92 protein-coding genes, 1 other RNA gene and 4 pseudogenes (1 of these 97 running past the window's edge) are annotated in these 114373 nt (G+C 72.8%); 46 read left to right on the top strand and 51 right to left on the bottom strand.

The features are described 5' to 3' along the window. Window positions 1-223: the end of a steroid 3-ketoacyl-CoA thiolase gene (locus tag ACI2L3_RS00790; protein ID WP_404750133.1), read on the top strand. The gene continues 947 nt to the left of window position 1, outside the view; the window shows 223 of its 1170 coding nt (coding positions 948-1170); its start codon lies off the left edge, out of view; its stop codon occupies window positions 221-223. 73 nt (window positions 224-296) lie between these two features. On the opposite strand, the gene ACI2L3_RS00785 is transcribed toward ACI2L3_RS00790, so the two are convergent. The 7 genes from ACI2L3_RS00785 to ACI2L3_RS00755 all read right to left on the bottom strand — a co-directional run bounded on the left by ACI2L3_RS00785 (window position 297) and on the right by ACI2L3_RS00755 (window position 8276). Next, window positions 297-752, bottom strand: coding sequence for a transglycosylase SLT domain-containing protein (locus ACI2L3_RS00785; protein WP_404750132.1), 456 nt, complete (start codon window positions 750-752; stop codon window positions 297-299). Between the two features lie 346 nt (window positions 753-1098). Continuing rightward, window positions 1099-1959, bottom strand: a complete 861-nt coding sequence (locus tag ACI2L3_RS00780) for an ECF transporter S component (RefSeq protein WP_404750131.1) — start codon at window positions 1957-1959, stop codon at window positions 1099-1101. Then, window positions 1956-3692, bottom strand: a complete 1737-nt coding sequence (locus tag ACI2L3_RS00775; RefSeq protein ID WP_404750130.1) for an ABC transporter ATP-binding protein — start codon at window positions 3690-3692, stop codon at window positions 1956-1958. Before ACI2L3_RS00775 ends, ACI2L3_RS00780 begins: the two co-directional genes overlap by 4 nt. Then, window positions 3689-4981, bottom strand: coding sequence for an energy-coupling factor transporter transmembrane component T (locus ACI2L3_RS00770; RefSeq protein WP_404750129.1), 1293 nt, complete (start codon window positions 4979-4981; stop codon window positions 3689-3691). Before ACI2L3_RS00770 ends, ACI2L3_RS00775 begins: the two co-directional genes overlap by 4 nt. 45 nt (window positions 4982-5026) lie before the next feature. Continuing rightward, window positions 5027-5692, bottom strand: coding sequence for an SCO2322 family protein (locus ACI2L3_RS00765; protein ID WP_404750128.1), 666 nt, complete (start codon window positions 5690-5692; stop codon window positions 5027-5029). After that, a complete protein-coding gene (locus ACI2L3_RS00760) occupies window positions 5689-6906 on the bottom strand; it encodes a prenyltransferase/squalene oxidase repeat-containing protein (protein ID WP_404750127.1) in 1218 nt (405 codons plus the stop codon). Before ACI2L3_RS00760 ends, ACI2L3_RS00765 begins: the two co-directional genes overlap by 4 nt. 308 nt (window positions 6907-7214) lie before the next feature. Further along, entirely contained in the window at window positions 7215-8276 is a 1062-nt protein-coding gene (locus tag ACI2L3_RS00755; RefSeq protein WP_404750126.1) for an MBL fold metallo-hydrolase, read from the bottom strand. A 175-nt stretch (window positions 8277-8451) separates the two neighbouring features. Between ACI2L3_RS00755 and ACI2L3_RS00750 the strand changes: the two genes are divergently transcribed. The 6 genes from ACI2L3_RS00750 to ACI2L3_RS00725 all read left to right on the top strand — a co-directional run bounded on the left by ACI2L3_RS00750 (window position 8452) and on the right by ACI2L3_RS00725 (window position 16950). Continuing rightward, a complete protein-coding gene (locus tag ACI2L3_RS00750; RefSeq protein WP_404750125.1) occupies window positions 8452-9918 on the top strand; it encodes an aldehyde dehydrogenase in 1467 nt (488 codons plus the stop codon). Beyond that, entirely contained in the window at window positions 9918-10151 is a 234-nt protein-coding gene (locus ACI2L3_RS00745) for a ferredoxin (RefSeq protein WP_404750124.1), read from the top strand. The genes ACI2L3_RS00750 and ACI2L3_RS00745 overlap by 1 nt, the downstream gene beginning before the upstream one ends. A gap of 220 nt (window positions 10152-10371) precedes the next feature. After that, window positions 10372-13011, top strand: coding sequence for a class III lanthionine synthetase LanKC (gene lanKC / locus ACI2L3_RS00740; protein ID WP_404750123.1), 2640 nt, complete (start codon window positions 10372-10374; stop codon window positions 13009-13011). Between the two features lie 77 nt (window positions 13012-13088). Next, window positions 13089-13214, top strand: a complete 126-nt coding sequence (locus tag ACI2L3_RS00735) for a SapB/AmfS family lanthipeptide (RefSeq protein ID WP_404750122.1) — start codon at window positions 13089-13091, stop codon at window positions 13212-13214. A gap of 125 nt (window positions 13215-13339) precedes the next feature. Then, on the top strand, window positions 13340-15067 hold the full coding sequence (locus ACI2L3_RS00730; RefSeq protein ID WP_404750121.1) for an ABC transporter ATP-binding protein: 1728 nt from the start codon (window positions 13340-13342) through the stop codon (window positions 15065-15067). Continuing rightward, window positions 15064-16950 carry an ATP-binding cassette domain-containing protein gene (locus ACI2L3_RS00725; protein WP_404750120.1) on the top strand — a complete coding sequence of 629 codons (1887 nt, stop codon included), beginning with the start codon at window positions 15064-15066 and terminating at the stop codon, window positions 16948-16950. The genes ACI2L3_RS00730 and ACI2L3_RS00725 overlap by 4 nt, the downstream gene beginning before the upstream one ends. On the opposite strand, the pseudogene ACI2L3_RS00720 reads toward ACI2L3_RS00725, so the two are convergent. After that, window positions 16876-17220 (bottom strand): annotated as a pseudogene (locus tag ACI2L3_RS00720) (LuxR C-terminal-related transcriptional regulator); the annotation flags it as partial. The gene ACI2L3_RS00725 and the pseudogene ACI2L3_RS00720 overlap by 75 nt on opposite strands. Before the next feature lie 349 nt (window positions 17221-17569). Further along, a complete protein-coding gene (locus ACI2L3_RS00715) occupies window positions 17570-18190 on the bottom strand; it encodes a TetR family transcriptional regulator (protein ID WP_404750119.1) in 621 nt (206 codons plus the stop codon). A gap of 214 nt (window positions 18191-18404) precedes the next feature. Here ACI2L3_RS00715 and ACI2L3_RS00710 point away from each other — a divergent pair, with 214 nt between their 5' ends. The 3 genes from ACI2L3_RS00710 to ACI2L3_RS00700 are packed head-to-tail and all read left to right on the top strand — an operon-like array spanning window position 18405 to window position 21615. Further along, window positions 18405-19781 (top strand): glycosyltransferase family 4 protein, encoded by a 1377-nt coding sequence (locus ACI2L3_RS00710; RefSeq protein ID WP_404750118.1) that lies wholly within the window; start codon window positions 18405-18407, stop codon window positions 19779-19781. Further along, window positions 19781-20545, top strand: a complete 765-nt coding sequence (locus ACI2L3_RS00705; RefSeq protein ID WP_404750117.1) for a class I SAM-dependent methyltransferase — start codon at window positions 19781-19783, stop codon at window positions 20543-20545. Before ACI2L3_RS00710 ends, ACI2L3_RS00705 begins: the two co-directional genes overlap by 1 nt. Beyond that, window positions 20542-21615 carry a prenyltransferase/squalene oxidase repeat-containing protein gene (locus ACI2L3_RS00700; protein ID WP_404750116.1) on the top strand — a complete coding sequence of 358 codons (1074 nt, stop codon included), beginning with the start codon at window positions 20542-20544 and terminating at the stop codon, window positions 21613-21615. Before ACI2L3_RS00705 ends, ACI2L3_RS00700 begins: the two co-directional genes overlap by 4 nt. Before the next feature lie 81 nt (window positions 21616-21696). Here ACI2L3_RS00700 and ACI2L3_RS00695 read toward each other — a convergent pair whose 3' ends face one another. After that, window positions 21697-21990: a hypothetical protein gene (locus ACI2L3_RS00695; protein WP_404750115.1), complete on the bottom strand. Its 294-nt coding sequence runs from the start codon at window positions 21988-21990 to the stop codon at window positions 21697-21699. Window positions 21991-22123: 133 nt separating this feature from the next. Between ACI2L3_RS00695 and ACI2L3_RS00690 the strand changes: the two genes are divergently transcribed. After that, window positions 22124-22717, top strand: a complete 594-nt coding sequence (locus ACI2L3_RS00690) for a hypothetical protein (RefSeq protein WP_404750114.1) — start codon at window positions 22124-22126, stop codon at window positions 22715-22717. 8 nt (window positions 22718-22725) lie between these two features. Here ACI2L3_RS00690 and ACI2L3_RS00685 read toward each other — a convergent pair whose 3' ends face one another. From ACI2L3_RS00685 to ACI2L3_RS00660, 6 genes are all read right to left on the bottom strand, one after another. Beyond that, the gene (locus ACI2L3_RS00685) at window positions 22726-23736 is read right to left on the bottom strand and encodes an LLM class F420-dependent oxidoreductase (protein ID WP_404750113.1); all 1011 of its coding nucleotides are present in this window, start codon (window positions 23734-23736) and stop codon (window positions 22726-22728) included. 93 nt (window positions 23737-23829) lie between these two features. After that, window positions 23830-24696, bottom strand: coding sequence for a hypothetical protein (locus tag ACI2L3_RS00680; protein ID WP_404750112.1), 867 nt, complete (start codon window positions 24694-24696; stop codon window positions 23830-23832). Window positions 24697-25018: 322 nt separating this feature from the next. Further along, window positions 25019-25291: a hypothetical protein gene (locus ACI2L3_RS00675; RefSeq protein WP_404750111.1), complete on the bottom strand. Its 273-nt coding sequence runs from the start codon at window positions 25289-25291 to the stop codon at window positions 25019-25021. Window positions 25292-26314: 1023 nt separating this feature from the next. Further along, complete coding sequence (locus tag ACI2L3_RS00670; RefSeq protein WP_404750110.1) at window positions 26315-27337, bottom strand: N-acetylmuramoyl-L-alanine amidase; 1023 nt, start codon at window positions 27335-27337, stop codon at window positions 26315-26317. A gap of 79 nt (window positions 27338-27416) precedes the next feature. Then, the gene (locus ACI2L3_RS00665; protein WP_404750109.1) at window positions 27417-28067 is read right to left on the bottom strand and encodes a class I SAM-dependent methyltransferase; all 651 of its coding nucleotides are present in this window, start codon (window positions 28065-28067) and stop codon (window positions 27417-27419) included. Between the two features lie 111 nt (window positions 28068-28178). Then, window positions 28179-29918 carry an MFS transporter gene (locus tag ACI2L3_RS00660; protein ID WP_404750108.1) on the bottom strand — a complete coding sequence of 580 codons (1740 nt, stop codon included), beginning with the start codon at window positions 29916-29918 and terminating at the stop codon, window positions 28179-28181. A gap of 253 nt (window positions 29919-30171) precedes the next feature. On the opposite strand from ACI2L3_RS00660, the gene ACI2L3_RS00655 reads away from it, so the two are divergent. The 3 genes from ACI2L3_RS00655 (at window position 30172) to ACI2L3_RS00645 (ending at window position 35530) form a co-directional block, all read left to right on the top strand. Continuing rightward, window positions 30172-32733 (top strand): acyl-CoA dehydrogenase family protein, encoded by a 2562-nt coding sequence (locus tag ACI2L3_RS00655; RefSeq protein WP_404750107.1) that lies wholly within the window; start codon window positions 30172-30174, stop codon window positions 32731-32733. Between the two features lie 22 nt (window positions 32734-32755). Beyond that, entirely contained in the window at window positions 32756-33943 is a 1188-nt protein-coding gene (locus ACI2L3_RS00650) for a lipid-transfer protein (protein WP_404750678.1), read from the top strand. A 129-nt stretch (window positions 33944-34072) separates the two neighbouring features. Beyond that, window positions 34073-35530, top strand: a complete 1458-nt coding sequence (locus tag ACI2L3_RS00645; RefSeq protein ID WP_404750106.1) for an MFS transporter — start codon at window positions 34073-34075, stop codon at window positions 35528-35530. A gap of 34 nt (window positions 35531-35564) precedes the next feature. On the opposite strand, the gene ACI2L3_RS00640 is transcribed toward ACI2L3_RS00645, so the two are convergent. Together ACI2L3_RS00640 and ACI2L3_RS00635 are read right to left on the bottom strand one after the other, a co-directional pair. Continuing rightward, complete coding sequence (locus ACI2L3_RS00640; RefSeq protein ID WP_404750105.1) at window positions 35565-36206, bottom strand: response regulator; 642 nt, start codon at window positions 36204-36206, stop codon at window positions 35565-35567. A gap of 788 nt (window positions 36207-36994) precedes the next feature. Next, window positions 36995-38137: pseudogene (locus tag ACI2L3_RS00635) on the bottom strand (sensor histidine kinase); the annotation flags it as partial. A gap of 1052 nt (window positions 38138-39189) precedes the next feature. Between ACI2L3_RS00635 and ACI2L3_RS00630 the strand changes: the two are divergent. From ACI2L3_RS00630 to ACI2L3_RS00620, 3 genes are all read left to right on the top strand, one after another. Next, complete coding sequence (locus ACI2L3_RS00630; RefSeq protein ID WP_404750104.1) at window positions 39190-40044, top strand: MaoC/PaaZ C-terminal domain-containing protein; 855 nt, start codon at window positions 39190-39192, stop codon at window positions 40042-40044. Window positions 40045-40098: 54 nt separating this feature from the next. Continuing rightward, window positions 40099-41175, top strand: coding sequence for a Zn-dependent alcohol dehydrogenase (locus ACI2L3_RS00625; RefSeq protein ID WP_404750103.1), 1077 nt, complete (start codon window positions 40099-40101; stop codon window positions 41173-41175). A 72-nt stretch (window positions 41176-41247) separates the two neighbouring features. Next, window positions 41248-42189 (top strand): 3-oxoacyl-ACP reductase, encoded by a 942-nt coding sequence (locus ACI2L3_RS00620; RefSeq protein ID WP_404750102.1) that lies wholly within the window; start codon window positions 41248-41250, stop codon window positions 42187-42189. 109 nt (window positions 42190-42298) lie between these two features. Here ACI2L3_RS00620 and ACI2L3_RS00615 read toward each other — a convergent pair whose 3' ends face one another. Together ACI2L3_RS00615 and ACI2L3_RS00610 are read right to left on the bottom strand one after the other, a co-directional pair. Then, window positions 42299-42472 carry a hypothetical protein gene (locus tag ACI2L3_RS00615; RefSeq protein ID WP_404750101.1) on the bottom strand — a complete coding sequence of 58 codons (174 nt, stop codon included), beginning with the start codon at window positions 42470-42472 and terminating at the stop codon, window positions 42299-42301. A 44-nt stretch (window positions 42473-42516) separates the two neighbouring features. Next, the gene (locus tag ACI2L3_RS00610; protein ID WP_404750100.1) at window positions 42517-43695 is read right to left on the bottom strand and encodes a hypothetical protein; all 1179 of its coding nucleotides are present in this window, start codon (window positions 43693-43695) and stop codon (window positions 42517-42519) included. A gap of 222 nt (window positions 43696-43917) precedes the next feature. Between ACI2L3_RS00610 and ACI2L3_RS00605 the strand changes: the two genes are divergently transcribed. The 4 genes from ACI2L3_RS00605 to ACI2L3_RS00590 all read left to right on the top strand — a co-directional run bounded on the left by ACI2L3_RS00605 (window position 43918) and on the right by ACI2L3_RS00590 (window position 48371). Continuing rightward, on the top strand, window positions 43918-44970 hold the full coding sequence (locus ACI2L3_RS00605; protein ID WP_404750099.1) for an ABC transporter substrate-binding protein: 1053 nt from the start codon (window positions 43918-43920) through the stop codon (window positions 44968-44970). 196 nt (window positions 44971-45166) lie between these two features. Further along, window positions 45167-46018, top strand: a complete 852-nt coding sequence (locus ACI2L3_RS00600; protein WP_404750098.1) for a Nif3-like dinuclear metal center hexameric protein — start codon at window positions 45167-45169, stop codon at window positions 46016-46018. After that, a complete protein-coding gene (locus tag ACI2L3_RS00595) occupies window positions 46015-46758 on the top strand; it encodes a zinc ribbon domain-containing protein (protein ID WP_404750677.1) in 744 nt (247 codons plus the stop codon). Before ACI2L3_RS00600 ends, ACI2L3_RS00595 begins: the two co-directional genes overlap by 4 nt. 11 nt (window positions 46759-46769) lie before the next feature. Next, window positions 46770-48371 (top strand): bifunctional RNase H/acid phosphatase, encoded by a 1602-nt coding sequence (locus ACI2L3_RS00590; protein WP_404750097.1) that lies wholly within the window; start codon window positions 46770-46772, stop codon window positions 48369-48371. Here the strand turns inward: ACI2L3_RS00590 and eda are convergent. Together eda and yaaA are read right to left on the bottom strand one after the other, a co-directional pair. Continuing rightward, entirely contained in the window at window positions 48368-48985 is a 618-nt protein-coding gene (eda, locus tag ACI2L3_RS00585; RefSeq protein ID WP_404750096.1) for a bifunctional 4-hydroxy-2-oxoglutarate aldolase/2-dehydro-3-deoxy-phosphogluconate aldolase, read from the bottom strand. The genes ACI2L3_RS00590 and eda overlap by 4 nt on opposite strands. Before the next feature lie 73 nt (window positions 48986-49058). Further along, a complete protein-coding gene (gene yaaA, locus ACI2L3_RS00580; protein WP_404750095.1) occupies window positions 49059-49865 on the bottom strand; it encodes a peroxide stress protein YaaA in 807 nt (268 codons plus the stop codon). Between the two features lie 132 nt (window positions 49866-49997). Here yaaA and ACI2L3_RS00575 point away from each other — a divergent pair, with 132 nt between their 5' ends. Beyond that, the gene (locus ACI2L3_RS00575; RefSeq protein WP_404750094.1) at window positions 49998-51446 is read left to right on the top strand and encodes an RNB domain-containing ribonuclease; all 1449 of its coding nucleotides are present in this window, start codon (window positions 49998-50000) and stop codon (window positions 51444-51446) included. Here ACI2L3_RS00575 and ACI2L3_RS00570 read toward each other — a convergent pair. Then, window positions 51428-52048 carry a hypothetical protein gene (locus ACI2L3_RS00570; protein WP_404750093.1) on the bottom strand — a complete coding sequence of 207 codons (621 nt, stop codon included), beginning with the start codon at window positions 52046-52048 and terminating at the stop codon, window positions 51428-51430. The genes ACI2L3_RS00575 and ACI2L3_RS00570 overlap by 19 nt on opposite strands. A gap of 2 nt (window positions 52049-52050) precedes the next feature. Next, window positions 52051-52938, bottom strand: a complete 888-nt coding sequence (locus ACI2L3_RS00565; RefSeq protein ID WP_404750092.1) for a MerR family transcriptional regulator — start codon at window positions 52936-52938, stop codon at window positions 52051-52053. 99 nt (window positions 52939-53037) lie between these two features. Here ACI2L3_RS00565 and ACI2L3_RS00560 point away from each other — a divergent pair, with 99 nt between their 5' ends. From ACI2L3_RS00560 to ACI2L3_RS00545, 4 genes and pseudogenes are all read left to right on the top strand, one after another. Further along, a complete protein-coding gene (locus ACI2L3_RS00560; RefSeq protein ID WP_404750091.1) occupies window positions 53038-54048 on the top strand; it encodes a helix-turn-helix domain-containing protein in 1011 nt (336 codons plus the stop codon). Then, window positions 53960-54742, top strand: a pseudogene (locus tag ACI2L3_RS00555) (DMT family transporter); the annotation flags it as partial. The gene ACI2L3_RS00560 and the pseudogene ACI2L3_RS00555, both read left to right, overlap by 89 nt. Before the next feature lie 127 nt (window positions 54743-54869). Then, window positions 54870-55273, top strand: an RNA gene (gene rnpB / locus ACI2L3_RS00550) — RNase P RNA component class A. 115 nt (window positions 55274-55388) lie between these two features. Further along, the gene (locus ACI2L3_RS00545) at window positions 55389-56816 is read left to right on the top strand and encodes a DEAD/DEAH box helicase (protein WP_404750090.1); all 1428 of its coding nucleotides are present in this window, start codon (window positions 55389-55391) and stop codon (window positions 56814-56816) included. Window positions 56817-56829: 13 nt separating this feature from the next. Here the strand turns inward: ACI2L3_RS00545 and ACI2L3_RS00540 are convergent, their stop codons facing one another. Beyond that, window positions 56830-57048, bottom strand: a complete 219-nt coding sequence (locus ACI2L3_RS00540; protein ID WP_404750089.1) for a response regulator transcription factor — start codon at window positions 57046-57048, stop codon at window positions 56830-56832. A 257-nt stretch (window positions 57049-57305) separates the two neighbouring features. On the opposite strand from ACI2L3_RS00540, the gene ACI2L3_RS00535 reads away from it, so the two are divergent. The 3 genes from ACI2L3_RS00535 to ACI2L3_RS00525 are packed head-to-tail and all read left to right on the top strand — an operon-like array spanning window position 57306 to window position 69156. Then, window positions 57306-58598, top strand: a complete 1293-nt coding sequence (locus tag ACI2L3_RS00535; protein ID WP_404750088.1) for an MFS transporter — start codon at window positions 57306-57308, stop codon at window positions 58596-58598. Continuing rightward, window positions 58595-61927, top strand: a complete 3333-nt coding sequence (locus ACI2L3_RS00530) for a type I polyketide synthase (protein WP_404750087.1) — start codon at window positions 58595-58597, stop codon at window positions 61925-61927. Before ACI2L3_RS00535 ends, ACI2L3_RS00530 begins: the two co-directional genes overlap by 4 nt. Continuing rightward, window positions 61924-69156 carry a MupA/Atu3671 family FMN-dependent luciferase-like monooxygenase gene (locus ACI2L3_RS00525; RefSeq protein ID WP_404750086.1) on the top strand — a complete coding sequence of 2411 codons (7233 nt, stop codon included), beginning with the start codon at window positions 61924-61926 and terminating at the stop codon, window positions 69154-69156. Before ACI2L3_RS00530 ends, ACI2L3_RS00525 begins: the two co-directional genes overlap by 4 nt. On the opposite strand, the gene ACI2L3_RS00520 is transcribed toward ACI2L3_RS00525, so the two are convergent. The 5 genes from ACI2L3_RS00520 to ACI2L3_RS00500 form a co-directional block, all read right to left on the bottom strand. Next, a complete protein-coding gene (locus ACI2L3_RS00520; RefSeq protein WP_404750085.1) occupies window positions 69121-69999 on the bottom strand; it encodes an endonuclease/exonuclease/phosphatase family protein in 879 nt (292 codons plus the stop codon). The genes ACI2L3_RS00525 and ACI2L3_RS00520 overlap by 36 nt on opposite strands. A 4-nt stretch (window positions 70000-70003) precedes the next feature. After that, a complete protein-coding gene (locus tag ACI2L3_RS00515; RefSeq protein WP_404750084.1) occupies window positions 70004-70759 on the bottom strand; it encodes a hypothetical protein in 756 nt (251 codons plus the stop codon). 112 nt (window positions 70760-70871) lie between these two features. After that, entirely contained in the window at window positions 70872-71639 is a 768-nt protein-coding gene (locus ACI2L3_RS00510; protein WP_404750083.1) for an SAM-dependent methyltransferase, read from the bottom strand. Between the two features lie 19 nt (window positions 71640-71658). After that, entirely contained in the window at window positions 71659-72057 is a 399-nt protein-coding gene (locus ACI2L3_RS00505) for a MazG-like family protein (protein ID WP_404750082.1), read from the bottom strand. Between the two features lie 61 nt (window positions 72058-72118). Beyond that, a complete protein-coding gene (locus ACI2L3_RS00500) occupies window positions 72119-72655 on the bottom strand; it encodes a DoxX family protein (protein WP_404750081.1) in 537 nt (178 codons plus the stop codon). A gap of 168 nt (window positions 72656-72823) precedes the next feature. Between ACI2L3_RS00500 and ACI2L3_RS00495 the strand changes: the two genes are divergently transcribed. Next, a complete protein-coding gene (locus ACI2L3_RS00495; RefSeq protein WP_404750080.1) occupies window positions 72824-73150 on the top strand; it encodes a nuclear transport factor 2 family protein in 327 nt (108 codons plus the stop codon). A 39-nt stretch (window positions 73151-73189) separates the two neighbouring features. Here ACI2L3_RS00495 and ACI2L3_RS00490 read toward each other — a convergent pair whose 3' ends face one another. After that, entirely contained in the window at window positions 73190-73660 is a 471-nt protein-coding gene (locus ACI2L3_RS00490) for a lamin tail domain-containing protein (RefSeq protein ID WP_404750079.1), read from the bottom strand. Window positions 73661-73790: 130 nt separating this feature from the next. Next, complete coding sequence (locus ACI2L3_RS00485) at window positions 73791-74576, bottom strand: SDR family oxidoreductase (protein ID WP_404750078.1); 786 nt, start codon at window positions 74574-74576, stop codon at window positions 73791-73793. A gap of 133 nt (window positions 74577-74709) precedes the next feature. Here ACI2L3_RS00485 and ACI2L3_RS00480 point away from each other — a divergent pair, with 133 nt between their 5' ends. Continuing rightward, window positions 74710-76344, top strand: coding sequence for an alkaline phosphatase D family protein (locus tag ACI2L3_RS00480; protein WP_404750077.1), 1635 nt, complete (start codon window positions 74710-74712; stop codon window positions 76342-76344). Window positions 76345-77330: 986 nt separating this feature from the next. On the opposite strand, the pseudogene ACI2L3_RS00475 reads toward ACI2L3_RS00480, so the two are convergent. Continuing rightward, a pseudogene (locus ACI2L3_RS00475) lies at window positions 77331-78074 on the bottom strand (glycosyltransferase); the annotation flags it as partial. A gap of 515 nt (window positions 78075-78589) precedes the next feature. On the opposite strand from ACI2L3_RS00475, the gene ACI2L3_RS00470 reads away from it, so the two are divergent. From ACI2L3_RS00470 to ACI2L3_RS00460, 3 genes are read left to right on the top strand one after another with little or no spacing between them, the layout of a single operon-like run. Beyond that, the gene (locus tag ACI2L3_RS00470; RefSeq protein WP_404750076.1) at window positions 78590-79879 is read left to right on the top strand and encodes a multidrug effflux MFS transporter; all 1290 of its coding nucleotides are present in this window, start codon (window positions 78590-78592) and stop codon (window positions 79877-79879) included. Further along, window positions 79834-81009 (top strand): serine hydrolase domain-containing protein, encoded by a 1176-nt coding sequence (locus ACI2L3_RS00465; protein ID WP_404750075.1) that lies wholly within the window; start codon window positions 79834-79836, stop codon window positions 81007-81009. Before ACI2L3_RS00470 ends, ACI2L3_RS00465 begins: the two co-directional genes overlap by 46 nt. Window positions 81010-81033: 24 nt before the next feature. Beyond that, window positions 81034-82068: a small ribosomal subunit Rsm22 family protein gene (locus ACI2L3_RS00460; protein WP_404750074.1), complete on the top strand. Its 1035-nt coding sequence runs from the start codon at window positions 81034-81036 to the stop codon at window positions 82066-82068. Window position 82069: 1 nt separating this feature from the next. Here the strand turns inward: ACI2L3_RS00460 and ACI2L3_RS00455 are convergent, their stop codons facing one another. Next, the gene (locus ACI2L3_RS00455) at window positions 82070-82558 is read right to left on the bottom strand and encodes a hypothetical protein (RefSeq protein WP_404750676.1); all 489 of its coding nucleotides are present in this window, start codon (window positions 82556-82558) and stop codon (window positions 82070-82072) included. A gap of 161 nt (window positions 82559-82719) precedes the next feature. Between ACI2L3_RS00455 and ACI2L3_RS00450 the strand changes: the two genes are divergently transcribed. Further along, on the top strand, window positions 82720-84729 hold the full coding sequence (locus tag ACI2L3_RS00450; RefSeq protein WP_404750073.1) for a glycoside hydrolase: 2010 nt from the start codon (window positions 82720-82722) through the stop codon (window positions 84727-84729). Here ACI2L3_RS00450 and ddaH read toward each other — a convergent pair. Continuing rightward, the gene (gene ddaH, locus ACI2L3_RS00445; RefSeq protein WP_404750072.1) at window positions 84726-85586 is read right to left on the bottom strand and encodes a dimethylargininase; all 861 of its coding nucleotides are present in this window, start codon (window positions 85584-85586) and stop codon (window positions 84726-84728) included. The two genes, ACI2L3_RS00450 and ddaH, sit on opposite strands and share 4 nt — an antisense overlap. Before the next feature lie 183 nt (window positions 85587-85769). On the opposite strand from ddaH, the gene ACI2L3_RS00440 reads away from it, so the two are divergent. Next, window positions 85770-86417 (top strand): TetR/AcrR family transcriptional regulator, encoded by a 648-nt coding sequence (locus ACI2L3_RS00440; RefSeq protein WP_404750071.1) that lies wholly within the window; start codon window positions 85770-85772, stop codon window positions 86415-86417. On the opposite strand, the gene ACI2L3_RS00435 is transcribed toward ACI2L3_RS00440, so the two are convergent. Then, window positions 86389-87234, bottom strand: coding sequence for a glycerophosphodiester phosphodiesterase (locus ACI2L3_RS00435; RefSeq protein WP_404750070.1), 846 nt, complete (start codon window positions 87232-87234; stop codon window positions 86389-86391). The genes ACI2L3_RS00440 and ACI2L3_RS00435 overlap by 29 nt on opposite strands. 166 nt (window positions 87235-87400) lie before the next feature. On the opposite strand from ACI2L3_RS00435, the gene ACI2L3_RS00430 reads away from it, so the two are divergent. Next, a complete protein-coding gene (locus ACI2L3_RS00430; protein WP_404750069.1) occupies window positions 87401-88138 on the top strand; it encodes a bifunctional DNA primase/polymerase in 738 nt (245 codons plus the stop codon). Window positions 88139-88142: 4 nt separating this feature from the next. Here the strand turns inward: ACI2L3_RS00430 and ACI2L3_RS00425 are convergent, their stop codons facing one another. The 6 genes from ACI2L3_RS00425 to ACI2L3_RS00400 form a co-directional block, all read right to left on the bottom strand. Beyond that, window positions 88143-89129: a hypothetical protein gene (locus ACI2L3_RS00425; protein ID WP_404750068.1), complete on the bottom strand. Its 987-nt coding sequence runs from the start codon at window positions 89127-89129 to the stop codon at window positions 88143-88145. An 85-nt stretch (window positions 89130-89214) separates the two neighbouring features. Further along, on the bottom strand, window positions 89215-89553 hold the full coding sequence (locus ACI2L3_RS00420; protein WP_404750067.1) for a hypothetical protein: 339 nt from the start codon (window positions 89551-89553) through the stop codon (window positions 89215-89217). A gap of 10 nt (window positions 89554-89563) precedes the next feature. After that, window positions 89564-90385 carry an FTR1 family protein gene (locus ACI2L3_RS00415; RefSeq protein ID WP_404750066.1) on the bottom strand — a complete coding sequence of 274 codons (822 nt, stop codon included), beginning with the start codon at window positions 90383-90385 and terminating at the stop codon, window positions 89564-89566. Window positions 90386-90443: 58 nt separating this feature from the next. After that, on the bottom strand, window positions 90444-91295 hold the full coding sequence (locus ACI2L3_RS00410; protein ID WP_404750065.1) for a heme ABC transporter ATP-binding protein: 852 nt from the start codon (window positions 91293-91295) through the stop codon (window positions 90444-90446). Beyond that, a complete protein-coding gene (locus tag ACI2L3_RS00405) occupies window positions 91292-92386 on the bottom strand; it encodes a FecCD family ABC transporter permease (protein ID WP_404750064.1) in 1095 nt (364 codons plus the stop codon). The genes ACI2L3_RS00410 and ACI2L3_RS00405 overlap by 4 nt, the downstream gene beginning before the upstream one ends. Next, window positions 92383-93399, bottom strand: coding sequence for a hemin ABC transporter substrate-binding protein (locus ACI2L3_RS00400; protein ID WP_404750063.1), 1017 nt, complete (start codon window positions 93397-93399; stop codon window positions 92383-92385). The genes ACI2L3_RS00405 and ACI2L3_RS00400 overlap by 4 nt, the downstream gene beginning before the upstream one ends. A 91-nt stretch (window positions 93400-93490) precedes the next feature. Here ACI2L3_RS00400 and ACI2L3_RS00395 point away from each other — a divergent pair, with 91 nt between their 5' ends. From ACI2L3_RS00395 to ACI2L3_RS00385, 3 genes are read left to right on the top strand one after another with little or no spacing between them, the layout of a single operon-like run. Continuing rightward, window positions 93491-94921 carry an HtaA domain-containing protein gene (locus ACI2L3_RS00395; protein WP_404750062.1) on the top strand — a complete coding sequence of 477 codons (1431 nt, stop codon included), beginning with the start codon at window positions 93491-93493 and terminating at the stop codon, window positions 94919-94921. A 51-nt stretch (window positions 94922-94972) separates the two neighbouring features. Next, entirely contained in the window at window positions 94973-96496 is a 1524-nt protein-coding gene (locus tag ACI2L3_RS00390; protein ID WP_404750061.1) for an HtaA domain-containing protein, read from the top strand. Window positions 96497-96514: 18 nt separating this feature from the next. Beyond that, window positions 96515-97171 carry a PhzF family phenazine biosynthesis protein gene (locus tag ACI2L3_RS00385; RefSeq protein WP_404750675.1) on the top strand — a complete coding sequence of 219 codons (657 nt, stop codon included), beginning with the start codon at window positions 96515-96517 and terminating at the stop codon, window positions 97169-97171. Window positions 97172-97239: 68 nt separating this feature from the next. Here ACI2L3_RS00385 and ACI2L3_RS00380 read toward each other — a convergent pair whose 3' ends face one another. Together ACI2L3_RS00380 and map are read right to left on the bottom strand one after the other, a co-directional pair. Continuing rightward, window positions 97240-97917: a heme oxygenase (biliverdin-producing) gene (locus ACI2L3_RS00380; protein ID WP_404750060.1), complete on the bottom strand. Its 678-nt coding sequence runs from the start codon at window positions 97915-97917 to the stop codon at window positions 97240-97242. Between the two features lie 165 nt (window positions 97918-98082). After that, a complete protein-coding gene (map, locus tag ACI2L3_RS00375) occupies window positions 98083-98940 on the bottom strand; it encodes a type I methionyl aminopeptidase (protein ID WP_404750059.1) in 858 nt (285 codons plus the stop codon). Between the two features lie 78 nt (window positions 98941-99018). On the opposite strand from map, the gene ACI2L3_RS00370 reads away from it, so the two are divergent. Then, entirely contained in the window at window positions 99019-99252 is a 234-nt protein-coding gene (locus ACI2L3_RS00370) for a hypothetical protein (protein ID WP_404750058.1), read from the top strand. 65 nt (window positions 99253-99317) lie between these two features. On the opposite strand, the gene ACI2L3_RS00365 is transcribed toward ACI2L3_RS00370, so the two are convergent. Then, window positions 99318-100604 carry an MFS transporter gene (locus ACI2L3_RS00365; RefSeq protein WP_404750057.1) on the bottom strand — a complete coding sequence of 429 codons (1287 nt, stop codon included), beginning with the start codon at window positions 100602-100604 and terminating at the stop codon, window positions 99318-99320. A gap of 76 nt (window positions 100605-100680) precedes the next feature. Further along, the gene (locus tag ACI2L3_RS00360) at window positions 100681-101283 is read right to left on the bottom strand and encodes a hypothetical protein (RefSeq protein ID WP_404750056.1); all 603 of its coding nucleotides are present in this window, start codon (window positions 101281-101283) and stop codon (window positions 100681-100683) included. A 79-nt stretch (window positions 101284-101362) separates the two neighbouring features. Here ACI2L3_RS00360 and ACI2L3_RS00355 point away from each other — a divergent pair, with 79 nt between their 5' ends. From ACI2L3_RS00355 to ACI2L3_RS00345, 3 genes are all read left to right on the top strand, one after another. Then, the gene (locus ACI2L3_RS00355; protein WP_404750055.1) at window positions 101363-102460 is read left to right on the top strand and encodes an exo-alpha-sialidase; all 1098 of its coding nucleotides are present in this window, start codon (window positions 101363-101365) and stop codon (window positions 102458-102460) included. 9 nt (window positions 102461-102469) lie between these two features. Then, on the top strand, window positions 102470-103186 hold the full coding sequence (npdG, locus tag ACI2L3_RS00350; RefSeq protein WP_404750054.1) for an NADPH-dependent F420 reductase: 717 nt from the start codon (window positions 102470-102472) through the stop codon (window positions 103184-103186). Window positions 103187-103284: 98 nt separating this feature from the next. After that, window positions 103285-103494 carry a hypothetical protein gene (locus ACI2L3_RS00345; protein ID WP_404750053.1) on the top strand — a complete coding sequence of 70 codons (210 nt, stop codon included), beginning with the start codon at window positions 103285-103287 and terminating at the stop codon, window positions 103492-103494. Between the two features lies 1 nt (window position 103495). Here ACI2L3_RS00345 and ACI2L3_RS00340 read toward each other — a convergent pair whose 3' ends face one another. Then, complete coding sequence (locus ACI2L3_RS00340; RefSeq protein ID WP_404750052.1) at window positions 103496-104293, bottom strand: site-2 protease family protein; 798 nt, start codon at window positions 104291-104293, stop codon at window positions 103496-103498. Window positions 104294-104360: 67 nt separating this feature from the next. Between ACI2L3_RS00340 and ACI2L3_RS00335 the strand changes: the two genes are divergently transcribed. After that, window positions 104361-104846, top strand: a complete 486-nt coding sequence (locus ACI2L3_RS00335) for a DUF6578 domain-containing protein (protein ID WP_404750051.1) — start codon at window positions 104361-104363, stop codon at window positions 104844-104846. 13 nt (window positions 104847-104859) lie between these two features. On the opposite strand, the gene ACI2L3_RS00330 is transcribed toward ACI2L3_RS00335, so the two are convergent. After that, window positions 104860-106497: a M1 family metallopeptidase gene (locus ACI2L3_RS00330; RefSeq protein ID WP_404750050.1), complete on the bottom strand. Its 1638-nt coding sequence runs from the start codon at window positions 106495-106497 to the stop codon at window positions 104860-104862. A 106-nt stretch (window positions 106498-106603) separates the two neighbouring features. Continuing rightward, window positions 106604-108535 carry a trypsin-like serine peptidase gene (locus tag ACI2L3_RS00325; RefSeq protein ID WP_404750049.1) on the bottom strand — a complete coding sequence of 644 codons (1932 nt, stop codon included), beginning with the start codon at window positions 108533-108535 and terminating at the stop codon, window positions 106604-106606. A 192-nt stretch (window positions 108536-108727) separates the two neighbouring features. On the opposite strand from ACI2L3_RS00325, the gene ACI2L3_RS00320 reads away from it, so the two are divergent. Beyond that, window positions 108728-112075, top strand: a complete 3348-nt coding sequence (locus ACI2L3_RS00320; protein WP_404750048.1) for an AfsR/SARP family transcriptional regulator — start codon at window positions 108728-108730, stop codon at window positions 112073-112075. Window positions 112076-112105: 30 nt separating this feature from the next. Here ACI2L3_RS00320 and ACI2L3_RS00315 read toward each other — a convergent pair whose 3' ends face one another. After that, entirely contained in the window at window positions 112106-112936 is an 831-nt protein-coding gene (locus tag ACI2L3_RS00315; RefSeq protein WP_404750047.1) for an ABC transporter permease, read from the bottom strand. After that, entirely contained in the window at window positions 112933-113961 is a 1029-nt protein-coding gene (locus tag ACI2L3_RS00310) for an ATP-binding cassette domain-containing protein (protein ID WP_404750046.1), read from the bottom strand. Before ACI2L3_RS00310 ends, ACI2L3_RS00315 begins: the two co-directional genes overlap by 4 nt. Window positions 113962-114373 lie beyond the last annotated feature (412 nt).

The raw sequence follows: 114373 nt of genomic DNA, 5'->3' as shown, positions 1-114373 counted from the left end.
CGCCTCCGTGGTGCTGAGCTGGGCGCAGGTCTTCGGGCAGGACCTGGAGAAGGTCAACGTGAACGGCGGCGCGATCGCCCTCGGCCACCCGGTGGGGGCGACGGGGGCGCGGCTCATCACGACGGCCCTGCACGAACTGGAGCGCAGGGACAAGGAGTTCGCGCTGATCACGATGTGCGCGGGTGGTGCGGTGGCGACGGGGACGATCATTCAGCGGCTCTAGCGCCCGGGACGCGAAGGAGGCGGCGACCCCCGTCCCGGGGTCGCCGCCTCCTTCAGTGGCGGGTCGCGGCGGCTTAATACCAGCCGTTCGCCTGCCAGTGGCTCCACGCGCCCGTCGGGCTGCCGTAGCGCTCGTTCATGTACTTGAGGCCCCACTCGATCTGGGTCTCGGGGTTGGTCTTCCAGTCGGCGCCCGCGGAGGCCATCTTCGAGCCGGGCAGGGCCTGGACGAGGCCGTAGGCGCCGGACGAGGAGTTGGTCGCGCTCGGGTTCCAGCCGCTCTCGTGCGAGACGATCTTGTCGAACGCGGCGAACTGCGCCGGGTCCGGGATCATCTTCTTGGCGATCGCCTTGGCGGACGCGGGGGCGGCGGCGGGAGCGGCGGCCGGGGCGGCGGCCTTCGCGGTGGTCGGGGTGGCTGCCTGGGCCGGGGCCGCGGCGAAGACCATGCCGGAAGCGGCGGCGGCGACGAGGCCGCCGGTGAGGGCCTTCTTCGGGGAAGCGATGCGGCGGATGAGCGAGGCGGGCACAGAGGACCTTCCGGTGGGGTACGGGGCGGTCGCGGGGCACGCCGTGGCCACACGGAAGTGTGGGGGACATGCGGCGGCGCCGAGGCCGTGAGCGGCTGTCGGCGCCTTGCGACTCATCCAGAGAAACAGGCCCGGCGCGCCGCCGCAATGACCCCATTTACTAGTGGAAGCCGCACCCCGTGCCAAATGTCCCTCTGTGACCTGGCTCTCAATCTGCAGGTCAGAGGCGGTATTGATGCATGTACGTCAAGAGTCGCGGGCTACGGGCCTCTTTCGTAGTGGACCAAGGTCCTGTGGGCCGCCTCACGCGTACGAGTCCCCGATGTGACGGCACGCAGCGGCTCGCTCACGCCTTGGGGGCCTCGAATGTGACCGGCGCCTCGAACGCCGCCCGGCGCGTGGCCCGCCGCAGCGCCTTCAGGACGGCCGGGCCGAGTGCGAGGCTCAGCAGCACGGTGACCACGGCCCGCGGCAGGTCCCAGCCGAGCGAGGTCGCCAGACAGTACGCGACGAAACGGCCGAGGTTGTCCGCCAGCGGGTCACCCGGCACGAAGGAGACGCCGGTGGCCAGGCCGCCGAGGTAGGGCCAGCCCTGGAGGTTCATCACCGTCCCGTACAGGACGGAGGAGACCGCCCCGTAGGCCGCGAGCAGCCACAGCTCACGGCGTCCGCGCAGGGTGGCGGGCCCCGGCAGCAGCCCGGCGCCCATGCAGACCCAGCCCATCGACAGCATCTGGAACGGCATCCACGGCCCGACGCCGCCCGTCAGGAGCGCCGAGGCGAACATCGACACCGCCCCCAGCACGAACCCGAAGCCAGGACCGAGCACCCGTCCGCTCAGCACCATCAGGAAGAACATCGGCTCGATGCCCGCCGTCCCCGCGCCCAGCGGCCGCAGCGCGGCACCCGCCGCGGCCAGCACGCCCAGCATCGCGATGGCCTTCGCGTCGAGCCCGACGTCCGCGATGGTCGCCACCACCACGGCGAGCAGCAGCGGAAGCAGCGCCGCGAACAGCCACGGCGCGTCCTGCGCGTGATCACTGAGCCCCGAACCGCCGCCCGCCAGCAGCGGCCACCCGAACGCGACCACGCCCACCGCGCTCACCAGCGCGAGCGCGGCAACCGAGCGCGGACCCAGCCGGATGGGCCGGGCCCGCCCGCCCCGGCCCCGCGACACGGCCGGACCACCCTTCCGTGCGGCCGTCACGACACGTCCTGCCCGTCCGCGCCCAGCGCCTCCCGTACCTGTGCCACCGTCAGCCACTCCTGGGGTGCCAGGATCTTCGTGACCTGCGGGGCGAAGGACGGTGACGACACCACGATCCGCTCGGTCGGGCCGTCCGCGACGACTTCGCCGTCCGCCAGGATCACCACGCGGTGGGCGATCTCGGCCGCCAGCTCCACGTCGTGCGTGGCCAGTACGAGCGCGTGGCCCTCGGCGGCGAGCCCGCGCAGGATCCCGGCCAGCCGCGCCTTGGCCGCGTAGTCGAGGCCGCGCGTCGGCTCGTCCAGGAGCAGCAGGGGCGGGCGTGTGGTCAGGACGATCGCCAGGGCGAGCGTCAGGCGCTGGCCCTCGGAGAGGTCCCGGGGGTGCGTGTCGTCCGCGATACCGGGCAGCAGCTCGTTCACCAGGGCACGGCACGTCCCCGGCGCCGCACCCGCGTCGTGGTCCGCGGCCGCGCACTCGGCGGCCACGGTGTCCGCGTACAGCAGGTCGCGCGGCTCCTGCGGGACCAGGCCCACGTGCCGGATCAGCCGGCGCGGCGCCGTGCGGTGGGGGACCGCGCCACCCACGCGGACCGTGCCCGAGGTGGGTTCCAGCAGGCCGACGAGGGCGGACAGGAGCGTGGACTTGCCGGCGCCGTTGCGGCCCATCAGGGCGACGGTCTCGCCGGGTGTGACGGTGAGGTCGACGCGGCGCAGCGCCTCGACGCGGCCGCGGCGGACGGCGAGGCGTTCGACGGCGGCAGCCGGCGTGGCGTCGGGCTCGCGCTCGCGTTCCTTCGCCGTACGTCCCCTCGTTGTACGTTCCCTTGCCTCACGTTCCTTGCGCAGCTGGGGCCACCGGCCCGGCGCCCGTCCCGCGAACGGTTCGGCCGGGGCCTCCTCCCGGTGCGGGCCCGCGGCCGCGAGCCGTTCCCGCAGCGCCCCCGCCCTGCGCCGCGCGTCCCGCACCGTCAGCGGCAGCGGTGACCAGCCCGCGAGCCGGCCGAGCGCGACCACCGGGGGGAAGACGGGGGAGCGGGCCATCAGCGCGGCCGGGTCGCCGAGCACGGGAGGCTCGCCCGGCGCGCCGAGCAGCAGCACCTGGTCCGCGTACTGCACGACCCGCTCCAGGCGGTGCTCGGCCATCAGGACCGTGGTGCCCAGGTCGTGGACGAGCCGCTGGAGCACGGCGAGGACCTCTTCGGCGGCGGCCGGGTCCAGTGCGGACGTCGGCTCGTCGAGGACGAGGACCCGGGGGTGCGGGGTGAGCACCGAACCGATGGCGACGCGCTGCTGCTGGCCGCCGGACAGGGTCGCGATGGGACGGTCGCGGAGGCCGGCGAGGCCGAGCAGGTCCAGGGTCTCCTCGACGCGGCGGCGCATCACCTCGGGGGCGAGGCCCAGCGACTCCATGCCGTACGCCAGCTCGTCCTCGACGGTGTCCGTCACGAAGTGCGAGAGGGGGTCCTGGCCGACCGTGCCGACGACGTCGGCGAGTTCGCGCGGCTTGTGCGTACGGGTGTCGCGGCCCGCCACGGTCACGCGGCCGCGCAGGGTGCCGCCCGTGAAGTGCGGCACGAGCCCGCTCACCGTGCCGAGCAGCGTCGACTTGCCGACCCCGGACGGCCCGACGAGCAGCACGAGCTCGCCCTCGGGCACGGTGAGGTCGACCCCGCGGACGGTCGGCGCGGGCGCCCCCTCGTAGGTCACCGAGACGTCCTCGAAGCGGATCATGAGGGCTCCTCGGGAGGTGCGGGGGGTGTGGGGGAGGCGGGTGCGTCGGAGGAGGGGGCCGTCCGCCATGCGGAGGCCGAGGCTTCCCGGGCGGGACCGGGCGCGGGCCGCGGGACCGCCTCGGGAGCAGCGGCCATGTCCTGCCGCACGGGCGACGCCCCGTCCGCCCCCGGCACCGGAGCCACGACCGCGGGAAGCAGCCCGATCAGTACCGCAAGGGCGGGCCACAGCGGCAGGGACGGGGCGACCAGCGGGACGACGCCGGGGTGCAGGGCGGCCGGGTCGTGCGAGGCGGACCAGATGACCAGCGCGGCCACCGCGAGGCCGGACGCGGAGACCAGCCAGGCGCGCGGGCCCCACGGGTCCGGGCGGTAGCGCGTGCGTACCGAGCGGCGGCCGCCGAGCCGCAGGCCCGCCAGCGCCGCGAGCAGGCCGGCGAGCAGGACCGGCAGGCCGAAGGCGGTGCCCTGGGCGGTCAGCAGGCCGTACGTGCCCACGCAGACGCCCATCAGACCTCCGAGCGTCAGCGCGGCCGTCGCCCTGCGCACTCCGGCGGGGACGGGCGCGGTGCGGCCGAAGCCGCGCGCGTCCATCGCGGCGGCGAGCGCGACCGACCGTTCCAACGCGCCCTCCAGGACGGGGAGGCCGACTTGCAGCAGTCCGCGTATGCCTTTGTCGGGGCGGCCGCGCAGCCGGCGCGCCGCGCGCAGCCGCTGCACGTCCACGATCAGGTTCGGCGCGAACGTCATCGCCACGACGACGGCGACCCCGACCTCGTACAGCGCACCCGGCAGCGACTTGAGCAGCCGCGCCGGGCTCGCCAGCGCGTTCGCGGCGCCGACGCAGATCAGCAGGCCGGCGAGTCGGATTCCGTCGTAGAGGGCGAAGAGCAGGCCCTCCGCGGTGACCCTGCCGCCGATGCGTACGCCCTTCGCCCAGTCGGGCAGCGGCACCTCGGGCAGCGTGACGACGGTGTGCGTGCCGGGGATCGGCGAGCCGAGCACGATCGCGAAGACGAGGCGGATCGCGATGACCACGAGCCCCAGCTTCACGAACGCGCCGTACGACTTGGCCCACGGGGCCGACGTCCGCCGCGCCGCCACCACATAGCCCGCGACGCCGATCAGCATCCCGAGCAGCAGCGGATTGGTCGTGCGGGACGCCGCGGTGCCGAGTCCGACGGCCCACACCCACCAGGCGCCGGGGTGCAGTGCGTTGCTCCGGTGCGCCTCGGGGGCGAGGCGGCGCCGGAGGCGTCCGGGCGCCGCACTGCTGCCGTGGTGGGTCATCGTGCTGTCCGTGTCCGTGTCGGGTGTCTCCGTGGCCGGGCCGCGTCAGCCGCGGCGGCGCCGGGCCTGCCAGATGCCGGCACCGCCGAGCAGCGCGACGGCGGCGATCCCGGCGACGACGCCGAGGGACGGCCCGCCGTCACCGCCGGCGTCGTCGCCGTCCGGGTTCGGCTGCGCCTGTGTGGTCAGGGTTCCCTTCACCTGGTCCCCGCAGCCCGACTTCGGGTAGCCCTCGATGGCGCAGAGCAGCGCCTTTGTGTCGTAGCGCAGCGGTTTGGCGACCGAGGCGAGGGCGTCCGCGGTGGTGGCGTCGGGGGCCACCTGCGCGCATGCCCGTCGGGGCGCGGGCGGCGTCTCGCCCTTGGGGGCGTCCTTCGGCAGGCCGAAGTCGATGACCAGGGCGACGCGCTTGCGGCCGTCCTCGGGCGGCGTGCTCGCGCAGATGGTGTCGAAGCCGGCGGCGCCGCGCGGCTTCGCGGCGTCCTTGGAGTCCTCGGAGACCGCGAAGCGGAAGCCCTGCACGTCGCCGTCCTCGGGGCGCGCGGTGCCGGGCCCCTGGCTGGCGTACGTCCACCGGCCGCCGTCCCGGTCCCAGAACGACCAGTAGCGGTAGCCGGCGGCCTGGGCGGCGGGCGCGGCGACGAGGACGCTCAGCAGGGCGGCGAGGAACACCCCGACCGCCGGGCCGTGCCCGACCCGGCTCCGCGTCACGGCTGCTGCTTCTTGCGGTTGCCGCTGTACAGGAAGCCGATGCCGATGCCGGCGACCATGCCGACGCCGATGATCCACCAGATGCTGACGCCGCCGTCGTCATCCTTCTTCTCGTCCGCGTCGGAGGCGGCCGGGGACTCCGAGGACTGCGGGGCGGGGCCCTGGGCGTTCAGCTGCTTGACGAGGTCGGTGCCGCCGAAGTCGCGCGGGTCGAGGCCCGTGGCGTGCGCGGCGAAGACCAGCTTGGCGTAGGCGGCGGGCCCGGACTGCTTCGCCCAGGCCGCGGAGTTCTTCGTCAGCCACTCGGCGGACTTCCCGGCCTGTTCCTTCTGCCCGGCGGCGGCGAGGGCGAGGACGGTGTCGGCGGTGCCGCCCACGTCCGGCACGTCGGAGGCGCCGGGCAGGTGGTCGTCGGTCTTGCCGAGGGTGTAGAGGAGGTAGCCGGTGCCGTTGCTCGCGGCCTGCGCGGCGGTGTCAGGCTTCGCGCACTTGGGGGCGGAACCGGCGGACTTCTTGGGGGGCGACACGACCAGGCCCTTGCCGAGGCTGCCGAGCACGCCGGCCGCGGTGGCGGCGGCGTTCGGCGCGAGCTTGCCGGACTTGGCGTCGGGGAGCCCGAAGGCGCCCTTCTCCTTGTCGCAGTCCATGGCGAGCTTCGGCAGCGCGTCGTAGGCGGACCTGCCGTCCTGGGACTTCACGTCCGCGGGGTTCCGGCCCGCCGCGGCGAGCGCGCCGACGACGATGCCGGTGGAGTTGGCGTCGCTGGGCATCCCCGGGTTGTAGCCCCAGCCGCCGTCGGTGTTCTGCACGGACTTCAGCCACTCGACGCTCTTCTTGACCGTCGCGTCCTGGCCGCCGAGCGCGGCGAGCGCCTGGACGGCGGCGGCGGTGGAGTTGCTGTCGACGGAGGTCTTGGAGTCGCACGGCTCGGTCGCGTCCGCGCGGTACGCGGCGAAGCCGCCGCTCGCGCACTGCTGCCCGGTCAGCCAGTCGACGGCCTTCGGGGCGGGCTCGACGCCCTCGGTGTGCTGGGCGAGCAGGGCGTACGACTGGCGGAAGACGCCGTCGAACTTGGGGTCGCTCTTGCCGTAGAGGCCGGAGGGGAGCGCGGTCGAGGGCGACGGCTTCGCGTCGTCCGCGAAGGCGGCCGGTGCCCCCACCGAGCCGAACACGGCGACGGCGGCCAGGACCGCGGCGCTGCGGCGAACGTTCATGATGCGGCGGGTTGCCTCTCCCTGCGGGGAGCGGGGCAGCGCGGCGCGTGCGAGCACGGCTACCGGGCGGCTCCGGCTCCGTATACCTCGACGGTGCCGCTCATCGGGGTCCGATGAAGCGAGCCGGTCACGTTCCGCACCGGGCATTCCGGCTTGCCACGCTCGATGGCACACGGATTGGGGCCTCCCCTGCTCGAGCGAAGCCGAGAGCTCGGGGAAGGGTCAGCGCCGGATTCGCACCGGCTTCCCCCTGCGCGGACGTGAGGACGACGCGCCCACTCTACCGGCCGGCCGGCGGGCGCCCCGGGTCACACCGCCACGAACGTGACCGGATCGCTCCCCTGCACGGCCTCCGCGCGGCCCAGCTTCACCAGGCGCCGCACATGCGCCTCGGCCTCCGAGACCGCGATGTTGCGCGAGCCGTAGGGGATCTCGTCCCAGGGCCGGTTCCACTCCATGCGCGCGGCGATCTGCCAGGGGGTGAGGGGCTCGGCGAGCAGGGCGAGGAGTCCGGTGAGGCGGTCCTCGTGGTGGGCCAGGAGTTCACTGACGCGGGCGGGGGCGTCGGTGAAGGCGCGCTGGTGGGCGGGGAGGATCTCGGCCGGGGCGAGGCGGCCGACGCGTTCGAGGGAGTCCAGGTAGTCGCCGAGGGGATCCGTGGCCGTCTCGGCGTCGGGGTCCTCGTACAGGCCGATGTGCGGGGTGATGCCGGGGAGCAGGTGGTCGCCGGAGAAGAGGCGGCCGTTGCCGGGCAGGCCCGTGGGGTGGTCCTCCTCCAGGTGGAGGCAGACGTGGCCCGGTGTGTGGCCAGGCGTCCAGATGGCGCGGAGCCTGCGGCCCGGCAGGGGGAGGAATTCGCCGGGGGTGATGCCGCGGTCGGGGAGGGCGGGGGCGAGGCCGGGGAGCTTGCGGGGGCGGCCCTCGTCCCGGGCGCGGACGAGCGGGGCGACGTGGTCTGCGGGGGCGCCCGCGGCGGTGAGCTTGTCGGCCAGGTACGCGTACCAGCGGTCCGGCGGGCTCGAGCTGGTGCGGCGGACCACCGCCGCGTCGGCCTCGTGCATGGCGATCCACGCCCCGGAGGCCTCCCGGACGTGCTGGGAGAGGCCGTGGTGGTCGGGGTGGTGGTGGGTGATGACGACGCCGTGCACGTCGCCGACGGCGACACCGCACGTGGCGAGCCCGGCGGTGAGGGTGTCCCAGGACGTGGGGTCGTCCCAGCCGGTGTCGATGAGGACGGGGCCCGCGTCGGTGTCCAGGAGGTGGACGAGAGTGAAGCCGAGCGGGTTGTCGGGGATCGGGACCTTGATGCTCCGGACGCCGCCGCCGTGCTCGATCACCGGCGGGTCCGTCACCTGCGGGGTCGGGGTCATGGGGCCTCGTCTCTCGTCGCCGGGTGCCGCCACTATAACTAGAACTAGTTTCAATGGTCGCCCAAGTCGACCGACTGGGCGCCGAGTTGCCGGTCCCTCCCGTGGACTCCTCCAAGTAGAACTGGTATCAGTTCTGAAACAGTGTCAGGAACCGCCCCGCAGGAGGCAGTCAGCCATGACCGAGCTCGTGGAACACGGACAGCTGTTCATCGGCGGGGAGTTGGTCGACCCGCTCGGCAAGGGCGTCATCGACGTCGTCTCCCCGCACACCGGCGAGGTCTTCGCCCGCGTGCCGCACGCGGCGCCCGCCGACGTCGACCGTGCGGTCGCCGCCGCACGCCGGGCCTTCGAGCACGGACCCTGGCCACGGATGAGCCTCGACGAGCGCATCGAGGTCATCAGCAAGATCAAGGACGGCTTCGCGGTACGCCACGAGGAGATCGCCCGCACCATCAGCAGCGAGAACGGCACCCCCTACACGTCCAGCGTGATGGTGCAGGCCCTCGCCGCGATGATGGTGTGGGACGCGGCGATCACCGTCGCCCGCGACTTCACGTACGAGGAGGCGCGCGACGGGGTCCTCGGCAGGATCCTCGTCCGCCGCGAGCCGATGGGCGTCGTCGCGGCCGTCGTACCGTGGAACGTCCCGCAGTTCACCGCCGCCGCCAAGCTGGCGCCCGCGCTGCTCGCCGGCTGCCCGGTGATCCTCAAGACCTCCCCGGAGGCGCCCCTCGACGCGTACATACTCGCCGAGCTGGCCGCCGAGGCGGGCCTGCCCGAGGGCGTCCTGTCGATCATCTCCGCGGACCGCGAGGTCAGCGAGTACCTCGTCGGGCACCCCGACGTCGACAAGGTCTCCTTCACCGGGTCCGTTGCCGCGGGCAAGCGCGTCATGGAGGTCGCCGCCCGCAACCTGACGCGCGTGACGCTGGAGCTGGGCGGCAAGTCGGCCGCCGTCGTCCTGCCGGACGCCGACGCGGCGAGCGCCGTCGCGGGCATCACCCCGTTCGCCTGGATGATCAACGGCCAGGCGTGCGTGGCCCAGACCCGCATCCTCGTGCCGCGCACCCGCTACGACGAGTTCGCCGAGGCCTTCGCCGCCGCCGCGTCCGCCCTCAAGGTCGGCGACCCCCTCGACCCCGCCACCGAACTCGGCCCGCTCGTCGCCCAGCGGCAGCAGCAGCGCTCCCTCGACTACATCCGCATCGGCCAGGAGGAGGGCGCCAAGATCCTCGCGGGCGGCGGCCGGCCGCCCGGCCTCGACCAGGGCTGGTACGTCGAGCCGACGCTGTTCGGCGGTGTCGACAACTCCATGCGCATCGCCCGCGAGGAGATCTTCGGGCCCGTCATCTGTCTCCTTCCGTACGGCGAGGAGAGCGAGGCGGTGCAGATCGCCAACGACTCCGACTACGGGCTCAGCGGCAGCGTCTGGACCGCCGACGTCGAGCGCGGCATCGACATCGCGCGGCAGGTGCGCACCGGCACGTACTCCGTGAACACCTTCAGCCTCGACATGCTCGGCCCCTTCGGCGGCTACAAGAACTCCGGCCTCGGCAGGGAGTTCGGGCCCGAGGGATACGGCGAGTACTTCGAGCACAAGATGATCCATCTCCCCGCCGGATATGAGGGGAGTGGCGCCTGATGGGGGACCGCTGGCGCGTCGAGGTCGACCGGTCCGTCTGCATCGGCTCCGGGATGTGCGTGCTCACCGCGCCCGGCGCCTTCGAGCTGGACACCGCCCGCCAGTCGCACCCCACCGCGCCCGAGACCGACGCCAACGAAAAGGTCCTGGAGGCCGCGGAGAGCTGCCCGGTCGAGGCGATCACCATCGCGCTGGCGGACGGCGGTGAGGTCGTGTTCCCACCGGAGGAGTAGCCCTTCCGGACACGCAACCGGCTTGCGCCCGCGCCCTGTTCATCCTGATCACGGCGCGGGCGTCGCCATTTGTCCGGTCGACGGATACTCTGTTCACTCGAACATGAGCGAACGTGACTTTACGCATGCGTTCCGCACGGCCATCCGATGACAGTCGTGACTGTTCCGCCTCTTTGCGTCCTGGAAATGTCTCTGCCACACCCGGCGGAGAGGGGACACCATGGACAAGCGGTACGAGGTCTACTGTCTGGCCGACAGGCACTTCTACGAGACCCCGGACCGGTTGTCGTCCAAGGGCACTTCGAGCGCCCCGGAGTTGCCGGCGGCCGGCCGCCCGGTCCCGGCGGGCTGGCGCTCGGGACGCATCGGCGACTGGCTCTCCCTCGTCCCCGTGGACGACGGCGGGACCGCGCTCCCCGCGCCCCAGCAGGGCTGGAAGATCCACGTCTCCTCCACCCTGGAGAACGCGGACCGCGTCACGACGGCCGTGTGGGACTACTGCGTGCCCCGCGGCATCCCCTTCAAGTTCGTACCGGCCAAACACCTGCTGCACCTGCGCAACAGCAAGTACGCCGGACGCGACCACAGCGGCAAGGCCGTCACCGTCTACCCGGCCGACGAAGAGCAACTGCAGCGAATATGTACCGAGCTGGGCGGCCTCCTCGACGGCACCGAAGGCCCGTACATCCTCACCGACCTGCGCTGGCGGCAGGGCCCGCTGTACGTCAGGTACGGCGCGTTCACCCGCCGCATGTGCGACAACGGCAAGGGCACCCTGGTGCCCGCCATCGAGAACGGCGAGGGACAGCTCGTACCCGACCCGCGCGACCCCGCCTTCAAGGTCCCCGAGTGGGTGACCCTGCCGCCCTTCCTCGAACCCGAGCTCGCGGCCCGCAACAAGGCGACCGTCGCCGACCTGCCGTACCGCATCGAGAAGGCCCTGCACTTCTCCAACGGCGGCGGCGTCTACGCCGGGACCGACATCCGCGACGGCCGCAAGGTCGTCCTCAAGGAGGGCCGCCCGCACGCCGGCCTCGCCTCCGACGGCGCCGACGCCGTGACCCGGCTCGAACGCGAGAAGGACGCACTGGAGAAACTCTCCGGACTCGGCGTGGCCCCCGAGGTGCGCGACTGGTTCCTCCTCGACGGCCACCGCTTCCTCGTCATGGACTTCCTCGAAGGGTCCACCCTCAACTCGTTCTTCGCCCACCGGCACCCGCTCTGCACCAGCAAGCCCGACGCCACCGCCATCGCCGACTACACGGCCTGGGCGCTGCGCATGCACCGCGCCGTCGAAGAGGCCGTCACCGCCGTGCACGAGCGGGGCGTCGTCTTCAACGACCTGCACCTCTTCAACATCATGGTCGCGCCCGACGAACAGTCCGTCTCCCTCCTCGACTTCGAGGCGGCGACGGCCGTGGGCGACGGGGGCCGCCAAGTCGTCGCCCACCCGGGCTTCCTCGCGCCGCCGGACCGGCGCGGCACCGCAGTCGACCGCTACGCCCTCGCCTGTCTGCGGCTCGCCCTCTTCCTGCCGATCACCTCGCTGCTCTCCATCGACCGCGGCAAGGCGGCCCACTTCGCCCAGGTGATCGCGGCCGAATTCCCCGACGTACCGGCCGAGTTCCTGGCCGAAGCCGTCGCGGAGATCGAGCACGGCGGCCGCGGCACGACCGGCACCGCCGCCCGCACGGCGGCCACGGCCACCCCTCTGGTCGATCCCGGTGACTGGCCGCACAGCCGCGACTCGATGGTCAAGGCCATCCTCGCCTCGGCCACCCCCGAGCGCGACGACCGGCTCTTCCCCGGCGACATCGCGCAGTTCACCGAAGGCGGCGGACTCGGCCTCGCGCACGGCGCGGCAGGCGTGCTGCTCGCCCTCGCCGAGAGCGGCGCCGAACGCTACGAAGAAGGCGAACGCTGGCTCCTGAAGCACACCGAGCCCGCCCCGGCCGGTACGCCCCTCGGCCTGCACGACGGTCTCGCCGGCGTCGCCCACGTACTCGACCGGCTCGGCCACCGCACCCGCGCCCTCGACCTCGTCGAGTCGATCCTCCGGGAGAACTGGCAGCGGCTCCCCTCCGACCTGTACGGCGGCCTCGCCGGACTCGGCCTCGCCCTCGACGCCCTCGCGCACAGCACCGGCGAGAGCGCCCTCGCCCGCCACGCGGAGCGGGCGGCCGAACTGCTCGGCGAACGCCTCACCGCCGAGGCCGCCGACACCACCGCGAAGCCCGGACGGCGGCGCGCCGGACTGCTGCGCGGCGCCACCGGCCCCGCCCTCCTCTTCCTGCGGCTCCACGAGCGCAACGGCGACCCCGCGCTCCTCGACCTGGCGGCCCGGGCCCTGCGCGCGGACCTCGCCCAGTGCGTGACCCAGGAACGGGACGGCAGCCTCGCCGTGAACGAGGGCTGGCGCACCATGCCCTACCTCGGCGACGGCAGCGTCGGCATCGGCATGGTCATCGACGACTACCTCGCGCACCGGGACGACGCCGCGTTCGAGGCGGCCCGGCCGGGCATCCTCGCCGCCGCCCGCTCCCGCTTCTGCGTGCAGCCCGGCCTGGTCCAAGGACGGGCCGGACTCCTGCTGCACGTCAACCGCACCACCACACCCGGCATCACCCCCGAGGACGTGGCCGCGCAGATCGAGGAACTCGGCTGGTTCGCCATGTCGTACGCCGGCCAGCTCGTGTTCCCCGGACACCAGATGCTGCGCCTGTCCATGGACCTCAACACCGGGACGGCGGGCTGCCTCCTCGCACTCGCCGGCGCGCTCGGCGACGGCAGCGCGCACGTCCCCTTCCTGCCGCCCCTGCGGCGGCCCCAGAGCCGGTCCCGCGAGTCAGCGGGGTCGTGACACAACCAGCACAGCACAACCAGCACAGCACAACCAGCACGGAAAAGAGCACATCCCCTTAAAGGAGAGGCAAGACCATGGCACTTCTCGACCTGCAGAGCATGGAGTCCGACGAGATGACCGGTGGCGGCGGCGGTGGCGGCGGAAGCCTCGCGAGCCTGCTCCTCTGCTGGAGCGACGCCAGCATCATTCTCTGCCTCTGATGCCTGACCGCACCTGAGCGGCATGGCATCCAAGGCCCGGGCGGTTCCCCGCGAGGGGCCCGCCCGGGTCCACCACTGCCACCGCCGCTGACCACCGGAGACGAGGCGACGGAGACCCGGACCGCATGGCGACGACGACCACCCGTCCCCGACAACCCGCCGCCGACACCCGCCTGCTGGGCGCGGCGACCCGGTACAGCGCCGCCCGCTGCGCGATCCTGGCGCTCTGCGCCGTCGCGGGGTCGGGCGCGACACTGCTCCTGCCGCTCGCGATCGGCCGCGCCCTGGACGCCGTCCTCACCGGCCACCTGGCCGGCCGCGCCGACCCCGACACCACCCGCTGGATCCTCGCCTGCGCGGCGCTGATCGGCGTGAGCGCCCTCCTCGACGCCGTCGACGGCGTCCTCACCGGCACCACCAACGCCCGCACCACGGCCTGGCTGCGCGGCCGCGTCACCCGCCACGTCCTCGCCGTCGGACCGCGCACCACCGCCCGCTTCGCCCCCGGCGACCTGGTGGCCCGCCTCATCGACAACGCGGCACACGCGGGCATCGCGCCCGCCACCTTCGCCGCGCTCCTCGCCGCCCTGGTCACCCCCGTCGGCGCCGTGATCGCGCTCGCCCTCATCGACGGCTGGCTCGCCGTCGTGTTCGTCGTCGGCGCGCCCGTCCTCTTCCTGCTCCTGCGGGCGTTCGTGCGCGTCTCCTCCGACTGCGTGGCCCGCTACCAGCGGGTCCAGGGCGACATCGCGGGCCGCCTCAGCGAGGCGATCGGCGGTGCGCGCACCATCGCGGCGGCGCACACCGAGGACAAGGAGGAAGACCGCGTCCTGCGGACCCTCCCCGAACTCTCCCGCCAGGGCCACCGGATGTGGCGGGTCCAGGGCCGCTCCCAGGCGCAGGCCGTCGCCGTCGCGCCGCTCCTGCAGATCGCGGTCGCCGCGGTGGCGGGCCACCTCGTGCTCGACGGGCGCATCAGCGTCGGCGACCTGCTGGCCGCGACCCGGTACGCGGTCCTCGCCACCGGCATCGGCATGCTCGTCGGACAGCTGAGCGGCCTGGTACGGGCCAGGGCCGCGGCACGCCGTCTCGCGGAGGTCCTCGACGAACCCCCGACCGCGTACGGAAAGGCCCAACTCCCGCCCGGCGACGGCTTGCTGGAACTGCGCGGGGTCCGGGCGACCCGCGGCGGACGCGCCGTGCTCGACGGCGTCGACCTGACCGTGCCCGCGGGCGCCACGGTCGCCGTGGTCGGCCGGTCCGGCGCCGGCAAGTCACTGCTCGCCTCCCTCGCGGGCCGGCTCGCCGACCCCGACGAAGGCGTCGTACGCCTCGACGGCGTCCCCCTGGACACGCTCGGCCGCGAGGAACTGCGCCGCGAGGTCGGCTACGCCTTCGAGCGGCCCGCGCTGCTCGGCGACACCCTGGAGGAGACGATCGGCTTCGGAGCCCCGCGCCCAGGACCCGAGCGCATCCGCGACGCCGCCCGCGCGGCCCGCGCCGACACGTTCATCACCCGCCTCCCGGCCGGCTACGCCACGCCCTGCGCCGAGGCGCCGCTCTCCGGCGGCGAGGCCCAACGCCTGGGCCTGGCACGGGCGTTCGCGCGCGGTGGCCGCCTCCTCATCCTCGACGACGCCATGTCCAGCCTGGACACCGTGACGGAACACCACATCGCCGAGGCCCTGCTCCGCCACACCCCGCACCGCAGCCGCCTCATCATCGCCCACCGGGCGGCGACGGCGGACCGCGCCGACGCGGTGGCCTGGCTGCACGAGGGCCGCATCAGGGCGGTGGGCACCCACGCCGAACTGTGGGAACGCCCGGAGTACCGGGAGGTGTTCGGCGCGTGAACCCGTCGTCGCCCTACCGTCGAGGCGTCCGGTTCCTGCGGCGCAGGTGGCCGGTGGTGCTGCGGCTCGCGATCTGGTCCGTCCTGGAGACCGGCCAGACGTTCCTCACCGGGTACGCCCTCGCGCACGCCCTGGACGACGGGTTCCTCGACGGACGCGAGGCGGTCGGCCTCGGCTGGCTGGGCGCTGCGGCGCTCGGGGTACTGGTCGCCGCGTACGGCACGGGGCAGGTGTACCGCGCGGTCGCCGACCTGGTCGAGCCGCTGCGGGACTCGCTCGTGCGGCAGGTCGTCGGGCGCGGCCTGCGCGACGCGGACGGCGCCGCCGTGTCCCGGCTCACCCAGCAGGTGGAGATCGCCAGGGACACCTTCGCGGGCCTCGTGATGGTCTCCCGCTCCTTCGTCTTCACGGCGGCCGGCGCGCTGGCCGGCCTCTTCTCGCTCGACCCGCTCCTTCTCCTCGTGGTCGCGCCGCCGCTCCTCGCGGGCATCGGCCTCTTCGTGGCGTCGCTGCGTCCGCTGGCCCGGCGGCAGGAGGACTTCCTGATCGCCGACGAACGCCTCGCCGGTCAACTGGGCGTGGTCGCCCCGGGGTTGCGGGACGTCGCGGCGGCCGGCGCGGAGCAGGGCGTCGCCGAGGATCTGGACCGGGGCGTCGCCCAGGAGTACGCGGCGGCCGGCGCGCTCGCCCGCTGGGGCGTCCTGCGCACGGCGGCCCTCGCGACCGGCGGCCAGCTCCCGCTCGTCCTGCTCCTCGCCACGGGCCCCTGGCTCCTCGACAACGGAGTGACCCCCGGCGCCCTGGTGGGCGCCCTCGCCTACGTCACCCAGGCCCTCCTGCCCGCCCTCCACAACCTGATCAACGGCCTCGGCACGAGCGGGTCGCGCCTGGCGATCGTCCTGCGCCGCCTGACGTGGGACCGACCGCCGGAAGCCGACGCGCCTCCCTCGGTGGAGGGCGAGGCGGAGGCCGGTGCGGAAGCCGAGGTCCGCGGGGGCGAGACCCCCGCCCTCCGCCTCTCCTCCCTCACCTTCGCCTACGGCCCGCACGCCGAGCCCGTCCTGCGGGACCTGGATCTCACCGTCGCCCGCGGGGAGCATCTCGCCGTCGTCGGACCCAGCGGGATCGGCAAGTCAACTTTGGCCGGAATTGCTGCCGGGCTCCTCGAACCGGACGCCGGAAACGTGTGGGTCGACGGAATGCCCGTGTGCGGGGAGGGAGCTGTGGGGCGGCGCGTCCTCATTCCGCAGGAGGCGTACGTCTTCACCGGGACGCTCCGCGACAACCTGCGCTACCTACGGGCGGACCCCGTCCCGGAGCGGGAGATGACCACCGCCGCCGAGGCCGTCGGCCTGGCCCCGCTGATCGAGCGGCTCGGCGGACTCGACGCCACCCTCGTGCCCGCGGAACTGTCGGCCGGGGAGCGGCAGTTGATCGCGCTGACCCGCGCGCACCTCGCGTACGCCCCGCTGGCGATCCTCGACGAGGCGACCTGTCACCTCGACCCGGTCGCGGAGGCGCGAGCCGAGCGGGCGTTCGCGGCCCGCCCAGGCGGCACCCTGGTGGTGATCGCCCACCGGATCAGCTCGGCCCGCCGTGCCGACCGCGTCCTGGTGATGGACGGGGCGCATGCCCTGTGCGGGCGGCACGACGAGCTGATGGAGCGGTCCTCTCTCTACCGGGACCTCAACGGGGCGGGGGGCTGGGGAGAGCCGCGGGCCGGCTCACACCCATCCCTCGCCCTGCGAGATCCTTATGGCGTCGATCCTGTTCCGCGCCCCGGTCTTGCGGGTGATCGCGGCCATGTAGTTGCGCACCGTTCCGTTGGACAGATGGAGACTGTTCGCGATCTCGGAGACCGACGCACCCCCGGCGGCGAGTGAGAGAACGCTCAACTCCCTTCGGGTCAGCGGCATTTGCGCGGCCTTGAGGAAGCCGAACCCCAGCGACTCGTCGACGAACCGCTGACCTGCCGCCACCTGTCTTATCCCGGCGAGCAGCCGTTCCGGCGGGCTCGCCTTGTTCACGTAACCGAGCGCGTCCGCCTCCGCCGCCCTCCGCAGCTGCCCCGGCCGGTTGGCCGTGGCGAGCACCAGGACCCGGCAGCCCCTCCCGAGTGCCGAGGGCCCGGTCAGCTCGCCGAGCGGGTCCATCGCGTAGGTGGCCTCGTCGTCGAGATCCACCACGCAAAGGTCCGGTCTTACGCTGCGATGACGGCCGCGCGCGTGTGACCACGGCGCGTGGAACACCTCCAGATCCGGCTCTCGGGCGAGTTGTTCCGCCAGAGCCATTCGCAACAGACAGGCGTCGTGCACGAGAAGAACCCGGATCACACTTGCCCCTCCAGCCCCCCGCTTCCGGTTGCTCCGTTCAAGCACGCTGACCATTCATAGCGGTGAGTACCCCGGTCGTGACGCTGAGAACTGGCCAAGGGTGAGCCAAGGGGCGCATTTGCCATACGACTGTGCGCCCCCCGTGCGGCAGACGGCGGGGCGGGCTTCTTTACGTCCGGGGCTCAGCCGTCAGGTCGATGAGTCCGCACACCGTTTCGATGTCGATCTTCACCTGGGCGATCGAGGCCCGGCCCGAGAGCCAGGTGATCAGCGCCGAGTGCCAGGTGTGCTCGATCACCCGCACCGCGGAGAGCTGCCGCGCGGTCGGCGTCTCGGTCAGCCCCATCGCGTCCAGGATGATCGCCGTGGTCAGCCGGGAGACCGTGTCGACCTCGGGGCTCACCGAGCGGTCCGCGAAGGTCAGCGCCCGCACCATCGCGTCCGCCAGGTGCGGCTCGCGCTGCAGCGCGCGGAACGCCCGCATCAGCGTCTCGGCGACCCGCTCCGCGGGCGTCTCGCCGGCCGGCGGGCGCTTCCTGATCGTCGTGTGCATGTGCTGCAGCTGGTCCTGCATGGTGGCGACCAGGAGGTGGACCTTGGAGGGGAAGTAGCGGTAAAGGGTGCCGAGGGCGACACCGGCGGCCTCGGCCACCTCCCGCATCTGCACGGCGTCGAAGCCGCCCCGGCTGGCCAGTTGGGCGCTGGCGTGCAGGATGCGGCGGCGGCGCGCCTCCTGGCGCTCGGTGAGGGGCGGCGCCGCAGGGTTCGCCGCCTTGACTTCCGCTGTCATGTCGATGCCCCTCCGAAAACGCCTCGCGAGATCGCACAGCATGGCAGGGACCCCGTGGTGGCGCGAATCACCTGATCCGGGCCTTACACCTCGCCTACCTGCCGGTAGATTCAAAGCTCGTTCAGCGATCATTCAGCGATCAAGTCTGAAACTTGTTCTAGATTACCGTCCCGGCGTAACCTCGCGGAGAACTGCAGGGAGAAGGGGGCCGAGAGTGACCGCTGAGGCCATGGAAGCCGGCCCCCGAAAGGGTTCCGGAGCGGACGGCGAGCGCCCGTTGCGCATCGCGCTCCTCACGTACAAAGGGAACCCGTTCTGCGGGGGACAGGGCGTCTACGTACGCCATCTCTCGCGCGAACTCGCCCGGCTCGGCCACAGCGTCGAAGTGATCGGCGCCCAGCCCTACCCGGTACTGGACGAGGGCGAGGAACTCGGCGGCCTCAAGCTCACCGAGCTGCCCAGCCTCGACCTCTACCGCTCGCCCGACCCCTTCCGCACCCCGAAGCGCGACGAGTACCGCGACTGGATCGACGCCCTCGAAGTGGCGACGATGTGGACCGGCGGCTTCCCCGAGCCCGCCACCTTCAGCCTGCGGGCCCGCCGCCACCTGCGCGCCCGGCGCGGCGACTTCGACGTCGTGCACGACAACCAGACCCTCGGCTACGGCCTCCTCGGCGACCTCGGCGCGCCCCTGGTCACCACCATCCACCACCCCATCACCGTCGACCGGCGGCTGGAGCTGGACGCCGCGCCCGACTGGAAGCGCCGCGCCTCCGTCCGCCGCTGGTACGCGTTCACCCGCATGCAGAAGCGCGTCGCCCGCCGCCTGCCCTCGGTCCTCACCGTCTCCGGCACCTCCCGCCAGGAGATCATCGACCACCTCGGCGTCCGCGACGACCGGATCAGCGTCGTCCACATCGGCGCCGACACCGGCCTCTTCTCGCCGGACCCGGCCGTCCCCGAAGTGCCGGGCCGGATCGTGACCACCTCCAGCGCCGACGTCCCCCTCAAGGGCCTCGTCCACCTCGTCGAGGCGCTCGCCAAGGCCCGCGCCGAACACCCCGGCGCCCACCTCGTCGTCGTCGGCAAGCGCGCCGAGGACGGGCCCGTCGCCCAGGCCATCGAGCGGTACGGCCTCGAAGGAGCCGTCGAGTTCGTCAAGGGCATCACCGACGCCGAACTCGTCGACCTCGTCCGCTCGGCGCAGGTCGCCTGCGTCCCCTCGCTGTACGAGGGGTTCTCGCTCCCCGCGGCCGAGGCGATGGCCACCGGCACCCCGCTCCTCGCCACCACCGGCGGCGCGATCCCGGAGGTCGCGGGCCCCGACGGCGAAACCTGCCTCGCGGTCCCGCCGGGCGACGCGGGCGCGCTGGCCGTCGGCCTCAACCGGCTCCTCGGCGACCCGGAGCTGCGGGCGCGCCTCGGCGCGGCGGGCCGCGCACGGGTCCTCGCCAAGTTCACCTGGGCGCAGGCCGCCAAGGGCACCGCCGACCGCTACCGCGAGGCCATCGCCCGCGCCGCGGCCACGAACCCCGGCCGCGCCGCCGCGGCCACCACGACGTACTCGACGCACTCCGGGAGCCATCGCTGATGCTGACCGTCGACTTCACCCGCTTCCCGCTCGCCGCGGGCGACCGCGTCCTCGACCTGGGCTGCGGCGCGGGCCGGCACGCCTTCGAGTGCTACCGGCGCGGCGCGCGGGTGGTGGCCCTCGACCAGAACACCGAGGAGATCCGCGAGGTCGCCAAGTGGTTCGCCGCGATGAAGGAGGCGGGCGAGGCGCCGGCGGGCGCGACGGCCACCGCGATGGAGGGCGACGCGCTCAACCTCCCCTTCCCCGACGAGTCGTTCGACGTCGTGATCATCTCCGAGGTCATGGAGCACATCCCCGACGACAAGGGCGTCCTCGCGGAGATGGTCCGCGTCCTCAAGCCCGGCGGCCGCATCGCGGTGACCGTCCCGCGCTACGGCCCCGAGAAGGTCTGCTGGGCGCTCTCCGACGCCTACCACGAGGTCGAGGGCGGCCACATCCGCATCTACAAGGCGGACGAACTCCTCGGGCGGATGAAGGAAGCCGGACTCAAGCCGTACGGCACCCACCACGCGCACGCGCTGCACTCGCCGTACTGGTGGCTGAAGTGCGCGTTCGGCGTCGACAACGACAAGGCGCTGCCGGTGCGCGCGTACCACAAGCTCCTGGTCTGGGACATCATGAAGAAGCCCCTCGCCACGCGCGTCGCCGAGCAGCTGCTGAACCCCGTGGTCGGCAAGAGCTTCGTGGCGTACGCGACCAAGCCGCACCTGCCGGTGGACGCAGCCGCAGACTCCGCCGACGCCGCGGTGGCCGCCAAGTGACGAGCCCGGAGCGGACCGAACACCTCGTCCTGCCCGGCGTCCTGACGGCCGATCAGGCCGCGGCGACGGTACGCGGCATCCTCTCCGTCCAGCGCGAGGACGGCGCCATCCCGTGGTTCCGCGGCCACCACCTCGACCCGTGGGACCACACCGAGGCCGCGATGGCGCTCGACGCGTCGGGCGAGCACGCGGCCGCCGAGCGCGCCTACGAGTGGCTCGTCCGCCACCAGAACCCGGACGGCTCCTGGTACGCGGCGTACGCCGACGGCGACCCGCACGACGTCACCGACCGCGGCCGCGAGACCAACTTCTGCGCGTACCTCGCGGTCGGCGTCTGGCACCACTACCTCTCCACCGGCGACGAGGCGTTCCTGGACCGCATGTGGCCCGCCGTGGTCGCCGCCGTCGAGTTCGTCCTGGCGCTGCAGCAGCCAGGCGGCCAGATCGGCTGGAAGCGGGAGGACGACGGCACGCCCGTCACGGACGCCCTCCTGACCGGCTCCTCCTCCATCCACCAGGCACTGCGCTGCGCCCTCGCCATCGCGGAACAGCGCGACGAGCCCCAGCCCGACTGGGAGTTGGCGGCCGGTGCCCTCGCCCACGCGATCCGCCGCCACCCCGAGCGCTTCCTCGACAAGAACCGCTACTCGATGGACTGGTACTACCCGGTCCTCGGCGGCGCGCTCACCGGCACGGAGGCCAAGGCGCGCATAGAGGAGAGCTGGGACCGCTTCGTCGTCCCCGGCCTCGGGGTGCGCTGCGTGATCCCGAACCCCTGGGTCACCGGCGGCGAGAGCGCCGAACTCGCCCTCGCCCTCTGGGTGCTGGGCGAATCCGACCGCGCCCTGGAGATCCTCCAGTCCATCCAGCACCTCCGCGACCCGGCCTCGGGCCTCTACTGGACGGGCTACGTCTTCGACGACAAGGCGATCTGGCCCGAGGAACTCACCACCTGGACGGCGGGCTCCTTGCTCCTCGCGGTGGCGGCACTGGGCGGCGACGAGGCGACCTGCGCGGTCTTCTCGGGTGACCATCTGCCGCGGGGACTCGCCCCGGACTGCTGCGACTGACGCTTCGCGGGGCGGTGGGTGTTCCGCGGGCCGGACGTGGCTGAGCGCGCAGTTCCCCGCGCCCCTTACGGGACGCGTGCCTCAGTAGCGGCGCAGGCGGCCCGCGACCGCGTGGCCGATGAACAGGTAGACCACCGCGGCGAGGCCGTAGCCGGCGACGACGCGGGCCCAGTTCTCGTCGAAGGTGAACAGGTCGTGGGACCAGCCGGCCAGCCAGCGGGCGACGTCGTGGATGAACTGGACGAGGTCGTTGGCGCGGTTCGCGTCCAGCAGGTACATCAGGATCCACAGGCCGAGGATGGCGGCCATGACGTCGGCGACGAGCGCGATGACCCGTGCCGCGGTGCTGCCGTGGGAGTTCCGCGTGGGAGACATGGAGCCCGGGTACCGGGGAGGGCCCTGTTCGAAACCCGTTCGGGCCGCTCCAGTGGCGGGGCGCGGCGGGCCGAGTGAGCCTGCGAAGAGGCCCGCGCTCTCCCGCGCGCGCCACTCAGCTCACGCCCGGCTCATGCCGGGCTCACGCCTGGAGGCCCCCGTCGTGCCCAGCACCGTAACCGTCCGCCGCGCCGGAGTTTCCCTCACGCTCTGCTGCACCCTGCTGGCCGGTGCGACGGCCTGCGGCGGCAGCAAGGAGGACACCGCCGCCGCGTCCGCCCCGTCCACCAGCGCCAGCGCCAGCGCCGAGAAGCAGAAGTTCGCCAAGACCCGCTTCGTCGCCAACGCGGGGCTCGCCGCGGGCGCGACCTACCAGTGGATCGTGAAGCCCTACCGCGCGGGCAAGTTCAAGAAGGGCGCCAACGGCCGCAAGTTCGCCCTGGTCAAGGCGGGCCTCGCGGGCGCGTTCACGTACAACAGGCTGAAGGCCGCGACGAAGAACGCGAAGGGCGACCCCACCCTCTCCAAGGCGGTGGCCCCGCTCACCTCCGGCATCGACGCCCTGAAGGACCTCCCCTCCAAGCTCCGCAAGGGCGAGGGGACGGACTCGGTCGTGAACTCCTTCGACGACATCATCAAGGACGTGAAGGGCGCGGGCAGCAAAGCGGGTGCCGAGGTCAAGGACAAGGTGCCGTCGGCGGGCGAGCTGTCGAAGGGCGCTGAGTGACCCGCCCGCTATGAGTTGAGCTCGGCGAGGACCCGCAGCGTGTGCGGGTCCGGGGCGAGCACGAGCAGGTCCGTCACCGGACCCTTGCGCCACAGCTCGAGCCGCTCCGCGATCCGCGCACGCGGCCCGACCAGGGAGATCTCGTCGGCGAAGGCGTCGGGCACGGCGAGGACCGCCTCTTCCCTGCGCCCCGCGAGGAACAGCTCCTGGATGCGCCGGGCCTCCGCCTCGTACCCCATGCGCGCCATCAGGTCAGCGTGGAAGTTGCGGGCGGAGTGCCCCATTCCGCCGATGTAGAGGCCGAGCATGGCCTTGACGGGCAGCAGCCCTTCGGCGACGTCGTCACAGACCTTGGCGCGGGCCATGGGCGCGATCAGGAAGCCCTCGCCGACGTCGGCGAGCGAGGCCTCGTAGGCATCCGTCCGCAGCGGCGACCAGTACAACGGCAGCCACCCGTCCGCGATCCGCGTCGTCTGCGCGATGTTCTTGGGACCCTCCGCGCCGAGCAGGACGGGCAGATCGGCACGCAGGGGATGGGTGATCGGCTTGAGGGCCTTGCCGAGCCCGGTGCTGTCCTCACCGCCGTACGGGTGGGAGTGGAACCGTCCCGCCACCTCCACCGGCCCCTCGCGCCGCAGGACCTGCCGGATCACCTCCACGTACTCGCGCGTCGCGGTCAGCGGCGACCGGGGGAACGGCCGCCCGTACCAGCCCTCCACCACCTGCGGTCCGGACAGCCCGAGGCCGAGCATCATCCGCCCGCCGGAGAGGTGGTCGAGGGTGAGCGCGTGCATGGCGGTGGTGACGGGGGAACGGGCCGCCATCTGCGCGACGGCCGTGCCCAACTTGATCCGCGACGTGCGCGCGGCGATCCAGGTCAGCGGCGTGAAGGCGTCCGAGCCCCACGCCTCGGCGGTCCACACGGAGTCGTAGCCGAGCCGCTCGGCCTCCTGGGCGAGGGCGACGTGCCCGGGGTCGGGGCCGCGCCCCCAGTATCCGAGTGCGAGCCCGAGCCGCATAAGCCCTCCCAGTCGACGGGAACGAGGGGCGACTGTACGACAACGGCCCCCCGCCCGGAAGGGCGAGGGGCCGCGGTACCGCTGTGCGGGACGTCAGCCGCGCTGAATCCCCGTGGTGTCCTGGAGGACACCGCGACGGCCGTCCTGCGTCTGGGCCACCAGGCCGGGGCCGCGCTGCTCGACGGCCAAGTACCAGGTGCCGGGCGCCAGTTCGGCGATCGGCGTCGGCGAACCGTCCTCCGCGTACAGCGGACGCGGCACCGGCACGGCGAACCAGAACGGCGAGAAGTCACCGGCCGGCTGCGCCTGCGCGGGCGGCGGGGTCTGCCCGGCCTGCGGCTGCGGCTGCCCACCGAAGGACTGACCGCCCTGCGGCTGCCCCGGCTGCCCGCCATAGGGCGCACCCGGCTGCGGCTGACCCGCACCGGCGCCCGGGTAGCCGTAGCCACCCTGCGGCTGACCGCCGTAGGGCTGCGGGGCGGCCGGACGGGGGGCGCCCATGAGGGGGGCCTTCAGGGCGGGAACGACCAGGGTCGCGATGGCACCGGCGGCGAGCACCAGGGCGGCGATCAGACCGAGGATGAGGCCGACGCCGGCGTCGGGGGAGTCACCGCCGCCGAGCTCGCTGTCGAAGAAGAAGTTGTACGACTGGTCGGTGTCGAAGATCGCACCGAGCGAGCTCCAGGCGGCGGCGATGGCGAACGCCACACCGAGCTGGCCGAGGTCCAGGCCCGCGACCTTGCGCTGCTGCGGCAGCGCGCGGCCCACGACGATGAGTACGGCACCGATGATGCCGAGCAGGTACACACTGAGCAGCAGGTTGCCGTTGTCCCAGGCGCTCGGCAGCTTGTCGCTGTTGGGGCCATCGGCGTCAAAGGTGTCGAGGAACGAGGCGATGAAGAGCAACACCGCTGCTCCGATCACCACGCCGTCGCCTCGAGTGAGGGAGCGGAAATTCACTTCAGGTCCTTCGTCAGTCGTCTCGTCAGTGGAGGCGTCGCTGTCGCAGTGGTCGCGGTCGTGTCGCGGTGCGCGAAGCGCGGGGGTGGCCCCTCATCGTACGGATGACACTATCCTCCGCGCGGGTGGGGTGTCTGCTCCGCATAAAGACCTTCACGAGATGAAGATCTTCCAGTTGCCTGTCCGTGACGCAAGCACGCTGGCTCAGAGGGCCACCAGGTCGATGACATTGAGGACGACGTGAGCTTCTTCGTCTCCGTCGGTGAGCGACTGGTCGAGGCGGCTCTGTGTCCGGGCGTCCTCGACGACGACGCGCGGAATGTCAGGTGAACAGCATGTCCGCGCTGGTCTGCGCGATTTCGCCCACGAGGGGAGCGTGTAGGCGGGCGTCGCGGCCGGGACGGCGTGCGGTGCTGCGACGGGTCCACGGACGGTGGCGCGGTGTCGCGTCGCAGGCCATGTGGTGCAGTCCGGGGCCATCCACGGTGACGTGGTGTTCAACTCGGCAGGAACTCCGATCAGTCAGGCTGAAGCGGAGGTGGTCATGCTGATTGCGGTCGGGATCGCAGTTCTTGCGGGCGTGCACGTAGTGCATCCCGGTTTCGTGCTGCTTGCCATCCTGCTCGGGGCGCCGGCCGCGATCGGATGGGTCCGTTGCACGCGAATTGTCAGAAAGTGGGCGGCCTCACACGCAGGCACCGCCCGAACGCGTGAACGAGGCACGGGGTGGAAATGGGACGTATGGCGTATGGCGCCTCGGTGAATTCTAGTGCAGGATTTCAGTAACCCGGCGGGCAGGGGCAAGGGTGCATTTCGCTCATTGCAATCCTGGTGGCGCGAAGCCTCACCGGTGCGGCAGTGGAAATGAGGGTATTCACATGCCTGGTTACGGGCAGAACATCAAGGTTACCTGTCCCCATTGCGGTCGTGAGACATGGGTTCGGGATGGGCATAACGACCCGTGTGAGTATTGTGACAAAATCATTCAGACTCGGTGATCGGCACGCCTGACGAGTAGTGCCACACCTCGGTAGCGCTTTCGATTTGCTTGGCGGTCCGGATGGAGCGGAAGACCAGAATCCCGAAGTTCGGTTGCGCAATGCTCGCGATGCCATTTGCCGGGGGCGCCTGTTATATTCTGGCAACGAAATCACTGGATTCCGAAGAGCGTTCCAATGGGTATACCGCAAATTCCTGGTGGATTGGGATGTTGTTCTTCCTGGGGTTTGTTGCGGCTGTTCTGCTGTTGGGGTTTGTGGTGCAGGCGCTGGGGACCCTGGTTGCGGGGCGGGCCGTTCTCGAAGGGACGCCAGAATACAAGAGAAGGGAGAGGGCGAAAGGCAAGGCGGCCGAAAGGGATGGAAGGGCCAGGCTGGCGAAAGCTACGTGTCGACCCGGGGATCAAGAGGGAACGCCCGGAGTTATTCATTGCTGGCTCGTTGTGGAGAGTGGTAAGGATCAGCGTATGGCTCAGGAGTTCTGGCCGAGAGGGCGCATCCGCTGGTATTCATCAATGCAATGCGAGAAGTGTGGCGCCGAGAGATTGACTCATACGGCGTGGGAGTCGGATGACTGAGGTTGAGTTGAAACGCGGGGCTCTCCGGCGCCGTGGCGCGCGTCATGAGCGCTGGCGCAGGAATCCCGCGATTCCCTCGGAAATGCCCTGCGCCGCCTTCTGGCGCCACGTGCCGCTCTTCAGCAGGGCCGCGTCCTTCGCGTCGCGCATGTTGCCGCACTCGATGAACACCTTGGGGACGGTGGAGAGGTTGAGGCCGCCGAGGTCCCTGCGGACGTCGAGGCCGGTGCCGTCGCCGATGTAGTTGGAGGGGCCGGTACCGGTCGCGCCGATGAAGGCGCCGGCGATGCGGGTGCCCAGCTCCTCGGAGGGGGCGACGATCGCCGAGGTGTCGGCCGCGCCGGACTTCACCTTCGCGGGCAGGATCACGTGGTAGCCGCGGTTGCCCGCGCCGGAGCCGTCGGCGTGGATGGAGACCACGGCGTCGGCGTGGGCCTTGTTGCCGATGCGGGCGCGCTCGTCGACGCAGGGGCCCCAGGGCCGGTCGCCGTCCTGGGTGAACTTGACCGTGGCGCCCTGCTTTTCGAGGAGTGTGCGCAGCCGGCGGGCGACGTCCAGGGTGAACTTCGCCTCCGTGTAGCCGTCGTTGGTCGACGTGCCGGTCGTGTCGCACTCCTTGCGGTTGGTCCCGATGTCGACCTGACGGTTGATCTCGGAGGCGTGGCGGAAGTTGCCGGGGTTGTGGCCGGGGTCGACCACGACGACCTTGCCCTTGAGGGGGCCGTTGGCGGCGGGCCGGCGAGGAGGCTGCTTCGTGGCCGAATCGTTGTCCTCACCGTCTCCGCCCTTGCCGTCCTTGCCCTTTTCATCCTCCTTGTCGGGCTTGCTGGTTCCCGAGGAGGTGGGCGCCGTGGAGCCGGACGGGGCGCCCTGTCCGGCGGACGCGCTCGGCGACGCGGGCAGCGATCTCGCGGGTTCGTTCCCGTCGGACCCGCTCGTCGCCTGGTAGACGAGCCAGCCCGCCAGGCAGGTGGGCACCAGCACGGCGACGGCCACTGTCAGCGGACGGCCGATGCGGCGCTTGGGCGGCTGGGACGGATCGAATTCCGGACCTACGTACGACACGGGGGCGAGCCTATCCGTGAGGCCGGGGCCCCGCTCCGTTCGGCGGCCGGTTCCCCCGAGTCACGGCGGCTGCCGGCGGTCAGACGCCAGCCCCCACCCGCCGCAGCACCCGCAGCGAATCCGTCGCCGCGACCTCCTTGAACGCGCCGGACTCCAGAGCTCTGAGGTAGACGCGGTACGGCGCCTGTCCGGTCATGATGTCGACCGGGTCGGGGAACACGTCGTGGATGACGAGCAGCCCGCCCTCGGTGACGTGCGGGGCCCAGCCCTCGTAGTCGGCCGTGGCGTGCTCGTCCGTGTGGCCGCCGTCGATGAAGACCAGGCCGAGCGCGCCGCCCCACGCCTTCGCCACCTGCGGCGAGCGCCCGACGACCGCGATCACGTGGTCCTCCAGGCCCGCCTTGTGCAGCGTGCGGCGGAACGTGGGCAGCGTGTCCATCCGGCCGACCTCGGGGTCCACGGTCTCCGGGTCGTGGTACTCCCAGCCGGGCTGCTGCTCCTCGCTGCCGCGGTGGTGGTCCACGGTGATCGCGACGACCCCGGCCCGCCGGGCCGCGTCCGCCAGCAGGATCGTGGAGCGTCCGCAGTACGTGCCGACCTCGAGAAGGGGCAGCCCGAGCGCCGCGGCTTCCGTCGCGGCCGCGTAGAGCGCGAGCCCTTCGTCACGGGGCATGAAGCCCTTGGCGGCCTCAAAGGCGGCGAGAATCTCCGGCTTGGGCTCGGCGGCCATGGCTTCCTCCGGGGCGTGTGCGGGTGGGGCGGTACGGTCCGGCTCATGATGCACGGCGCCCCCGCCACCGAGGTGACGGGGGTGCGTGGTGCCGCGTGGTGTGTGCCCCGCTCAGGCCGGGACGTCGCTCTCGCTCTCCGTCGGCAACGCGAGGTCCAGCTCGACCGGACGGTTACGGCCGGGGTGCGCCGCCGCTGAGGCCAGCGGGCCGTGGCCCGTGGCGCGTACCGCCAGGACGTAGGAACCGTCGCCGGGCACCGCCAGCTCGTACCGGCCGCCGTCGTCCGTCAGGGCCGCGCCCGCCTGCCGGCCCGCGCGGTCGATCAGGGTCACCTTCGCGCGCGGGACGGGCGTCCCGGCCGCGTCGCGGACCCGGCCGTGGAAGCCGGCGAGCGCCTCCGTGGCGCGCTCCAGGTTGGCGTCCTCCTCGCTGCTCGCGCGCAGCTGCGTGGTCTTCGAGCGGCGCGCGGAGGGGAGGAGGAGGGCGAAGAGGAGGCCGACGGCTACCGCGCCCGCGGCGATCAGGAAGGAGACGCGGAAGCCGTGCATCGTGGGTACGGCGACGCCCCCGACGTGGTCCGCGGTGTTGGCCAGGACCATGCCGATCACGGCGCTCGACACCGACGTGCCGATCGAGCGCATCAGCGTGTTGAGGCCGTTGGCCGCGCCCGTCTCGGACGGGTCGACCGAGCCGATGATGAGCGCGGGCAGCGAGGAGTAGGCGAGGCCGATGCCCGCGCCGAGGAGCACCGCGATGACGACGGTCTGCCAGGCGGCGCTCATCAGGCCGAGCCCGGCGCCGTAGCCGACCGCGATGATCAGCATGCCGAGGATGAGGGTCACCTTCGGGCCGTACTTCGCGGACAGGCGGGCGTAGACCGGCGCCGTGAACATCATCGTCAGGCCGAGCGGCATCACGCACAGGCCCGCGACGACCATCGACTGGCCGAGGCCGTAGCCGGTCGCCGTCGGCAGCTGGAGGAGCTGGGGCAGGACGAGCGAGACGGCGTAGAAGGCGACGCCGACCATGATCGAGGCGAGGTTGGTGAAGAGCACCGAGCGGCGGGCCGTGGTGCGCAGGTCCACCAGCGGAGCCTTCAGGCGCAGCTCCATCACGCCCCACAGGACGAGGACGACGGCCGCGGCGCCGAAGAGGCCGAGCGTGGTGGGCGAGGTCCAGCCCCAGTCGCTGCCCTTGGTGATGGGGAGGAGGAAGAGGACGAGGCCGACGGAGAGGCCGATCGCGCCGAGCACGTCGAACGTGCCCCCGGCGCGCATCGGGCTCTCCGGCACGAAGACGAGGGTGAGGAGGATGGCGAGGACGCCGAGGCCCGCCGCCCCGAAGAACAGCGCGTGCCAGTCGGCGTGCTGCGCGGTGAGCGCGGCGAGCGGCAGTGCGAGGCCGCCGCCGACGCCGATGGAGGAGCTCATCAGGGCCATCGCCGAGCCGAGCTTCTCGCGGGGCAGCTCGTCCCGCATCAGGCCGATGCCGAGCGGGATGGCGCCCATGGCGAAGCCCTGCAGCGCGCGGCCCGCGATCATCACGATCAGGTTGTCGGTGAAGCCGCAGACCAGCGAGCCGACGACCATCACGGCGAGGCTGGTGAGCAGCATCTTCCGCTTGCCGTAGAGGTCGCCGAGGCGGCCCATGATCGGCGTGGAGACGGCGCCCGCGAGCAGGGTCGACGTCATGACCCAGGTGGCGTTCGACGGCGAGGTGTCCAGCAGGGCCGGCAGGTCCTTGATGACCGGCACGAGCAGGGTCTGCATCACCGCGACGACGATGCCGGAGAAGGCGAGTACGGGGACGACTCCGCGTATGCCGCGTGGGTGGGTCGTCGACATCGACATTGCTTGGGGCCTCCGGGGCGGAAGAGGGGGACTCGACAGGAGTACGTGTAGCTCGAACCTGTATCCCCGGGCGACTATTCCGACGGATGTCGTACGAGGGGAATTCTTGACCTGCTGTTAACCGAGTCATCAAGGGGAACGGGGATCGGGCCCCCGCCCGACCTTCCATCTGACCTTCCATCAGATTGGAACGTGTTCTACTCTGCCTCCGTCCCGGCAGCTGCCACCGGCGAGGATGCGCAGGGAGATCGCGATGAGCATCGGAATCACGCGGGAACACGGGGAGTTGGCGTCGGCGGTACGCGGCTGGATCGCCCGCGCCGCGCCGCCCGAGGAGACGCGCACGCTGCTCGATGCCCCGGCTCGGGGTGGCGGCCGGCCCGGCCACTGGGACGGGCTCGCCGAGCAAGGGCTCCTCGGCCTGCACCTGCCCGAGGAGTACGGCGGCGGGGGCGGCGGCCTCCCCGACCTCGCCGTCGTCCTCGAAGAGGCCGCGCGAGCCGCCCTCCCCGGACCCTTCGCGGCCAGCTCCCTCGCCTCGCTGGTGCTGCGCCGCGCGGGCGCGCGGGCGCTCGCCGCCGAGCTGGCCCGGGGCGCCCGGATCGGCGCCGTCGCCCTCGACGCGGGCACCCTCACCGCCGTCTCCGTACCCGGCGGATACGTCCTCGACGGCACCGCGCCGCCCGTCCTCTCCGGCGGCGAGGCAGACCTCCTCGTCCTGGTCGCCGCGTCGGCGGCGGGTCCGGTGTGGCTGGCCGTCGACGCCGCCCCCGGCCCCGATGCGGGCGCCAACTCCGGCACCGGTGCCGCCCCCGACCTCGGCGCCGGTGCGGGCGCCAAGCCGCCCCTCGACCCCGGCGCCGGTGCGGGCGCCAGTGCCGCCCCCGACCCCGGCGCTGGTGCGGGCGCCAACCCGCCCCTCGACCCCGGCGCCGATGCGGGCGCCAACCCCGGCGCCGGTGCCGCCCCCGACCCCGGCGCTGGTGCGGGCGCCAACCCGACCCCCGCCCCCGACCCCGGCGCCGATGCCGGCGCCAACCCCAGCGCCGATGCCGCCCCCGACCCCGGCGCCAACCCCGGCGCCGACCCCATCCCCATCCCCACCCCCACCCCCAACGCCATCCCCACCCCCAGCACCGATGCCGGCGCGCTGACCGTGCGTACCCACGACAGCGCCGACCCCACCAGACCCACCGCCGAAGTGACCGCACGGGCCGTGCGCGTCCCCGCGGACCGGGTCCTCGCCGTGGATTCCGCGGCCGTCCGCGACCTGGCGGCCGCCGTGCTGGCCGCCGACGCCTGCGGCACTGCCGCGTGGGCGCTGCACACCGCGGCCGAACACGCCAAGGTGCGCGAGCAGTTCGGGCGGCCCATCGGACGGTTCCAGGGCGTCAAGCACCTCTGCGCCGACATGCTGGTCCGCGTCGAGCAGGCCCGCGCCCTCGCCTGGGACGCGGCCCGCGCGGCCGACGATCCCGGCGTGCCGGACGACGTGCGGGGCCTGGTCACCGCCCTCGCCGCGGGCACCGCACTGGACGCCGCGTACTCCTGCGCCAAGGACTGCGTGCAGATCCTCGGCGCCATCGGCTTCACCTGGGAGCACGACGCCCACCGGTACCTGCGCAGGGCGGTCGTCGCCCGGCAGCTGCTCGGGGCGGGCGACGCGCACCGGCTGCGGGCCGTGCGGCTCGCGGAGGGCGGCGCGCGACGCGAGCTGCGCCTGGAGCTGCCGGCGGAGGCCGAGGCCGAGGCGGAGGCCTGCCGGGTCCGGGCCCGCGCGGCGATCGCCCCGGCCCGCGGACTCGACCCGGCCGCGGCCCGCAAGGCGCTCGCCCCCACCGGCTACGCGGCCCCGCACCTCCCCGAACCGTACGGACTGGGCGCAGGGCCCGTAGAACAGCTCGTCGTCCAGGAGGAGTTGAAGGCGGCCGGGGTGAAGGTGAGCGACCTCGGCATCGCGACCTGGGTGGTCCCCTCCCTCCTCGCGTACGGCACCGAGGCGCAGCGGCAGCGTTACCTCGCGCCCACCCTGCGCGGCGAGCTGCTGTGGTGCCAGCTCTTCAGCGAGCCGGAAGCGGGCTCCGACCTCGCCTCCCTGCGCACGCGGGCCGAACGCGTCGAGGGAGGCTGGCTGGTCAACGGCCAGAAGGTGTGGACGAGCGCCGCCCAGTGGGCCGACCACGGCATCCTCCTCGCCCGTACGAACCCGTCGGCGCCCAAGCACAAGGGGCTGACGTACTTCGTCGTCGACATGAAGAACACCCCGGGGATCGACGTCCGGCCCCTCAAGGAGATCACCGGCGACTCGCTCTTCAACGAGGTGTACTTCGACGACGTGCTCCTCCCCGAGGACGCCGTCGTCGGACAGGTCGACGACGGCTGGCGGGTCGCCCGCGACACGCTCGGCAACGAACGCGTCCACATGGCCGACCAGCTGACCTTCGACACCGGCCTCGAAGCGCTCATCGCCCGCGCCGGCGACCTCGACGGCGCGACCCGCGCGCGCGTCGGGGCGCTCGCCGCCGAGGCCCACGCGCTCGCCTGCGTCGGACTGCGCACCACCATCCGGCAGGTGGCGGGCGCGGAGCCGGGCGCGGGCGCCGCCGTACGCAAACTCGTCCAGACCCCGCACCAGCAGAAGGTCGCCGAACTGGCCCTGGAACTCCTCGGCGCGGCCGGCGCGGTGCGCGAGGGGCCGGGGGAGCGGGCGCTGCACGGCTTCCTGATGTCGCGCTGCCTGACGATCGCGGGAGGCACCACGCAGGTCCAGCTCAATGTCGTCGCCGAGCGGATCCTCGGCCTGCCCCGTGACTGATCCCATGACCGGAAGGACCCTCATGAAGGCGTACGTCGTCGGTGTCGGAATGACCCGGTTCGAGAAGCCCGAGACGCGTGACTGGCAGTACTGGGACATGGCGAAGGAGGCGGGCACGAAGGCACTGGAGGACGCCGGGATCTCGTACGACCGGATCGAGCAGGCCGCCGTCGGCCACTGCTTCCAGGCCTCGACGGCCGCCCAGCGCGCCGTCTACGAACTCGGCCTCACCGGCATCCCCGTCTACAACGTCAACAACAACTGCGCGACGGGGTCGACCGCCCTGATGATGGCGCGCCAGTTCGTCGAGGGCGGCCTGAGCGACTGCGTGCTCGCGCTCGGCTTCGAGAAGATGACGCGCGGGGCGCTGGGGGGAGGGACCGACGGCGGGGACTTCGCGGCGTCCCCCGTCGCCCGCCACTACGGGATCATGGCCGCCCGGCACGGCTTCGAGATGACCCCGCCCACCGCGCAGATCTTCGGCAACGCCGCGCGCGAGCACATGGAGAAGTACGGCACGACCGAGGCGCAGCTGGCCGCGGTCGGCGCCAAGAACCACCGGCATTCGGTGCGCAACCCCTACGCCCAGTTCCAGGACGCGTACACCGTCGACGAGATCCTCGCCGCCCGGACCGTCCACCGCCCGCTCACCAAGCTCCAGTGCTCCCCGACCTCCGACGGCTCGGCGGCGGCGGTCATGGTCTCCGAGCGGTTCGTGGAGCGGCACGGCCTGGCGGGGCGCGCGGTGGAGATCGCCGCCCAGGCCATGACCACCGACACCGGCGAGTCCTTCGCCTCCGGTTCGTGCGTCGACGCCGTCGGACAGCCGATGTCGCGGGAGGCGGCACGGCAGGTGTACGAGAGGTCGGGGCTCGGCATCGAGGACGTCGACGTCGTCGAGCTGCACGACTGCTTCTCCATCAACGAACTCCTCACGTACGAGGCGCTCGGCATGTGCGCGCCCGGCGAGTCGGGAAAGCTCGTCGAGAGCGGCGCGACGACGTACGGCGGGCGCTGGGTGGTGAACCCCTCCGGCGGCCTCATCTCCAAGGGCCACCCGCTGGGCGCGACCGGCATCGCGCAGGTCGCGGAGCTGACCTGGCAGCTGCGCGGTGAGGCGGCGGCACGGCAGGTCGAGGGGGCGCGGGTGGGGCTCGCGCACAACATCGGGCTCGGCGGGGCGGCGGTGGTGACGCTCCTTCGCGCGTAGTGGAGCGTGGTGTGGGGGCGGGTGGGTGCGGCTGTGGGTGTGGGCCGTTCGACCTAGGCCTGTCGGCCCAGAGCACAGGGCGCGAATTCCCGATGCGTCGCTCGAGTCTCGCTTGAGAGGATGGCTGTCATGGTCCAGACGCCCTCCACCACTTACCGAGCCGGTTCGGCTCCCGTGTCCACCCACGCCCCGCCGAAAAGGTCCGTCCCGGTGTGGGCGGTCCTGCTCACCGCCTGCGCGGGCCAGTTCCTCGTCGTCCTCGACGTCTCCGTGGTGAACACCGCGCTGCCGTCGATGCGCTCCGACCTGGGCATGAGCGCCATCGGCCTGCAGTGGGTCGTCAACGCGTACTCCATAGCCTTCGCCGGTTTCATGCTGCTCGGTGGGCGCGCGGGGGATCTGTTCGGGCGCAAGCGGATGTTCCTCGTCGGGCTCGGCCTCTTCACCGTCGCCTCGCTCGGCGGCGGCCTCGCCCAGGCCGAATGGCAGCTCCTCGCGGCGCGGGCCGTGCAGGGCCTCGGCGCCGCGGTCCTCGCGCCGTCGACCCTGACGATCCTCACCTCGGCGGTGCCCGAGGGACCGGCGCGGGCGCGCGCCATCGGCGTCTGGTCGGCGGTCGGCGCGGGCGGCGGCGCGGCGGGCGGCCTGGTCGGCGGCGTCCTGACGGACCTCCTCTCCTGGCGCTGGGTGCTCCTGATCAACGTCCCGGTCGGCGCCCTGGTGATCGTCGCGGGCCTGGCCTGGCTCACCGAGAGCACGGCCGACCGGACGCGCCGCCTGGACGTGCCGGGCGCGGTCCTCGTCACGGCGGGCCTCGCGACCCTCGCGTACGGCATCGTGCAGACCGAGGAGAAGGGCTGGACGGCCGCCGCGACCCTGGTGCCCCTGGCCGCCGGACTCGCGCTCCTCGCGGCCTTCCTCGTGGTGGAGTCGTGCACGAAGGCCCCGCTGATGCCGCTGAAGCTCTTCAAGGTGCGGACCGTGTCGGCGGCGAACGCCGCGATGTTCGTCTGCGGCGGCGGCATGTTCGCCATGTGGATGTTCATGACCCTCTACACCCAGAACGTCCTCGGCTACTCCCCGCTGAAGGCCGGCCTCGCCCTCATGCCGTCCTCGCTCACCGTCGTCCTCGGCTCGATGCTCGCGCCGCGCCTGATGCCGGTGCTCGGCGCGAAGAACGTCTCCGTGCTCGGCATCGTCGTGGCCGCCGCGGGCTTCGGCTGGCAGTCGGCGGCGATGACGGCCGACGGCGCGTACGTGACGTCGATCCTGCTGCCCGGCATGGCGATGATGCTCGGCGCGGGCCTCGCCACCACCCCCCTCGCCTCACTCGCCACCTCGGGCGCGGCACCGGGCGACGCGGGCCTCGTCTCCGGCCTGGTCAACACCTCCCGCACGATGGGCGGCGCGCTCGGCCTCGCGGTGCTGTCCACGGTGGCCGCCGCGCGGATGAACGGCTCGGCGTCGCGGCAGGCGCTCACCGACGGCTACGCGGCGGCGTTCCGCACGAGTGGGTTCATCCTGCTGGTGGGTGTGGTGGTGCTGCTGGTGTGGATGCCGAGGCAGCGGGCTTCCTCCCAGGAGTGAAGGGGGCTTAGGGCCTGGGGCCTGGGGCCTGGGGTCACAACCACCCCTGCTGCCGGGCCTCCCGCACCGCCTCCATCCGGTTCCGCGTCCCCGTCTTCCCGATCGCCGCGGACAGATAGTTCCGCACGGTCGACTCCGACAGATGCAGCCTGCCCGCGATGTCGGCGACCGTGGCGCCGTCCACGGAGGCCTTGAGGACATCCGCCTCACGGCCGGTCAGCGGGTTCGGCCCCGCGCTCAGGGCGGCCGCGGCGAGCGCCGGGTCGATCACCGTCTCGCCCCGCAGCGCCCGCCGGACCGCCTCGGCGAGCTCCTCGACCGGCCCGTCCTTGACCAGGAAACCGACGGCGCCCGCCTCCATGGCGCGACGCAGATAGCCGGGCCTGCCGAAGGTCGTGAGGATGAGCACCCGGCAGTCCGGGCACTCCTCCCGCAGCTCGGCGGCGGCTTCCAGCCCGCTGCGGCCCGGCAGCTCGATGTCGAGCAGCGCCACGTCGGGCCGCGCACTCAGCGCCGCATCGACGATCTCGTCGCCCGCGCCCACCTGGGCGACGACCTCGATGTCCGCCTCAAGCCCGAGCAACAGGGCGAGGGCGCCCCGCATCATGCCCTGGTCCTCGGCGAGGAGGACTCTGATGGATCTGGCGGGGCGGTGGTTCTGCGGCATTTCGTCCATGTGCCGAGAGTACGGGCGTAGTTGCTGGTCGGAGCGTGATCGGCACGATGGTCCCAAGGGGCACCGAGCCTCTTGCTTGCCGGACACATCCGCCCCGTCGCGGCGTTCGACCATGGGTTGCCGTGCGGCATGCGTGTGTACGTACCTCTGACTCTGTGCGCACTCCAGCGTTACTACCTGCACACCGGCCCGCCGGACGCGTGGCGCCGGCGGCTTTGCAGCCTCAAGTCAGGCGTGCTCTTACCGCACTGATTCGCAACTGCCGAGAGTCCACCCTGGCGGAACGGTGTGCATAATGTCGAAGTTCCGTCCCCTCTTTTGTACACATACGCCTCATGGCGGCTCCCGGGGCGGGAGCGATACGGTTTTCCCGTAATCAGCGCGATAGGCCGAGAGGGCATCGAAGGCCCCTGAGCGGCGCGGAACGCCCCGCACCAGCGCAGTACTTGCCGGTCGCGACGTCATGGGTTCGCCGCACAGTGCGCGTCGTGGCCAATACCGCCCCGCTCATCTCACACCGCCGCATAGCGTCGACGCGGACCTGACGCCCCACGTCACGTCTCGGACGCAACGGCGTGCGACAGGAGTCAGAGGACATGCGAACCAAGCTGATCGAAGCCCAGCGAGAGGACTGCGAACCGTGGCTATGACCCGTAGAGAGGGCAGCGACACGCAGCCCCCGCACTTCGAACTTCGCTGCGGCGGGCTTCACTTGACCGTTCAGCGTGTCCCCGGCTGGCTGGTGGCGGCCCTCTCCACGGCCACCGGGAGCGGGCTCGCGGCGTGGCTCACGACCCGGTGAGCTGGACGTGCGGTGCACCAGCCGGGGCGGGGGCCACCTCGGTGAGCGGGAGGAGTGCTGTGACGCGGTAGCCGGTGTGGGGGGCCGGGCCCGAGGTGAGGGAGCCGCCTGCTGTTGCGAGGCGTTCGGCCAGGCCCTTCAGGCCGGTGCCGGGTGACCCCGCGCCCCCGCCGTGGCCGTCGTCCGTGATGTCCAGACGGGTCTGTTCAGCGGTGCCGGTGAGCTCGATCTCGCAGTGGGTGGCGCCGGAGTGGCGTACGACGTTGGTGGCGGACTCGCGGACCACCCAGCCGAGGAGTGCCGCGGTCTGTGGGGCGAGGGGTGGGCCCGACTGGCGTACGACCGTGTTGATGCCCGCCGCGCCGAGCAGGTCGCGGGCGCGGTCGAGCTCCGTGGCGAGGCTGCCCTCGCGGTAGCCGGTGACGGCCTCGCGGATCTCGGTGAGGGCCTGCCGGCCGACGGACTCGATGTCGGCGACCTGGCCGAGCGCCGCGTCCAGGTCGCGGGGGGCCAGGCGGCGGGTGGCCTCCGCCTTCACCACGATCACGGAGAGCGTGTGGCCGAGCAGGTCGTGCAGGTCGCGGGAGAAGCGGAGGCGTTCCTTCTCGACGGCGGTGCGGGCCAGTTCCTCGCGGGTGTCGCGGAGTTCGCGGACCGCCTCCGACAGGGAGAGGATCGCGGCGGTCACCATGGTGGAGAGGAACGTGCCGTAGGCGATGTTCACCGCCTCCCAGCCCTCCCTGAAGCCGCCGATGGCGCCGGCGAGTGCGCTCAGGCCCAGGCCGACCGGGCCGAGACCGCGGCCTCGCACGGTCGCCCCGGCGGCCAGGCCGAGCAGCGGGAAGAAGAGGAGCCAGTTGCCGCCGTATCCGGCGGCGAGTGCGACGGTCAGCAGGCCCAGCGCGATCAGGGCGGCGAGCGTGGAGCGTGCCTGGCGCCTGCACGTGTCGAAGGCGCGGAAGGCGATGAAGACGTAGAGGGAGTTGAAGACGAGGAGTCCGATGCCGCCGATCCAGGGGTTCGGGGTGTCGCCCTGGAGGAGGTGGGAGAGCGCGCCCAGGCCCATCAGGAGCCAGGGCAGCAGCGCGAAGCCGGTGGGGGGCGGGCCGAGCCGCTCAATGCCCCGCCCGGCCCCGCAGCCCACCCGCCGGTCACCCTTGACTCGCTCTTCGCCCTTGGCCCGCGCGGCACGCTTGCCTTGCCGGTCGACCTTGGCCTGCGCGGCGCTTGTGGCCTGTCGGTCGGCCTCGGGGTGCCGGTCGGCGTTGACCTGCCGGTCGCCCTTGGCCTGCGCGGCGCTTGTGGCCTGTCGGTCGGCCTCGGGGTGCCGGTCGGCGTTGACCTGCCGGTCGCCCTTGGCCCGCGCGGCGCGCTTGGCCTGCCGGTCGGCCTCGGCCTGTCGGTCGGCCTCGGGGTGCCGGTCGCCGTTGACCTGCCGGTCGGCCTCGGGCTGCCGGTCGCCGTTGACCTGCCCGTCGCCCTTGGCCCGCGCGGCGCTCGTGGCCCGCGCGGCGCCCTTGGCCTGTCGGTCGACCTTGGCCTGTGGGTCGGCCTCGGGCTGCCGGTCGCCCTTGGCCTGCTCTTCGCTCTTGGCCCGCGCGGCGCTCTTGCCCTGCCGGTCGGCCTCGGCCTGCTCTTCGCCCTTGGCCCGCGCGTCGCTCGTGGCCTGTCGGTCGCTCTTGACCTGCCCGTCGATCTCGCCCCGCCGGTCGCCCCTGGCCCGCCCGTCGACCTCGCCCCGCCCGTCGACCTCGCCCCGCCGGTCGACCTCGCCCCGTCGGCCACCCTCCCCCCACCCATCACCCTCGCCCCGCCCACCCTCGCCCCGCCCGGGCTCCGTCCGCCGAGTCCCCTGTGCCGTCTTCTTCATGGTGACGACGGTACGGGCGCGGCGCGAGCCCGCGGCAGGTGCGGCTGTACGGGGTCGGCCGGTACAAATGTCACCGCCCTCCGCCGCCGGAACTGACGTTGCGTCAGGAGCCTTCGGCCGGGAGTCTTCACAAGTGCTGGGGCCTCGGCTATACATGGGGTCGCCGGACTGGAACGCGTTCTAGAACCGGCCGGTTCGCGGAGCGGAGCGTTCGGCGACCGGCCTCCGGCCCTGTCGCGACCTCGGTGCGGCCGACGGTGCGGACGGTCGCACCGAGGTCTTCTCCCGTCGGCCCAAGGAGCTGCCACCCGATGCCCATCGACGCCGAGAAGGCCGTGGCCGCCGAGCCCCGGTCCGCCGAGATCACCTGGGACCACAAGGACGTCCAGCTCTACCACCTGGGCCTCGGCGCCGGACTGCCCGCCACCGACCCCGACGAGCTGCGCTACACCCTGGAGTCCAGGCTGCACGTCCTGCCCAGCTTCGCCACCGTCGCGGGCGCGGGCATGGGCGTCGTCGGCGGACTCTCCGCGCCCGGCATCGAGGTGGACCTGGCCGCGGTCCTGCACGGCGGCCAGAGCATCACGCTGCACCGTCCCATCCCGGTCAGGGGCGAGGCCGTCACCACGTCCCGGGTCGCCGCGGTGTACGACAAGGGGAAGGCCGCGATCCTGGTTCTGCGCTCCGAAGTCGCCGACGGGGACGGGCCGTTGTGGACCAGCGACGCGCAGATATTCGTACGCGGTGAGGGCGGGTTCGGCGGCGACCGCGGACCCTCCGCCCGCGTTCCCGCCCCCGAGGGCGACCCCGACCTGGAGGTCGAGCGCCCCGTCCGCGAGGACCAGGCGCTCCTCTACCGCCTCTCCGGGGACTGGAACCCGCTGCACGCCGACCCCGAGTTCGCCGCGCTCGCCGGCTTCGACAGGCCGATCCTGCACGGCCTGTGCACCTACGGGATGACCCTCAAGGCCGTCGTCGACACCCAGCTCGGCGGTGACGTGACCCGGGTCCGCGGCTACAGCACCCGCTTCACCGGAGTCGTCTTCCCCGGCGAGACGCTGCGGATCCGCATGTGGCGCACCGACGGCCGCGTCCAGGCCACGGTCACGGCGGTCGAACGCGACGACGCGCCGGTGCTCGCCGACACCGTCGTCGAACACGCCTGAGGGCCGGCGACCACGCCCGAGAGCCAGCGATCTTCGTACGAGAGGAGCCGCACCATGCGCGCAGCCGTACTGCACGAGACAGGCCAGGAGAAGCTCGAGGTCCTCGACGACCTCGAGACGGTGGGCTTCGCGCCCGGCAAGGTGAAGATCCGGGTCCGGGCCACCGGGCTGTGCCACTCCGACATCTCGGCGATGAACGGCGTGCTGCCGCAGCCCGCCCCCTTCGTCCCCGGCCATGAGGGCGCCGGCGAGATCATCGACGTCGGCGACGGCGTGAGCGGCCTCGCCGAGGGCGACCGGGTCCTCCTCTGCTGGCTCCCCGCCTGCCGCTCCTGCCCCGCCTGCAAGCGCGGCCAGACCCACCTCTGCCTCGCCGGGTTCCTGAACGCGGGCACCCCCAACTTCAAGCGCCCCGGCGGTGACGTCTTCGGCTTCGCGGGCACCGGCACGTTCGCCGAGGAGGTCGTCGTCGACGCCGGGTGCGCCGTGCCGATCCCCGACGACGTGCCCTTCGACATCGCGGCGCTGATCGGCTGCGGCGTGACGACGGGGCTCGGCGCGGCCGTCAACACGGCGGACGTGGCGGTCGGTTCGTCGGTCGCCGTGATCGGCTGCGGCGGCGTCGGCATCTCCGCGATCCAGGGCGCCCGCCTCAAGGGCGCGGCGCAGATCGTCGCGGTCGACCCGGTCGCGTCGCGCAGGGAGGCGGCGCTCACGTTCGGCGCCACGGAGGCCGTGTCGCCGGACGAACTGGCCGACGCCAAGCAGCGGATCACCGCGGGCGAGGGCTTCGACTACGTCTTCGAGGTCGTCGGCAAGTCGGCCACGGCCCGCGTGGCGTACGAGACGACGCGGCGCGGCGGCACGCTCTGCGTCGTCGGCGCCGGCGCCATGGACGACCACCTGCAGTTCAACATGTTCGAGCTGTTCTTCGACGAGAAGCGCATCCTGCCCTCCATGTACGGGGGAGGGGACGTCCTCACGTCGTACGAGCGGGCCATCGCGCTCTGGCGGGCGGGCCGCATCGACCTCGCGGGCCTGATCACGCACCGCGTGCAGCTCGCCGAGGTCAACGAGGCGCTGGACCAGATGCGCACGGGTGTCGCCCTGCGCACCTGCATAGAGATCTGACCCCCGCATAGAGATCTGACCCCCCGCACCGAGATCTGACCCGCTCCGAGCGTCGAAGGGACTCTGACTCTGATGTCACTGCCACTTGAAGGCCTGTCCGCGATCGTCACCGGTGCGGGCCGCGGGCTCGGCCGGGCCGAGGCGCTGGAGCTGGCCCGGCTCGGCGCGAGTGTCGTCGTCAACGACTTCGGGCAGCCGGGACGCGACGGCTCCGGCGAGGCGTCGGCGGCGCCCGCCGAGGAGGTCGCGGCCGAGATACGGGCGGCGGGCGGGCAGGCCGTCGCCCACACCGGCGACGTCGCGGACCACGAACAGGCTCGCGGCCTTGTGCGGTCGGCGGTCGAGACGTACGGAAAGCTCGACATCCTGGTCAACAACGCCGGCATCCTGCGGGACCGGATGATCTTCTCGATGACCGAGTCCGAGTGGGACTCGGTCATCCACGTCCACCTCAAGGGCCACTTCAACACGACCCACTTCGCGTCGGCCCACTGGCGCGAGCGCTCCAAGGCGGCGGGCGGCCCGGTGTACGGCCGGATCGTCAACACGTCGTCCGAGGCCTTCCTCGCCGGGTCGGCGGGCCAGCCGAACTACGCGGCGGCGAAGGGCGGCATCGTCGGCCTGACGACCTCGACCGCGCTGGCCCTCGCCAAGTACGGGGTGACCGCCAACGCCATCTGCCCCCGGGCCCGTACGCGGATGACGGAGGACGTCTTCGCCGGGTTCGAGGTGCCGTCGGAGGGGAGGCTCGACCCGTTGGCGCCGGAGCATGTGGCGCCGCTGGTCGGGTACTTGGCGTCGCCCGCCGCGGCGCGGGTCAACGGACAGCTGCTCGTCGTCCACGGCGGCATGGTCGCCGTCGTCGAACGGCCCAGGGTGGCGGCGAAGTTCGACTCGGCGAAGGAGACGTTCACCTTCGACGAGCTGGACGAGGCGCTCTCCCCCTACTACGCGGACCGCCCGGCGAACGAGACGTTCGCGGCGGCGGAGGTCCTGGGGCTCAAGCGAGGCTGAGCCCCGGGCGGGAGGGGGCGACGGAGAAAAGGTCTCGCCCCCGTGCCGCTCGTGACGGCGCGGGGGCGAGACCTTTCTGCAAAGAGCCGGGCAGCGGGTCAGGACCGCGTCAGGAGTACTGGTCCTGCCTGCGGTGCCGCCCCCGCGGCGCCGTCGCCTCGTCGTGCTCGGCCACCGGGCCCCGGTGCCTGCCCGCGCCGCCGTTCGCGCCGGTGGGCGCGGTCGTCGGCCGCTGTGGTGCGGTGTTCTGCTGTGTCTCCGTGACGGTCTCGGTCGTAGTCAAGCCATTCACCCCGTAAAGAAGATCGTTCGTACAGCCGGGCGAGTCTAACCGCCCGCCGTCCGCCCGCCGAGGGGTGCCTGCTGCAGCGGGACGGGGCGTGCCGCCGCGGGCTTCGGCGGGTCCGCCGGAGGTGGCGGAGGCGGGGGCGGGACGTCGGCCGCCGGGGAGTCGGTGGCGGGCGGGGGCTTGGCCGCGGGCGGGGCGGGGCCCGTCACCCGGGCCACTCCGCACGGCGTCGCGCCCGTGACGTACGGCAGGCACAGGGTGCCGTCCGGCGTCCACCAGCCCGAGCCGTTCAACCACCCTGGCGGCGCGGCGAGTTGGTGCACCTGCCGCCGTGCGGGCCGCCACAGCCCGAGCCAGCTCGCACCCGGACCCGGGCCTTCGAGCCGCAGCGCCACCCCGCAGGCCTCCGGCGTGAGCACCTGCCCCGGCTGGATCGCGAACGGTGTCGCCGTGAGGCCCGGCAGCCGCAGGGACTCGGGGAAGCGGACCGGCCGCGTACCGCCGAGGACGCCCCAGCCCAGACGGTGCTCGCCCGGGGCGTCGGAGCGGATCAGGAGCAGGCCGCTGCCCGCGTCGGCGAGCAGCAGCCGGTCGTCGCTGTCCTCGGTGATCTGCAGGAGCGGCGAGACCTCGCCGCCGCGCTCCAGGTCCACCGCGACCGTCTTGGTGCGGCCGTCCAGCTCGCGGTCCAGGGCGAGCATGCGGTCCGTGCCGTCCAGCCAGACGCCGCCCGAGCAGCGGCCCGGGACCTCGGCGAGGTGCTCGGGCCCGAAGGAGCCGCCCGCCACCAGCCAGACGTCCGAGGCGCCCGCGCCGGGCGCCAGGGCGTACGCGCGGGTGCCGCCCGGCGCGGGCGGCAGCAGGCTCAGCTCGCCGCACTCCACGGCCCCCAGCGGCACCTCACCGGTGGCCGGGCCCGTCGGGTACAGCAGGGCGAAGGTGTGCCGCTCGCCCACCACGCGGTGGATGAGGACACGGCCGTCGGACATCGGGAGCACTTCCGTGGCCGGTTCCTCGGGCTGGTTGCCGGGCAGCGGCACGGCGTACGGCTCTGCGGAGCCGAGGGTCCAGCGTTCGGGATACCAGGAGTCGGGCGCGCCGGCGGCGCGGGCGAGGCGCGCGGCGTACGACCCGTCCGCCGCGATCGTGCACCCGGCGGCGCGGGTGCGCACCCGCGCCGCGGGCGGCGGCGCCGGTGGTGCTGGTGGCGCTGTCATCGTGAGTGTCACCTCCGGCCCCGAAGCTAGTTTTCGCACGCACTGACGTGGCACCGACGAGCGTCCGCTTCACACAGAAGGGTGGCAATGTCCCGATTCGCCTGAGGGGGCAGGGACGGTTGTGCTGTGACGGGGCCGACAGCTCCGCGAGAGGAGACCCCGCTTATGGTGAGGCGAACCTGAGCCCGGCCCGGTCCGGGCAGTGCACCCCCTGGAGCTCCGATGTCCGTGTCCATACGGTCCGTACGGCGAATCCGCCGCCGCGGCACCGCCGCCGTCGCCCTCGCCGTGACCGCCGCGCTCGCGCTGACGGCCTGCGGGTCGTCCGACGACTCCGCGAAGTCCGAGAACGGCGGCGGCAGCAAGGCCGTCGCCCAGGGCGGCGACGACTTCGCGAAGGCCGCCGAGCGGACGGCGAGGATGGGCACCGACGCGAAGCCGGGCGAATTCCCGCGCACGATCACCCACGCCCGCGGCAAGACGGAGCTGAAGCAGCGGCCGCGGCGCGTCGTCGTCCTCGACGTCGGCGAGCTCGACAACGTCGTCTCGCTCGGCGTCGAGCCCGTCGGCTACGCCCCCACGGAGGGCGACGACGGCATCCCCGGCTACCTCAAGAAGGAGGCCGGCACCCCCAAGAACGTCGGCACGATCAACTCCCTCAACCTGGAAGCCATCGCGGGCCTGAAGCCGGACCTCATCCTCGGCAGCGAACTGCGCGCCGCCAAGCTCTACCCGCAGCTCTCCGAGATCGCCCCCACCGTCTTCTCCATCCGCCCCGGCTTCACGTGGAAGGAGAACTACCTCCTGAACGCGGCCGCGCTCGACAGGACCGCGAAGGCGAAGACGGAGCTCGCCCTGTACGAGGAGAAGGCGAGGTCCCTGGGCCGGGACCTCGGCGACGACAAGCCGACGATCACGATGCTCCGCTACCTGCCGGACCGCATCCGCCTCTACGCCAAGGCGTCCTTCATCGGCACCATCCTCGACGACATCGGCCTGCCGCGCCCCAAGAACCAGCAGGTCAACGACCTCGCCACGGAGATCAGCCCGGAGAAGATCGACCAGGCCGACGCGGACTGGATCTTCACCGGCGTCTACGGCGACGCGCAGAAGACGGGCCGCTCCGAGGCCGAGAAGAACCCCCTGTGGAAGAAGCTCGACGCGGTGAAGGGCGGGCACGCGAAGGACGTACCGGACGAGACCTGGTACCTGGGCCTCGGCGTGACGGCGGCGAACGAGGTCCTGGCCGACCTCAAGTCCGACCTGGCCCCGTAAGGGGCGCGGGGAACGGCGCGAGCAACCACAGGCAAAGCCGCAGTCGCGTCTGCTCGGTACTCCGCAGACGCGACTGCGGCTTCTGGCGGGCTGAGCGCGCCGTTCCCCGCGCCCCCGAAGGGGGCACTCCGTAGCCGGTCGGCAGCGGTACGTGACGCGCGACATGCCGAGCGCAGCGGGAAGGTAGCCTTTCTCCGTGCCCCGTCTGTCTGAAGTCATCGCCGCGCTCGACGCCCTGTGGCCCGCCGAACTGGCCGAGAGCTGGGACGCGGTCGGCACGGTCTGCGGAGACCCCGACGCGGAGGTCTCCCGCGTCCTCTTCGCCGTCGACCCCGTCCAGGAGATCGCCGACGAGGCGGTGCGGCTCGGAGCGCAGCTCCTGGTCACCCACCACCCCCTCTACCTGCGCGGTACGACGACGGTCGCGGCCTCCACCTTCAAGGGCCGCGTCGTCCACGACCTGATCAAGCACGACGTCGCGCTGCACGTCGCGCACACCAACGCGGACCGCGCCGACCCCGGTGTCTCCGACGCCCTCGCGGGCGCGCTCGACCTCCGTGTCGTACGCCCCCTCGTGCCGGACCCCGCCGACCGCCACGGCCGCCGCGGCCTCGGCCGGATCTGCGAACTCGAACACCCGCTGACCCTGCGCGAGCTGGCCGAGCGCGCCGCGAAGCGGCTGCCCGCCACCGCGCAGGGCATCCGCGTCGCGGGCGACCCGGACGCCCTGATCCGGACCGTCGCGGTCAGCGGCGGCTCCGGCGACAGCCTCTTCGACGACGTGCGCGCCGCGGGCGTGGACGCCTTCCTCACCGCGGACCTGCGCCACCACCCGGCGTCCGAGGCCCGCGAACGCACGCCCCTCGCGCTGCTCGACGCGGCGCACTGGGCCACCGAGTGGCCCTGGTGCGAGCTGGCCGCAGCCCAGCTCGACGAGATTTCCGACCGGAACGGATGGGGACTGCGCGTCCACGTCTCGAAGACGGTCACCGACCCCTGGACCGCCCACGCGGCCTCGCCTATCGACTCAACAGGAGCCCCCAACTGAACGCCGCGCCCGCCGACCAGATCCGACTGCTCGACGTCCAGGCCCTGGACGTACGCCTGCAGCAGCTCGCGCACAAGAAGAAGTCCCTGCCCGAGCACGCCGAGATCGAATCGCTCAACAAGGACCTCACGCAACTGCGTGACCTGCTCGTCGCCTCGACCACCGAGGAGAGCGACTGCGCCCGCGAGCAGACCAAGGCGGAGCAGGACGTCGACCAGGTCCGTCAGCGCGCGGCCCGCGACCAGCAGCGCCTGGACTCCGGCGCGGTCACCTCGCCCAAGGACCTGGAGAACCTCCAGAAGGAGATCGTCTCCCTCGCCAAGCGCCAGGGAGACCTCGAGGACGTCGTCCTGGAGGTCATGGAGCGCCGCGAGTCCGCGCAGGAGCGGGTCGCCGAGCTCACCGAGCGGGTCTCCTCGGTCCAGTCGAAGATCGACGCCGCGACGGGCCGCCGCGACGCCGCGTTCGAGGAGATCGACGGCGAGGCCGCCACGGTCACCAAGGAGCGCGAGGTCGTCGCCGCGTCCGTCCCGGCCGACCTGCTGAAGCTCTACGACAAGCTGCGCGAGAAGGAGGGCGGCGTCGGAGCCGCCAAGCTCTACCAGCGGCGCTGCGAGGGCTGCCGCCTGGAGCTCAACATCACCGAGGTCAACGAGGTGAAGGCGGCGTCCCCGGACACGGTCCTGCGGTGCGAGAACTGCCGCCGCATCCTGGTCCGCACGTCCGAGTCGGGCCTCTAGGAGCCGTGTCCGTGCGGGAGTTCATCGTCGAGGCCGACGGCGGGTCGCGGGGCAACCCGGGGCCCGCGGGGTACGGCTCGGTCGTCATCGACGCGGCCACGGGGGAGACCCTGATGGAGGCCGCCGAGTACATCGGCGTCGCGACGAACAACGTCGCCGAGTACAAGGGCCTGGTGGCCGGGTTGAAGGCGGCCCACCAGCTCGACCCGGGCGCCTCGGTCCACGTCCGCATGGACTCCAAGCTCGTCGTCGAGCAGATGTCGGGCCGCTGGAAGATCAAGCACCCCGACATGAAGCCCCTCGCGGCGGAGGCCGCGCGGATCTTCCCCGCCTCCCGGGTGACGTACGAGTGGATCCCGCGCGAGAAGAACAAGCACGCGGACCGGCTCGCGAACGAGGCGATGGACGCGGGCAAGCGGGGTGAGCGGTGGTCGGCGTCGGCGTCGACGGCGGAGCTCGACGCACGGGCCGCGCGGGCGGCCGCCCCCGCCGTCCCGGAGCCCTCCGGCCCGCCGGGGGACGCGGCGGCGGGCGCGGCGCGGGCACGGGCGGCGCTGGTGGGGGCGTCGGCCCCAGGACCTTCGTCGCCGAGCGACACCGGCGTCGGCACGGGTGCCGGCACCGGTACCGGCATCGGCATGGGCACCGACACGGGCACGGGCACGGGCATGGGCACCGGCATCGGTACCGGCACTGGCACCGGCACCGGCATCGGCATCGGTACCGGCACTGGCACCGGCACCGGCATCGGCATCGGTACCGGCACCGGCACCGGCATCGGCACGGGCACAGGCACGGGCACCGGCACTGGCACGGGCACCGGCACGGGCACCGGCACTGGCACGGGCATCGGCACCAACACCGGCACCGGCATCGGCACTGACACCAGTACCAGTACCGGTACTGGCACCGGCTCCCGCACCGCTGCCGACGTCCGCGCCGCGCGCAACGTCTCCGCCCCGCCCGTCGGCTGGGCCGCGCCCGCCGACCTCGGTGTGCCCGCGACCTTCGTCCTGCTGCGGCACGGCGAGACCGCGCTCACGCCCCAGAAGCGGTTCTCCGGAAGCGGTGGGTCGGACCCGTCCCTGTCGGACGTGGGGCGCGAGCAGGCCGAGCGGGCCGCGGCCGCGCTGGGCGCGCGCGGCACGATCCGGGCGATCGTGTCGTCACCGCTGAAGCGCTGCCAGGAGACCGCGCACACCGTCGCCGCCCGCCTCGGACTCGACGTACACCTCGAAGACGGCCTGCGCGAGACGGACTTCGGGGCCTGGGAGGGCCTGACCTTCGGCGAGGTGCGTGAGCGTTACCCCGAGGAGCTCGACGCCTGGCTGGCCTCGCCGAAGGCGGCACCGCCCGGCGGCGAGTCGTTCGCGGTGGTCTCCCGCCGAGTGGCGGCGACGCGCGACCGGCTGGTCGGCGCGTACGCGGGAAGCACCGTTCTGCTCGTCACGCACGTGACGCCCATCAAGACGCTGGTGCGGCTCGCGCTCGGCGCCCCGCCGGAGTCCCTGTTCCGCATGGAGCTCTCGGCGGCCTCGGTGTCGGCCGTGGCGTACTACGCCGACGGCAACGCGTCGCTGCGCCTCCTGAACGACACGTCGCACCTGCGCTAGCGCAGGGCCGCTGCCTCGCGGGCCAGGGACTCGACGCGGTCCCAGTCCTTGGCCGCGACCGCGTCGGCGGGAAGCATCCAACTGCCGCCCACGCAGCCGACGTTGTCCAGCGCGAGGTAGGTCGGCGCGGTGCCCGCCGTGATCCCGCCGGTCGGGCAGAACCGGGCCTGGGGGAGCGGGGCGCCGAGCGACTTCAGGTAGGCGGTGCCGCCGGCCGCCTCCGCCGGGAAGAACTTCATCTCCCGTACGTCCTGTTCGAGCAGTGCCACGACCTCCGAGGTCGTCGAGACGCCCGGCAGGAACGGCACGCCGGAACCCCGCATCGCGTCCAGCAGCGAATCCGTCCAGCCGGGGCTCACGAGGAAACGGGCGCCCGCCTCCACGGAGTCGGAGACGTGCCGCGCCGTGATGACGGTGCCCGCGCCCACCACCGCGTCCGGCACCTCGGCGGCGATCGCCGAGATCGCGTCGAGCGCGACCGGCGTCCGCAGGGTGACCTCGATCGCGGGCAGCCCGCCCGCGACCAGGGCCCGCGCCATCGGCACGGCGTCCTGGAGGTCCGAGACGACGACTACGGGGATGACGGGGGCGAGGTCCAGTACGGAGGAGGTCATGAGGGCATCCTGCACCGGCGGGAGCAGCATGCGCAAAGGTGGTTGCACATGCTGCAACCCCAGTGGTCGGGCGTCAGTGGATGTCCCGCACCACCACGTCCAGGGCCCACGGCTTGCCCGCCTTGGCCGGAGCCTCCGCCTCCACCACGTGCCCCAGGTCGCGCAGCGCCTCGACCAGCTCGGCCGGGTCCTTCGGCTCGGCCCCCGTCGACAGCAGGGAACGGACGATCCGGCCCTTCGTCGCCTTGTTGAAGTGCGAGACGACGGACCGCTTCTCGGCACCGGTCTTCTCATCGATCTGCGCGTGCAGCACGCGTACGGTGGCCGTCCGCCCGGCGACCTCGCCCTTCGGCTTCCACGCCGCCGCGTACGCCGACGACCGCAGGTCCAGGACGAGCCCGTCGCCGGCCGCCTCGGGCATGACGGAGGCCATCGGCGTACGCCAGTACGCGCCCAGGGCGCCGACGCCCGGCAGCTTCACGCCCATCGAGCACCGGTAGGACGGGATCCTGTCACCGACGCCGACGGCGCCCCACAGACCGGAGAAGACCAGCAGCGAGCGGGCGGCGCGGCGCTTGGCGGCGGCGTCGAGGGAGGCGAGGCCGAGGGCGTCGTACAGCACGCCCGTGTAGATCTCCCCGGCAGGCCGGGCACCGGCCGTACGCAACCCGGCGTTCTTCGCGACCTCACCGCGGAGCCCCTCGCTCAGCCCGAGCACCTCGCGGGCCTTCTCCTCGTCCGCGGTGCACAACTCGACGAGCTCGTCCAGAACGGCCCGCCGCGCCTCGACGAGCCCCGGCAACGACAGGGACTCCAGCTGGAGGGGGGCACCTCGGCCGGAGGACGCCTTGCCTTCGGACGGCGGCAGCAGGACGAGCACGGTGGGACTCCTTCGGTGGTACGGGGAGGGGGTGCGGCCCCCGCGAAACGGTACCCGGGCCGACGGGATGGTTCCGGATCGCTTGCCGCACACCCACGTGCCGTAACTCCGCCCCCGCCCTACCCTCGACTCATGCCCCGCCGTCAGCTCCGCGTGACCGCCACCGCCGACGCCCCCCTGCGGATCGCGCTGCGTGATCTGCGTACGGAACTGGACGTGCCCGGAGAGTTCCCCGCCGACGTCCTCGCGGAGGCGGAGCGCGCCGCCGCCGCGCCCCGGCTGCCGGAACCGGCGCACGACGCCACGGACATCCCCCTCTTCACCGTCGACCCTCCCACCTCCGTCGACCTGGACCAGGCCATGCACCTGTCGCGGCGCGACGGCGGCGGCTTCCGGGTGCGGTACGCGATCGCCGACGTCGCCGCGTACGTCGCGCCGGGCGGCCCGCTGGACGCCGAGGCCCACCGGCGGGTGACGACCCTCTACTTCCCCGACGGGAAGGTGCCGCTGCACCCCGCCGCGCTGAGCGAGGGCGCCGCCAGCCTGCTGCCGGGGCAGAGCTGTCCCGCGGTCCTGTGGACGATCGACCTGGACGCGGACGGCCGTACCGTGGCGACCGACGTGCGCCGTGCCCTCGTGCGCAGCCGGGCGAAGCTCGACTACGAAGGGGTGCAACGGGCCATCGACGACGGCACCGCGGAGGAACCCGTCGCGCTCCTGCGGGACATCGGAAAGCTGCGCGAGCGGCAGGAGGCCGACCGCGGCGGCATCTCCCTCAACGTGCCCGAGCAGGAGATCGTCCAGCGGAACGGAACGTACGAACTCGCCTTCCGCGCCCCGCTCCCCGCCGACGGCTGGAACGCGCAGATCTCACTGCTCACCGGCATGGCCGCCGCCGAGCTCATGATCGCCTCGGGGGCGGGCATCCTGCGGACGCTGCCCAGCGCCCCCGACGGAGCGGTGGGCCGGCTGCGCCGCACCGCCAAGGCGCTGCACATCGACTGGCCGCACCACGTGCCGTACGCGCAGCTCGTACGCTCCCTCGACCCGCGCGAGCCAAACCACGCCGCCTTCCTCCAGGAGTGCACGACGCTGCTGCGCGGCGCGGGCTACACGGCGTTCAGCGGAGGGCAGGTCCCCGCGCTCACCACGCACGCCGCGGTCGCCGCCCCCTACACCCACTGCACGGCCCCGCTGCGCCGCCTCGTCGACCGTTACGCCTCCGAGCTCGCCCTCGCGGCCTGCGCGGACGCGCCACCCCCGGAGTGGGTGCTCGCCGCCCTGGACGAGCTGCCGAAGGAGATGGCGGACGGCACGCGGCGTGGCAACACCGTGGAGCGGGAGTGCGTGGACGTCGTCGAGGCCGCGCTGCTGAAGGAGCGGGTCGGCGAGATCTTCGACGCGGTCGTCGTGGACGTACGGGAGCGGGACCCGGCGGTCGGGACCGTGCAGGTGGCGGAGCCCGCGGTCGTCGCGCGGATCGAGGGCGGCCCGGCCGCGCTGCCGCTGGGGGAGCGGGTGAGGGCCCGGCTCACGCAGGCCGACCCCGGCACGGCGAAGGTTCAGTTCGCGCCCGCGTGAGGATGGTCCGGGGCGGGGGCCGCGAGCCGTTCCCGCAGGGCGGCGAGGAGCCGGTCCGGATCGTCGGCGTGCAGGCGGACCTTCGTCACCTCGCGCCGCTTCCCGAGGAAGCCGACGTCGGTGACGGGCCGGCCGAGCTCAAGGGTGAGTGAGGTCGTCGACGCGACGGGCAGGTCGAGCACGCCGTCGGCGGCCTCGTGCGTGAACAGCCGCTCGGCGCGTACGGCGGTGATCAGCGCCAGCGGTATCCGCAGGTCCCGGTGCGCGCCCTGGCGCACCCGCAGCGCGTCCGGCGACAGGACGTGCGGGCGGGTGACGGACGCGGCGTGGATGCCGAGCATCAGGAGCACGCCGTAGACGTCGACGACCAGCGCGACGGTGTGCGCGGTCGGGTGGTCCCGCAGCAGCACGGACATGCCGAACGCCTCGACGACACAGACGAAGGTCAGGCCGTACATGGTCGCCGCCTGACCGCGGGCGTGTCCGAAGGCCCGGTCGCCCGCCGCCGGGCGCACCCCGTGCCGCCGCCGGGTCACCCACATGAAGAGGCTGCCCAGGACGCGCAGTTCGTGCCCGAAGAGCCGCCGGAGTGGCCTCGTCATCGTCATCCCGATCCCCCGCCCTCTGCCGCCGGATCCGTGTCCGTGTCCGTGTCCATGTCCGTGTCCGTGTCCACGCCGCGGAGCGCGAGCAGCCGCATCGCGCGGCGCACCGCCTCGGCCTGCGCGGGCGCGAGGTCGGCGAAGAACGCTTCGAGGAAGCCGTCGTCGCGGGTCCCGCGGCCGTCGGCGAGAGCCCGGGCGTCCTCGGTCCCCAGCTCGGTGAGGAGCGAGTCCGGCAGCGAGTCGGCGAGGGCGCGCGCGGCCTCGTCCACGGCGGCGTCCGTGCGGGGGTCGGCGGGGTCGGCGCCGGCGAGGGCGTCGAGCCGCGCGTACACCTCGTGGGCCCGCTCCACAGCCCCGGGCGTGCCGAGCGCCGGGCGCATCGCGGCGAGGAAGGCGTCCCGGTCCTCCGGCGACGCGGTGGTGTCGAGCAGGACGAGGAACTCCCGGTCCTTCGCGGCCATCACGGACTCCGGGCCCTGGCGCCCCTCCGACGCGCGGGCCATCTCGCCGAAGAAGCCGGCCAGTTCGGGGGAGACGGGGCCCTCGGCCGACAGGCGCCCGTGCTCCGCGTCGTCGAGCAGGGCCCGCAGCCGCGCCCGGTGCTCCCGGATCGCGGTCTCCTGCCGGGCGAGGTCCGCGTCCAGTTCGGCGAGGACCTCGGCGAGGTCGCGGCCCGCGTCGTCCGCGAGTACGTCCCGCACCTCGGCGAGTCCCAGGCCGAGCCCGGTCAGCCGCCGGACGCGGGCCAGCACGACGGCGTGCCGCAGCCCGTACTCGCGGTACCCGTTGGGCCGCCGTTCGGGCTCCGGCAGCAGGCCCAGGTGGTGATAATGCCTGATGGCGCGTGTGGTGACGCCGACGATGCCGGCGAGCTCTCCGATCCGCATGCACTCAGTAGAAACGTTGACGCTGCGGCAAGGTCAACCTTCGGCCCGGCGGGCCGGCCCGCGCGGCACGACGGCGACTCACCGGGGGAGCGGCACCACATGGAACACGAGGCGACGACGGCCGGGCGGTCCCGGGAGGTGGCGGTGTGGGCGCGGGCCCCGGTCGGTCCGGGCGGCCGGACGCTGGACCTGCTGACCGCGCGCTTCGACCGGCACCGCTACGCGCCGCACTACCACGAGGAGTTCACCGTCGGCGTCTGCGTCGGCGGCTCCGAGGTCATCGACTACCGCGGCGGACGGCTCCGCGTCGGACCCGGCTCCATCGTCGTCCTCGCCCCCGGCGAGGTGCACACCGGCGGCCCCGACGCGTCCGGCGGCTACGCCTACCGCGCCATGTACCCGGCGGCGCCCCTCCTCGGCGAGGGCACCACGGTCCCGCCGCACTTCCGCGACCCGGTCATCGACGATCCCCGCCTCGCCGCGGCCCTGCGCGCCGCGCACACCGGCCTGAGCGCGCACACCGGACGGGGCTCCCACGCCGGACCGGGATCACCCGTCGGACCGGGCTCACCCGTCGACCCGTTGGAGGCCGAGTCCCGGATCCCGTGGCTGCTCGCCGCGCTCGCCCGCAGGCACGGCACCGCCCGCCCCCTCGACGACCGCGTGCCCGGCGCCGACCACATCGCCCGCACCGTGCGCGGCCGCCTCGCGGACGAACTCCTCACCCCGCCCACCCTCGCCGAACTCGCCGCGCCGCTCGGCCTCTCCCGCTACCAGCTGCTGCGCGCCTTCCGTACGTCGACGGGGATGCCGCCCTACGCGTGGCTCGCCCAGTACCGCGTGCAGCGGGCCCGCGCCCATCTGGAGGCGGGCCTGCGCCCGGCCGAGGCGGCGTCGCTGGTGGGCTTCGCCGACCAGGCGCACCTCACGCGCTGGTTCCGCAGGGTGCTCGGGGTGACCCCGGCGGCGTACCGCAACAGCGTTCAAGACACCGGCAGGAGGGGCGGCCGAAACTGCGCGCATGACGGCACGCGGCTGGTTCCTCTTCTCGCTCATGGGTGTCCTGTGGGGCATCCCCTATTTCATGATCAAGGTGGCGGTGGACAGTGATCTGTCGCCGTCGATGGTGGTCTTCACGCGCTGTGCGCTGGGCGCGGCGCTGCTCCTCCCGTTCGCCGTACGGCAGGGCGGACTCCCCGGCGTACTGAAGACGCACTGGCGTCCCATGCTGGTCTTCGCCTGCGTGGAGATCCTCGGCCCGTGGTGGACCCTGACCGACGCCGAACGCCGCATCTCCAGCTCCACGGCCGGGCTCCTCATCGCCGCCGTCCCGATCATCGGCGCGCTCCTCGCCCGCTTCTTCGGGGACACCGAACGCCTCGGCGCGCGCCGCCTCACCGGTCTCGGGCTCGGCCTGGCGGGCGTCGCCGTCCTGACGGTGCCGCACCTGACCGGCGGCGACGCCTGGTCCCTCACGGAGGTCATGCTCACCGCCCTCGGCTATGCCGTCGCCCCGCTGATCGTCGCCCGCCACCTGCGCGGCGTCCCCACCCTGCAGTTGATCGCTCCCTGCCTCACCCTGGCCGCCTTGGTCTACGCCCCTGCGGCGGCGGCGACCTGGCCGGAGACGATGCCGGACACCGAGACCCTGGCGTCCCTCGCGGGCCTCGGTGTCGTCTGCACGGCCCTCGCCTTCGTCGTCTTCCTCGAACTGATCAGGGAGGCGGGGCCGACCCGCGCGGTCGTCTTCACGTACGTCAATCCGGCCGTGGCGGTGGCGGCGGGCGTCACGTTCCTCGCCGAGCCGCTGTCGGCGGACGTCGTGGCGGCCTTCGCCCTGATCCTCGCGGGATCCTTCCTGGCGACGGCGGCGACCTCGGGCGCGGGGTCCGGCTCAGGGACCCGCCGGGTAACATGGTCGGCACGGCAGACGAGCCGGGCGGGCGGCCGCGTGAAGACCCCTTCGGGGGCCCTTCCCGAGGAACGTCCGGGCTCCACAGGGCAAGGTGGTGGCTAACGGCCACCCGGGGTGACCCGCGGGACAGTGCCACAGAAAACAGACCGCCGAGGGCTCAGGCCCCCGGTAAGGGTGAAACGGTGGTGTAAGAGACCACCAGCGCCTGAGGTGACTCAGGCGGCTAGGTAAACCCCACCTGGAGCAAGGTCAAAAGGAAACACCCCGGTGTTTCTGCGCGGACGATCGAGGGCTGCCCGCCCGAGTCCGCGGGTAGACCGCACGAGGCCGGCAGCAATGCCGGCCCTAGATGGATGGCCGTCACCGCGACGTCCGCGAGGACCCGCGGGACAGAACCCGGCGTACAGCCCGACTCGTCTGCCCCACCCGCTCCGGCCCGGCCGGAGCGGATCTCCACTCCGGCCCCGCGCCCGCTGGGCCGAAGCCTGCCGGGCCTTCCTCGGTACGCGTACGCTCCCGATGCGGAAGGCTCACCATGACCCACCAGGACCGCTCCCACACCGACCAGGGCTCCCCCCTCGCCGGTCAGGACCCCTCCCTCACCGGCCAGGACTCCTCCTTCGCCGGCTTGGACCTGCCGCCCGCCCTGCTGCGGACGCTCACCGGGCTGGGCGTCACCGAGCCCTTCCCCATCCAGTCCGCCACGCTGCCCAGCGCCCTTGCGGGCCGCGACGTCCTGGGCCGTGGGCGGACCGGCTCGGGCAAGACGCTCGCCTTCGGACTGCCGCTGCTCGCCCGGACCGCCGGGCGACGGGCGGAGCCGAAGCAGCCGCTCGCGCTGGTCCTGGTGCCCACCCGCGAGCTGGCCCAGCAGGTCACCGAGGCGCTCACGCCGTACGCCGAGGCGCTGCGGCTGCGGATAGCCACGGTCGTCGGCGGCATCTCGATCAGCCGCCAGATCGCCGCGCTGCGCGACGGCGCCGAGGTCGTCGTCGCCACCCCCGGCCGGCTGCACGACCTCATCGAACGCAAGGCCTGCCGCCTGGGGCAGGTCCGGATCACCGTCCTCGACGAGGCCGACCAGATGTGCGACATGGGCTTCCTGCCGCAGGTCACCGAGGCCCTCGACCAGGTGCGGCCGGACGGCCAGCGGATGCTGTTCTCGGCCACCCTGGACCGCGACGTCGACCAGCTGGTCAGCGACTACCTCCACGACCCCGTCGTCCACTCGGTCGACCCGTCCGCGGGCGCGGTCACGACGATGGACCACCACCTCCTGGTCGTCCACGGCCCCGACCGGTACGCCGTCACCACGGAGATCGCCGCCCGCGACGGCCGCGTCCTGCTGTTCCTCGACACCAAGCACGCCGTCGACCGGCTCACCAAGCACCTGCGGGACAGCGGGGTGCGCGCCGCCGCCCTGCACAGCGGCAAGTCCCAGCCGCAGCGCAGCCGTACGCTCGCGCAGTTCAAGGACGGCCAGGTCACCGCTCTCGTGGCGACCAACGTCGCGGCCCGCGGCCTGCACGTCGACGACCTCGACCTGGTGGTCAACGTCGACCCGCCGACCGACCCCAAGGACTATCTGCACCGCGCGGGCCGCACCGCCAGGGCCGGCGAGTCCGGCCGGGTCGTCACCCTCGTGCTGTCCGCCCAGCGCCGCGAGACGAGCCAGGTCCTGGCCGAGGCCGGCATCGAGCCGACGCTCACCAAGGTGCGCTCAGGTGAGGCGGAGCTGAGCCGGATCACCGGGGCGAAGGCCCCCTCCGGCACCCCGCTCGACCGCGGGCCCGCCGAGACCCGCCCCAAGAACGTCAACACGCCCTTCCGCGGCCTCGGCACCAGCAAGGACGCCTCCCGCAGCACGGGTGGCGGCGGTGCGGGCGGCAAGTCCCGCAAGGGCAGCGAGGCCCGCAAGCTAGCGGAGGCCCGCAAGGCGGCCCGGGTGCGGCGCGGCGGCTGACGGCTCGCGGCCGCTAACAGCCCTCGGTGCGGCTCAGGTGGATCAGATGGGCCACCGTGGGCGCGGTGCGCTTGCTGCGGATGCGGCGCAGATACGTGCTCACGGTGTGCACGCTGATGCCCAGGCGCCTGGCGATCTGCTTGTGGGAGAGGCCTGCCGCGATGTGGGCGAGCACCTGACGCTCCCTGTGGGACAACGCCGGCGCGTTCTGCGAGCGGCTGTCTACTGGCATCTTCCCTCCGGGAGGGACTGTCAACACGTACGGCGGCTGTGGCCGCAACGTGATCTAACCACGGTCGTGCCGAAACAGAAAGGAATCCCCGCATACCCAGGGGAAACGCTGGGCTACTGAGCGCCATCGGCCGTGTCAAGTCCCCAATTCGGGTGACTGTAGGCGTGGTTCGGGGCGGGCGAGTGTGAGGCGGTCTCGGCTGAGCGGCAGCCGTGCACGTCCTGAACGGCAGCCCGGCGCGGACCAGGGGGGAACGGTTGCGGCACTTTCGCCTGCTCGTCGTGGGCAACGGCGTCTCGGCGTACGGCAGTTACCTGAACATGGTCGCCCTCAACGTCTTCGTCTACGAGGTGACCGACAGCGCGCTGGCCGCTGGGATCTTCATGGCCGTACGCCTGTTGACCAGTGTCGCGTCCGGCTTTGTGAGCGGGCGGCTGGTCTCGGCGTACGACCGTAAAGTGTTGATGGTCGGCGCCGATCTGACGCAGTGCGCCGCAATGATAGCGCTGCTGATCGCCCCCGACGCGGGCCGTGCCGGGCTTCTCTACGTACTGGCCGTCGTGACCGGCTTCTGCTCCACCCTGTCGGGCGTCGCGCTGCGCACCAGCATCCCGGAGATCGTCGGCAGCGACCTGCGGTTGCGCGCCAACTCGCTGCTTGCCACGGGGCGTTCGCTCGCGATGATCGCCGGGTTCGCCTCCGCGGGTGTCGTGGTCGCCCAGCTGGGATACGTCGCCGCCATCTCCCTGGACGCCGCCACCTTCGCGGTCTCCGCGTGCGTGCTGCTCTCGCTGCCTATCCGTACGAGGGCGGAGCCGCGGGAAGCGCCGGGGGCGGTTGCGGGTGAGGCGGCGGAAGGTGCGGGAGCCGGGCGGCGCAGGCGCGCCGCCGGCTCGCTCCTGCTGCTGCGGGCCGCTCCCGTCCTCGCCCTCATGATCGCGCTGCGGGCCGCCGACGGCCTCGGCTCCTCGTCCCACAACGTGGCCCTGCCCGTCTACTCCAGCGACCTCGACCCGTCCCACCCCGCCACGTTCATCAGCCAGTTCTGGGCCACCTGGGCCATCGGCAACATCGTCATGCAGCAGGTGTGCGGGCGGTGGGCAGGGCGCGGCGGCCGGCAGGGGCCGGGGGAGCGGGCGTTCGCGGTCGGGGCCTGCGTGATGTCGGCCGCGTTCATCGTCGTCTTCGCCGGGCTGCCCACGGGGGTGGCCGTCGTGGCCGCCCTGGTGGCGGGCATGGCCGACGGGCTCACCGAGATCGCCTACGTCACCCGCCTCCAGGCGGCCCCCGACGAACAGCGAGGCAGGCTCTTCGGCCTCTCCGCGTCGGTCGAGAACACCGGCTTCGGCCTGGGAATGCTGGTCAGCGGCGCCCTCCTGGACCGCTTCTCGCCCTTCCAGGTGGTGGGCCTGCTGCATGGGGTGGCGATCGCGCTGTGTATCGGGATGTTCGTGGTGATGGTGCGGCAGGGCCGGACGGCGACCGACAGGGCGGTGACCGTCCCGGCGCGGAGCGGCGGTTCCGTGGAAAGCGAGAGTGAGGCCCGATGACCGCCATCGAACGTGACGCCGCCATCGAACGTGACGCCGTGGACGGCCGTGACGCGGCGGGCGGCCGTGACGCCGTCGCCGTCGTCGGGATGTCCTTCCGGCTGCCCGGCGCGGACACCCCGGAGGAGTTCTGGCGCACGATCCGCGACGGCACCGACTGCATCCGCCGCTTCACCGATGCCGAGCTCGCCGCCGCCGGAGTGCCCGAAGAGCGGTACGGGGCCGACGAGTTCGTCGGGGCGAGCGGGGTCATCGACGGCATCGCGGGGTTCGACGCGGCGTTCTTCGGGATGAGCGCCCACGAGGCGCGGATCACCGATCCGCAGCAGAGGCTGTTCCTGGAGTGCGTGCACCACGCGCTGGAGAACGCCGGGTACGCAGGAGGGGGCGGGGACGCGGCCGGGCGCGAGGTCGGGGTGTACGCCAGTACCGGCTACCACCTCTACTCCCTCCAGAACTACCTCCAGAACAACGTCCTCAAGGGCGAGATCGCCGACTGGGTCGCCGGTCTCCAGGTCACCATCGGCAACTTCAACGACTTCACCGCCAACCGCGCCGCCTACCGCCTCGGCCTCACCGGCCCCGCCGTCAATGTCCAGACGGCGTGCTCCAGTTCGCTCACGGCGGTGTATCTCGCGGCGCAGTCCGTCGTCGCCGGGGAGTGCGACATCGCGGTCGCCGGGGCCACCGCCCTGCACGTGCCGCAGGTGCTCGGCTACCAGTACGTCAAGGGATCCATCCTCTCCAAGAGCGGGTACCTGCGGCCCTTCGACGCCGACGCGGACGGCACGGTCGGCGGTACGGGCGTCGTGGCGGTGGTGCTCAAGCGCCTCGACCGGGCGGTCGCGGACGGCGACCACGTCCACGGCGTCATCCGGGGCTGGGGGGTCAACAACGACGGCGCGGACAAGAAGGCGTTCACCGCGCCCAGCGCGGCCGGCCAGCGGGGCGCGATCCGCCGCGCCCTGCGCCGGGCCGGTGTCGACGCGAGCACCATCGGCTACCTGGAGACGCACGGGACCGGCACGTTCAAGGGCGACCCCATCGAGTTCGAGGGCGCGACCGCCGCGTTCCGCGCCGACACCGACCGCACCGGCTACTGCGCGCTCGGCTCCGTCAAGGCCAACATCGGCCACCTCGACGTGTGTTCGGGCCTGGCGAGCCTCGTCAAGGCCCTCCTCGTACTGCGGCACGGCGTCATCCCGCCGATGGCCAACTTCCGCCGCCCCAACCCCGCCCTGGACCTCGCCGCCAGCCCGTTCTACATCCCCGAAACCGCACGCCCGTGGCCGGAGGGCGACGTGCCGCGCAGGGCCTGCGTGAGTTCGTTCGGCGTCGGCGGCACCAATGTGCACGTCGTCCTGGAACAGGCCCCCGAGCCCGCGCCCCGGCCCGCCGACGCCCCACCGCCCCCCGGCCTCCTGCTGGTCGCCGGCCACACCGAGCAGGCGCTCACCGCCAACGCCGCCGCCCTCCGCGACCACCTGCGCGCCCACCCCGGCACGCACCCCGCCGACCTCGTGACCACGCTGGCCCTCGGCCGCGCCCACCGCAGGCACCGGCTCGCCGTGCGGGGCGACACCGTGCCCGCGCTCACCGGCGCCCTCGACGACTGGCTGGCGCGGCCCCGGCCATGGCCGCCGGGCGGGGACGGCGCCGGGTTCCTCTGCACGGGGCAGGGCAGCCTCCACCGGGGCGCGGCCCGCGCTCTCTACGGGCGCTTTCCCGTCGTACGCGAAGTCCTGGACGCCTGCGAGCGGCAGTTCGCCGACCTCACCGGCGGGGACAGCCTCCTCGGCCCGCTGCTCGGCACCGGAGACGGAGACGGGGGCGGGGCCGCGGGGGAGCCGGTCCTGGACACCGACGTGGCGCAGCCCGCGCTCTTCGCGCTCCAGTGCGCGCTCGTCCGCCTGTGGCGCGAGGCGGGCATCGCGCCGCGCGTCGTGGCGGGGCACAGCGTGGGGGAGTACGGCGCGCTGCACGCGGCGGGTGTGCTGTCGGCCGAGGACGGGCTGCGGCTGACCACCGGGCGCGGCAGGCTCATGCGGCTCCGGTGCGAGCCCGGCGCGATGGTCGCGGTGCAGACGGACACGGCCACGGCGGAGCGGCTCGCCGCCGAGGTCCCCGGCGTGGAGCTCGCCGTCACCAACGGCGGGTGGAACCAGGTGCTCGCGGGCCCGGCGGCCGCCGTGGGACGCCTGACGGAGCTGCTCGCCGGGCGCGGCGTTCACGCGCGGGAACTCCCGGTGCGGCACGCCTTCCACACCGCCCTCATGGACCCGGTCCTCGACGGGCTGCGGGAGCTGGTCGCCGAGGCCGTGCCGCGACCGTCCGACGTGCCGTTCGTGAGCGGCCTTGACGGACGCACCCGGCCGCCCGGCTGGGTCCCGGACGCCGACTATTTCGTACGGCAGACGCGGGAGCCGGTGCGCTTCGCGGACGTACTGCGGGAGTTGGGGACGGCGGCGTACGACGACGTGGGCGCGCTGGTGGAGCTCGGCCCGCACACGACGCTCAGCGGCCTCGCGCGCAGGGAGCTCCCGGACCGGGCGGCCCTCCCGACGCTGCGGCGCGGCGCCGGACTCGAACCGCTGTGGGACGCGGCCGCCGGTCTGTACCGGGCCGGGGCGCCCGTCGCCTGGCGGGCCTTCATGGACGGCGGGGCGGGTCGCAGGATTCCCCTGCCCGGCTACCGATTCCAGCACAAGGACTACTGGACAGGGCCGGAGAACTTCCTTCCCCGGCCCGTACGACACGGACAACTCGCAAGGGGTGGGGCGGAAGTGGCACAGGACGAGGCAGCGGTCGAGCGCGTGCTCCAGCACATCATCAAGGTCACCGCGAAGCACCTCAGCTACGACACGAGTGAGATAGCCGAGGACGCTTCCTTCTTCGACCTCGGCGCGGACTCCCTCCAGATGATCGGGGTGCTCCGGGAGCTGGAGGAGGAGCACCAGGTCAAGGTGTCGATGCGGGAGCTCTTCGAGGAGGCGGGCACGGCGAAGGGGCTCGCGGTGATCATCGCGGGCAAGGCGGGGGCGGGGCGCGTCGAGCCGCTGCCCGGACGGCTTTCCGAGCCGCTGCCGGAACGGCGCTCCGAGCCGCTGCCCGAGCCGCCGGTTCATGCGGCGCCCACGATCCCCGCGCCGACGGCTCCCGCGCCGACGGCCCCCGCGCCGACGGTCACGCCCGCCCCGGCGGCGCCCACCGAGTACGCCACCCGGCAGGAGGTCGAGGACCTCGTGCGCCAGGTCCACCAGCTCACCCAGATGCAGCTGCAAGTCATGGGCCAGCTCTCCCAGCTGCTCGCCGCGCAGGGGGATCGATGACCGCGCCCGGCTCCGTCTCCGCCGCCGTCGACCGGGACCTCGCCGCGATGGCCGAGCTGTCGCGGCGCATCACCGAACAGATGGGGGCGACGACAGCGGCCGAGGAGACTCCGGCGCCGCGCCCCGCCCAGCACGGCCCCCGCCTGGAAGTCCCCCGCGGCTCCGGCATGCTCCGCGGCACCGCGTCCGACAGCCAGCGGGCCCACCTGGACGACCTCGTCCGCCGCTACACCGCCAAGACGGCCACCTCGAAGAGCATCACCCAGCGCTACCGCCGCGTGCTCGCCGACAGCAGGGCGGCGGTCGGCTTCCGCAGCAGTACGAAGGAGATGCTGTACCCCATCGCGGGGCGGCGGGCGAAGGGCTCCTGGCTGGAGGACGTCGACGGCAACCGCTATGTCGACATCACCATGGGCTTCGGCGTCCTCCTCTTCGGCCACGAGCCCGCATTCGTCACCGAAGCGGTCCAGGAGCACCTCTCGCGCGGCATCCAGCTCGGCCCGCGCACCGTGGAGACCGGCGAGGCCGCCGAGCTGCTCGCCGAGCTGACCGGCATGGAGCGCGTCGCCTTCGCCAACTCCGGTACGGAGGCGAACTCGGCCGCCATCCGGCTCGCCCGCGCCGCCACCGGACGCTCCCGCATCATCACCTTCGAGGGCGCCTACCACGGCCACAACGACAACGTCCTCGGCCGCTCCCCGCACACCGGCGGCGAAGGCCTCACCACCGTGCCGATGTCCGCGGGCGTCCCGCACAACGCCGTCGCCGACCTGCTCGTCCTGCCGTACGGCAGTGAGGAGAGCCTCGCCGTCATCGAGCGGGAGGCCGCAGGCATCGCGGCGGTCGTCGTGGAGCCGGTCCAGAGCCGCCATCCGTCGCTGCGGCCCGCCGAGTTCGTGCGCAGGTTGCGCGAACTGACCGCGCGCCACGGCATCGTGCTGCTCTTCGACGAGATGCTGACCGGTTTCCGCCCCGCGTTGCGCGGCGCCCAGGAGCTCTACGGCGTCACGCCCGACCTGGCCACGTACGGCAAGCTGCTCGGCGGCGGTTTCCCCATCGGCGCCGTCGCGGGCCGGGCCGACATCATGGACGGCATCGACGGCGGCCACTGGCGGTACGGGGACGACAGCTACCCGCAGGCCGACACGACGTTCTTCGGCGGTACGTACATCCAGCACCCGGTGTCGATGGTCGCCACCCGTGCCGTACTGGCCCACCTCAAGGAGCACAGCCCACGGCTCCAGGAGCGCCTGAACGCCCGCACGGACGCCATGGCCGCCACCCTCAACGCCTTCTTCGAGGCGGAGGGGTTCGCCCTCAGCATGAGCCACTTCGGCTCGATGTTCCGCTTCGAGCACCGCGCGGACATGGAGCTGCTCTACCACCACCTGATGCTGCGCGGCGTCCACGTGTGGGAGTGGCGCAACTTCTTCCTGTCCACCGAACACTCCGACGGAGACGTCGAGTTCATCGTGGACGCGGTGAAGGACTCGTTGCGGGAGCTGCGCGACGCCGGGTTCTCGCTCGGGACTCCCACCAGGCCCAGGCCCCGGGCCAGTGCCCCCGCCAAGCCGCAGGCGATGGCCTGGAACAGTGCGGCCGCGGCCCAGCCGGAGCGGTCTGAGCAGCCGGAGCCCGCCCGCCCCCGCCCGCGCCCCCGCCCCCTCGACTTCGGCGTCTACTTCTTCGGCGACTACCCGCAGGACGAGGCGGCCCCGCGGCACGGCAAGTACGACCACATCCTGGAGACGGCCCGGTTCGCCGACCGCAGCGGCTTCCACTCCCTGTGGATCCCCGAGCGGCACTTCCACTCCTTCGGCGGCCTCTTCCCCAACCCCGTCGTGCTCGCCGCCGCCCTCGCCCGCGAGACGAGCCGCGTCCGCATCAACGCGGGCTCGGTGGTGCTGCCGCTGCACGACCCGATCCGCGTCGCCGAAGAGTGGTCGATGGTCGACAACCTGTCCGGCGGCCGGATCGGTATCGGCTGTGCCGGCGGATGGAACGCCGACGACTTCGTCTTCTTCCCCGAGCGCTTCGGCTCGCACCGCGAGACGATGTACGAACAGGTCGAGCAGGTAAGGCAGTTGTGGCGGGGCGACCCGGTGCGCCGCGCCACCGGGGACGGCGAGAGCAACCTGCGGCTGTTCCCCCGCCCCGTCCAGGACGCCCCGCCCATGTACACGGCCGTCGTCGGCAACCCGGCGTCGTACGAGCTGGCCGCGCGCCACGACGTCGGCATCGTCACCAACCTCATGACGCAGAGCGTCGAGCAGCTCCGCGACAACGTCGCCCTCTACCGGCGCACCCGCGCCGAGTGCGGTCTCGACCCGGACGCCGGGCACGTGGCCGTGCTGCTGCACACGTACCTCGCCGAGGACCACGCGACGGCCCGCGCCGAGGCGCGCGAGCCGCTCTCCCGGTACATGCGCTCCTCCCTCTCCCTCTTCGGGAACGTCGCCAACAGCCTGGGCCACCGGATCGACCTGTCGGCGATGACCGAGGACGACCTGGACGTGGTCTTCCGCCGCGCCTACGACCGCTACTGCGACCAGCGGGCCCTCATCGGCAGCCCCGAGAGCGTGCGGTCCGTCGTGGACGCGGTGCGTGCCGCGGGCGCCGACGAAATCGTCGGTCTCGTCGACTTCGGTGTCGCGCCGGCCGTGCTGCGGGACGGCCTGGTCCACTTCGACGGGCTGCGGCGGGCGTACGTGACTCCTCCCGAGCCGGTGACCGACCGCGGGGCGCCCCTGTCCCCCGGCCAGCAGCGTGTCTGGTTCCTGGAGCGGATGCTGCCGGGCCGCACCGCGTACAACGAGACCAAGGCCATCGAGCTCGAAGGGACGCTGGACGTCCCCGCGCTGCGCGCCGCCCTGTGCGACCTCGCCGAACGGCACGAGCAGCTGCGCAACGTGTTCCGTGAGGTGGGCGGCGAGCCGCGGCAGTTCACGCTCCCGCCCGGCGAGGCGGACTTCGAAGTGGTCGACGGCACCGGCACCGACCCCGACACCCGTACCGGAGACCTCGTCGCCGACGTGCTCAGGGCCGAGAGCGAGCGCCGCTTCGACCTGGCCAACGGCCCGCTCTTCGTCACGCGGCTCGTCCGCCTCGGTGCGCGGCGGCACGTCCTCGTCCTCTCCCTGCACCACATCGTGATGGACGCGGCCTCGGCCGCCGTGCTGGCCCGCGACGTCTCCGCCCTCTACCGCGCCCACCTGCCGGGCGCACCGGCCGCGGAGCTCCCCGCCCTCACCCGCACCTACGCCGAGCACGCCCGCGCGCAGCGCGCCGCGCTCGAAGGACCGAAAGCGGCCGAGGACCTCGCGTACTGGAAGAAGGCGCTCGCCGGCGACCTGCCCGTCCTGCGGCTGCCCACCGACCGGCCGCGGCCCGCCGTGATGACGTCCAACGGCCGCGCCCTGTTCCGTACGCTCGAACCCGAACTGTCCGACGGTGTCAGGCGGTTCGCCCGCGAGCACCGCAGCACTCTCTTCATGACCCTGCTCGCCGGCTACGCGGCCGCGCTGCGCCGCGTCACCGGCCAGGACGACCTGGTCATCGGTACTCCGATGTCCGACCGCACCGCCGAGTACGAGGACGTGGTCGGCTTCTTCGTCAACACCCTGGCCCTGCGCCTCGACCTCTCCGGCGACCCGGACTTCGGCACGCTCCTCGACCGCGTACGGGGCATGGCGCTGGACGCGTACGACCACGCGGACGTGCCCTTCGAGGCGGTCGTACGGGAGCTGGCGCCGCCCCGCACGCTCGACCGGACGCCTGTCTTCCAGACGCTCGCCGAGTTCGAGACCGGCGACCCCTTCCGCTTCGACCTGCCCGGAGTGCGGGCGACGCCGCTCGACTCGGGGCCGGACAAGGCGCTGACGGACCTCAGCGTGTACTTCACCGACCAGCCCGGTGGCATCCGCTGCCACCTGGAGTACCACACGGACCTCTTCGACGAGGCGACGGTCGACGCGCTCTTCGCCACCTTCCGCGACGTCCTCGCGGATGCGGTGGGGGACGGGAGCGTTCCGGCCGTGGTGCCCCGCGAGTGGCGGCACGGGCCCGTCCGGCAGCGGACGGCGAGCGGCACCGTCGACTCCCTCGCGTCGCGCTGGGCCGAGGTCGCCCCGGACCGCCCCGCCGTGATCAGCGGTGAAGTGACGCTCACGTACGGCGAGTTGGCGGCGCGGGCCGAGCGGCTCGCGGCCGTGCTGCGGACCGCGGACGGCGGCGGCGCACCGGTCGCGCTGTGGCTGCCGCGCGGCGCCGACCTGATCGTCGCGATGCTGGCGGCCCTCAAGTCGGGGCGCGGGTACGTGCCGCTGGACCCCGGACAGGGCGGCGCGCGAGCCGAGGCCGTCGTGACGGAGAGCGGCGCGCGGATCGTGGTGGTGGACGGTGCGGAGGCCGGTGACGCGGGCGTACGGCCCACGTGGCCGGCCGGGACGACACTGGTGGACGTCACCGCAGCCACTCCCCTGAGCGACCCGGCGACGACGGCACCACCCACCCCCGACTCCCTCTGCTTCGCCATCTACACCTCCGGCAGCACCGGCACCCCCAAGGGCGTAGCCGTCCCGCACCGGGCGGTCGTGGACCTGTGCCAGTGGCACCACGAGCGCTTCGGGTTCAGTGCGGACGACCGGGCCGCCGCCGTCTGCAGTCAGGGCTTCGACGCGGCCGCGCTGGAGATCTGGCCCGCGCTGACCGCGGGCGCCACGGTCGTCGTGGCCGACGACGCGGTCCGCAGGGACCCGGCCGTGCTGGCCCGCTGGTACGCGGACCACCGGATCACCTTCTCCATCCTGCCGACGGCTCTCGGCGAGGCGGTGCTCACGCTCCCCGAGGACCGGCAGCCGCCGCTGCGGCACCTGCTGCTGGGCGGCGACGTGCTGCGCACCCGGCCGCGCCCCGGCGCCCCGTACGAGACGGTGAACGTCTACGGCCCCACCGAGGTGACCGTCCTGTGCACGGTCCAGACAGTGGAACCGCACCCCGCCGACGGCCCGATACCCATCGGCCGCCCCGTCGACAACGTCACCCTGCGGGTGCTCGACGAGCGGGGCCGGGAGGTGCCCGCCGGTGAGGTGGGGGAGCTGTACGTCGGCGGGCCCGGTGTCGCCGCCGGGTACCTGGGCAGGCCCGACCTCACGGCGGAGCGCTTCGTGGACGACCCGCTGGGCGCCGAGGGGCTGATGTACCGCACGGGCGACCTGGTCCGCTGGACCGGCGACGGCGCGCTGGAGTTCCGGGGCCGGGCCGACGACCAGGTGAAGATACGGGGCCACCGCGTCGAACCCGAGGAGGTCTCGCGCGCCCTCAACGGCCTGGCGGAGGTCCGCGACGCCCTCGTCCTCGCCCACCGCGACCGCCGGGGCGAGGCCCGCCTCGCCGCCTACGTCGTACCCGCGTCGGCTGGGCAGGCTTCGACCTCGGCTCAGGAACAGGCCCTGGCCGACCGCCTCACGGCGGAGCTGGCGGCCCGCCTCCCCGACCACCTCGTGCCGCACGCCTGGTCCGTACTCCCCGAACTCCCCCTGTCCCCGAACGGCAAGGTGCACCGCGCCGCGCTCCCCGTCCCGGCCCTGACCACCTCGACCGCCCCCGCGAAGGCCCCGGTGACCGCCGCTCCCGCCGACGGCGTCGAGGCCCGCCTGAAGCGGCTCTGGGCCGCGGAGTTCGAGCTGGACGCGGCGGCGATCGGCGCCGACGCCTCCTTCTTCGAGCTGGGCGGTCACTCGCTCACGGCGATCCGTCTCGCGAACGGCGTACGGGAGGAGTTCGGTACGGAGTACCCCGTGGCCCGCTTCTACGAGGAGCCGACGCTGCGGGCGATGGCGGCGTACCTCGAAGGGACCGCCAAAGGAGACGCCGGAGGAGACGCCGGAGGGGACACGGACGTGGTGGGGCGCGCCCCCGTCACCGCCCAGCAGGCCGCCTTCATCACCCGGCACCGCACCCATCCGCGCCCGCAGATCTACAACGTGGCGATGCGGCTCACCCTGACGGGAGCGCTGGACGTACGCGCCCTGCGTACCGCGCTCACCCAACTCGTCGCCCGGCACGCGGCGTTGCGCACCCGCTTCGTGCGGGACGGCGGGGAGTGGTGGCAGGAGGCGCTGCGCCCCCGGCCGGTGGAGCTGCCGGAGGAGGACCTGCTCGCGCGCCACGGAACGGCGGGCGCCGCCGAGGCGGAGGCGGAACGGACGGCCGCGGACACGGCGGCGGTCCCCTTCGACATCGAGGCCGAACTCGCGCTCGTACTCCGCCTGTTGCGCACCGGACGCGACCGCTGGGTGCTGCTCTTCGTCCTGCACCACGCCGCCTGCGACGGCTGGTCCGTCAGCGTCCTGCTGCGCGAACTCGCCGCGCTGTACCGGGCGGCGGCCACCGGCGCCCCGCACGGCCTCCCGGCGGACGTCCCGCAGCCGGCCGAGTACGCGCGCTGGCAGCGCGAGCAGAGCCGTACGCAGGACAAGGGCCGCCTGGTCGACTACTGGGCGCGCCAGTTGAAGGGCGCCCCCTTCGGTATGCCGCTGCCGCTGGACAGGCCGCGCCCCGCGGAGCTGAGCGGCGCGGGGGACGTGGTCCTGTTCACGGTGGGCCGGGCCGTGCGGGCCGACGTCGAGGCGCTGGCGCGCCGGCACCGCACGACGCCCTTCGTGGTGACGGCGGCGGCGCTGGGCAGGCTGGTCGCGGAGGTGGGGAAGGAGCCGGACGTCGTGCTCGGCATCTCCTACGCCAACCGCGAGCGGCGCGAGTTCGAGGCGCTCGCCGCCTGCACGGTGTCGTCCTTCACGCTGCGGGTGCGGGGCGGCGGCGCAGCGTCGTTCGGGGCGCTGGTGGACCAGGTGGCGCGCGACGCGGTCGGGGCCATCGACCACGCCGCGCCGATCCGCGCGGTGGCGGCGGACGTGAGCGCCGCGCTGGGCACCGAGGTGCCGGAACGGCTGGCGCTCGGCTTCCAGTACCAGAGCTCCCTGGAGACGGAGATCGAGCTGCCGGGCGTGACCACGGCGGTCGAGGACCTCGCGGTCCCCGGCGCCCGCTCCGAGTTCAACTTCGGCCTGATCCCCACCGGCGACGTGCTCTCCGGCTACCTGGAGTACTCGACCGACCTGTGGGACCGCGCGACCGTCGAGGCCTGGACCGGCGCGTACGTCGAGCTCCTGGCGCGGGAGACGGCGCGGGCGCTACGGGACGGGGGTCCCCTCACCGGCGGCCGGTGACGCCGTCGTCCACCGGCCCGGCGGGTGACCGGGCGGCGTCAGGTCGGCGACCAGGCCGTAGTGGTCGCTGACCTGCACGCCGTCCACCGGTTCCACCAGGACCCGGCGGCACGAGGAGACGTGCAGGGTGGGGCCGTGGGAGCCGCAGCGGAGCAGGACGTAGTCGATGCGGCGGTCCGACGCCGCGGGCATGTCGCCCTGCCGCACGAGGGGGTTGTCCGGGCTGAAGGTGGGGCCCGGCTCGTGGGGCTGCGCGGTCGACCAGGCGTCCTGGAAGCAGACGCTCACCCCGTCCAGCGACTGGAGCCCTTGCAGGAACCGCAGACTGGCGGAGTGGGGTGACGCGTCGAGGTCGCCGAGCAGGACGGTGTGACGCGCGGGGTGTCCGGCGGTGACCCGGTCGACGAGGCGGGCGGCGGCCAAAGCCTGGAGCTCCCGCTCGTGCTCGTAGTCGTAGGGCCAGCTCGGCTTGTGATGGACGACGAGGACCGGGCCGAAGGGTTCCGGGAGCGCGAGCTCGGCGGCGACGACACCGCACCAGTCGGTGCGTGCCGTACGCGCGGTCACCTGCAGCGGGTCGCTCACGACGCGGCCGAAGGGGCGGCGGGCGGCCAGCACCGCTCCCACGCCGTCGGAGGACCACCGGGGGTGCGGGACGACGTGCCAGCCCGCGTCGCCGAGCGCGGCCACGTCGGCGCGCGTCACTTCCTGCAGCGCGAGGACGTCCGGGGCCAGCCGCCGCAGCTCCCGCGCCAGGATCTTCCTCCGGCGCGCGCCGTCGGCGTACCGGGGCTCCAGCACGTTCATGGTCATCAACCGCAGACCGGAGATCGCTCCACCCATCGTTTCAGCGTGGCACACGGGCCCGCCAGTACTGCTCCGCCCCCTCGTCCCGTACGACGAAACCGAGCCCCCGCACCGTCTCGGCCAGCTCCCGCGCGTCGTGCGGTGCCTTCCGCTTCAGCGCGGCCTCCCGCGCCGCGAGGAGCGCGTGGACCTCGGCAGGCAGGCCGGGGGTGCCGGGGATCCAGCGGTGGAACAGCGACGCGTGCGGGTCGCCGTCCCGCCACGGGTAGCCGTGCGCGCGGAACGCCCCGGCCAGCGCGGCGGCGCGCGGCCCGGGCTCGCCGCGCACGAGCTCCCCGGAGTCCGCGCCGAGCAGCACGAGCTCCTTGCCGTCCAAGAACACCGCCGAGATGTCGGCGCGTTCGAAGGTGAGCGTCCGGCCGTCCCGCTCGACCCGCACCCGCGTGCCGGACAGCTTCAGCGTCAGCGTCTCGGCGATCGCCGTGAAGGCGAGGGCCAGCCCGGCGACCAGGCCCGCGGCCATGACGAGCGCGGTCTGCCAGGGCGCGTCGAGCCTGCCGACGAACTCGATGCCGTCCCGCCACGGCAGCACCGGCGAACCGGACGCCCAGCGGGCGAGCCGCGGCACGACGAGTCCGACCAGCAGCCCGAGCAGGGGCAGACCGCCGAGCAGCAGAAGCAGGTCGCTGCGCGGATGCCCTAGCTCCGTGACCGTCTCCCGCGCCGCGCCGCGCGCCTTGTCCCGCTCCCTGCTCCGCTCCCTGCCCCGCGCCTTGCCGAGCTCTTCGCCCGCCATTCCGTGCACCCCGTTCCGCCCCGTCGGTCGTCTCCTGCGAGACGCTAGGAGCGGGGGAGGGCCCCGCGCAGCCGCCGAAAGTCGCGCGCGGCCCTACTTCGGTAGATCTCTCTCAGCCGACCGGCACCAGGGTCAGATATGCGAGGCCCAGCACCCGGCGGTAGCCGCGCAGCCAGGACGAACGCTGTGCGTCGACGCGCTCGCGGGTCTCGGCGGCCAGCGCGTGGCCGGGGTGCGCGGCCAGCCACTCCTCGACGTCGGAGCGGTAGCCGGACTCGAAGGCCTCCCACTCCTCCACGCTCGCCGTCTCGATCCACAGGGGCCGGAACCCGGCCTCGATCGCCGCGTCCACCAGGTCGCCCAGCGACAGGTGTTCGCCCGCGTCGGCGTCCGGCCACATCGCGGCGAGCTCCTCCGCGGTGGGCTCGCGCTGCCAGAAGCCCTCGCCGAGCAGGACGCGGCCGCCCGGGTTGACCAGGCGGCGCAGCGCGTGCAGCGCCTCGACGGTCGTCCGGGGCGGTGCGGCGGAGCTGAGCGCGTGGCTCGCGCTCAGGCACAGCACGGCGTCGGCGGGCCCGCGCGCGGTGTCCGTCGCCGACTCCTCGGCGAAGACGGCCCGGCCGTCGAGTCCGCGCTCCGCGGCGTTCTTGCGGCCGCGCTCCAGGTCCTCGCCCTTGAGGTCGACGCCGACACCGGTCGCGCCCGGCACGGCTTCGAGGACGCGCAGCATCAACTCGCCCCAGCCGCAGCCGATGTCGAGGACGGTACGAGGATTGGCCGCGGCCAGCCGCTCGACCAGCCGGTCCGCACGGGCCTCGGAGAGCGGGCCGTGGAAGGTGAGGCGGGTGAGGCGCGGGGGATGATCGGAGTCAGTGGTCATGGCCGGGCACGCTAACCCATCAACGGCCCGCCGGACCAGCGCTTTTGCCGCCGCCCCCGGCCTCCCCGGCCGCGCCGGACCGCTCGTCGACGCGCCGCAGATGCCCGGCGAGGACGTCCGCCGCGTCCGGGGTGAGCGTGCGCAGGGCGACCATGGCCGTGATGATGACGTCGCAGAGTTCGGCCTGTACGTCGTCCCAGGTGTGGGAGGCGCCCTTGCGCGGGTTGTGCCCGGTGGCGCCGATGACCGCCTGCGCGACCTCGCCGACCTCCTCCGACAGCTTCAACATCCGCAGGAGCAGGGCTTCTTGGGGTGCGCTGCGGCTGTGGGAGTCGAGCCATTCGTAGAGGCGCTCGACGGTGCCCCACGGGTCCTGCCGGCCTGCCGGTGCGGGTGCGTCCTGCTGATCGTCGTCCATACCCCGCACCTTGCCACGCCGCCCGCGGCACCCCCTCTGACCGTCCCCCCCCCGGGGCCCGCTACGCCTCCCCGGCCTCCGCCGCCCGTACGTTCTTCTTCCGCGCCCCCAGCGTCGCGAGCACCCCGACCGCCGTTCCTGCCAGCGCGGCCGGGACCATCCAGGTGCGGTTCAGGGAGTGGCCGAGGGCGTGATCGAGGGAGCAGCGGCCGGGGCCCGTGACGGCGAGGGCGGCGGAGACCATGCCGAGGAAGGCCGGGTACTCGTAGCCGCCGCCCTGGCTGAAGAAGCCGTTCGGCGCGTGGACGGCCGTGGCACCGGCCATTGCGCCCGCCGCCGCCGAGCCCGCCGCGGGGGTCGCGAGGCCGAGGGCGAGGAGGACGCCGCCGCCCGCCTCGGCGAGCCCCGCGATGACGGCGTTCGCCTTGCCGGGCGCGTAGCCGATGGACTCCATGAAGGCGCCGGTGCCTTCGACGCCCCCGCCCCCGAACCAGCCGAACAGCTTCTGGGCGCCGTGTGCGGCGAGCACTCCGCCGGTGCCCGCGCGGAGCAGCAGCAGCCCGAGGTCCCGGCGGTCCGGCGACGAGCAGGTGGTCATGGGGAACTCCCGGTTCGGCCCCTGGGCGGGGCGGCGGATGCGTCGGCTTCCACCGTCCACCGGGCAGGGCCGCGCCACCCGGCCCGCGGGTCCGTCCGGGTGACGGGGCCGGGTGACGCGGCATCCTCAGCGGTGGCGGCGCGCGCGGGCCGGTGCGAGCGTGAGCCCATGAGTATTCAGGTGAACCGTCTCTCCGACCCCGCCGTCCGGGCCTTCGTCACCGCGGTGAACGCCCACGACAAGGCCGCCTTCGACGCCCTGCTCACGCCCGGCGCGACCATGTCGGACGACGGCTCCGACCGGGACGTCACGGACTGGACGGACCGCGAGATCTTCTCCTCCAACGGCCACCTGGACGTCGAGTCGGAGGCGGACGGCGGCCGGACCCTGCTCGCCTCGTACCGGAACGACACCTGGGGCGAGATGCGCACCAAGTGGCGGTTCACCGTCGAGGACGACGGCAGGATCTCCCGCTTCGAGACGGGCCAGGCCTGACCACCGCCCGGTGCTTCCCCCCGATCCAAACGAGAGGCCCTAGTGGCAGCTGGTGCTGCCGGAGCCGGCCCGCGACCACGAGCAGGAGTCCTGCTGCGAGCCACTGGGCTTGATGAGGCGGGCCTTGTCGCCGGTGTTGTTCCAGACGTAGTTGGTCCGGCCCCAGTAGCGCACGCCGGAGGCGTTGGTGCCCTTGCCTGTGCGGACCTTGACGGTCTTGCCGGCGCCGATCTTGTAGCTGCCGAAGACGTACGTGTAGCCGGTGTCGTCCTTCAGCTGGTAGCCCTTGAGCTGGATCGCGGAGCGGGTGTTGTTGTGGATGTTCACCCACTCCGCGTTCAGCGAGGAGTTCGAGCGGGTGTCCCGGCCCGGGCTGTCGTACTGGATGGAACCGAGGTGCAGCCCGCCCTGGTGGCGTGCCGTCGCCGCCGACGCGGGGGACGCGGCGAGCAGGGCCACCGACAGGGCGGTGGCGGTGAGGACGGCGGGGGCCGCGGTACGTATGCGCAAGGAGTGCTCCAAGTGTGAAGTTCTCGTGGAGAGAGCCTGAGCATACGGGGAGCGCTGGCCGGCTTAATGCGGTACGCCCCATTCCGCTTGTGGAGGTACCGCCCTCGCCCCCGCGTCGACCGCCTCCGCGTCAACCCCGCCCGACGTACGGCATGTTCGTCGCCAGCACCGTCGCGAACTGGACGTTCGCCTCCAGCGGCAGCTCCGCCATGTGCCGCACCGTGCGTGCCACGTCCGCCACGTCCATCACCGGCTCGCTCGCCAGCTGCCCGTTGGCCTGGAGGATCCCGGACTGCATGCGCGCGGTCATGTCGGTCGCGGCGTTGCCGATGTCGATCTGGCCGACCGCGATCCGGTAGGGCCTGCCGTCCAGCGACAGTGACTTCGTCAGGCCGGTCAGGGCGTGCTTCGTCGCTGTGTACGCGACCGAGTTCGGGCGCGGGGCGTGCGCCGAGATGGAGCCGTTGTTGATGATCCGCCCGCCCTGCGGGTCCTGCTCCTTCATCTGCCGGAAGGCCGCCTGCGCGCACAGGAACGCGCCGTTCAGGTTGGTGTCGACGACGTGCCGCCACGCCTCGTAGGGCAGCTCCTCGACCGGCACGCCGCCGGGGCCGAACGTGCCCGCGTTGTTGAAGAGGAGGTCCAGGCGCCCGAAGCGTTCGCCGACGCGGGCGAAGAGCGCCGCCACGTCCTCGGGCCGCGACACGTCCGTACGTACGCACAGGGCGGCGTCGTCCCGCGCGCCCGGCGCGGCGGACGCGAGGGCGGCCGTCTCCTCCAGCGTCTCGGGGCGGCGCCCCGCGAGCGCCACGGACCAGCCCGCGGCGAGCAGTTCGAGGGCGACGGAGCGGCCGATTCCGGAGCCGGCTCCGGTCACCACGGCGGTCTTCGGCGATGCAGTTCGCTCAGCGTTCATGGCCCCGCAGCGTACGGGAGGGCTGTCCACGCGGACATCATCCGCCCGCCATGCGGCTGTTGTGTACGCGACAGGCCCACGTCGTCCCCCGCCACTTACATGCCCCTGACACCAATCGTCAGGGGAGGGCCACATGACACCCGCAGGCCAGCACCACGCACCGGAACTCCGTGCCGCCGCGCGCCACTTGGGGCGCCGCAGGTTCCTCACTGTCACCGGCGCCGCCGCCGCGCTCGCCTTCGCCACCAACCTGCCCACCGCCGGCGTCGCGGGCGCCGCCGAGCTCGACGCCCGCCGCATCACCGAGAACCCCTTCACGCTCGGCGTCGCGTCCGGCGACCCGCAGCCCTCCTCGGTCCTGCTCTGGACCCGCCTCGCCCCCGCCCCCTACGAGCCCGGCGGCGGCCTGCCCCAGGAGCGCGTCACCGTCCACTGGGAGCTCGCCCACGACGCCCGCTTCCGGCGCGTCGCCAGACGCGGCAAGGTCACCGCCCACCCCGAGTTCAGCCACACCGTGCACGTCGAGGCCGACCACCTCGACGCGGGCCGGACCTACTACTTCCGCTTCAAGACCGGCAGCTGGGTGAGCCCGACCGGCCGCACCCGCACCGCGCCGCCCACCGGCAGCCGCCCCGGCGCCCTCACCCTCGCCGCCGTCTCCTGCCAGGCGTACCACGACGGCTACTTCACCGCGTACAAGCACCTGGCCCAGGACGACGTCGACGTCGTCTTCCACCTCGGCGACTACCTCTACGAGTACGCCGTGAACTCCGTCGGCGGCGCCCGCAACTACACCGACCGCACGCTGCCCGCCCACTTCAACAAGGAGACGCAGACCCTGGAGGACTACCGCCTGCGGTACGCCCTCTACAAGTCCGACCCGGACCTGCGCGCCGCCCACGCCGCGCACCCCTTCGTCGTCACCTGGGACGACCACGAGGCCGAGAACAACTACGCCGACGACATCGACGAGAACGGCAACCCCCCGGCCGAGTTCCTGCTCCGCCGCGCCGCCGCCTACCGCGCGTACTGGGAGAACCAGCCGCTGCGCCGCGGCCAGCTGCCCAGCGGCCCGGACGCGCAGCTCTACCGGCGCCTGAAGTGGGGCCGCCTCGCCCAGTTCGACATCCTCGACACCCGCCAGTACCGCTCCGACCAGGCGTACGGCGACAAGGCGCACGTCCCGGGCCCCGAGACCGACGACCCGAGGCGCACCATCACCGGCGCCACCCAGGAGCGCTGGCTCATCGACGGGTGGCGGCGCTCGCGCGCCCAGTGGAACGTCGTCCCGCAGCAGGTCACCTTCTCCCAGCGCAAGCTCGACCTCAACGCGCAGGCGAAGCTCTCCATGGACGCCTGGGACGGCTACCGGGCCTCCCGGCAGCGGGTCCTCGCGGGCGCGCGGTCCGCGGACATCGAGAACCTCATGATCCTCACCGGTGACGTGCACGTCGGCTACGCCTTCGACATCAAGGCCGACTTCGACGACCCGGACTCGAAGAACGTCGGCACGGAGATCGTCGCCACGTCCATCGCCAGCGGCAAGGACGGCGCGGACAAGCCGGCCAACTGGGAGACCTACACCAAGGCCAACCCGCACCTGAAGTTCTACAACGGCCGCCGCGGCTACGTGACGGTCGCCCTCGGCGGCGACTCGGCGCGGGCCGACTTCAAGACCGTGTCGGCGGTGACGACGCCGGGCGCCCCCATCAGGACGGCCGCGTCCTTCGTGACGGAGTCGGGCGACCCGGGGCTGCGGCCCGCGTAGCGCAGGGCCAGGGCCAGGTTGTTGTTCACGGTGAAGTAGGGGCGCACGGAGACACCGGACTCGTCCCCGGGCCCCCCGGCGGCCGGGTACACGTCGGTCCGCTTGCGGGAGACGACATCGCCGATGACGCGCGCCACGCGGACGGGCTCGGCCCCGGGGGCCGGGCGGAGCGCCAGGTCCCACGTCTCCCGCGCCCCCCGGCCTGCGTCCAGCGCCCGGGAGTACGGGAGCGTGAAGCGGAAACGGTCCGCCCCCGACGCCGTCACGTCGGTCTCGAAGGCGGCGGCCGGATCGTGACGCGGTACGGCGAGGAGGCGGGGGCGCTGCCCCCGGTCGAACTCCGCGCCGTACAGCGTCCCTTCGACCGAGCACGACGTGGCGTCGGTGGTCACCGTGTGGGCCTCCGCGTGCGCGGGGCGGCGCCAGGCCCGCACGGAGAGGTTGTTCTTGTCGGTCGAGTACGGGATCCACCAGCCGAACGGCGCTTCCGGCGAGACCGGCAGGGTCAGCAGGTCGCGCTGTTCGACCGTCGTGGCGGCGACCCGGCGCCGCGCCCCGTCGTCGGAGCGCACGACGTGGAAGTCCCAGCGGCCCTCGGCGAGCGGGTGGGCGCGGCGTTCCAGCACGGCCGTCCAGGGCTCGTCGTCGGACTCGGGCAGCCGCAGCGGCACCTCGACCAGGTGCTCGCCGAGGCCGTCGGAGCCTCGTAGCGTCGCGGTCAGGGTGAACGCGCTGCCGGGCATCCCGGCCCGGTCGAGCCGTACGACGAGGTCGCCGGCCGCGTTCACGGCACAGGCGGACCGCGGACGCAGCGCGCCGGAGCCCGCCGGGCGGCCCCGCCCGGCCTTGCGCACGGTCCGCCGCACGGCCTGCCGGGCGGCCGCCTTGGCACGCCCGAGGCCGGCCGCCACCCGGCAGTCGAGCGGGACCGGGGCGGGCGGCGATGCGGCGCGCAGGCCGGTGAAGAGTTCCTCGTAGCGCCGGGCGATGTTGTCGGGCGCGTACCGCTCGACGTTGCGCCGGGCCGCGGTGCCCATGGCGCGGCGCAGGTCGGCGTCCTCGATGAGCCGCAGGATGCCCCGCGCGACGGCCGCGCTGTCGCCCGAGGGGACGAGCAGACCGTCCTCGCCGTCCCGGATGATCTCGGCGGGTCCGTGGGGACAGTCGGTGGCCACCACGGGAGTGCCGCACTGCATGGCCTCCACGATGGTCATGCCGAACGACTCCTCGCGCGAGGTGACGGCGGCGATCGAGCCCTTCGCCCACTCGGTGGCGAGGGAGGGGATGGCGCCCATCAGGAAGACGTGGTCGCTCAGGCCGAGTTCGTCGATGCGGGCGCGCAGCGGCGCGTGCTTCGGGCCGCGTCCGTAGATCCGCAGCTTCCACTCCGGGTGCGCGGCGGCCACGGTGGCGAAGGCGTCCACGAGCAAGCCGTACCGTTTCACCGGGATCAGGCGGCCGCCGGCGATGACGAGCGGGGCCGCGCCGTCCGACGCGGTGGTGAGGGGCGGCGGCGGTGAGGCGTTGGGGACGGCCACGATCGGGGTGCCGGTGGCCGCGAGGTGCTCGCGGTGCGTGACGGCGTCCGCCTCCGTGACGGTGGTGTGCGCGTCCAGCGCGGCGATGGCGGCGTCCTGGGCGGCGCGGATGCCGGGCTCGTGCGTGCCGTACACCCGGTGTTCCTGACCGACTTTCAGGTAGTGGCCGCGGCCGAACTCGGCCAGATACATCACGAGCCCCGGCCTGGTGGCCACCACCACGTCGGTGTCCGTGCGGCGCAGGAACCGGGCCACCCTGCGGTCGGTGAGCCGGTCGAAAGCCGCGCCCCGCGCCTCGGCGGGCGGCACCAGCGAGGTGGGCTCGCCCAGCAGCTCGTGGGCCAGGTCGTTGCGCGGCGCGTGCGGCCGGCTGTCGATCAGGGACCGCAGCCGGACCTTTCCGCCGAGCGGCAGGCTGGGCCTGTCGCGCGGGCGCCAGACACTGACGATCTCGACGTCGTGGCGCTCGGCGAGGGCACTGGCGGAATTGAAAGTGGCGCGGATGGTGCCACCGATTCCGTAGGCGTTCTGCAGCAGAAAGGAGATTCGCATCGAGCCTTGTCCAGATCGGCGGTCGGAGCCGGGGCCCGAATTGCCCGGCGATGTTGCTAAACGAGTGAAGCGTGCGGACGTCACACATCCGGTCCCGACCACGCACCCGGAGCTGCGACCATGGAGGGCGGATCCGATCAACCGGGAGGGGCGGAATGCCTGAGCGCGGGCAGAGTACGGCGGAGCACCGGATAACCGAGGCGGCGGAGCCACCGGGCCCCGCCGCCCTTCGTCGTACCGGAGCCCTCGTCACGTTCCTCCTCGGCGGCCTCACCGCCGTCGCCCCGCTCTCCATGGACATGTACCTGCCGGCCCTGCCGGAGGTCACCGACGCCCTGCACTCCCCGGCCGCGACCGTCCAGCTGACCCTGACCGCCTGCCTCCTCGGCATGGCGCTCGGCCAGCTCGTCGTCGGCCCGATGAGCGACAAGTGGGGCCGCCGCCGCCCGCTCCTCGGCGGCCTGCTCGTCTACGTGGTCGCCACCGCGATCTGCGCCTTCGCGCCCACCGTCGAACTCCTCATCGGCTTCCGCCTGCTCCAGGGCCTCGCGGGCTCCGCCGGCATCGTCATCGCCCGCGCCATCGTCCGTGACCTGTACGACGGCGTGGCGATGGCCCGCTTCTTCTCCACCCTGATGCTGATCTCCGGCGTGGCCCCCGTCGCCGCCCCCCTCATCGGCGGCCAGGTCCTCCGCTTCACGGACTGGCGCGGCATCTTCGTCGTCCTCACCGTCGTCGGCACCGCGCTGACCCTGCTGGTCTGGCGCCGCCTCCCCGAGACCCTCGCCCCGGACAAGCGGCACGGCGGCGGCACCGTCGAGGCGCTGCGCACCATGAAGTCGCTCCTCGCCGACCGCGTCTTCACCGGCTACATGATCGCGGGCGGCTTCGCGTTCGCCGCGCTCTTCGCGTACATCTCCGCCTCGCCCTTCGTGATCCAGGAGATCTACGGCGCCTCCCCGCAGACCTTCAGCCTCCTCTTCGGCGTCAACTCCGTCGGCCTGATCGCCGTCGGCCAGCTCAACGGCAAGTTCCTCGTCGGCCGGATCAGCCTCGACAAGGTCCTCGGCGCCGGCCTGGCGATGATCGCGGCCGCCGCGACGGCGCTGCTGCTCATGACGAGCGGCGTCCTCGGCGACGTCGGCCTCCTCCCCGTCGCCGCCGGGCTCTTCGTCCTCATGTCGTCGATGGGCCTCGCCCTGCCCAACACCCAGTCGCTGGCGCTGACCCGCACCCCGCACGCCGCCGGCTCCGCCTCCGCGCTGCTCGGCACCTCCTCCTTCCTCATCGGCGCGGTCGCCTCCCCGCTCGTCGGCATCGCGGGCGAGGACACGGCCGTCCCGATGGCCGTCGTCCAACTGGTCTGCGCGCTGGCCGCCGCCGCGTGCTTCGTGGCACTGTGCCGCCCCTGGCAGCGCACGCCGACGGAGGAGGCGGACCACTGAGCGCACCACGACTCCTGCGCCCCGGCACCCCGGACCGCGCGGGCCTCGACCCCGACGAGATCGGCCGCCTCGTCACCGAGGTGCGCGACCTGACGTGCGGGCCGCGTCCGTGGTGCGCGGGCGCCGTGGTCATCGTGGGCCGCGGCCCCGTGATCGCGGCCGAGGAGGCCGCGGGCTGGGCGGTGCGCTACGCCTCGTACGACCCGGAGAGCGACACCGGCGTCGAGCTGCCCCGCGAGTGGCGCGTACCGATGCGCACCACCACCCCCTTCGACCTCGCCTCCCTCACCAAACTCTTCACGACGATCGCCGCCGTGCAGCAGCTGGAGCGCGGCACGCTCGGCATCGACGCGCTCGTCGGGGCGTACCTCCCCGAGTTCACGGCCGCCGCCGAGCACGGCATCACCGTCCGCCAGCTCCTCACCCACACCTCGGGGCTGCGGCCCGAACTGCCGCTGTACGACTGCCCGGACGGCCCCGCCCGCCTCGCCGCCCTGCGCGCGGAGGCCCCCGTCGGCGAGCCGGGCGACTACGTCTACTCCGACCTGAACATGCTGCTGCTCCAGCACATCCTGGAGCGCCTCACCCGCCGCCCCCTCGACGCCCTCGTCCACGAGGGCATCACCCGGCCGCTCGGGATGACCGCCACCGGCTTCGGACCGCGCCCCGACGCCGCCGCGACCGAGGACCAGCGCAGGCCCTGGGCGAAGGCCGACCGCGGGATGCTGCGCGGCACCGTCCACGACGAGAACGCCTGGGCGCTCGGCGGGGTCGCCGGGCACGCGGGCCTCTTCTCCACCGCCCGCGACCTCGCGGTGCTCTGCCGCACGCTGCTGTGCGGCGGCTCGTACGGCAGGGCCCGCATCCTCGGCCCCGACTTCGTCGAGCTGATGCTGGCGGGCTCCGGCCTCGGCTTCGGCATCGACCAGCCGTGGTTCATGGGCGAGCTCGCGGGGCGCGGCGCGGCCGGGCACACCGGCTTCACCGGCACGTCCCTGGTCCTCGACCCGGCGACGGACACGTTCCTGGTGCTGCTCGCCAATACGGTGCATCCGCGGCGGCGGGGCGCGGACAGCGCTCCTCGGGCTGCGGCGGCCACGCGGGTCGCCCGTGCGGCGCGGGGGCGGTAGCGCGGGGCCCCGTAGAATCACGGGGTGAACGACCCGATCCCCCCGGTATCCCCAGCCTCCGCGGTCTCCTCCGCCTCTCCGGCCGAGACCCTGCGCGCCGCGCTCGCCGGGCTCCTGGACGGTCTGCCGGCCAAGCAGGCGACCCAGGCCGTCGACCGGCTGATCGCCAACTACCGGGGGCGCACCCCGACCGACGCGCCGATCCTGCGGGACCGCGCGGACGTCGTCGCGTACGCCGCGTACCGCATGCCCGCGACCTTCGAGGCGGTACGGGCCGCGCTGGGCGCCCTCGCGGACGCGGCGCCTGCGGAGTGGGCGCCCGGCAGCCATGTGGACGTCGGCGGCGGGACCGGCGCGGCGACCTGGGCGGTCGCGGCGACGTGGGCGGGGGAGCGGCCGGTGACGGTCCTGGACTGGGCCGAGCCCGCGCTGGCGCTCGGGAGCGAACTGGCCGGGAAGGCGCCTCAGTTGAGTGCGGCCCAGTGGCAGCGCTCTCGTATCGGATCGGCGCTCACCATCGAGAGCACTGATCTCGTCACGGTGTCGTACGTCCTCGGGGAGCTCACCGAGGCCGACCGCCGCTCCGTCGTCGACGCGGCGGCCGCAGCGGCGACGCAGGCCGTCGTCATCATCGAGCCGGGCACCCCCGACGGCTACGAACGGATCATCGAGGCACGCGGCCGGCTGATCGCCGCCGGCTACCGGATCGCCGCGCCCTGCCCGCACAGCTCGGCGTGCCCCATCGAGCCCGGCACCGACTGGTGCCACTTCTCGGCACGGGTCAGCAGGTCGTCCCTGCACCGCAAGGTCAAGGGCGGCTCCCTCGCGTACGAGGACGAGAAGTTCAGCTACGTCGCGGCGGTCCGCTTCGACCCGGACCCCGCGCCCTCCCGCGTGGTGCGCCGCCCGCAGATCCGCAAGGGCCAGGTCCTCCTCGACCTGTGCGGGGTCGAGGAGTCCCTGCGCAGGGAGACCGTGACCAAGCGCCACGGCCCCCTCTACCGCGCGGCGCGCGACGCGGACTGGGGCGACGCGTGGCCGCCCCCGTCCGCGGAGTGAACTACCTGGGGCCCCAGGTCCCCTGGTTCACCGCGCAGTTCCAGCCGGTCCCGCGCAGGGTGAACTTCACGCCGAACGAACTGGTGTTGAGCAGGCGGGTCTGCACCTTGAAGCCGAGCTTCGCCTTGCCCTTGAAGGTCTTGTCGTAGACCGAGACGGTCTTCGTCGTGCGACGGGTGATCTTGCCGCCCGTCGGCGTCGCCTTCTTGAAGCGGATGTTCTTGGTGTTGGTCACCGTGAAGGTGACCTTCTTGATGCTCTGCGTGGTCTTGCTCTTGATGCCGAAGTACAGACCGCCGTTCGTCACGTTCCCGTACCGGTCGTACGAGAAGCGCTTCGGGTAGACGATGTCGATCGGGCAGCCGGAGACGGACTGCGGCGCGGCCTTCACGGCGGTCGGACCGGACGCCGCGGACGCGGAGCCGGCCAGGCCGAGCTGAGCTGCGGTCAGGGCCCCCGCGGTGGCAAGGACTGCGGCGGACGTGCGCATACGGTTCACTGCGCTGATACCTCTTCTTCCCCCTTGGGCCCCCGTGGACCCAACTGTTTGGTTGTGGTGTTGCGTTCGTATTGTTAGCACGTCCTCAGCCATGTGGCTGAACCGACCCTCTTCTTAAGAGGTTCTTATACGCGGCGACTATCCACGTCTCCATGCCAACCAAGAGCAGTTCACCCGGCCACGCCCGCAGGCGGTCGGAGACCCGGTTCCTCGCCCTGTCCGTCGCCCTCGCGGTCGCCGCCGCCGGCGCCACCACGTACGCCTTCACCGCCGGCGCCGAACCGCCGCACGGCCGCGACGTCGAACTCGCCGTCGACGGCGGCACCGCGGTCGTCGACACCGCCACGCTCGCCGTCCGCGCCCACACCCGCGACGGCCGCGACCTGACCCTCTCCGACGCCGCCGGCACCGACCTCGGCAAGCCCGGCCCGGTGACCCGCACCGGCACGGCCCTGGCCCGCTGGAGCTACCCCGAGCGCGGCATCGACGTCACCGCCCGCACCGACCACGGCCGCCTCTCCCTCAGTATGAAGGCACACCGCGACACCGGACTCAGCTGGCCCGTCACCGGCACCGACACCGCCGCCACCTCCCTCCAGCTCCCGCGCGGGGAAGGCCTGGACATCCCCGTCGAGGACGCCTTCTGGACCAAGGGGAAGGGCGAACTGGGCGGCAGCACCGTCGACATGAGCGAAGGCCTGACACTGCCCCTGTGGGGCTACTCCCTCGGCGAGCGGGCCGGCGTCAGTTACCTCACCCCCACCGACATAGGCACGAGCCTCGCCTTTACCACCGCCGGAGGGCGGCTGCGCACCACCGCACAGCACACCTTCGACCGCGGTGAAGGCACCCGTGACTACACCGTCACCTTCGCCCTGACCGACGGCAACGCCGTCGCGCCCGCCGCCGATTACCGCTCCTACCTCGCCGAACGCGGCCGGCTCGGCAGCCTGAAGCGGAAGATCGCGGAGAACCCCGCCACCGGGAAGCTGCTCGGCGCCTTCCACGCCTACACCTGGGGCACCGCCCGCACGGCACAGGGCGTCGAACAGCTCCGCGCGCTCGGCGTCGACCGGATGTGGCTCGGCTACGACGGCAAGCCGTACCCGGACAAGGCGGCGGTGAGCGCCGCGAAGAAGGCCGGGTACCTCACCGGCCCCTACGACTCCTTCGCCAACGGCCAGGACCCGAAGACCGCCGACGCCCCGAACTCCGTCTGGCCAGGCACGGTCTATCCGGACTTCTGCGTACGCGACGCGCACGGCAAGCCCGAGACCGGCTTCGGCGGCCGCGGCTGCTACCTCAGCTCACAGGCCTTCGAGCAGGCGGAGAAGAAGCACCACTACCTCGCCGACCGCACCCGCTCCATGGTCGCCAACGGCGCCGACAGCTACTTCCTCGACGTCGACGCCACGGGCGAGCTCTTCCGCGACCACGGCAAGGGCCACCGGATGACCAAGGCCCAGGACCGCGAGAACCGCCTCGCCCGGATGAAGCGCATCGCGAAGTCGGGCAAGGACGGCCTCGTCCTCGGCTCCGAGACCGCGCAGGCCTGGGCCAACAAGGCGCTCGCCTTCGACCACGGCGCGGGCACCCCGGTCGCCGACGGCCTCTGGAAGCTCCAGAAGGACCGCGAGAAGTGGGGCGGCTACTACCCGGATGCCGCCCCCGGCATCTTCTTCAAGCCGGTCGACCTGCCCGCGGAGCTCGCCAAGGCGATGTACGACCCGCGCTACCGCGTCCCGCTCTACGAGACCGCCCTGCACGGCTCGGTCGTCAACACCGAGCGCTGGGAGCTCTCGTACGAGAAACTGCCGCGCCAGAAGAAGGACCGCGCCCTGCTCGCGATGCTCTACAACACGCCCCTCAACTACGTCCTGGACGGCCCGTCGCTGAAGAAGCACGGCCCCGAACTGGCCGCCCTCCAGAAGTACTTCTCGCCCCTGCACAAGGCGGCAGGCACCGAACGTCTCACCTCCTTCCGGCAGATGACCGAGGACCGCACCGTCCAGCGCACCGCCTTCGGCAGGGGCGCGCTGACGGTGACGGCCAACTTCGGCGACACGGCGTACAAGGGGCTGCCGGGCGGCTGCGTCGACGCCCGCCTCAAGGGCGACGACGAGCCGCGCCGGCTCTGTCCTGCCGAGCTCGGGAAGGGCTAGCCGCGCAGCTCCTGCGTGCAGCACTTCACGCTGCCGCCGCCCTTGAGCAGTTCGCTCAGGTCCATTCCGATGGGCTCGTAGCCGCGCTCGCGCAGGGGGCCGAAGAGGCCGACCGCGGCCTGCGGGAGGAGCACGTGGAGCCCGTCGGAGACGGCGTTGAGCCCGAGCGCCACGGCGTCGGGCTCCTCGGCGATCACCGCGTCGGGGAAGAGCCGCCGCAGCACCGCCCGGCTGCCGGGGGAGAAGGCGGGCGGGTAGTACATGACGTCGTCCGCCGCGTCGTCGAGGACGGCGAGCGCGGTGTCCAGGTGGTAGTAGCGCGGGTCGACCAGGTCGAGCCCGATCACCGGGCGGCCGAAGAACTCCTGGGCCTCGCCGTGCGAGAGCGGGCTGGCCCGGAAGCCGCGCCCGGCCAGGACGTAGGAGGCGGTGACGGCGAAGTCGCCCTCGCCCTCGTTGATGTGGGTGGGTTCGTGGATCTCGGTGAAGCCGTGCGCGCGGAACCACTCCAGGTGGGCCGCGGCCTCCTGCTCCCGCTCGCGGTAGGCGAAGCGCGCGCCGAGCACGCGTCCGCCGACGACGGTCGCGCCGTTCGCCGCGAAGACCATGTCCGGCAGCTCGCGCCGGGGGGTGAGCTCCTCGACGGTGTGGCCGAGCGAGCGGTAGCGGTCGCGCAGGTCCTCCCACTGGGCGATGGCGAGGGGGACGTCGACCGGCTTCGCGGGGTCCATCCAGGGGTTGATGGAGTAGGTGACCTTGAAGTGTGCCGGTGGGCACATCAGATAGCGCCGGGGTGTGGCGCGCCGAGGAGAGCGAGGAAAACGGGACAAAGAAGGCTCCTCACGTACCGCAGTCATGTGCTGCCCGTGGTGGGGCAGTTGATGCCCATAGTGCGGTCTGGGGGAGCCTTCGCGCAGTGAACCGAACGGGTGGTTGCGAGATTGGCCGAACGGGGGGTGCCGGGAGCGGCCTCCGCGAGCGAGACGGTTCGTCTTGTCTAGACGGTACGTCTCGGTTCGGCCGCTGCTACATTCGACGGTATGGCCCAGAAGACCGCCCCGGACTCCACGCGCCGCAGCGAACGCTCGCGCCGCGCGATCTACGACGCAGCCCTCGCCCTCGTCGGCGAGGTCGGCTACGCGAAGCTGACGATCGAGGCCATCGCCGCCCGCGCCGGCGTCGGCAAGCAGACGATCTACCGCTGGTGGACGTCGAAGGGAGCCGTCCTGCTCGACGCCTTCCTCGACCTCGGCGAGCAGGCCTCCCGGGCCGCCAGTGAGAACGCGGGCAAGGCGGAGAACGAGACCGAGATCCCGAACTCCGGAGACCTGGAGGCCGACCTCAAGTACGTGCTGCGCGCCACCGTCGACGAGTTCAACGACGCCAAGTACGACGCCCCCTACCGCGCGCTCGCCGCCGAGGGGCTGCTCAACCCCGAGCTGGGCGCCGAGTTCGTCGAGAAGCTGCTGGAGCCGCAGCTCCAGCTCTACGTGAAGCGGGTGGAGCAGGCCCGCGAGGCGGGTCACGTCGTGCCCGACGTCGACCCCCGCATCGCGCTCGAACTGTGGGCGAGCCCGCTGGCCCAGCGCTGGCTGATGCGCTCGGGCCCGCTCACGCACGACTACGCCGACAAGCTCGTCGAGTACGCCCTCTACGGCATCACGCCCCGGCCGTTCTCCGCTTCCTGACCGGTGTGCGGTGGAGCAGGCCGGGCGCGTCCGTGATCACCCCGTTGCAGCCGAGCCGCAGCACCCGGTCGCGCTGCTTCGGAGTGGTCACCGTGTGCGCCCACACCCGGGGGACCCCCGAATTGACCGCCCGCCGCAGATCGCTGTCCCGCGCCTTGTAGTCCACGTCCAGGACGTCCACGAACGACGCCCAGTCCTTCGGCCGGTCCCGGCGCATCTGCTTCTCGGAGCGCCACAGCTGGGCCAGCAGGCCGAGGCGGTGGGCGCGCCGGGCGACCGCCGGGTCGTTGCTGTTCACGAAGACCGAGCGGGTCAGCCCGCGGGCGCGGATCAGCCGGGCGAGCGGCTCCAGGCTCTTCGGGTCCTTGGCCTCCAGCATCAGCATGATCCGCCCGCCGAACCGGTCGAGGACCTCGGCGACCGTCGGCGGCCGCTCCGGGCGCCACTCGCCCGGCAGCGAGACCCCGGGACGCAGCCGGACGGCGAGCCACTGCCACCGGTCCAGTTGGCGCACCGGGCCCGACATGTACGTGGTGCGGTCCAGGGTGGCGTCGTGCATGACCACCGGCGTGCCGTCGCGCAGTATCCGCGTGTCGAAGTCGATGACCTGGGCGGTGCCGCGCCGGTAGGCGGCCAGCAGGCCCGACATGCTGTTCTCCGGCACTTCCAGGGCGCCGCCGCGGTGCGCGGTGTAGACGACGCGGGGGAGCGCCTCCACGGTCAGCGGCCCGCCGCCCCACTCGATCGGGGCGAGGAAGCCGTTCGGTGCCGTGAGGGTCAGCGCCGTGAGGCTCGTCAGCACAGTCCTAGTGACCATGGCGACACGGTAGGCAGGAAAATCCACACTTCGCCCGGAATGACGCGCTATGTGGCCCAGTGGCGGCCCACCCCGGCCACCCCGGATGTGGGCTCCGGCCCCCCGAGGCGCAGGATGGTGGGACCATGGGTCATGCTTTCGGCACAACGGCGAGGTGAGGGGCTAGATGGGCGCGGAGTTCGGCAGCCGGTCCGGCGGACAGGGCAAATTCTCCCAGTGGCTCCGCCGGCGCCCCAAGGACACGGCCGGGGATGACCGGGCCCGCGAGGAGCTGCTCCTCGCCGCCGCGGCGGCCGGACTGCCGCTCGCCCCGGCCGCGTATCCGTCGGGGTACCGATGTTCCTGCGACCGCATCGGCTGCCCCACCCCGGCCCGGCACCCGGTCTCCTTCGCCTGGCAGACGCAGTCCACGACGGACCGCGGCCAGATCGAGCGGTGGGCCCGCCACCAGCCGCAGGCCAACTTCATCACCGCGACCGGCATGGTCCACGACGTCCTCGACGTGCCGCTGGACGCCGGGCTCGAAGCCCTCGAGCGGCTGCTCGCCGCGGGGATCGAGGTGGGCCCCGTCGCCGAGTCGGGCAGCAGCAGCGGCCAGGGCCGGCTGCTCTTCTACACCGCGACCCGCGGCACCCCCGAGGACGAGGACGAGTGGTGGCCGTGCGAGCTGGACTGCCACCCCGAGACGATGGACGAGCACCCCGGCCTGCGCTGGCACTGCCGCGGTTCGTACGTCCTGGTGCCGCCCGCCCGGCTCCCCGACGACCAGCAGGTGCGCTGGATCCGCGGCCCCGAGCATCCGCTGCCGGACCCGCTGACGCTCCTGGCGACGCTCACCGACGAGTGCGCGCGGGTGGCGGGCGAGCCCCAGCAGGACATCGCCGCCTGGCCGCTGCGGGGCTGACGCCCTACTCGCCCTTGGCGCCCGTCAGGCCCTGGAGGCGGCCCAGGAACGCCACCTTGTCGCCGCCGGACTTCTTCGGGTCGACGACCACCTGGTTGGAGACCCGGTCAAGCAGCAGGGACTGCCGCACCTCGCCCTTGAGCAGCGCCTTCGCGTCCGCGTCGACCTTCGGGCTGAGGCCCTTGAACGCGGTCTGCTTCTCGTAGTGCCGCGTGGCGAAGAACACCAGCGCGCCGCCGTCCTCGGTGCGCAGCCCCAGCGGCGCGAACGTGCCGCCGTTCTGCGGCTCGTCGATGTACTGCACGGCGAGGCCGGCCCGCTTGCCGTTCCGGTCGCGGTAGGCCTTCCAGCGCGACGTGTGATCGCCCGGCGCGAAGGCGTCGCCGCCCGACCTCAGGTACGACGTGTACTCCTTGCCGAGCTGCGAGGGGGCCAGCGCCAGATCCGCCGCCTTCACGCCCACCGGCTCGGCCCAGCCGTCCTCGTCCTTCTTCAGCTGCGGCATCTTCTGCGGCGACACCAGGTTCAGATACGTCGCCCGCCACAGCTGGTCCGGGCCGCTCTTCGTGAACACCCACAGCCACCGCAGGTCGGAGCGGCGGTTGGCCTTGGTGTCGGCCACGAACCAGCGCGGCCAGCCGGCCTTCTTCGGGATCGCGTACGTCCGGTCCGTGAGCTCCAGCGGCACGTGCTTCGGGTTGCCGTCCGGGTGCTGCACGCGCCGCGACTTCAGACCGCCCTGGTTGATGGCGCCCAGCGGGCCGGTGATGCGGGCGGCGTCCTGGGCGGGATCGTAGGTCTTGTCCGCCTTGTTGTACGCGACGAGGAACTCCTCGAGGGCGCGGTCCGCCTCCGCCTTGGTGGCCGCGGGGACGATCTCCCGCTCCCCGTGCACGGTCACGCAGCCGCTCGCCGTGAGGGCCAGGGCCGTCACCGCCGCCGACGCCATGACGGGCCTGCCGAGACCGCGGACCCTGCGAACGATGCTCATCGGAATGCCTTCACCTACCCCTTCCCGGGCCCGAACCTTATCGGGCCCGGAAAAGGGGAGTGCGGAAGGGGTGTGCGGGTGCGGGTCAGATCTCCTGGAGGAGCGTCGCGTTGACCCAGCCGCGCTTGCTGGTGCGCGGCAGGTCGCCGTAGTACCACTGGTTGCCGCGCTTCACCGTGTAGCAACGCACGTAGACGTTGTCGAACCACTCGAGGCGCTTGCGCTTGCTGTAGCTCGTGCCGGGGCCCGAGTACGCGGTGGCGCCCACGTTGATGACCATCATGTTGTGGTTCTTGACGTTCTTGGTGCAGGCGCTGCCGCCGACCGCGGAGGCGGCGGGGGCGGTCATGAGCGAGGCGCCGAGCGCCACGGCGGTCGCCGCGGTCAGCGTGGCGAGGCTCTTCCCGAATCGGGACGTTCGCATGGGGGGATCCTCAGAGATGTCGGTCAACTGGTGAACGACGATCATAGGCACGGGAGTTCGAGCCGGGTGAGGGGGCTCGGGACACACGTGACAGGACGGCCAGCGCGGGTATCGCGTACAGCGACCAGACCGCGACCTGAAGGGCCGTCGGATCGGGGCGGAAGCTGAGGGTGCCCGCCAGGAGCGCGCCGTACCAGCTGTCCGGCGGGACGGCCCCGCTGATGTCGAACGCCGCGTTCCGTGAGCCGCCGAGGAGTCCGGCCTCCTGCAAGGCGCCCACGCCGTGCGCGAGGAAGCCCGCCGCCACGACGATCAGCGCGACGCCGCACCAGGTGCGGAACCGGTCAGGAGCGACGCGGGCCGCGACCGGGCGGAGCAGCCCGACCAGCGCGAGCGCGGTGAGCAGGCCCAGGACGACGACGAGCAGCGGCCCGTGCGCACCGTCCCTCGACGCTCGCACCGACGCCCAGAAGAACAGGGCCGTGTCCAGGGCTTCCCGGCCCACCGCGAAGAACGCGGCCAGCGCCAACGCGGCCGTCATGTGCCGTGCCTCGGCGCGCCGCATCCGGAGCACCACCCACGTCAGCAGCGCCACGGCCGCGACCGACAGCGTGCCGCCGAGCGTCTCCCGCGCCCGCGGCGTCAGCTGCTGCGAGCCGAACGTCAGCGCACAGCCGAAGCCAAGGGCGAGCGCCACCGCGACGCCGATACCGGTCCGGACGGGCAGCAGCGCGTCCCGCCGCCCGGTCCGCACCGCATGGGCGAGGAGCAGTCCTGCGGCCACGCCGGCCGCCAACCCGTCGCGCAGCCCGATCAGATAGTTGTCGAACATCGGCCGACGCCTCCCCCGGTGAACAATCCGCCTGCCTGACCGGAAGAGTAACCGTGGCCTACGGTCCGCCGTCCCTGAGCGGGGCCACCACAGGGGCGCCCGTGCGCGGGTGCGGGAAGACCTCGACGGGCTGCCGGTACACCTCGGAGAGCAGCGCTTCCTCGAATACGTCGCCGGGGGCGCCCTCCGCCGCGACCGTCCCGCCGCGCAGCACCGCCACCCGATCCGCGTACGCCGCCGCGAGACCCAGGTCGTGCAGCACCACCACGACCGCGTCACCGGCGGCCGCCCGCTCCCGGCAGATCCGCAGCACCAGCTCCTGGTGGCGCAGGTCGAGCGCGGCGGTCGGCTCGTCGAGCAGCAGCAGCGGGGTGCGCTGGGCGAGGACGCGGGCGAGCGCGACCCGGGCCCGCTCGCCGCCGCTGAGCGCGGAGAAGGGGCGTGCGGCGAAGCCGCCCACCTCGGTGGCCGCCATCGACTCGCGCACCACCCGGTCGTCGTCGTCCGCCGCCCGTGTCCCTGCCCAGGGCGCGCGGCCCATCCGGACGACATCCGCCACCGGGAAGGGGAAGGAGAGCGCCGCGGACTGGGGCAACACGGCTCGGCGCAGGGCGAGTTCGGGAGCGGTCCAGTCGGTGGCGGGCCGCCCGCAGATCCGCACGGCCCCTTCGGCGGCCGGGAGGTCGGCGGCCAGCGCGGCCAGCAGGGTCGACTTCCCCGCGCCGTTCGGGCCGACCAGCGCGAGCACCTCGCCCGCGCGGGCGGCGACCGACACCCCGCGGAGCACCTCGCGCCCGCCGAGCCGCACCCGCAGCCCCACGGCCTCGGCGAGGACGTCCCCGGGAGCGGCGGCCGCGGGCGGGACACGCTCCCGCCCCGCGAACAGCCTCCTGCCCAACTGCCCGATCATGCCCAACCACCTTGCTTGCGACGGGTCCTGCGCAGCAGCCAGAAGAAGAACGGGCTGCCGAACAGCGCGGTGAGCACGCCCAGCGGCAGCTCGGCGGGCGCGGCCACCGTGCGCGCGGCCAGATCCGCGGCGACGAGGACCAGCGCTCCGCCGAGCGCGCTGCCGGGCACGAGGAAGCGGTGCCCGGGGCCCGCGGCCATCCGCAGCAGGTGCGGCACGAGGAGGCCGACGAAGGTGATGATCCCGGCGACGGCCACGGCGGCCGCGGTCAGCAGGGCCACCACGAGAACGAGGACGAGCCGCAGCCGCTCCACGTCCACGCCCAGATGCCGGGCGGGCCGCTCGCCGAGCGCGAGCAGGTCCAGCTTCCGGGAGTGCAGCGGCGCGACGGCGAGCCCGATGAGCGCGCACGGCAGGACGGCGAGGACCTTCGGCCAGGTCGCCTGGGCGAGCGAGCCGAGCTGCCAGAACGTGATCTGGCTGATCTGCGCGTTGTCCGCGAAGAAGATGCAGAGACCGATCAGGGCGCCCGCGAAGGCGTTCACGGCGATGCCGGTGAGGATCAGTGTGACGACTTCCGTGCGGCCGCCCTCGCGCGACATCGCGTACACGAGCAGGACGGTCGCGAGCCCGGCGACGAACGCGCAGACGGTGACGGTCCAGTTCCCGAAGAAGGTGAGGCCGAGCGCGATGGAGGCGACCGCGCCGACCGCGGCGCCCGACGAGATCCCGATGACGCCGGGCTCGGCGAGCGGATTGCCGAACACGCCCTGCATGAGCGCGCCCGCGCAGCCGAGCGAGGCGCCGACGAGGAGGGCGAGCACGACGCGCGGCAGCCGCACGTTCCACAGCACGCTCTCACCGACCCGGTCGAGCGCGGACCCGCCGAGCCCCGCGCGGTGCTGGACGGAGGAGACGACGTCGCCGAGGGGGATGTCGTACGCGCCGGTCCCGGCGGAGAGCAGACAGAGCAGGACGAGGGCGGCGGCGAGGCCCGCGGTCAGCGGGAGGGCGGCCCCGCGGCGGGTCCGGGGCGCCTCTTCGGGCGGCGAGGGGGCGGCCACGTCCGTGGTTTCGGCGAGCGCGCTCATCCGGCGTCCCCGTACAACTGCTCCACCAGGGACTTCAGCACCCGGTCGGTGCGCGGCCCGTAGTTGAGGAGCACGCCGTCGTCGATGGAGACGATGCGCCGGTCGAGGCCCGCGGGGGTCTCGGCGACGCCAGGCACCTTGAGGAGCCCGTCCACGCCGTCGACCGACGCGAGCCCCTTGCTCATCACCAGGATCGCGTCGGGCGCGGCCTTCGCGAGGGCCTCGCTCGTGATCGCCGTGAAGTCCTTGCGCAGCCCGGACTCCTTGCCCGCGTCGACCGCGCCCGCCGCCTCCAGGAGCGAGCTCGCGCCGGACTCGCGCCCGCCCAGCAGATAGACGGAGGCCGAGCCGCGCAGGTAGAGGAAGGCGACCCTGGGTCTCTTCTTCCGGGCGCCGGCCGGGATGTCCGCGCGGACCTCGCCGATCCGCCGCTCCGTACGCTTCGTCAGCTCGGCGCCCGCCTTCCCGACCCCCAGGGCCCCGGCCACCGCCTCGATGCGCGGGCTCACGTCGTCGAGGCTCTTCGCGGGGTCGAACACGACGACGGGGACGCCCGCGTCACGGATCTGCTCGATGGCCTCGGCGGGCCCGGTGGTGGTGTCCGCGAGGACGACGGTCGGTTCCAGGGAGAGCACGCTCTCCGCCGAGACGTCGTGCGCGCGGGTCACCACGGGCAGCTTCTCCGCCTGCTCGAACGTGGCGGTGATGTCGCGGGCGACGACCTTCTCGCCGAGCCCCAGGGTGAAGACGATCTCGTTGAGGCTGCCGGTGAGCGGCACGATCCGGTCGGCGTCCCGCACGGTCACCTTGTGGCCGTCGGCGGAGGTGACGGTGGCGGGGAGCGCGGGTTCCGGTTTCGCCTTCAGGGGCTCTACCCGGTCGGGTGCGCGGGACGCACGGGGAGCGCCGGGTGCGTCGGTGGCGGCGTCGTCCGGCGTCGCGCATCCGGTGAGGCCGAGGGCGAGCACGGCGGCCCATACGGCGGCGGTACGGAGTGAGCGCGGCGTAGGCACCGAAGTCCACCGTCCTGTCTAGGGGTTCCAGTCTGGAGCGATCGTAGTTTAGGTTAGCCTTACCTAAATTCGCCAGACCTGGAGGGGTCCCATGCCGTCGTCCGGACAGGCGCGCGCCACCGCTCGCGCCGGAGCCGTGGCCGTGCTCACCGCACTCGTCGGAGCGCTGCTCCCGGCGGCCACCGCGCACGCCGAAGAGCGCACGGTCCAGGGCGGGCGGCTCGACTGGGGCATCAAATCCTCCTTCCAGAGCTACGTCACCGGGCCCATCGCCCAGGGCACTTCGACGCTCCTCGGCGGCGCCGCCACCGTCGGCGACAGCCGGTTCCGCTTCCACTCGGCGAAGGGCTCGTACGACCCCGGCAGCGGGGTGTTCGGCGCGGGCTTCTCGGGCGGGGTGCGCTTCACCGGTCACAAGAAGGGCGGCTCGTACGAACTCGACCTCACGATCAGCCGCCCCACGGTGAAGGTCTCCGACGGTTCCGGAACGCTCTACGCCGACATGGCGAGCAAAGCGAAGGGCACCGGCAAGGTCACCAGGACCGCGCAGGTGCCGCTCGCCTCGCTCGACGTCTCCGGCATCAACATGAAGGGCGGCACCGGACCGATCGCCCTCAACAACCTCCCCGCGAAGCTGACTTCACAGGGCGCGAAGGCCTTCGCCGGGTACTACACGGCGGGCACCGCCCTCGACCCGGTGAGCCTGTCGACGGACCTCGTCGCCGAGAGCGCTCCGAAGAAGAGCGAGAAGGAGGGCGAGAAGAAGGCCGGAAAGAAGACCGGGGCGGGCCGCATCGAGGACGCCGCCGTCGACTGGGGCGTGCGCCGCACCTTCCGCGAGTACGTCACCGGGCCCATCGCCAAGGGCGAGTGGAAACTGTCCGCCGGCGCCCAGGACGGGGGCGCGCTCTTCCGCTTCCCCCGGGGCGAGGGAACGTACGACGAGAAGAAGGGCACCCTCACCGCGGAGTTCGCGGGGTCGGTCCGCTTCACCGGTGAGCACGGCCTCGACCTGTCGCTCGCCGGGATCGGCGTCGAGGTGAGGAACGGCAAGGGCACGCTCACCGCGGACGTCGACAGCAAGGGCGACCGTGGCGCCACCCTGAAGAACGCCCCGCTGATCACCTTCGCCGCGAAGGAGCTGAAGCCGGAGGACGGCCTCGTCTCCCTCACCGAGGCACCGGCGAAGCTCACCGCCGAGGGCGCCAAGGCGTTCGGCGGCATGTACAAGGCGGGCGCCGCCATGGACCCGCTCTCGCTCGCGGTCGCCCTCGACGCCGACGCGAAGCTGCCCGCGCTGCCGGACCTCGGCTCGTCCGCGAAGTCTTCAGCATCTTCCAAGTCCGCGGCGCCCACGACCGAGAACGCCGCCGAGTCCGCCAAGTCCTCCGACTCCTCGTCGAACGCCGTGCCGATCGGCGCCGGCGTCAGCGCCGCGGTGCTGCTCGCCGCGGCGGTCGCCTTCGGAGTCGTACGCAAGAAGCGCGAGGCAAAGGTCACGCCGGACACCCCGGACGCCTGACCGTCTCGCCGTTGCCCGCCCCTCCTCCCCCTCTCAAGGAGAAGCCTGATCATGGCCGCCCCCGCCACCCGTCGCCCCACCGTCCTCGCGGCAGCCGTAGCGACCGCCGTCACGCTCGGCGCGAGCGCCCTCGCCCTGCCGGCGACCGCCGCCGACACCGGCAGAACCGCCCCGCCGAAGCTGGAGCTCAAGGACGGCACGTTGCAGTGGGGCCTGAAGGAGTCCTTCCGCAAGTACGTCATGGGCATGGCCCACGGCAAGATCGAGGCCAAGGACGGCGCCCAACAGGCCGCCGACAACGGGGTGTTCACGTTCTCGGGCGGCAAGGGGACGTATGACACCGGGACGCACGCCACCGACACCGCCTTCAAGGGCAGCGTCCGCTTCACCTCCACGGCCCACCGCTTCGACATCGCCATCACCGACGTGAAGGTCCGCACCAAGGGCAAGACCGGCGCGATCCAGGCCGACGTCACCCTGAACGGCGCGGCGCAGAACGACATCGACCTCGCCGCACTGGACCTGAGCACGGTCAGGCCGGGGCAGGGCGAGGGCGGCGCGATGGTCTTCAAGGACATACCGGCGACGCTGACGGCGGACGGCGCCAAGGCGTTCAACGGTATGTACGAGGCGGGCGAGAAGCTCGACCCGGCGACGCTGACGGTGACGGCGGGCGCGCCGGTGACCGAGAAGCCGACCGAGAAGCCCACACAGAAGCCGACGGAAAAGCCCACGCAGAAGCCCACGCAGAAGCCCACGCGGAAGCCGGCGGAGAAGCCGGCCACCCCGTCCGAATCCGCCGATCCCACGGACGGCAAGAAGCCCGCCGCGTCGCAGGGACCGGTGGACGGAAAGCTGTCCTGGGGGCTGAAGGAGAGCTTCCGCAGGTACATCTCCACCGGGGGCAAGGCGACCGTCGCGGGCGGCGCCAAGAAGATCTCCAGCGGCTTCCAGTTCCCGTACGCCAAGGCGGATCTTGACTCCGACGCCAAGAAGGTCGACGCCTCCTTCGGCGGCAGCGTCCGCTTCACGTACCGGGCGCACGGTATCGACATGAAGTTCAGCGACCTCAAGGTGCGGGCGAACGGCGTCAAGGGCACCCTGCTCGCCGACGTCACCACGCCCGAAGGCAAGAACAACGACGTGAAGTTCGCGACGCTCGACCTCTCCAATGCCTCATACAAGGCGAGGAACGGCGTCGTGCGGCTCGACAAGGTGCCCGCGACCCTCACGGCGGCGGGCGCGAAGCAGTTCGCCAACGACACGACCGGCTCCCCCTACCGGCCGGGGGAGAAGCTCGACCCGGTGACGGTCGCGCTGTCGACCTCGGCGGGCGCCGCACTCCCGGCGGGCGGCAGTGAGAGCGGCGGCGCTACGACGGGCGGCGGCACCGGTACGACGGGCTCCGGTTCCGTGGGCGGCGGCGGTTCCGTCGGCGGCTCGGGCGGCGCACTGGCGGACACCGGCTCCTCCGTCCCCTCCACCGCGCTGCTCGGCGTCGCGGGCGTGGCCCTTGCGGCGGGCGCGGGCGCGGTCGTCGTGGCCCGGCGGCGGGGGAGCGCCGAAGCGGTGTGATGCTTGAATGCGCGGGTGATTGAACCCTTCGACGTAGTGCGTGTGTTCTGCGGGCCCGACGGTCGGCACGGCAACGAGCTCGGTGTCGTGCGCGACGGGGCCCGCATCCCCGCCCGGGCCGACCGGCAGGCGCTCGCCCGTGAACTCGGCTACAGCGAGACGGTGTTCGTCGACGACCCCGAGCGCGGCGTCATCGACATCTACACGCCGACGCTGAGGCTGCCCTTCGCAGGACACCCCTGCGTAGGCACGGCCTGGCTCCTCGACGTGCCCGAACTCGTCACGCCCGCGGGAGTGGTGGAGGCGCGCTGCGACGGCGAGTTCAGCTGGATCACGGCACGCGCGGACTGGGCGCCGGCGAGGACGCTGCGGCGGTACGGGTCGGCGGCGGAGGTCGACGCGCTCGACGTGCCGCCGCCGGGGGAGTGGGTGTACGCCTGGGCCTGGCAGGACGAGGCGGCGGGGCGCGTACGGGCGAGGGGTTTCCCCGGGCGGGACGACGGCATCGACGAGGACGAGGCGACGGGTGCGGCGGCGCTCCTGCTCACCCATGAACTGGGCCGCGCCCTCAACATCACGCAGGGCCGCGGCTCACAGATCCTGACGGCACCGGGGCCGGGGGGCTTGATCGAGGTCGGGGGACGCGTCCGACTGCCCAGCCCCTCCGGCACTTGAGTATTTTCAGCCCCTCCGGCGTTTGAGGAGCGGGGGTCCGGGGGCAGAGCCCCCGAGTCGTCACCCCGTCAGGCGCTGAGCGGAAACTCTTCCCCGAGCTCACGGAAGACCGCCGTATTCAAAGCGAAAGCGACCTTGCACTCGTCGACGATCCGCCGCTTCTCCAGGTCGTCCGTGACCACCTCGTCGATCCCGTCGAGCAGTTCGCGGTAGCCCCGCTTGAACGCGGCCGGGTTCGGGATCCCCTCGAAGACGTAGAACCGCACGCCGTCGCCCTTGCGGGCGAAACCCCAGGTCTGCTCGGCCTTGCCGCGGATGATCTGGCCGCCGGAGAGGTCGCCGAGGTAGCGCGTGTAGTGGTGGGCGACATAGCCGCCGGGCCAGGTGCGCGCGCACTCCTCGACCCGTGCCGCGTAGGCCGCCGTGGCGGGCAGGGGCGTGAGTCCGGCACGCCAGTCCGCGCCCCGCAGGTGCGTGAGGTCGCGCTCCAGCTCGCTCACGCGGTTCAGCTCCGGCTGGATGAACGGTCCCGCGACAGGGTCCTCGCGCAGCGCCTGCGCGCCGTCCTCCAGGGCGCGGTACACGAACCACAGCTGCTCGGTGTAGCGCGTGTACGCGTCGACGCCGAGCCTGCCGCCGAGGAGGTCGCTCATGAAGGTCGAGGTCTCGGCCTCGGTGTGCTCTTCGTGCGACGCGGTGCGAATGACCGTCGAGAAGGGCGTGAGCGGCTTGAGCGGGGTGCCCATGTAGACCTCCAGGGAGCCGGGAAGGACGGGATGGCGGAAACCGGTGTCCCTTGCAGATCATGCAAGTTAGGCTTACCTAAGTCAACCAGTTCCCGACACCCTGTCGGTAAAAGCATTCCCGTTTCCGGACCCCCGGAACCTCTCGTTCCGCGGATCTGAAGGCCTTCAGGGGAGCGTGAGGATTTCCGCCCCCGTGTCCGTCACCACGAGCGTGTGCTCGAACTGAGCGGTCCGCTTCCGGTCCTTGGTGACGACGGTCCAGCCGTCCTCCCACATGTCGTACTCGTGCGTGCCGAGCGTCAGCATCGGCTCGATCGTGAACGTCATGCCGGGCTGGATGACCGTCGTGGCGTGCGGGCTGTCGTAGTGCGGGACGATCAGGCCGGAGTGGAAGGACGTGTTGATGCCGTGGCCGGTGAAGTCGCGGACCACGCCGTAGCCGAAGCGCTTGGCGTACGACTCGATGACCCGGCCGATGATGTTGATCTGGCGGCCGGGCCTGACGGCCTTGATGGCGCGGTTCAGCGACTCCCGGGTCCGCTCGACGAGCAGCCTGGACTCGTCGTCGACGTCGCCGACCAGGTACGTGGCGTTGTTGTCGCCGTGCACGCCGCCGATGTAGGCCGTCACGTCGAGGTTGATGATGTCGCCGTCGTTCAGGACGGTGGAGTCGGGGATCCCGTGGCAGATGACCTCGTTGACCGAGCTGCACAGCGACTTGGGGAAGCCGCGGTAGCCGAGCGTCGACGGGTAGGCGCCGTGGTCGCACATGTACTCGTGCGCGACGCGGTCCAGCTCGTCGGTGGTCACACCGGGCGCGATGTGCTTCGCGGCCTCTTCCATGGCGCGGGCGGCGATGCGGCCCGCGGTGCGCATCAGCTCGATGGTCTCGGGGGTCTGTACCTCGGGCCCCGTGTACGGGGTCGGCGCGGGCTTCCCCACGTACTCGGGGCGCCTGATGTTGCCGGGTACGGAACGGATGGGAGAGAGCTCCCCTGGGACGAGCAGTGACTGGCCAGACATGCCAGCGAGTCTAGCCAGCCGTCGTGGGGCAGCATGGCCTGAGAGAACGCGACCCGATCGGGACGGAAGGAGCGGGGCATGGCGCTGTTCAAGAGGCGGACCGTCGGCAGGCCGGGCGAGTGGTTCTACTGCCTGGAGCACGGGAAGGTCGAGGAGGGGCCCGACTGCCCCGGCAAGGACCGGATGGGGCCGTACGCGTCCCGCGAGGATGCGCAGCACGCGATGCGGACCGCTCAGGAGCGGAACCTTCAGTGGGAGACGGATCCTCGCTGGCACGATTCCGCTGCGCGGGGCGAGGACGGGGAGGTGTAGGGGCTTTCCGGGCTCGTGGGTCTCTGCGGGTCGGGTGTGGCTGAGCGCGCAGTTCCCCGCGCCCCTTACGGGGCCACCGGCTCCGGGGTTTCCGTTTCGCCCGCTTCCCTGCGGCGGCGCGCGTCCGGGTCCGTCGTCGCGTCGTACGACATGAGGCGCGGCAGTGTCGCCGCCAGGATGCCGACCGAGGCCACGCAGGCCAGGCCGCCCGACCAGATGGCGGGCCGGGTGCCCGTCCAGCCGGCCGCCGCGCCCGCGCGGACCTGGCCGAGCTGCGGGCCCACGCTGTACGAGAGGACCTCGATCCCGGCGAGTCTGCCCCGCAGCTCGTCGGGGATCGTCTGGTTCCAGATGGTGGAGCGGCCGAGGCCGCTCGCCATGTCGCCCGCGCCGGCGAACGCGAGGCAGGCGAGCACCACCCAGATGTTGCCGAACCACCCCGCCGCCGTGACCGCGAGGCCCCAGCCCGCCGCCCCGAAGACCACGAGCAGCCCGTGCCGCCGCACCCGCGACGTCCACCCGCTGGTGAGGCTGAACAGCAGCGAGCCGACCGCCCCCGCCGCGTACATCAGGCCGAGCGCCCACTCCGCGTCCAGGTCGTCCGCGAGGAACGGGAAGATCGTGTTCGGGAAGGCGAAGAACATCGCCGCCATGTCGATCGCGTACGTGCCGAGCAGCACCGGCCGTGACCACGCGTACCGCGCGCCTTCCGCCAGGCCCTTCAGCGACGGCTTCTCCGCGTCGTGCGCGGCGGGCGCGGGGGAGAGGCGGGTGCAGAGGAGGACCGAGACGGTGAAGCAGGCGATCGTGATCGCGTACGCGGACGCGTGCCCGGCGTACGCGACGACGAGGCCGGCGAGCGAGGGGCCCGCGATGGCGCCCACGTTCCAGCGCAGCGAGTTCAGCGCGGCGGCCGCCGTCAGCTGGTCGTGCGGCACGATCCGCGCCATGAGCGAGTCGAGCGCGGGACGCTGGAGGCCCGCAAGCGCGGAGACGCCCGCCGCGACGACGTACAGCGGCCACAGGAGCGGGTCGGGCAGCAGCGCGTTCACCAGCAGGACGACGGCCAGCAGGCCCAGCGCCGCCTCGGTGAGGAGGATCACCTTGCGCCGGTCCACGGCGTCGGCGAGAGCGCCGCCGTAGAGCCCGAAGACGATCAGCGGCACCAGCTCGACCGCGCCCATCGCGCCGACCGCGATCGGCGAGTCCGTCAGCTCCTTGATCTGGAGCGGCAGGGCCACCATCGCCATGAAACTGCCGAAGTACGTGACGAGCCCCTGGATCCACAGCAGCCGGAAGTCACGGGTGGATCGCCAGGGCGAGAGGTCGGGCAGTATCGCGGAGAGAGGCACGAAAAGCCATGTTCAGCGCAGGCCGGTGCCGTGGGCAACCGAATTACGTCGCGAGCGACCGCACGGTGTGACCAGGTCACCAGCGCGTCGGCGGTGGTGACGTCAGCTGGTCGGCGAGGCGGGACAGCCGGTCGCGCAGGCGCCGGCGGCCCCGGGCCTGTGGCAGCGCGTTCTCCCCGGCCGCCGCGCTCACCAGGTGCTGGACCGTGTCGAGGTCGAGGTCGGGCGTCTCGGGCACCGCGAGCGCCTCGTGGGAGAGGGCGTCCAGGTCCCGGTCGCCGGAGCCGAGCGCGAGCACCGTCGCCCCCGCGCGCCGCGCGTCGTGCACCCGCGTGAGCAGCTCCGGGTCCGGCGCGTCCGGCGCCACGACGAGCAGCGTCTCGCCGCGCCGCGCCGCCTCGATCCGGCCGAGCCCGGTCGACAGGTGGGCGGGGTCCGTGGCCAGGACCCGGTGCCGGACGAGCGTCGGGGTCAGCTCGGGCGTGCCGGACCAGGCCGCCTCGTCGACGAGGTGCGCGGCCAGGTGCCACGGCTCGTACGCCGCCGTGCCGACGAGCAGCAGACCGCCGCCGTGCGGCACGACGGAGGACCGCAGCGTCCCCGCGAAACGGCGGGTGGCGCCGAGCCACTCGGTCCCGGCGAGCACTTCGCGCAGCAGCGCGACCCGTACGGCGTCCATGGCGTCGCATCCTGCCCCAACAGGCCAGTCGTCATCGGGAGTTCACCGCGAATTCCTCCGGGATGGGGAGGCGCGGGGGATGACTTATGAGACGTCTGTTCCCTTCCGTGCGGGCCGCGAGGGATACGCGAGCTTCCGCATCCCGGCCCTCGTCACCTCGGCCTCCGGCACCGTCCTCGCCTTCTGCGAGGGCCGCGTCGGCTCGTCGGAGGACTTCGGCAACATAGACATCGTCCTCAAACGCTCCGCCGACGGCGGCCGCACCTGGGGCCCGCTCCAGATCGTCGGCAAGAACGGCGCCGACCTCGCGGGCAACCCCGCCCCCGTCGTCCTCACCACCGGCCGCATCCTTCTCGTCCAGGTCAGGAACGCCGCCGCGGCCACCGAGGACGCCATCCGCCGCGGCAAGGTCTCCGCGACCAACGGGCGCCGCGTCTGGGTGCAGCACAGCGACGACGACGGCCTCACCTGGACGGCGCCGCGCGAGATCACCGGCCAGGTGAAGCGGGCGAACTGGCGGTGGTACGCGACCACGCCGGGGCATGCCGTGCAGCTCACCACGGGCCGCGTCGTCGTCCCCGCCAACCACTCCCTGCCACCCACCGGCACCGACAACGGCACCGAGGGGAAGTACAACGGCGGGCACTGCCTGCTGAGCGACGACGCCGGCGCGACCTGGCGGATCGGCTACATCGACGACAACGTCAACGGCTACATCAACGTCAACGAGACCACCGCCGCCGAACTCCCCGACGGCCGCCTCTACCTCAACACCCGCAACGACTCCCCGGCCCCGGGCAACCGCGCCGACGCCCACTCCCGCGACGGCGGCCAGAGCCTCGTCAAGCCGTTCCGCCCGCAGGCCTCGCTCACCGGCCCCGTCGTCGAGGGCAGCGTCCTGCAGCTGCGCGACCCCGACGTGCTGCTGTTCTCCGGCCCTGCCGACCCCGCCTTCCGCGCCCTGATGACCGTGCGCCGCTCCACCGACGGCGGCACCACCTGGCGGACCGCCCACACCGTCGACGGCCTCCCCGCCGCCTACTCCGACCTGACGCGCCTCGACGTCGGGGCCGTCGGACTCCTCTACGAGACGGGGGACTTCAGCGCCTACGAGACGATCACCTTTCGGCGGATACCGGTGGGGGAACTCGCTCGGCCGGCTGTGACCGGTGAGTAAGGTCGGCCCATGACCTCTACAGACAGTGCGCAGAACGCCCCCGCGAAGGCCCCCGCCAAGGACCCGTGGGAGCTGCCCGACGTCTCCGGCCTCGTCGTCGGCGTCCTCGGCGGCACCGGCGACCAGGGGCGCGGCCTCGCCTACCGGCTCGCCCGCGCCGGACAGAAGGTGATCATCGGCTCCCGCGCGGCGGAACGGGCGCGGGCCGCCGCCGACGAGCTCGGCCTCGGCGTCGAGGGCGCCGACAACGCGGAGTGCGCGCGGCGCAGCGACATCGTGATCGTCGCCGTGCCGTGGGAGGGACACGGGAAGACCCTCGAATCCCTGCGCGAGGAGCTGAGCGGCAAGCTGGTCGTCGACTGCGTCAACCCGCTCGGCTTCGACAAGAAGGGCGCGTACGCCCTCAAGCCCGAGGAGGGCAGCGCCGCTGAGCAGGCCGCCGCACTGCTCCCGGACTCGCGCGTCACCGCCGCCTTCCACCACCTGTCGGCCGTCCTCCTCCAGGACGCGGACGTCGAGGAGATCGACACCGACGTGATGGTGCTGGGCGAGCGCCGCGCCGACACCGACGTGGTGCAGGCGCTCGCCGCCCGCATCCCCGGCATGCGCGGCGTCTTCGCGGGGCGGCTGCGCAACGCCCACCAGGTGGAGTCCCTGGTCGCCAACCTGATCTCCGTCAACCGGCGCTACAAGGCGCACGCGGGGCTGCGGGTCACGGACGTGTAGGGCATGGGGGACACTGGTTGCGTACGTGCACGTCTACGTCTACGCGTACACGTACGCGACCACGCTTGCCACGCTTCACCGGACAGGAGCCGTTCCCCATGCCCCGCCTCGCCGTGTACGCCCTCGTCGTCTGCGCCCTCGCCGTCGCCGCGGCCGTGGTCTCCTTCGTGCAGGGCAGCTGGCTCGGCGTCGTCTGGGTGCTGCTCGCGGGGCTCTCGTCGAACATGGCGTGGTTCTACCTGCGGCGGGCGAAGCTGCAGCGGGACGCGGCGGCTGCCGCGACGCCCGCGTCTCCCACTACGCACTGACTCACGCTGCCGGGGGGATCTCCTCCGAGGTCTGCCAGAAGCGGTACAGGTCCTGGCCCCAGTACGTGTCCCACTCGCTGACGCCGAGCGCGCGCAGAACCGCGTCGACCGCGTCGAAGAACGCGTGGTTGAGCTCCGGGATCCACAGCACGGCGAAGACCGCGATCAGCCCGAACGGCGCGAACGGCTCGACCTGGCGGCGGATCTTGTGGGACAGCCAGGGCTCGATCACGCCGTACCCGTCCAGGCCCGGGACGGGCAGGGAGTTCAGGATCGCGGCGGTCACCTGGAGCAGGGCGAGGAACGCGAGCGCGTAGCGGAACGTGTCGGGAACGCCGTCAAGCGCGTCCAGCCAGAACGGCGCGGTGCAGACGACGGCGAACGCCACGTTCGTCAGCGGTCCGGCCGCCGAGATGAGGCTGTGCTTCCAACGCCCCCGGATCCTGCCCCGCTCGATGAAGACCGCGCCGCCGGGCAGACCGATGCCACCCATGATCACGAACAGCACCGGCAGCACGATGCTGAGCAGGGCGTGCGTGTACTTGAGCGGGTTGAGCGTCAGATAGCCCTTCGCGCCGATCGAGATGTCGCCGCTGTGCAGGGCCGTGCGCGCGTGCGCGTACTCGTGCAGGCAGAGCGAGACGACCCAGGCGGCCGTCACGAAGAGGAAGACGGCGAGCCCGGGGTTGTCCGCGAAACCGGTCCAGGCGGCCCAGCCGGAGACCGCCGTGACGGCGGCGATCCCCAGGAAGACGGGGCTGACCCGCCGGTCGCCACGGCGGATGGGAGTGGTGGTCATCAGGTGGGGCTCCTGGAGTCCGACAGCCTTGCGGACACGACGCTATCCGGTCGGGGAGGCTGAGGGGATGACGCTGTGGAACGTGATGTACCAGGACTGGCAGATGGAGTGCTGCGGCAAGCCCTTCCGCGTGGGCGACGAAGTGGCGTGGCAGCTGCTCGTCGACGAGGACGAGCGGGGGCGCGAGTGGCAGCGGGAGCTGAGCGAGATCGAGGGCCCGGTGGAGTCGGCGGGCGGCGGCCCTGTGGTGCGGACCGGCGGGGTGACGGTGCCGTGGACGGGGCACGGTGACTGGCCCGCCCGGTTGCGGCTGAAGGGCCTGCTGACCGTGGAACGGCACGGCGGCAAGTGGCCGGAGACGGTGGGGCGGGTGCGAGGCATCCGGATCGTGGAGCAGCGCTTCCTGGCCGGGGAACGGGTGCGGGGAGAGCGGTGGCTCCGGGACGTGGACGTGTGTCCGCGGTGGTTCGGGCGGGGCGAGGAGGACGGGCGGGGGTTCCGGCGCGACGCGACGGGAGCGCTGGTGTCGCTGGAGGTACCCGGGGACGAGTGACGTGCCGGGGGGGCTAGGGCAGTTCGGGCTTCCGCGCCGAGAAGAGCCACGTCTCGAACAGGTCCGAGAGGTCCTTGCCCGACTCCTTCTCGCAGAGCGCGATGAACTGCTCGGTTCCGGCGGTCCCGTGCCGGTGCTCGCGCGTCCAGGTCCGCAGGATGGTGAGGAAGGCGCGCTTGCCCACGGCCTCGCGCAGCTGGTGCAGCGTCATGGCGCCCCTGCCGTACACCGGCGGGTCCGAGACTCGCGTGGCGGTCGGCGGGTCGGCGGCCGGGAAGTCCCAGATGCCGTCGCTGTCCGGGTGCGTGCCGTCGTAGAAGGAGTCGAAGGTCTCCCGCGCGCTGGGGCCTCCGTGTTCCTCGTCCCACAGCCACTCGGCGTACGTCGCGAAGCCCTCGTTCAGCCACATGTCCTGCCAGGTGCGGGGCGTGACGGAGTTGCCGAACCACTGGTGGGCCAGCTCGTGGACGACCAGGAGGGTGTCCGGTGCCTCCTCGAAGTACGGCTTGGTCTGTGTCTCCAGGGCGTAGTCGAGGTCGGGGAGGTGGTCGACGACGGCGCCCGCCGAGGAGAAGGGGTAGGGGCCGAAGCGGTCGGCGGCCCAGTCGACGACTTCGGGCACCAGCTCGGGCACGTCGACGGGGCCGTCCGCCTCGTCGGGGTCGACGGCCGTGTAGACGGGCAGGCCGTCGTCCGTCGTGCCGGTGGAGACGTCGAAGACGCCGGTGACGACGGTCGCGACGTAGCTCGCCATGGGCTCGCGGTTGCGCCAGCGGAACGTGGTGCGCTTGCCGTGCCGCCGCGTCTCGCGCAGCGTTCCGTTGCTGACCGCGGTGTAGTCCGACGGCACGGTGACGTCGATGTCGTACGTCGCCTTGTCGGAGGGGTGGTGGTTGCCGGGGAACCAGGTCATGGAGCCGGTGGGCTCGCCGAGCGCCGCCACGCCGTCGTCCGTCTCGATCCAGCCCTCGTTGCCGCCGTCGCTCGCGGTGAACATCCGGGGCACCCCGTCGTACCGGACGGTGGTCCTGAAGGTCTTCCCCTCGCGGACGGTCCGGGCGGGCGTGAGCGTCAGCTTGTTCTTCTTCCGGCTGACGCGGGCCGCCGAGCCGTCGGTCTCGGCACTGCGCACGCGCAGGCCCGCGAGGTCCAGGCTGAAGCGGGGCAGGTCCCGGGTGGCCCGCGCGGTGATCACCGCGGTGCCGGTGAGCCTGTTCTCGTCCGGGGAGTAGTCGAGGGTCAGGGCGTAGTGCGTGACGTCGTAGCCGCTGTTGCCGAGCGCCGGGAACAGGTGGTCGTCTACGCGGTTCCCGCGCGCGTCGACCAGCACGAAGTCCCGCACGGTGCCGTCGCCGTCGTCGCCGTCCCACCAGGTGCGGAAGAGCCCGGCGAGTTCCTCGGCCGCGGCCGACTTCGCCGGGAGATCGGTCTGCAGTTCGACGTCGTACGCGTCTCCCTCGGCCAGGTCGACCGTGTACAGGGCCTGCGCGTGGCGTGCGGTGCGGGACTCGTCGGCGTCGCGGGCCCAGGAGCGGAACTGTTCGAGGAGGCGGTGGTGGGACTCCCGTACGGGGGCGTCCGGGGGCCGCGTGCCGCTGCACGCCGTCAGGGCGAGGCAGAGGGCCGCCGCGGACGCGAGGGCGCGCTTCATGATGTGGTCTCCGTCCGGTCGTCCGACGGGGAAGAGGGGCGAAGGCACCGTGAGGTTGCCCCCGCCCCCCCCCGCACTCCCGGATCGAAAGGGCCTCGGCCCGCCGTTACGCGGGCGCCACGAGCCGGTTCTCCGAGCCGATGCCGGAGGCGTTGCCGTCGGCGTAGAGGGTCAGTGCACCGTCCGGCCGGCGCACGATGGTGTCGTCGGCCCTGCGGCTGCCGGTGAAGTCGCCGCCGCCGACGATCAGGGCGTGCTTCCACAGGGCGTTCGGGGCCTGCCACTTGTGCTCGCCCCGGGAGGAACCGGTGCCGGTGAAGTCCTGGTACCGCGACAGTGCACCGTCGGACCAGCGCACGACGAGGTCCCAGTTGTCGTCGCCCGAGTAGTCGCCCGCGGTGATCTGGGTGGCGCGCTTCCAGGTGCCGGCCTCCGGGGAACCCGGCGCGACGACCTTGATCTCCTTGCCGAGCTTCTTGTTGGCGCCGGTGTTCCGGTAGAGCGTGACCTCGCCGTCCGACCAGCGCACGACCAGGTCGTCCTGCGACGTGTTGCCGCCGAAGCGGCCCGCGGTCATCGTCTCGGCGTGCTTCCAGGTGCTGTTCGCGGCCGCCAGCCGGTACTCGCCGTGGAAGCCCTTCTCGTCGACCGACGGGTAGAGCGTCACCTCGCCGTCCGACCAGCGGACGATCAGGTCCGAGCCGTCGTCACCGGTGAAGTCGCCCGCGACGACCTGCTTGGCGTGCTTGCCCCACTGGGAGTTGGGGCCCTGGATCTTGAACTCCTTGTCGAAGTGGTTCTTGGCCTTGCCCGCGCCCCGGTAGATGCTCAGCTCGCCGTCCGACCACAGGACGAACATGTCCATCCGGTCGTCGGAGACCGGGCCGTCGAGGGTGAAGTAGCCGTTGGCGATGGACGTGGCGTGCTTCCACGTGCCGGCACCGGGCAGCACCGGGTCGGCCATCGGCGGCGGCTTGATGCCCGTCGGCTGCTTGCCCGCCTTCGCGGCGTCGTAGATCCGCTTGACGTCCTTGCCGAAGTACGACGAGTACGAGGTGTTCGCGCTGTGCCCACCCGTCATCCAGCCGCCGGTCACGCCGATCAGCTTCGCCGGCTCGCCGCCCGCCGTGATGAAGGGGCCGCCGGAGGTGCCGCCGACGTAGCCGTCGCAGTTGATCTCGGTGAAGGTGCCGCCGCGCCAGAGCCGGCCGCCGCTGTCCTTGGTGTTGCCGGTGGTGTACTTCCTCGTCGGCGTGGTGCAGCTGAGCGGGTCCTGCTTCGGCTTGTAGCGGCCGCCGCCGTACATGTACGGGTAACCGATGACGTGCGCGGTGTGGTTGAAGCCGGTGTTGAAGCCCATCGGGACGGCCCCGACGACGTCCTCGACCTTCTTGCCGTCGCTGCGCGGCTCGGTGGCGAGGAACGCGACGTCGACCGCGGTGAAGTTCTCCTCGCTCTTCTTGGTCCCGGTGTAGCCGGGGTCCTTGAAGATGCGGCCCTTCTTGATGGGGTACATGCCGTGCGGCATGGGGCTCTTCGCGCTGTGCTGCGGCACGAAGATCAAGTTCTTCTGGTCGTCGCTGTCGAAGCAGTGCGCCGCCGACACGACCAGGTTCTTGCCCGGGGAGGGCACGACGGTGCCGCCGCAGAAGCGGTAGTCGTAGCGGTCCGGGTAGTCGTTGCCCGCCTTCTGCGCCCAGTAGAAGGTGCCGACTTCCTTGATGCCCTCGAAGGTGTGGGAGGGGGAGCGCAGCGCGCGCCCGCGGGGCGCCGCGTCCTTCTCTGCCCCCTTCTCCCCGGCGTCCTCGGCAGCCGCGGCCTCGCGGGTCTGCTGCTGCTCGACCGGCTCGGCCTCGGCCATGCGCTCCGGCGTCCAGAACTTCTCGAGCGTGCGGGCCAGTTCGTGGTCAGGGCCCTGGGACGGCGACTGCAAAGGAGTCCGGGTCGGTGTCGGAGCCGGGGCGGACCAGGCCGGGGCCGCGGCGGCCAGGAGCGCGGCCGCGACGGCTGTCGCAGTCAGACTGCGTTTCGTTCTCACAGTGGTGTTCCCCCACAAAAACGAACCCCGGGCATCCGGGGTCCGATTGGTACAGATCAAACGAGAAGGTACGTTACGCATGCACAGGACCCGGCGCGAACGCCTCGCCCCGCACGTCACGGACCTCACCAGAACTGTCCCACCGGTAAGGCCCTCGTCTCCCGGCCGCCGCCGCCAAGGGACAATGGTCCCGTGCGATACCGCGTCCTGGGGCCGGCCCGAGCCTTACGCCCCGACGGAACCCCCGTTCCCGTCGGCGGCGCACGCCTGCGCGCCCTGCTGGCCGCCCTCGCCCTGCACGCGGGACGCCCCGTCCCCGTGCAGTCCCTGGTGGACGAGGTGTGGACCGGTGAGCCTCCCGCGGACGCGACCGGCGCGCTGCAGGCGTTGGTGGGCCGGCTCCGCAGGGCACTCGGCGCGGACGCCGTCGTCTCGGTGGACGGCGGCTACCGGCTCCGCGCGAGCCCGGAGGACGTGGACGTCTTCCGGTTCGACGGGCTGGTGGACGAGGGCGGGCGCGCCCTCGCAGACGGCGACCCGGCGAAGGCCGCCGCCGTCCTGGACGACGCGCTCGCCCTGTGGACCGGCGAGCCCCTCGCCGACCTGCCGGAGCGCACGGCGGACGCCGCCCGCTGGTCGGCGCGGCACCTCGACGCCCGCCGCGCCCGGATGACCGCGGCGCTAGCCCTGGGCGAGGGCGAGCGCGTGCTGCCCGAGCTGGCCGGGCTGTGCGACGCGCATCCGCTCGACGAGCCGCTGCAGGCGCTGCGGCTGCGGGCCCTGCGGGACGCGGGACGTCCGGCGGAGGCGCTGGCGGCGTACGACGGTGTGCGGCGCGCTCTCGCCGAGCGGCTCGGGGCGGACCCCGGGCCCGAACTCGGCGGGCTGTACGCGGAGTTGCTGGCGGGGGCGCCGGCCGCGTCACCCGCTACCATCGCGTCACCCGCCACCGCCGAGGCGCCCGCCGCCCCGGCGCGGAACCGGACGGCCGGGAACCTGCGGGCCCGGCTCACCTCGTTCGTCGGGCGCGAGGCCGACATCGACGTACTGCGGGACGACCTCGCGCGGGCGCGGCTCGTCACCCTCCTCGGGCCCGGCGGGGCCGGGAAGACGCGGCTGTCGCAGGAGGCCGCCGAGGCCGTCGCCGCGCGCCTCCCGGACGGCGTGTGGCTCGCCGAGCTCGCGCCGGTCGAGGACCCCGCGGACGTGCCCGCGGCCGTCCTCACCGCGCTCGGCGCCCGCGAGACCGTGCTGCGCGGCGCCGGCGCCGAGGAGCTGCGGGCCCTCTCCGAGCGGCACGGCGAGGACCCCGTCACCCGGCTCGTCGAGCACTGCGCCGCGCGCCGCATGCTGATCGTCCTGGACAACTGCGAGCACGTCGTCGAGGCGGCCGCCCGCCTCGCCGACGAGCTGCTGGCCCGCTGCCCGGGCCTGACGGTCCTCGCCACCAGCCGCGAACCCCTCGGCGTACCGGGGGAGTTGCTGCGGCCCGTCGAGCCGCTGCCGGAACCGGTCGCCGTGCGGCTGTTCGCCGAGCGGGGTGCCGCCGCGCGGCCCGGGTTCACCGTCGAAGGGGACCCGGCGGCCGTCGCCGAGATCTGCCGCAGACTGGACGGCCTGCCGCTCGCCATCGAACTCGCCGCCGCCAGGCTGCGGTTGCTCACCCCACGGCAGATCGCCGACCGCCTCGACGACCGCTTCCGCCTCCTCACCAGCGGCGCCCGCACGGTGCTGCCCCGCCAGCAGACGCTGCGGGCCGTCGTCGACTGGTCCTGGGACCTGCTGGACGACGCCGAACGGACCGTGCTGCGACGGCTCTCCGTCTTCGCGGGCGGCTGCGAGCTGACCGCGGCGGAAGAGGTGTGCGCGGCCGCCGGGAGCACGGACGACGTCGCCGGTCTGCTGGGCTCCCTCGTCGACAAGTCCCTTGTCGTGGCGGCCCCTTCGGCGGCGTACGGCGGAGGCATGCGCTACCGGCTCCTGGAGACCGTCGCCGAGTACGCGGGCGAGCGGCTCGACGAGGCGGGTGACCGGGCCGCTGCCGAGCGGGCCCACCTCGTGCACTACCGCGAGGTCGCCAGGACCACCGATCCCGAACTGCGCGGCCGACGGCAGCAGGCCGCGGTGGAGCGCCTCGAGGTCGAGTACGAGAACCTGCGCACCGCCCTGCGGCACGCGCTCGCCGCGCGGGACGAGCAGGAAGCGCTCTGCCTCGTCCTGTCCCTCTCCTGGTACTGGCAGATGCGCGGGCTGCGCATGGAGACCCGCAACTGGTCCCGCGACGTCATGGCCCTCGGCCCCGACCCCTTCGCCCCGCCCGTCGCCCCCGCACCCCCGCTCCACGAGTCGTGCACGGCCGCGCCCCCGCCGATGAGCCCCGAGATCCTGGTGGAGGCCCGCCGCGGGGCGCACCTGCTCCATCTCTCCTGCATGGAGCTGGAGCAGGTGGACTGGCAGTCGCAGGAGGCGGCGGAGAAACTGGCCGGCATCAGGCGCGCCTACCGGCCCGGCCTCCCACAGACCTGCCGGACACCCGGCAACCTCTGGTTCTACGCCGTGCTGCTCGGCGGCGACATGGACCTGCTGCGCGTCACCCTCGACGAGACGGTCGCCGCCTGCCGCGCCCTCGGCTACGACTGGGAGCTCGCCGCCGCCCTCCAGCTGCGCGCCAACATCCTCGCCAACCGCGGCGACTGGACCGGCGACGCCATCCGCGACGCGGACGAGGCGCTGCACGGGTTCCGGCGGATCGGCGACGTGTGGGGCATCGCGGAGGCGCTCTCCGCGCGCGGCGAATCGCGGGAGCGGCGCGGCGAGCTCACGGCGGCCGCCGAGGACTACGAGGCCGCCGTCGAGTACGCCGAACAGCTCGGCGCCCAGTCCCAGGTGGCCCTGCTCAAGGCCCGCCTCGGCTCGATTCTCACGGACTCGCCGGAGCGGCGGGACCTCTTCGACCGGGGCGAGGCGCTGCTGCGGGAGATCCTCGACGAGCCGGGCCGGCACCACACGGGCGAGGCCATGCCCGCCGCCCGGCTCTTCCTCGCCTGCGCGCTGGGCCGAGACCGCCGCACCGCCGACGCGCGCGAACAACTCCGGCTGCTGCGGGCGGAGTTCAACGGCATCGGTTACGCCGTCTTCGACAGCTCCGTGCTCGGCATCGGGGCGTGGCTCGACGCGCTGGACGGTCGGTACGCCGAGAGCCTCGCCGGGGCGCACGCGTCCTTCGAGAAGGCGCTCGACCCGCTGTCGCGGATGGTCGCCCCGCAGATGGTCTCCGTCCATCTGTCGATCGTCGCCATGGCTCTGGCCGGATACGGCGACGGGACCCGCGCGCACGACGCCGCGCGGCTCCTCGCGGTCGCCGACCGGGAACTGCCGCTCCGGCACTTCGCGAACACGATGGAACGGGAGATCCGTGGGGGCGCGGAGGAGCGGTCCCGCGCCGCGCTCGGGGACGACGCGTACGAAGCGGCGTACGCGAAGGGCGGCGGCCTCACTCTCGATGAGGCCGCCGCCCTGTGCGCCGCGTGGGCCGGATGACCCGGCGACCGGCTGGGCGTGTGCCCGTGATCAGTTCTTCGTGCGGAACTTGTGGATCGCGATCGGCGCCATCACCAGCGTGAGCGCCACCGACCAGCCGACCGTGACCCACACGTCGTGCGCCACGGGGCCGCCGACCATCAGACCGCGCGCGGAGTCCGCGAGCGAGGACAGCGGGTTGTAGTCGGTGAAGCCCTGCAGCCAGCCCGGCATCGACTTCGTCGGCGCGAAGATCGACGAACCGAACTGCAGCGGCATCAGGACGAGGAAGCCCATCGCCTGCACGGACTGGGCGCTCTTCATGGAGACGCCGAGGACCAGGAAGATCCACATGATGGACGTGCCGAACAGGGCGGAGAGGCCCACGGCGGCGAACAGGCCGAGCCAGTTCGTGATGTCGAAACCCACCAGGACACCGACGATCATCATGATCGTCGTCGCGATGAGCAGCCGCATCAGCTCCACCACGATCTTGGCGAAGAGCACCGAGCCCTGACCGATCGGCAGGGTCCGGAAGCGGTCCATGATGCCGTTCTGGAAGTCCTGGTTGAACCCCGTGCCGACGGCCATGGCGATGTTCATGCTCATCATCGCCATCATGCCGGGGACCACGTACTGCACGTACTGGTCCTGGCCGCCGCCGAGCGCCTGCCCGATGGAGCCGCCGAACACGTACACGAACAGGAGCGTGAAGACGATCGGCATCAGGACCGCGTCGAACATCGACTCCGGGTCCTGCCGGATCCACAGCAGATTGCGGCGGACCAGGGCGCTGGTGTGCCGGACGTGGCCGCGCAGGCCTATGCGGGCGTCCGCCTCCCCCGTCTTGAGGGGGGCGGCCGTGAGTGTGGTGGCGCTCATACGGCGACCTCCTCGAGCTCGTTCTCGGACGGGCGGGCGTCCTGCGGGGCACTGGCCTTCTGGCCGGTGATGGAGAGGAACACCTCGTCCAGGCTGGGCAGTTCGGTGGCTATCGAGCCGATCGTGATGCCGCGCGCGGTGACCGCGCCGACCACGGCGGTCAGCTGCTCGTCGCTGAGGATCGGCACCAGGACCGTGCCGGTCTCGACGTCGACCGTCGAGGTGGCGATGCCGGTCAGACCGAGGTCGTCGAGCGCGTTCGCCAGCGGGCGGAGCTCCAGCGGGTCGGCCGGGCGGACCCGCAGGGTGCGGCCGCCGACCTTCGCCTTCAGCTCGTCGATCCCGCCGTTGGCGATGACCTTGCCGCGGTCGATGACCGTCAGCTCGGACGCCAACTGCTCGGCCTCCTCCATGTACTGGGTGGTGAGCAGCACGGTCACGCCGTCGCCGACCATGCGCTTGACCTCGGCCCACACCTCGTTCCGGGTGCGGGGGTCGAGACCGGTCGTCGGCTCGTCCAGATAGAGGACGGCCGGGCTGCCGATCATCGACGCGGCGAGGTCGAGGCGGCGGCGCATACCGCCGGAGTACGTGTTCGCGGGCCGCTTGGCGGCCTCGGTGAGCGAGAACCGCTCCAGCAGACCGTCGGCGCGGGACCTGGACTCCTTGCGGGACAGGTCGAGCAGCCGCCCGATCATGTACAGGTTCTCGCGGCCCGACAGCTTCTCGTCCACCGACGCGTACTGGCCGGTGAGGCCTATCACGCGGCGGAGCTGGCGGGGCTGGCGGACCACGTCGTACCCGGCGACGAGGGCGGAGCCCGCGTCCGGGGTGATCAGGGTGGAGAGGCAGCGTACGAGGGTCGTCTTACCGGCGCCGTTGGGTCCGAGCACGCCGAGGACGGTGCCCTCGCGTACGTCGAGGTCCACGCCGTCCAGAGCCTTGGTCTCGCCGTAGTGCTTGACCAGTCCCCTTACGGTGACCGCGCTCCCTGCGCCGTCGGGGTTCATGTCGATTCGCGTCATGCCCACAAGGTGTCAGACGCCACCGACAAACGACCGACATCCCACCGACAGGGGACCGTTGCCGACGCCCCGGGAGAACGTTTCGTCTCCCCCCGCCCCCCCCGGTGGCCGGCTCCCCTGCGACGCATGGTGGAGGTAGGGGCTGCTTCCTCCGCCCCCGGTGGGTGGCTTGCCTGTCCCGCCGCTTCGCGGCGGATGCTTCCCACCCACCCGCCCGTTCGCCCGGCGACGCAGGGTGGAGGTAGGGGCTTCTTCCTCCGCCCCCCGGTGGGTGGCTTGCCTGTCCCGCCGCTTCGCGGCGGATGCTTCCCACCCACCCGCCCGTTCGCCCGGCGACGCAGGGTGGAGGTAGGGGCTTCTTCCTCCGCCCCCCGGTGGGTGGCTTGCCTGTCCCGCCGCTTCGCGGCGGATG

This window comes from Streptomyces sp. NPDC029674, from assembly GCF_044903205.1.
Lineage (GTDB): Bacteria > Actinomycetota > Actinomycetes > Streptomycetales > Streptomycetaceae > Streptomyces.
Note: the sequence above shows the minus strand (reverse complement) of the source record. Positions and strands in the feature narration are given on the sequence as shown.

What these genes read in the sequence shown, in the direction of transcription:
- ACI2L3_RS00660 (WP_404750108.1), bottom strand. Translation starts at nt 29,918, where the DNA reads ATGTCGATGTCGACGACCCACCCACGCGGCATACGCGGAGTCGTCCCC.
- ACI2L3_RS00750 (WP_404750125.1), top strand. Translation starts at nt 8,452, where the DNA reads ATGACCGAGCTCGTGGAACACGGACAGCTGTTCATCGGCGGGGAGTTG.
- ACI2L3_RS00530 (WP_404750087.1), top strand. Translation starts at nt 58,595, where the DNA reads ATGACCGCCATCGAACGTGACGCCGCCATCGAACGTGACGCCGTGGAC.
- ACI2L3_RS00505 (WP_404750082.1), bottom strand. Translation starts at nt 72,057, where the DNA reads ATGGACGACGATCAGCAGGACGCACCCGCACCGGCAGGCCGGCAGGAC.
- ACI2L3_RS00345 (WP_404750053.1), top strand. Translation starts at nt 103,285, where the DNA reads ATGCCCCGCCTCGCCGTGTACGCCCTCGTCGTCTGCGCCCTCGCCGTC.
- ACI2L3_RS00435 (WP_404750070.1), bottom strand. Translation starts at nt 87,234, where the DNA reads ATGGTCACTAGGACTGTGCTGACGAGCCTCACGGCGCTGACCCTCACG.
- ACI2L3_RS00645 (WP_404750106.1), top strand. Translation starts at nt 34,073, where the DNA reads ATGGTCCAGACGCCCTCCACCACTTACCGAGCCGGTTCGGCTCCCGTG.
- ACI2L3_RS00665 (WP_404750109.1), bottom strand. Translation starts at nt 28,067, where the DNA reads ATGGCCGCCGAGCCCAAGCCGGAGATTCTCGCCGCCTTTGAGGCCGCC.
- ACI2L3_RS00485 (WP_404750078.1), bottom strand. Translation starts at nt 74,576, where the DNA reads ATGAACGCTGAGCGAACTGCATCGCCGAAGACCGCCGTGGTGACCGGA.
- ACI2L3_RS00770 (WP_404750129.1), bottom strand. Translation starts at nt 4,981, where the DNA reads ATGACCCACCACGGCAGCAGTGCGGCGCCCGGACGCCTCCGGCGCCGC.
- ACI2L3_RS00755 (WP_404750126.1), bottom strand. Translation starts at nt 8,276, where the DNA reads ATGACCCCGACCCCGCAGGTGACGGACCCGCCGGTGATCGAGCACGGC.
- ACI2L3_RS00370 (WP_404750058.1), top strand. Translation starts at nt 99,019, where the DNA reads ATGGCGCTGTTCAAGAGGCGGACCGTCGGCAGGCCGGGCGAGTGGTTC.
- npdG (WP_404750054.1), top strand. Translation starts at nt 102,470, where the DNA reads ATGACCTCTACAGACAGTGCGCAGAACGCCCCCGCGAAGGCCCCCGCC.
- ACI2L3_RS00310 (WP_404750046.1), bottom strand. Translation starts at nt 113,961, where the DNA reads ATGACGCGAATCGACATGAACCCCGACGGCGCAGGGAGCGCGGTCACC.
- ACI2L3_RS00405 (WP_404750064.1), bottom strand. Translation starts at nt 92,386, where the DNA reads ATGAGCGCGCTCGCCGAAACCACGGACGTGGCCGCCCCCTCGCCGCCC.
- ACI2L3_RS00685 (WP_404750113.1), bottom strand. Translation starts at nt 23,736, where the DNA reads ATGCGGCTCGGGCTCGCACTCGGATACTGGGGGCGCGGCCCCGACCCC.
- ACI2L3_RS00420 (WP_404750067.1), bottom strand. Translation starts at nt 89,553, where the DNA reads ATGCGAACGTCCCGATTCGGGAAGAGCCTCGCCACGCTGACCGCGGCG.
- ACI2L3_RS00575 (WP_404750094.1), top strand. Translation starts at nt 49,998, where the DNA reads ATGCCCCGCCGTCAGCTCCGCGTGACCGCCACCGCCGACGCCCCCCTG.
- ACI2L3_RS00560 (WP_404750091.1), top strand. Translation starts at nt 53,038, where the DNA reads ATGGAACACGAGGCGACGACGGCCGGGCGGTCCCGGGAGGTGGCGGTG.
- eda (WP_404750096.1), bottom strand. Translation starts at nt 48,985, where the DNA reads ATGACCTCCTCCGTACTGGACCTCGCCCCCGTCATCCCCGTAGTCGTC.
- ACI2L3_RS00540 (WP_404750089.1), bottom strand. Translation starts at nt 57,048, where the DNA reads ATGCCAGTAGACAGCCGCTCGCAGAACGCGCCGGCGTTGTCCCACAGG.
- ddaH (WP_404750072.1), bottom strand. Translation starts at nt 85,586, where the DNA reads ATGACTGCGGTACGTGAGGAGCCTTCTTTGTCCCGTTTTCCTCGCTCT.
- ACI2L3_RS00355 (WP_404750055.1), top strand. Translation starts at nt 101,363, where the DNA reads ATGACTTATGAGACGTCTGTTCCCTTCCGTGCGGGCCGCGAGGGATAC.
- ACI2L3_RS00380 (WP_404750060.1), bottom strand. Translation starts at nt 97,917, where the DNA reads ATGGGCACCCCGCTCAAGCCGCTCACGCCCTTCTCGACGGTCATTCGC.
- ACI2L3_RS00690 (WP_404750114.1), top strand. Translation starts at nt 22,124, where the DNA reads ATGCCGGGCTCACGCCTGGAGGCCCCCGTCGTGCCCAGCACCGTAACC.
- ACI2L3_RS00515 (WP_404750084.1), bottom strand. Translation starts at nt 70,759, where the DNA reads ATGGCGGGCGAAGAGCTCGGCAAGGCGCGGGGCAGGGAGCGGAGCAGG.
- ACI2L3_RS00315 (WP_404750047.1), bottom strand. Translation starts at nt 112,936, where the DNA reads ATGAGCGCCACCACACTCACGGCCGCCCCCCTCAAGACGGGGGAGGCG.
- ACI2L3_RS00415 (WP_404750066.1), bottom strand. Translation starts at nt 90,385, where the DNA reads ATGTTCGACAACTATCTGATCGGGCTGCGCGACGGGTTGGCGGCCGGC.
- ACI2L3_RS00455 (WP_404750676.1), bottom strand. Translation starts at nt 82,558, where the DNA reads ATGCGCACGTCCGCCGCAGTCCTTGCCACCGCGGGGGCCCTGACCGCA.
- ACI2L3_RS00330 (WP_404750050.1), bottom strand. Translation starts at nt 106,497, where the DNA reads ATGAAGCGCGCCCTCGCGTCCGCGGCGGCCCTCTGCCTCGCCCTGACG.
- ACI2L3_RS00410 (WP_404750065.1), bottom strand. Translation starts at nt 91,295, where the DNA reads ATGATCGGGCAGTTGGGCAGGAGGCTGTTCGCGGGGCGGGAGCGTGTC.
- ACI2L3_RS00390 (WP_404750061.1), top strand. Translation starts at nt 94,973, where the DNA reads ATGGCCGCCCCCGCCACCCGTCGCCCCACCGTCCTCGCGGCAGCCGTA.
- ACI2L3_RS00630 (WP_404750104.1), top strand. Translation starts at nt 39,190, where the DNA reads ATGCCCATCGACGCCGAGAAGGCCGTGGCCGCCGAGCCCCGGTCCGCC.
- ACI2L3_RS00570 (WP_404750093.1), bottom strand. Translation starts at nt 52,048, where the DNA reads ATGACGAGGCCACTCCGGCGGCTCTTCGGGCACGAACTGCGCGTCCTG.
- ACI2L3_RS00760 (WP_404750127.1), bottom strand. Translation starts at nt 6,906, where the DNA reads ATGAACGTTCGCCGCAGCGCCGCGGTCCTGGCCGCCGTCGCCGTGTTC.
- ACI2L3_RS00525 (WP_404750086.1), top strand. Translation starts at nt 61,924, where the DNA reads ATGACCGCGCCCGGCTCCGTCTCCGCCGCCGTCGACCGGGACCTCGCC.
- ACI2L3_RS00605 (WP_404750099.1), top strand. Translation starts at nt 43,918, where the DNA reads ATGTCCGTGTCCATACGGTCCGTACGGCGAATCCGCCGCCGCGGCACC.
- ACI2L3_RS00620 (WP_404750102.1), top strand. Translation starts at nt 41,248, where the DNA reads ATGTCACTGCCACTTGAAGGCCTGTCCGCGATCGTCACCGGTGCGGGC.
- ACI2L3_RS00735 (WP_404750122.1), top strand. Translation starts at nt 13,089, where the DNA reads ATGGCACTTCTCGACCTGCAGAGCATGGAGTCCGACGAGATGACCGGT.
- ACI2L3_RS00520 (WP_404750085.1), bottom strand. Translation starts at nt 69,999, where the DNA reads ATGGGTGGAGCGATCTCCGGTCTGCGGTTGATGACCATGAACGTGCTG.
- ACI2L3_RS00625 (WP_404750103.1), top strand. Translation starts at nt 40,099, where the DNA reads ATGCGCGCAGCCGTACTGCACGAGACAGGCCAGGAGAAGCTCGAGGTC.
- lanKC (WP_404750123.1), top strand. Translation starts at nt 10,372, where the DNA reads ATGGACAAGCGGTACGAGGTCTACTGTCTGGCCGACAGGCACTTCTAC.
- ACI2L3_RS00745 (WP_404750124.1), top strand. Translation starts at nt 9,918, where the DNA reads ATGGGGGACCGCTGGCGCGTCGAGGTCGACCGGTCCGTCTGCATCGGC.
- ACI2L3_RS00495 (WP_404750080.1), top strand. Translation starts at nt 72,824, where the DNA reads ATGAGTATTCAGGTGAACCGTCTCTCCGACCCCGCCGTCCGGGCCTTC.
- ACI2L3_RS00395 (WP_404750062.1), top strand. Translation starts at nt 93,491, where the DNA reads ATGCCGTCGTCCGGACAGGCGCGCGCCACCGCTCGCGCCGGAGCCGTG.
- ACI2L3_RS00340 (WP_404750052.1), bottom strand. Translation starts at nt 104,293, where the DNA reads ATGACCACCACTCCCATCCGCCGTGGCGACCGGCGGGTCAGCCCCGTC.
- ACI2L3_RS00480 (WP_404750077.1), top strand. Translation starts at nt 74,710, where the DNA reads ATGACACCCGCAGGCCAGCACCACGCACCGGAACTCCGTGCCGCCGCG.
- ACI2L3_RS00715 (WP_404750119.1), bottom strand. Translation starts at nt 18,190, where the DNA reads ATGACAGCGGAAGTCAAGGCGGCGAACCCTGCGGCGCCGCCCCTCACC.
- ACI2L3_RS00730 (WP_404750121.1), top strand. Translation starts at nt 13,340, where the DNA reads ATGGCGACGACGACCACCCGTCCCCGACAACCCGCCGCCGACACCCGC.
- ACI2L3_RS00360 (WP_404750056.1), bottom strand. Translation starts at nt 101,283, where the DNA reads ATGGACGCCGTACGGGTCGCGCTGCTGCGCGAAGTGCTCGCCGGGACC.
- ACI2L3_RS00675 (WP_404750111.1), bottom strand. Translation starts at nt 25,291, where the DNA reads ATGCACTACGTGCACGCCCGCAAGAACTGCGATCCCGACCGCAATCAG.
- ACI2L3_RS00510 (WP_404750083.1), bottom strand. Translation starts at nt 71,639, where the DNA reads ATGACCACTGACTCCGATCATCCCCCGCGCCTCACCCGCCTCACCTTC.
- ACI2L3_RS00500 (WP_404750081.1), bottom strand. Translation starts at nt 72,655, where the DNA reads ATGACCACCTGCTCGTCGCCGGACCGCCGGGACCTCGGGCTGCTGCTG.
- ACI2L3_RS00655 (WP_404750107.1), top strand. Translation starts at nt 30,172, where the DNA reads ATGAGCATCGGAATCACGCGGGAACACGGGGAGTTGGCGTCGGCGGTA.
- ACI2L3_RS00425 (WP_404750068.1), bottom strand. Translation starts at nt 89,129, where the DNA reads ATGAGCATCGTTCGCAGGGTCCGCGGTCTCGGCAGGCCCGTCATGGCG.
- ACI2L3_RS00610 (WP_404750100.1), bottom strand. Translation starts at nt 43,695, where the DNA reads ATGACAGCGCCACCAGCACCACCGGCGCCGCCGCCCGCGGCGCGGGTG.
- ACI2L3_RS00450 (WP_404750073.1), top strand. Translation starts at nt 82,720, where the DNA reads ATGCCAACCAAGAGCAGTTCACCCGGCCACGCCCGCAGGCGGTCGGAG.
- ACI2L3_RS00335 (WP_404750051.1), top strand. Translation starts at nt 104,361, where the DNA reads ATGACGCTGTGGAACGTGATGTACCAGGACTGGCAGATGGAGTGCTGC.
- ACI2L3_RS00775 (WP_404750130.1), bottom strand. Translation starts at nt 3,692, where the DNA reads ATGATCCGCTTCGAGGACGTCTCGGTGACCTACGAGGGGGCGCCCGCG.
- ACI2L3_RS00430 (WP_404750069.1), top strand. Translation starts at nt 87,401, where the DNA reads ATGGGCGCGGAGTTCGGCAGCCGGTCCGGCGGACAGGGCAAATTCTCC.
- ACI2L3_RS00470 (WP_404750076.1), top strand. Translation starts at nt 78,590, where the DNA reads ATGCCTGAGCGCGGGCAGAGTACGGCGGAGCACCGGATAACCGAGGCG.
- ACI2L3_RS00650 (WP_404750678.1), top strand. Translation starts at nt 32,756, where the DNA reads ATGAAGGCGTACGTCGTCGGTGTCGGAATGACCCGGTTCGAGAAGCCC.
- ACI2L3_RS00545 (WP_404750090.1), top strand. Translation starts at nt 55,389, where the DNA reads ATGACCCACCAGGACCGCTCCCACACCGACCAGGGCTCCCCCCTCGCC.
- ACI2L3_RS00565 (WP_404750092.1), bottom strand. Translation starts at nt 52,938, where the DNA reads ATGCGGATCGGAGAGCTCGCCGGCATCGTCGGCGTCACCACACGCGCC.
- ACI2L3_RS00705 (WP_404750117.1), top strand. Translation starts at nt 19,781, where the DNA reads ATGCTGACCGTCGACTTCACCCGCTTCCCGCTCGCCGCGGGCGACCGC.
- map (WP_404750059.1), bottom strand. Translation starts at nt 98,940, where the DNA reads ATGTCTGGCCAGTCACTGCTCGTCCCAGGGGAGCTCTCTCCCATCCGT.
- ACI2L3_RS00640 (WP_404750105.1), bottom strand. Translation starts at nt 36,206, where the DNA reads ATGGACGAAATGCCGCAGAACCACCGCCCCGCCAGATCCATCAGAGTC.
- ACI2L3_RS00695 (WP_404750115.1), bottom strand. Translation starts at nt 21,990, where the DNA reads ATGTCTCCCACGCGGAACTCCCACGGCAGCACCGCGGCACGGGTCATC.
- ACI2L3_RS00440 (WP_404750071.1), top strand. Translation starts at nt 85,770, where the DNA reads ATGGCCCAGAAGACCGCCCCGGACTCCACGCGCCGCAGCGAACGCTCG.